General features: G+C 71.1%; 101 protein-coding genes and 2 pseudogenes (2 of these 103 running past the window's edge). 50 read left to right on the top strand and 53 right to left on the bottom strand.

What is annotated here, in order from left to right:
- Nucleotides 1-2022 carry the 5' portion of an efflux RND transporter permease subunit gene (locus ASG32_RS01335; protein ID WP_056521633.1) on the bottom strand. 1245 nt of this gene lie to the left of the window's left edge, so the window shows 2022 of its 3267 coding nt (coding positions 1-2022); it begins with the start codon at nt 2020-2022; its stop codon lies beyond the left edge, outside the window.
- A 590-nt stretch (nt 2023-2612) separates the two neighbouring features.
- On the opposite strand from ASG32_RS01335, the gene ASG32_RS01330 reads away from it, so the two are divergent.
- The 3 genes from ASG32_RS01330 to ASG32_RS01320 all read left to right on the top strand — a co-directional run bounded on the left by ASG32_RS01330 (nt 2613) and on the right by ASG32_RS01320 (nt 3866).
- A complete protein-coding gene (locus ASG32_RS01330) occupies nt 2613-2900 on the top strand; it encodes a hypothetical protein (protein ID WP_056521630.1) in 288 nt (95 codons plus the stop codon).
- Between the two features lie 360 nt (nt 2901-3260).
- Entirely contained in the window at nt 3261-3497 is a 237-nt protein-coding gene (locus ASG32_RS01325) for a hypothetical protein (RefSeq protein WP_244491759.1), read from the top strand.
- A 117-nt stretch (nt 3498-3614) separates the two neighbouring features.
- Nucleotides 3615-3866, top strand: a complete 252-nt coding sequence (locus ASG32_RS01320; RefSeq protein ID WP_020091601.1) for a PilZ domain-containing protein — start codon at nt 3615-3617, stop codon at nt 3864-3866.
- Between the two features lie 115 nt (nt 3867-3981).
- Here the strand turns inward: ASG32_RS01320 and ASG32_RS01315 are convergent, their stop codons facing one another.
- Complete coding sequence (locus ASG32_RS01315) at nt 3982-5271, bottom strand: D-serine ammonia-lyase (protein ID WP_056521623.1); 1290 nt, start codon at nt 5269-5271, stop codon at nt 3982-3984.
- A 108-nt stretch (nt 5272-5379) separates the two neighbouring features.
- Here ASG32_RS01315 and ASG32_RS01310 point away from each other — a divergent pair, with 108 nt between their 5' ends.
- Nucleotides 5380-6333, top strand: a complete 954-nt coding sequence (locus ASG32_RS01310; RefSeq protein WP_056521620.1) for a LysR substrate-binding domain-containing protein — start codon at nt 5380-5382, stop codon at nt 6331-6333.
- A 52-nt stretch (nt 6334-6385) separates the two neighbouring features.
- On the opposite strand, the gene ASG32_RS01305 is transcribed toward ASG32_RS01310, so the two are convergent.
- Nucleotides 6386-7276 carry a LysR family transcriptional regulator gene (locus ASG32_RS01305; protein WP_056521617.1) on the bottom strand — a complete coding sequence of 297 codons (891 nt, stop codon included), beginning with the start codon at nt 7274-7276 and terminating at the stop codon, nt 6386-6388.
- A gap of 122 nt (nt 7277-7398) precedes the next feature.
- Here ASG32_RS01305 and ASG32_RS01300 point away from each other — a divergent pair, with 122 nt between their 5' ends.
- Nucleotides 7399-8277 carry an NmrA/HSCARG family protein gene (locus tag ASG32_RS01300; RefSeq protein WP_056521614.1) on the top strand — a complete coding sequence of 293 codons (879 nt, stop codon included), beginning with the start codon at nt 7399-7401 and terminating at the stop codon, nt 8275-8277.
- 53 nt (nt 8278-8330) lie between these two features.
- Here ASG32_RS01300 and ASG32_RS01295 read toward each other — a convergent pair whose 3' ends face one another.
- A complete protein-coding gene (locus ASG32_RS01295) occupies nt 8331-9242 on the bottom strand; it encodes a LysR family transcriptional regulator (RefSeq protein ID WP_056521612.1) in 912 nt (303 codons plus the stop codon).
- Between the two features lie 95 nt (nt 9243-9337).
- Here ASG32_RS01295 and ASG32_RS01290 point away from each other — a divergent pair, with 95 nt between their 5' ends.
- Nucleotides 9338-10432: an aldo/keto reductase gene (locus ASG32_RS01290; RefSeq protein ID WP_056521609.1), complete on the top strand. Its 1095-nt coding sequence runs from the start codon at nt 9338-9340 to the stop codon at nt 10430-10432.
- A 55-nt stretch (nt 10433-10487) separates the two neighbouring features.
- Here the strand turns inward: ASG32_RS01290 and ASG32_RS01285 are convergent, their stop codons facing one another.
- Nucleotides 10488-13691, bottom strand: coding sequence for a glycosyltransferase (locus ASG32_RS01285; protein WP_056521606.1), 3204 nt, complete (start codon nt 13689-13691; stop codon nt 10488-10490).
- Between the two features lie 32 nt (nt 13692-13723).
- The gene (locus ASG32_RS01280; protein WP_056521603.1) at nt 13724-14719 is read right to left on the bottom strand and encodes a glycosyltransferase; all 996 of its coding nucleotides are present in this window, start codon (nt 14717-14719) and stop codon (nt 13724-13726) included.
- Between the two features lie 158 nt (nt 14720-14877).
- Between ASG32_RS01280 and ASG32_RS01275 the strand changes: the two genes are divergently transcribed.
- From ASG32_RS01275 to ASG32_RS01265, 3 genes are all read left to right on the top strand, one after another.
- Complete coding sequence (locus ASG32_RS01275) at nt 14878-16575, top strand: hypothetical protein (protein ID WP_056521600.1); 1698 nt, start codon at nt 14878-14880, stop codon at nt 16573-16575.
- Nucleotides 16575-18359, top strand: a complete 1785-nt coding sequence (locus tag ASG32_RS01270; RefSeq protein WP_056521598.1) for a glycosyltransferase — start codon at nt 16575-16577, stop codon at nt 18357-18359. Before ASG32_RS01275 ends, ASG32_RS01270 begins: the two co-directional genes overlap by 1 nt.
- Before the next feature lie 89 nt (nt 18360-18448).
- Nucleotides 18449-19162, top strand: a complete 714-nt coding sequence (locus ASG32_RS01265) for a hypothetical protein (RefSeq protein WP_244491758.1) — start codon at nt 18449-18451, stop codon at nt 19160-19162.
- 52 nt (nt 19163-19214) lie between these two features.
- Here the strand turns inward: ASG32_RS01265 and ASG32_RS01260 are convergent, their stop codons facing one another.
- The 5 genes and pseudogenes from ASG32_RS01260 to ASG32_RS01245 form a co-directional block, all read right to left on the bottom strand.
- Nucleotides 19215-20033, bottom strand: a complete 819-nt coding sequence (locus ASG32_RS01260; RefSeq protein ID WP_056521595.1) for a hypothetical protein — start codon at nt 20031-20033, stop codon at nt 19215-19217.
- A gap of 171 nt (nt 20034-20204) precedes the next feature.
- Nucleotides 20205-20616, bottom strand: a pseudogene (locus tag ASG32_RS33650) (methyl-accepting chemotaxis protein); the annotation flags it as partial.
- 99 nt (nt 20617-20715) lie between these two features.
- A pseudogene (locus ASG32_RS35555) lies at nt 20716-20923 on the bottom strand (hypothetical protein); the annotation flags it as partial.
- A 1-nt stretch (nt 20924) separates the two neighbouring features.
- The coding region (locus tag ASG32_RS01250) for a PAS domain-containing protein (RefSeq protein WP_056522250.1) at nt 20925-21931 on the bottom strand (1007 nt) is incomplete at its 3' end.
- 443 nt (nt 21932-22374) lie between these two features.
- Complete coding sequence (locus tag ASG32_RS01245) at nt 22375-23814, bottom strand: PLP-dependent aminotransferase family protein (RefSeq protein ID WP_056521592.1); 1440 nt, start codon at nt 23812-23814, stop codon at nt 22375-22377.
- Nucleotides 23815-24173: 359 nt separating this feature from the next.
- Here ASG32_RS01245 and ASG32_RS01240 point away from each other — a divergent pair, with 359 nt between their 5' ends.
- From ASG32_RS01240 to ASG32_RS01190, 10 genes are all read left to right on the top strand, one after another.
- Nucleotides 24174-24656, top strand: a complete 483-nt coding sequence (locus ASG32_RS01240) for an MSMEG_0572/Sll0783 family nitrogen starvation response protein (protein WP_020091615.1) — start codon at nt 24174-24176, stop codon at nt 24654-24656.
- 69 nt (nt 24657-24725) lie between these two features.
- Nucleotides 24726-25802, top strand: a complete 1077-nt coding sequence (locus ASG32_RS01235) for a Nit6803 family nitrilase (RefSeq protein WP_056521589.1) — start codon at nt 24726-24728, stop codon at nt 25800-25802.
- On the top strand, nt 25756-26859 hold the full coding sequence (locus ASG32_RS01230; RefSeq protein WP_056521585.1) for an MSMEG_0568 family radical SAM protein: 1104 nt from the start codon (nt 25756-25758) through the stop codon (nt 26857-26859). Before ASG32_RS01235 ends, ASG32_RS01230 begins: the two co-directional genes overlap by 47 nt.
- Nucleotides 26859-27401, top strand: coding sequence for an MSMEG_0567/Sll0786 family nitrogen starvation N-acetyltransferase (locus tag ASG32_RS01225; protein ID WP_244491757.1), 543 nt, complete (start codon nt 26859-26861; stop codon nt 27399-27401). Before ASG32_RS01230 ends, ASG32_RS01225 begins: the two co-directional genes overlap by 1 nt.
- Nucleotides 27398-28393: a sll0787 family AIR synthase-like protein gene (locus ASG32_RS01220; protein ID WP_056521583.1), complete on the top strand. Its 996-nt coding sequence runs from the start codon at nt 27398-27400 to the stop codon at nt 28391-28393. The genes ASG32_RS01225 and ASG32_RS01220 overlap by 4 nt, the downstream gene beginning before the upstream one ends.
- On the top strand, nt 28390-29571 hold the full coding sequence (locus ASG32_RS01215; protein WP_056521578.1) for an MSMEG_0565 family glycosyltransferase: 1182 nt from the start codon (nt 28390-28392) through the stop codon (nt 29569-29571). Before ASG32_RS01220 ends, ASG32_RS01215 begins: the two co-directional genes overlap by 4 nt.
- Nucleotides 29568-30836, top strand: a complete 1269-nt coding sequence (locus tag ASG32_RS01210; protein ID WP_056521574.1) for an MSMEG_0569 family flavin-dependent oxidoreductase — start codon at nt 29568-29570, stop codon at nt 30834-30836. The genes ASG32_RS01215 and ASG32_RS01210 overlap by 4 nt, the downstream gene beginning before the upstream one ends.
- A 260-nt stretch (nt 30837-31096) precedes the next feature.
- Nucleotides 31097-31546 (top strand): DUF3617 family protein, encoded by a 450-nt coding sequence (locus ASG32_RS01205; RefSeq protein ID WP_020091622.1) that lies wholly within the window; start codon nt 31097-31099, stop codon nt 31544-31546.
- A gap of 227 nt (nt 31547-31773) precedes the next feature.
- A complete protein-coding gene (locus tag ASG32_RS01200; RefSeq protein WP_056521571.1) occupies nt 31774-33462 on the top strand; it encodes an MCP four helix bundle domain-containing protein in 1689 nt (562 codons plus the stop codon).
- A 344-nt stretch (nt 33463-33806) separates the two neighbouring features.
- Nucleotides 33807-33995 carry a hypothetical protein gene (locus ASG32_RS01190; RefSeq protein ID WP_056521569.1) on the top strand — a complete coding sequence of 63 codons (189 nt, stop codon included), beginning with the start codon at nt 33807-33809 and terminating at the stop codon, nt 33993-33995.
- 198 nt (nt 33996-34193) lie between these two features.
- Here the strand turns inward: ASG32_RS01190 and ASG32_RS34305 are convergent, their stop codons facing one another.
- The 4 genes from ASG32_RS34305 to ASG32_RS01175 all read right to left on the bottom strand — a co-directional run bounded on the left by ASG32_RS34305 (nt 34194) and on the right by ASG32_RS01175 (nt 35635).
- Nucleotides 34194-34352 (bottom strand): hypothetical protein, encoded by a 159-nt coding sequence (locus ASG32_RS34305; protein ID WP_199866064.1) that lies wholly within the window; start codon nt 34350-34352, stop codon nt 34194-34196.
- Between the two features lie 94 nt (nt 34353-34446).
- On the bottom strand, nt 34447-34704 hold the full coding sequence (locus ASG32_RS01185) for a hypothetical protein (RefSeq protein ID WP_020091627.1): 258 nt from the start codon (nt 34702-34704) through the stop codon (nt 34447-34449).
- 120 nt (nt 34705-34824) lie between these two features.
- A complete protein-coding gene (locus tag ASG32_RS01180; RefSeq protein WP_020091628.1) occupies nt 34825-35031 on the bottom strand; it encodes a hypothetical protein in 207 nt (68 codons plus the stop codon).
- A 109-nt stretch (nt 35032-35140) separates the two neighbouring features.
- Nucleotides 35141-35635 carry an HD domain-containing protein gene (locus tag ASG32_RS01175; RefSeq protein ID WP_056521565.1) on the bottom strand — a complete coding sequence of 165 codons (495 nt, stop codon included), beginning with the start codon at nt 35633-35635 and terminating at the stop codon, nt 35141-35143.
- A gap of 281 nt (nt 35636-35916) precedes the next feature.
- Between ASG32_RS01175 and ASG32_RS01170 the strand changes: the two genes are divergently transcribed.
- On the top strand, nt 35917-36159 hold the full coding sequence (locus ASG32_RS01170) for a hypothetical protein (protein ID WP_020091630.1): 243 nt from the start codon (nt 35917-35919) through the stop codon (nt 36157-36159).
- Nucleotides 36160-36210: 51 nt separating this feature from the next.
- On the opposite strand, the gene ASG32_RS01165 is transcribed toward ASG32_RS01170, so the two are convergent.
- Nucleotides 36211-36609, bottom strand: a complete 399-nt coding sequence (locus ASG32_RS01165; RefSeq protein ID WP_020091631.1) for a PRC-barrel domain-containing protein — start codon at nt 36607-36609, stop codon at nt 36211-36213.
- Between the two features lie 279 nt (nt 36610-36888).
- Here ASG32_RS01165 and ASG32_RS01160 point away from each other — a divergent pair, with 279 nt between their 5' ends.
- Nucleotides 36889-37776: a DMT family transporter gene (locus tag ASG32_RS01160; RefSeq protein WP_082557711.1), complete on the top strand. Its 888-nt coding sequence runs from the start codon at nt 36889-36891 to the stop codon at nt 37774-37776.
- A 30-nt stretch (nt 37777-37806) separates the two neighbouring features.
- Here the strand turns inward: ASG32_RS01160 and ASG32_RS01155 are convergent, their stop codons facing one another.
- On the bottom strand, nt 37807-38724 hold the full coding sequence (locus tag ASG32_RS01155) for a hypothetical protein (protein ID WP_026604700.1): 918 nt from the start codon (nt 38722-38724) through the stop codon (nt 37807-37809).
- A 153-nt stretch (nt 38725-38877) separates the two neighbouring features.
- Between ASG32_RS01155 and ASG32_RS01150 the strand changes: the two genes are divergently transcribed.
- The 5 genes from ASG32_RS01150 (at nt 38878) to ASG32_RS01130 (ending at nt 43172) form a co-directional block, all read left to right on the top strand.
- Entirely contained in the window at nt 38878-39441 is a 564-nt protein-coding gene (locus ASG32_RS01150) for a nitroreductase (RefSeq protein ID WP_056521556.1), read from the top strand.
- Nucleotides 39442-39452: 11 nt separating this feature from the next.
- The gene (locus ASG32_RS01145) at nt 39453-40082 is read left to right on the top strand and encodes a flavin reductase family protein (RefSeq protein WP_020091635.1); all 630 of its coding nucleotides are present in this window, start codon (nt 39453-39455) and stop codon (nt 40080-40082) included.
- A gap of 89 nt (nt 40083-40171) precedes the next feature.
- Nucleotides 40172-41281: a hypothetical protein gene (locus ASG32_RS01140; RefSeq protein ID WP_056521554.1), complete on the top strand. Its 1110-nt coding sequence runs from the start codon at nt 40172-40174 to the stop codon at nt 41279-41281.
- Entirely contained in the window at nt 41278-42789 is a 1512-nt protein-coding gene (locus ASG32_RS01135; RefSeq protein WP_056521550.1) for a DUF2336 domain-containing protein, read from the top strand. The genes ASG32_RS01140 and ASG32_RS01135 overlap by 4 nt, the downstream gene beginning before the upstream one ends.
- 41 nt (nt 42790-42830) lie before the next feature.
- A complete protein-coding gene (locus tag ASG32_RS01130; RefSeq protein WP_082557710.1) occupies nt 42831-43172 on the top strand; it encodes a hypothetical protein in 342 nt (113 codons plus the stop codon).
- Between the two features lie 35 nt (nt 43173-43207).
- Here ASG32_RS01130 and bcsN read toward each other — a convergent pair whose 3' ends face one another.
- Genes bcsN through bcsA form a run of 5 tightly spaced genes read right to left on the bottom strand, consistent with a single transcriptional unit; the run spans nt 43208 to nt 52329 of the window.
- A complete protein-coding gene (gene bcsN / locus ASG32_RS01125) occupies nt 43208-44197 on the bottom strand; it encodes a cellulose biosynthesis protein BcsN (protein ID WP_082557709.1) in 990 nt (329 codons plus the stop codon).
- Nucleotides 44194-46203 (bottom strand): hypothetical protein, encoded by a 2010-nt coding sequence (locus ASG32_RS01120; RefSeq protein WP_082557708.1) that lies wholly within the window; start codon nt 46201-46203, stop codon nt 44194-44196. The genes bcsN and ASG32_RS01120 overlap by 4 nt, the downstream gene beginning before the upstream one ends.
- The gene (locus tag ASG32_RS32060) at nt 46188-47342 is read right to left on the bottom strand and encodes a glycosyl hydrolase family 8 (RefSeq protein WP_082557707.1); all 1155 of its coding nucleotides are present in this window, start codon (nt 47340-47342) and stop codon (nt 46188-46190) included. Before ASG32_RS32060 ends, ASG32_RS01120 begins: the two co-directional genes overlap by 16 nt.
- The gene (locus tag ASG32_RS01115; protein ID WP_056522242.1) at nt 47339-49930 is read right to left on the bottom strand and encodes a cellulose biosynthesis cyclic di-GMP-binding regulatory protein BcsB; all 2592 of its coding nucleotides are present in this window, start codon (nt 49928-49930) and stop codon (nt 47339-47341) included. The genes ASG32_RS32060 and ASG32_RS01115 overlap by 4 nt, the downstream gene beginning before the upstream one ends.
- A gap of 5 nt (nt 49931-49935) precedes the next feature.
- A complete protein-coding gene (gene bcsA, locus ASG32_RS01110; protein ID WP_056521547.1) occupies nt 49936-52329 on the bottom strand; it encodes a UDP-forming cellulose synthase catalytic subunit in 2394 nt (797 codons plus the stop codon).
- A 426-nt stretch (nt 52330-52755) separates the two neighbouring features.
- On the opposite strand from bcsA, the gene ASG32_RS01105 reads away from it, so the two are divergent.
- Nucleotides 52756-55167: a response regulator gene (locus ASG32_RS01105; protein WP_056521546.1), complete on the top strand. Its 2412-nt coding sequence runs from the start codon at nt 52756-52758 to the stop codon at nt 55165-55167.
- 159 nt (nt 55168-55326) lie between these two features.
- A complete protein-coding gene (gene bcsS / locus ASG32_RS01100) occupies nt 55327-56142 on the top strand; it encodes a cellulose biosynthesis protein BcsS (protein ID WP_056521541.1) in 816 nt (271 codons plus the stop codon).
- 64 nt (nt 56143-56206) lie between these two features.
- On the opposite strand, the gene ASG32_RS01095 is transcribed toward bcsS, so the two are convergent.
- Nucleotides 56207-56467 carry a hypothetical protein gene (locus ASG32_RS01095; RefSeq protein WP_056521539.1) on the bottom strand — a complete coding sequence of 87 codons (261 nt, stop codon included), beginning with the start codon at nt 56465-56467 and terminating at the stop codon, nt 56207-56209.
- A 435-nt stretch (nt 56468-56902) separates the two neighbouring features.
- The gene (locus ASG32_RS01090; RefSeq protein ID WP_026604704.1) at nt 56903-57232 is read right to left on the bottom strand and encodes a CsbD family protein; all 330 of its coding nucleotides are present in this window, start codon (nt 57230-57232) and stop codon (nt 56903-56905) included.
- A 291-nt stretch (nt 57233-57523) separates the two neighbouring features.
- On the opposite strand from ASG32_RS01090, the gene ASG32_RS01085 reads away from it, so the two are divergent.
- A complete protein-coding gene (locus tag ASG32_RS01085; RefSeq protein ID WP_244491756.1) occupies nt 57524-59503 on the top strand; it encodes a M23 family metallopeptidase in 1980 nt (659 codons plus the stop codon).
- Between the two features lie 16 nt (nt 59504-59519).
- Here the strand turns inward: ASG32_RS01085 and ASG32_RS01080 are convergent, their stop codons facing one another.
- Nucleotides 59520-61142 (bottom strand): adenylate/guanylate cyclase domain-containing protein, encoded by a 1623-nt coding sequence (locus ASG32_RS01080; RefSeq protein WP_056521531.1) that lies wholly within the window; start codon nt 61140-61142, stop codon nt 59520-59522.
- A 388-nt stretch (nt 61143-61530) separates the two neighbouring features.
- Here ASG32_RS01080 and ASG32_RS01075 point away from each other — a divergent pair, with 388 nt between their 5' ends.
- On the top strand, nt 61531-63123 hold the full coding sequence (locus ASG32_RS01075) for an FAD-dependent monooxygenase (RefSeq protein ID WP_056521528.1): 1593 nt from the start codon (nt 61531-61533) through the stop codon (nt 63121-63123).
- Nucleotides 63124-63198: 75 nt separating this feature from the next.
- Here the strand turns inward: ASG32_RS01075 and ASG32_RS01070 are convergent, their stop codons facing one another.
- From ASG32_RS01070 to ASG32_RS01050, 5 genes are all read right to left on the bottom strand, one after another.
- Nucleotides 63199-63915: an MOSC domain-containing protein gene (locus tag ASG32_RS01070; RefSeq protein ID WP_056521526.1), complete on the bottom strand. Its 717-nt coding sequence runs from the start codon at nt 63913-63915 to the stop codon at nt 63199-63201.
- Nucleotides 63912-64460, bottom strand: coding sequence for a TlpA disulfide reductase family protein (locus ASG32_RS01065; RefSeq protein WP_056521522.1), 549 nt, complete (start codon nt 64458-64460; stop codon nt 63912-63914). Before ASG32_RS01065 ends, ASG32_RS01070 begins: the two co-directional genes overlap by 4 nt.
- 136 nt (nt 64461-64596) lie before the next feature.
- A complete protein-coding gene (locus ASG32_RS01060) occupies nt 64597-65598 on the bottom strand; it encodes a catalase (RefSeq protein ID WP_244491755.1) in 1002 nt (333 codons plus the stop codon).
- A gap of 164 nt (nt 65599-65762) precedes the next feature.
- Entirely contained in the window at nt 65763-66482 is a 720-nt protein-coding gene (locus ASG32_RS01055) for a hypothetical protein (protein WP_056521519.1), read from the bottom strand.
- Nucleotides 66483-66496: 14 nt separating this feature from the next.
- Nucleotides 66497-67171, bottom strand: coding sequence for a MarR family winged helix-turn-helix transcriptional regulator (locus ASG32_RS01050; protein ID WP_082557704.1), 675 nt, complete (start codon nt 67169-67171; stop codon nt 66497-66499).
- Nucleotides 67172-67475: 304 nt separating this feature from the next.
- Between ASG32_RS01050 and ASG32_RS01045 the strand changes: the two genes are divergently transcribed.
- Nucleotides 67476-67760, top strand: coding sequence for a hypothetical protein (locus ASG32_RS01045; protein WP_020091654.1), 285 nt, complete (start codon nt 67476-67478; stop codon nt 67758-67760).
- A gap of 136 nt (nt 67761-67896) precedes the next feature.
- Here ASG32_RS01045 and ASG32_RS01040 read toward each other — a convergent pair whose 3' ends face one another.
- The 3 genes from ASG32_RS01040 to ASG32_RS01035 all read right to left on the bottom strand — a co-directional run bounded on the left by ASG32_RS01040 (nt 67897) and on the right by ASG32_RS01035 (nt 69037).
- Nucleotides 67897-68148 carry a hypothetical protein gene (locus ASG32_RS01040; RefSeq protein WP_020091655.1) on the bottom strand — a complete coding sequence of 84 codons (252 nt, stop codon included), beginning with the start codon at nt 68146-68148 and terminating at the stop codon, nt 67897-67899.
- A 142-nt stretch (nt 68149-68290) separates the two neighbouring features.
- Nucleotides 68291-68554 (bottom strand): hypothetical protein, encoded by a 264-nt coding sequence (locus ASG32_RS32055; RefSeq protein ID WP_082557703.1) that lies wholly within the window; start codon nt 68552-68554, stop codon nt 68291-68293.
- 222 nt (nt 68555-68776) lie between these two features.
- Nucleotides 68777-69037, bottom strand: coding sequence for a hypothetical protein (locus tag ASG32_RS01035; protein WP_056521516.1), 261 nt, complete (start codon nt 69035-69037; stop codon nt 68777-68779).
- A 303-nt stretch (nt 69038-69340) separates the two neighbouring features.
- On the opposite strand from ASG32_RS01035, the gene ASG32_RS01030 reads away from it, so the two are divergent.
- Nucleotides 69341-69592 (top strand): hypothetical protein, encoded by a 252-nt coding sequence (locus tag ASG32_RS01030; protein ID WP_056521514.1) that lies wholly within the window; start codon nt 69341-69343, stop codon nt 69590-69592.
- 124 nt (nt 69593-69716) lie between these two features.
- On the opposite strand, the gene ASG32_RS01025 is transcribed toward ASG32_RS01030, so the two are convergent.
- The 7 genes from ASG32_RS01025 to ASG32_RS00995 all read right to left on the bottom strand — a co-directional run bounded on the left by ASG32_RS01025 (nt 69717) and on the right by ASG32_RS00995 (nt 78334).
- Nucleotides 69717-71018: a hemolysin family protein gene (locus tag ASG32_RS01025; RefSeq protein ID WP_244491754.1), complete on the bottom strand. Its 1302-nt coding sequence runs from the start codon at nt 71016-71018 to the stop codon at nt 69717-69719.
- Nucleotides 71019-71396: 378 nt separating this feature from the next.
- Complete coding sequence (locus ASG32_RS01020; protein WP_056521510.1) at nt 71397-72119, bottom strand: ABC transporter ATP-binding protein; 723 nt, start codon at nt 72117-72119, stop codon at nt 71397-71399.
- Nucleotides 72112-74160: a branched-chain amino acid ABC transporter ATP-binding protein/permease gene (locus ASG32_RS01015; protein ID WP_056521507.1), complete on the bottom strand. Its 2049-nt coding sequence runs from the start codon at nt 74158-74160 to the stop codon at nt 72112-72114. The genes ASG32_RS01020 and ASG32_RS01015 overlap by 8 nt, the downstream gene beginning before the upstream one ends.
- A 38-nt stretch (nt 74161-74198) precedes the next feature.
- Complete coding sequence (locus ASG32_RS01010; RefSeq protein ID WP_020091659.1) at nt 74199-75071, bottom strand: branched-chain amino acid ABC transporter permease; 873 nt, start codon at nt 75069-75071, stop codon at nt 74199-74201.
- Between the two features lie 135 nt (nt 75072-75206).
- Nucleotides 75207-76418, bottom strand: a complete 1212-nt coding sequence (locus ASG32_RS01005; RefSeq protein ID WP_056521503.1) for an ABC transporter substrate-binding protein — start codon at nt 76416-76418, stop codon at nt 75207-75209.
- A 280-nt stretch (nt 76419-76698) separates the two neighbouring features.
- Nucleotides 76699-77088: a tautomerase family protein gene (locus ASG32_RS01000; RefSeq protein WP_056521500.1), complete on the bottom strand. Its 390-nt coding sequence runs from the start codon at nt 77086-77088 to the stop codon at nt 76699-76701.
- A gap of 361 nt (nt 77089-77449) precedes the next feature.
- Complete coding sequence (locus ASG32_RS00995) at nt 77450-78334, bottom strand: LysR substrate-binding domain-containing protein (protein WP_056521498.1); 885 nt, start codon at nt 78332-78334, stop codon at nt 77450-77452.
- Between the two features lie 117 nt (nt 78335-78451).
- Here ASG32_RS00995 and ASG32_RS00990 point away from each other — a divergent pair, with 117 nt between their 5' ends.
- On the top strand, nt 78452-78847 hold the full coding sequence (locus tag ASG32_RS00990) for a tautomerase family protein (RefSeq protein WP_056521495.1): 396 nt from the start codon (nt 78452-78454) through the stop codon (nt 78845-78847).
- Between the two features lie 63 nt (nt 78848-78910).
- On the opposite strand, the gene ASG32_RS00985 is transcribed toward ASG32_RS00990, so the two are convergent.
- Both ASG32_RS00985 and ASG32_RS00980 read right to left on the bottom strand, forming a co-directional pair.
- Nucleotides 78911-79639: an SDR family NAD(P)-dependent oxidoreductase gene (locus tag ASG32_RS00985; RefSeq protein ID WP_056521492.1), complete on the bottom strand. Its 729-nt coding sequence runs from the start codon at nt 79637-79639 to the stop codon at nt 78911-78913.
- 461 nt (nt 79640-80100) lie between these two features.
- On the bottom strand, nt 80101-83832 hold the full coding sequence (locus tag ASG32_RS00980; protein WP_056521489.1) for a vitamin B12-dependent ribonucleotide reductase: 3732 nt from the start codon (nt 83830-83832) through the stop codon (nt 80101-80103).
- Between the two features lie 514 nt (nt 83833-84346).
- Between ASG32_RS00980 and ASG32_RS00975 the strand changes: the two genes are divergently transcribed.
- Nucleotides 84347-84763, top strand: coding sequence for an NADH:ubiquinone oxidoreductase subunit NDUFA12 (locus tag ASG32_RS00975; protein ID WP_199866063.1), 417 nt, complete (start codon nt 84347-84349; stop codon nt 84761-84763).
- A gap of 128 nt (nt 84764-84891) precedes the next feature.
- The gene (locus tag ASG32_RS00970) at nt 84892-85548 is read left to right on the top strand and encodes a DUF2155 domain-containing protein (RefSeq protein WP_056521486.1); all 657 of its coding nucleotides are present in this window, start codon (nt 84892-84894) and stop codon (nt 85546-85548) included.
- A gap of 25 nt (nt 85549-85573) precedes the next feature.
- Here the strand turns inward: ASG32_RS00970 and ASG32_RS00965 are convergent, their stop codons facing one another.
- A complete protein-coding gene (locus ASG32_RS00965) occupies nt 85574-86635 on the bottom strand; it encodes a polysaccharide deacetylase family protein (protein ID WP_056521484.1) in 1062 nt (353 codons plus the stop codon).
- Between the two features lie 273 nt (nt 86636-86908).
- On the opposite strand from ASG32_RS00965, the gene ASG32_RS00960 reads away from it, so the two are divergent.
- On the top strand, nt 86909-88060 hold the full coding sequence (locus tag ASG32_RS00960) for a GNAT family N-acetyltransferase (RefSeq protein WP_244491753.1): 1152 nt from the start codon (nt 86909-86911) through the stop codon (nt 88058-88060).
- Nucleotides 88061-88072: 12 nt separating this feature from the next.
- Here ASG32_RS00960 and ASG32_RS00955 read toward each other — a convergent pair whose 3' ends face one another.
- A complete protein-coding gene (locus ASG32_RS00955) occupies nt 88073-90292 on the bottom strand; it encodes an exopolysaccharide transport family protein (RefSeq protein ID WP_056521478.1) in 2220 nt (739 codons plus the stop codon).
- Between the two features lie 189 nt (nt 90293-90481).
- Here ASG32_RS00955 and ASG32_RS00950 point away from each other — a divergent pair, with 189 nt between their 5' ends.
- Entirely contained in the window at nt 90482-91060 is a 579-nt protein-coding gene (locus ASG32_RS00950; RefSeq protein ID WP_020091671.1) for a polysaccharide biosynthesis/export family protein, read from the top strand.
- A gap of 15 nt (nt 91061-91075) precedes the next feature.
- On the opposite strand, the gene ASG32_RS00945 is transcribed toward ASG32_RS00950, so the two are convergent.
- Nucleotides 91076-91714, bottom strand: a complete 639-nt coding sequence (locus tag ASG32_RS00945; RefSeq protein ID WP_056521476.1) for a hypothetical protein — start codon at nt 91712-91714, stop codon at nt 91076-91078.
- A 176-nt stretch (nt 91715-91890) separates the two neighbouring features.
- Nucleotides 91891-92139, bottom strand: a complete 249-nt coding sequence (locus tag ASG32_RS00940; RefSeq protein ID WP_012317333.1) for a hypothetical protein — start codon at nt 92137-92139, stop codon at nt 91891-91893.
- Between the two features lie 268 nt (nt 92140-92407).
- Here ASG32_RS00940 and ASG32_RS00935 point away from each other — a divergent pair, with 268 nt between their 5' ends.
- Nucleotides 92408-92626 (top strand): hypothetical protein, encoded by a 219-nt coding sequence (locus ASG32_RS00935; protein WP_020091673.1) that lies wholly within the window; start codon nt 92408-92410, stop codon nt 92624-92626.
- A 15-nt stretch (nt 92627-92641) separates the two neighbouring features.
- Here the strand turns inward: ASG32_RS00935 and ASG32_RS00930 are convergent, their stop codons facing one another.
- Both ASG32_RS00930 and ASG32_RS00925 read right to left on the bottom strand, forming a co-directional pair.
- Complete coding sequence (locus tag ASG32_RS00930) at nt 92642-93703, bottom strand: hypothetical protein (protein ID WP_056521474.1); 1062 nt, start codon at nt 93701-93703, stop codon at nt 92642-92644.
- Nucleotides 93704-93731: 28 nt separating this feature from the next.
- Nucleotides 93732-96776 carry a transglycosylase domain-containing protein gene (locus ASG32_RS00925; protein WP_056521471.1) on the bottom strand — a complete coding sequence of 1015 codons (3045 nt, stop codon included), beginning with the start codon at nt 96774-96776 and terminating at the stop codon, nt 93732-93734.
- A gap of 156 nt (nt 96777-96932) precedes the next feature.
- On the opposite strand from ASG32_RS00925, the gene ASG32_RS00920 reads away from it, so the two are divergent.
- The 5 genes from ASG32_RS00920 to gyrB all read left to right on the top strand — a co-directional run bounded on the left by ASG32_RS00920 (nt 96933) and on the right by gyrB (nt 103388).
- Complete coding sequence (locus ASG32_RS00920) at nt 96933-98600, top strand: alpha-amylase family protein (RefSeq protein WP_056521467.1); 1668 nt, start codon at nt 96933-96935, stop codon at nt 98598-98600.
- 67 nt (nt 98601-98667) lie between these two features.
- Nucleotides 98668-99051 (top strand): hypothetical protein, encoded by a 384-nt coding sequence (locus ASG32_RS00915; RefSeq protein WP_056521463.1) that lies wholly within the window; start codon nt 98668-98670, stop codon nt 99049-99051.
- Nucleotides 99052-99152: 101 nt separating this feature from the next.
- Nucleotides 99153-99797 (top strand): MBL fold metallo-hydrolase, encoded by a 645-nt coding sequence (locus ASG32_RS00910; protein WP_020091678.1) that lies wholly within the window; start codon nt 99153-99155, stop codon nt 99795-99797.
- A 5-nt stretch (nt 99798-99802) separates the two neighbouring features.
- Nucleotides 99803-100765 (top strand): aldo/keto reductase, encoded by a 963-nt coding sequence (locus ASG32_RS00905; protein ID WP_056521460.1) that lies wholly within the window; start codon nt 99803-99805, stop codon nt 100763-100765.
- Between the two features lie 178 nt (nt 100766-100943).
- Nucleotides 100944-103388, top strand: a complete 2445-nt coding sequence (gyrB, locus tag ASG32_RS00900) for a DNA topoisomerase (ATP-hydrolyzing) subunit B (protein WP_056521457.1) — start codon at nt 100944-100946, stop codon at nt 103386-103388.
- 33 nt (nt 103389-103421) lie between these two features.
- Here gyrB and ASG32_RS00895 read toward each other — a convergent pair whose 3' ends face one another.
- Both ASG32_RS00895 and ASG32_RS00890 read right to left on the bottom strand, forming a co-directional pair.
- Entirely contained in the window at nt 103422-104087 is a 666-nt protein-coding gene (locus tag ASG32_RS00895) for a response regulator transcription factor (RefSeq protein ID WP_056521453.1), read from the bottom strand.
- Nucleotides 104084-105514 carry a sensor histidine kinase gene (locus ASG32_RS00890; RefSeq protein ID WP_056521451.1) on the bottom strand — a complete coding sequence of 477 codons (1431 nt, stop codon included), beginning with the start codon at nt 105512-105514 and terminating at the stop codon, nt 104084-104086. Before ASG32_RS00890 ends, ASG32_RS00895 begins: the two co-directional genes overlap by 4 nt.
- Nucleotides 105515-105747: 233 nt before the next feature.
- On the opposite strand from ASG32_RS00890, the gene ASG32_RS00885 reads away from it, so the two are divergent.
- The 7 genes from ASG32_RS00885 to ASG32_RS00860 all read left to right on the top strand — a co-directional run bounded on the left by ASG32_RS00885 (nt 105748) and on the right by ASG32_RS00860 (nt 111158).
- Complete coding sequence (locus tag ASG32_RS00885) at nt 105748-106227, top strand: cupin domain-containing protein (RefSeq protein WP_056521447.1); 480 nt, start codon at nt 105748-105750, stop codon at nt 106225-106227.
- Between the two features lie 89 nt (nt 106228-106316).
- Entirely contained in the window at nt 106317-106457 is a 141-nt protein-coding gene (locus ASG32_RS34815; protein WP_244491752.1) for a hypothetical protein, read from the top strand.
- Between the two features lie 310 nt (nt 106458-106767).
- Nucleotides 106768-107448: a Crp/Fnr family transcriptional regulator gene (locus tag ASG32_RS00880; protein ID WP_020091685.1), complete on the top strand. Its 681-nt coding sequence runs from the start codon at nt 106768-106770 to the stop codon at nt 107446-107448.
- A gap of 23 nt (nt 107449-107471) precedes the next feature.
- Nucleotides 107472-107993, top strand: coding sequence for a FecR domain-containing protein (locus tag ASG32_RS00875; protein WP_056521445.1), 522 nt, complete (start codon nt 107472-107474; stop codon nt 107991-107993).
- Nucleotides 107990-109876, top strand: a complete 1887-nt coding sequence (locus ASG32_RS00870) for an adenylate/guanylate cyclase domain-containing protein (RefSeq protein WP_056521442.1) — start codon at nt 107990-107992, stop codon at nt 109874-109876. Before ASG32_RS00875 ends, ASG32_RS00870 begins: the two co-directional genes overlap by 4 nt.
- A 117-nt stretch (nt 109877-109993) precedes the next feature.
- The gene (locus ASG32_RS00865) at nt 109994-110284 is read left to right on the top strand and encodes a hypothetical protein (protein WP_056521438.1); all 291 of its coding nucleotides are present in this window, start codon (nt 109994-109996) and stop codon (nt 110282-110284) included.
- 145 nt (nt 110285-110429) lie between these two features.
- Nucleotides 110430-111158, top strand: coding sequence for a winged helix-turn-helix domain-containing protein (locus ASG32_RS00860; protein ID WP_056521436.1), 729 nt, complete (start codon nt 110430-110432; stop codon nt 111156-111158).
- Between the two features lie 83 nt (nt 111159-111241).
- Here ASG32_RS00860 and ASG32_RS00855 read toward each other — a convergent pair whose 3' ends face one another.
- The 3 genes from ASG32_RS00855 to catC all read right to left on the bottom strand — a co-directional run.
- On the bottom strand, nt 111242-112459 hold the full coding sequence (locus ASG32_RS00855) for an ABC transporter substrate-binding protein (protein WP_042675772.1): 1218 nt from the start codon (nt 112457-112459) through the stop codon (nt 111242-111244).
- 83 nt (nt 112460-112542) lie between these two features.
- Entirely contained in the window at nt 112543-112839 is a 297-nt protein-coding gene (locus ASG32_RS00850) for a YciI family protein (RefSeq protein WP_020091691.1), read from the bottom strand.
- A 13-nt stretch (nt 112840-112852) separates the two neighbouring features.
- Nucleotides 112853-112965: the 3' portion of a muconolactone Delta-isomerase gene (catC, locus tag ASG32_RS00845; RefSeq protein WP_056521433.1), read on the bottom strand. Its footprint extends 172 nt past the window's final position; 113 of the gene's 285 nt are visible here — the last part of the coding sequence; the start codon falls outside the window, past its right edge; it ends in the stop codon at nt 112853-112855.

Here is a 112965-nt window from a genome sequence, read left to right as displayed (position 1 = left end):
CTCACCCTTCAGATTGATGAGCATCTGCCCGTCATTGTAGGCGACGAACGACGCATCCATGAAGGCGAAGTTGTAGTTCGAGGCGGGGAGGCCGATATTGTCCAGGATGAGCCCCAGCTCGTCCTTCGGGACGACCTGCCGGACGACGTCCTCGACCTGCGCGAAGGTCTTCTCCGCCTGCTCGATCCGCTCGCCCGGACGAGTGCGGATATGCAGGGTCATCTGGCTGGATTCGATCTGCGGGAAGTAGTCCTGACCGACGAAGGGGAAGATCGCGGCCGTCACCGCGAAGACGGCGAGCGCGCCGGATAGCGCGCGGGCCGGGTGGCCGAGCACCGCGGACAGGAGACCGACATAGCCCGCGTGGAAGCGCGCGAACCCGCGCTCGAACGCGTTGCGGAAGGCGAGGGCGCCGCGCAGCGGATATTGAAGCAGCCAGGCGAGGGGCCGTGTCGGCGCACGGAGAATCCGGCCGAGGACGGAGCGGCGGCGGGGTGGTGACGCCCCATCGACCTCGGCGGCCGGGCCGTGATGCCGGGCGTATTCCGGGGCGACCAGGACGTCGATGAGGATCGCCACCAGCGTCCGCGACAGGAGGTAGGAGGTCAGCATCGCGAAGACCACCGCCTCGGCCTGCGGGACGAAGAGGTAGCGGGGCGCGTCCGTGAGGAAGAAGACCGCCGAGAAGGCCGAGCAGATCGCCAGCGTGGAGATCAGGGCCGGCTTGGCGATGCCGGCCACGCCCTCGACCACCGAGCGCCGGAAGGAGAAGCCTTCCTCGAACATCCGGTAGGTGTTCTCGATCGCGACCGTCGCGTCGTCCACGAGGATGCCGACGGCCAGGGCAAGGCCGCCCAGGGTCATCACGTTGATGGTCTGGCCCAGAGCAACCAGGATCGACAGGGAGGTCAGGATGCAGAGCGGGATGGAGACCAGCACCACGATGGTCGAGCGCCAGGAGCCGAGGAACAGCAGGATGGCGAGACCGGTGAGCCCCGCCGCGATCACCGCCTCGCGCACCACGTCGGAGATGGCGTCCGAGACGAAGACCGACTGATCGAACAGCGGCGTGATGGTCATGCCCTTCGGCGCGGCCGCGTGGATGTCCGGCAGGGCGGCCTTGACGGCGTTCACGACGTCCAGGGTCGAGGCCGCGCCGTTTTTGAGGACCTGCAGCAGGACGGAGTGGTGGCCGTCGGCGCGGACGATGTTGATCTGCGGGGGCGAGCCGTCCCGGACATGGGCGACGTCGCGCAGCAGGACCGGCTGGTTGTTCTCGACCTTGATGGGAATGCGGTTGAGCTGATCGACCAGCTGCGGGCTCGAGTTCAGCCGCACCGTGTATTGCTGCGTCCCGATCTTCGCGAGGCCCGAGGGCACGACGAGGTTCTGCTTGAGGACCGCGTTCAGGACATCGAGCGGCGTCATGCCGATCGCGCGCAGCTTGCCGGGGTCGAGATCGACCATGACCTGACGCGGCGCGCCGCCGTAGGGGGAGGGCAGGGTCGAGCCCGGCACCTCGGCGAGCCGGCGGCGGGTCCGGTACTGGGCGTAGTCGAAGACCTTGGTGAGCGGCAGCTTCGAGGACGACAGCGCCATCTGAATGACGGGCACCGACGAGGCAGAGAAGCGCATGATGACGGGGGGCTGCACGCCCGGCGGCATGCGCGAGCGGATCGCGTTCATCGCCGAGTCGACCTGGGTCATCGCCAGATCGATGCTGACCGCGGAATCGAAGTAGATCCGCTCGGTCACCGTGCCCTGGATCGACGTCGACTCGATTCGGCGGATGTTGTTCACGTTGCTCGACAGCGAGAACTCGCTGTAGTTCGTGATGCGCTGGACCATGTCGGTCGCGTCGAGACCGTTATAGGTCCACACCACCACCACCACCGGGATATCGACGGCGGGCAGCACGTCCTTCGGCGCGACGGTGATCGAGCCGAGCCCCGCGAGGAACATGAGGACGGCAAGAACATAGAAGCTCTTGCGAAACTTCAGAGCGAACCGGACGAGTTCCATGTGATCAGTCGGGTGTCCCGCCGTGACCCGGCTCCCATTCCCGCGGGGTGCCCGCGTGGACTGGGAGCCGATCAAGCCTCGTGTGCGAAGAGAAGGCAGGGCGAATGCCCGGCACGCCGAAGTTATAGTCCTGGCAAAGACACTCTTCGAATGAATTCGGCACGACAAAATAAAGCGCGTTTAAGAAACTTAAAGCGGCAGCGGATCTCTAAAGTGCGTCGCGAATCCGATGCTTGAACTGTCTCCGTCCCAGGCCGCGGCCGGACGGGCGCGCATCGAAGTTTAAAGAAAATTTCTCAAATCAATTCCATTTTCACTGCTGAAAAGCTTATTTGATTGCAGTGCGCGGTCGGCTTGCGCCATCTTCCGAATGTCGAGATCGGCTGACCCGCCAACGTCGCTGAAGGCAGCGCGTCGCGGCCACGCGGTGATCCCGTCGGGCGGCTGTTCCGAAGCGCGCACGCGTTGTGGCGCGCCTGCTCGCAGAGACCGGCCGCTGACCCCCGCGGCGGTCTCGTCGGACACATCCAGGACATCCGGAGCGCGGCGTCCGCGCTGCCGATCTCGTGCGCGCGAGGAGGAGCGGGCCTATGACCAGACGATGTCTGCTGCTCCTGGTCTCGGTGCTCTCATTGGCGCTGCAGACCGGCGTGGCGCTGTCCGAGAGCGAGATGCCGGCAGGAGGCGCCTTCATGAGCAGTTACACTTCGGATCCTTACTTCGACCCGCGGTCACAGTACTCGCAGGCTCACGCCACCGGAGACATCCGCGGACAGCCGATGCTCATCGAACCGGGCGACGCCCAGCCGCCCTGCGAGCTCTTCGACACGGCCTGCGCGGCCGCCTTCGAGCGCTCACGGCCCCACGCGTATCGCTAGGGCCGGCGCCGACCGGGCGAGAGCGGAGCGCTCGCCCCTCTCTGTCCGAGAACGCGCCCTCTGCCGCGCGGAGATGGGGCATGTCAGTCCGGCGTCGGATCGTCCGCGATCCTGCGCCGCAAGTGCACCAACCTCCCGCCCGAGACCGCGCCGATATCCCGCCACCGGCGGCTCGCGCCGGTGGGGCTGCAGTCGACGATACCTGTGAATTCTTGAGCCAGGTTATATCGCAAGGCGTTAGCGCGCTCTATCCCGTTGAAAATTGCACGTTGACGGCGTGCGGGATGAGCAATGATTGAACAGGGCCCACGGATAGCGCGCGAATTCCATGTCGGCGTCGGCGGCGACCGCTGGGCCCTGATGCGCGACCTCCAGACCGGGCAGCCCTACGTCTCTCACTCCCCGGGCGATGACGCGCCGGAGGTCCAACTGGATCTCGGTTCGTTCCTCGTGCTGTTCACCGGAAAGGAGCGGGAGAAGCTGCTCCGCCTGATCGGGTCGCTGCTGCCGGACGAGGACGCGCGTGCGGATGCCGACGGCCGGGCCGGCACGTCGCGTCCGCTGACCTTCGTCTCCCGGTGGCTTCCCAACCGGTAGGTCGAGACTTCGGTATTAGCCACCTCGACGCGAATTTTAGGCGCAATTGAGTTCAGTTCGTAAACCGGCCCTTGATCGGTCGCCGCGTATGCTCCGGCGCTCTAGCGCGGAGTACTTATGGACAACCAGCGCAACGCCCGACGCGTCTCCGTCAACCTGAGCGGATGCATCTCGGTGGCCGGCCATCCCGCCATCCCCTGCGTGGTGCACGACATGTCGCGGTGGGGTGTTCGCCTCCGGCTCGTCGGGACCGAGCGGGTGCCCCCCGCGTTCACGCTGACGATCGACGCCACCGACACGGTGATCGGCTGCGAGACGGTCTGGAAGAACGCCGACGAGATCGGGGCCCTGACCGACCTGATGGAGTAACCGAAAGCCGAATCTGGTCCTCGCTCCAGATCGGCCCCGGATCGCCTGGCGAACCGGCGTGATCGAGGAGCCGCGGCCGCGCGGTCTCAGATCCCGAGCCCGCGTCCAGCGCGCCTCAACCGCGGGCGAGGGCCGCCTCGAATTCCTCGGCCGGGAGGTGCGCGCCGCCGGTCGTCCAGACCACGTGGGTGGCCGCGGCGCCGACCTCCGCGGGCAGCGTGGCGGCGAAGCGCCCGGCCGCCGCGAAGCCCGCCGCCGCCGAGGGCTCCAGGCGCAGGCCCGCCTCGGTCCACATCACCCTGAGCCAGCGGTACAGCGCGTCGTCGGGAACCGTGACCACGGCGGCCACCAGCTTCTCGAGCGTCCGGGCCACCAGCATCGACGCGGAGGCGCAGGCCAACCCGTCCGCCGCGGTGCGGTTGTCGAGCCCGACATCGTAGACGCTGACCGGACGCTCGAGACCGGCCGCGAGCTGGACCAGCATGCACGGGGACGCGACCGGCTCGACGAAGACCGGGTGCACGGCGTCACCGAACACGAGCTTCAGGCCGAAGGCGACGCCGCCCGGCGCGCCACCCACGCCGCAGGGCAGATAGACGAACAGGGGATGCGCCGGCCCCACCGCGATCCCGGCCTCCGCGAGCTGGCGCTGAAGGTCGAGGGCCGCGGCCGCGTAGCCGAGAAACAGGTCGACGGAATCCTCGTCGTCGACGAAATGGGCGTCCGCGCGGCCGGCGAACGCGCCGCGGGCCGCCGCGACCGCCGCCCCGTAATCGCCGCGATGCTCGACGACGCGGGCGCCGAGTTCGCGCAGGCGCTGCTTCTTCCACGCCTTGGCGTCGTGGGACATGTGGACCTCGACCGCGAAGCCGAGCGAGCGCCCCATCAGGCCGACGCTGAAGCCGAGATTGCCGGTGCTGCCGACCGCGATCACGTGGCGGGCGAACAGGGCGCGGAATTCCGGGTCGGCGAAGGCCGCGTAAGATCGCCCCTCGGTGAGCAGCCCGGCCCGCGCGGCCAGGTCCTCGGCATAGGCCAGGACCTCGTAGACGCCGCCGCGCGCCTTGATGCAGCCGGTCACCGGCAGCGCGTGGTCGGCCTTCACCAGCACGCGCCCGTCGGCACCGTCCAGGACGTCACGGGACAGGCGCTCTTCCAGCGGGACGAGCGGCGAGTCGATCCGGCCGGCGCCCTCTTCGGGGAAGAGGCGCGCCAGGAGCGGCGCGAACCGCTGCCAGCGCGCCACGGCCGCGTCCACGTCGGCACAGCCGGTCGCGAGTCCGGGCAGGACGGACGCGGTGGCGTCCAGCGCCGGGTTCATCCAGACCGTGGGGCTGGCGCGCCTGACCGCCTCCGGAATCCGGTCGCCCGATAGTCGAGTCTCCATCCCGCCGACGGCTGCCATGGCGCTCCCGATCCTGCCCGGTTTGTCCGCGCCGACCCTGCGCGAGCGACGCTCATGCGGCCAATTATATTTTCTGGCTCGGTCTATTAGGCTAGCTTATGATCGCGCATGCCCGTGAGGCTCGACGCGCGCCTGGCCGGCGACCTGTTCTTCTTCCTCGTCCTGGTCGAGGCGGGCGGCTTCGCCCGTGCGGGCGACCGCCTCGCCGTCACGCAGAGCGCGGTCACCCAGCGGATCCAGCGGCTGGAGCGGCGCCTCGGCTACCCGCTACTCGAGCGGGGCGCCCGCGAGATCCGGCTGACCGCCGCGGGTCACGACCTGTTCGCCGCGGCGCGGAGCGGCTTCGACGGGATGGGCGAGTCCCTGCTCCGGGGGGAACGGCGCGAGGGCCGGGCGACGCTGCGGATCAGCTGCGTCCCCTCCCTGGCCTCGGAATGGCTCGCGCCAAAGCTGAAAGCCTTCAGCGACACGCATCCCGACATCGACGTCGCCGTCTTCGGGGAGACCCACGACCTGGATCCGGGACGCATGGTGCAGTCCGGTATCGACGTCGCGATCCGCTACGGCCCGGCGCCGCCTCCCGATGCGACGGTCGTCTTCGATCATCCCGAGCCGGTCTACCCGGTCTGCGCCCCGGCCTACCGGGATGCGGCGGATCCCGGCGGGGCCGTCGTCCTGCTCCACGACGCGACGCCGTGGGAGGCGGCCGCGAGCGTCTCGGAGGAGTGGGATCGCTGGATACGCGTCCACGGGGCGCCCTGGGGTGGCCGCGTCCAGAATCTCTACTTCAACCTCGCGCAACTGGCGCTGCGCGCCTCGCTCGGCGGCTTGGGCATCGCCCTGGGGCGATCGCTGATCGTCGCGCCCTATCGCGCCGACGGGCGCCTCGTGCCGGCTTGCGACGAAGCTGTCATGAACGGGCTCCGGTACTTCGTTCTCGTGCGTGCCCTGCCGCCCGCGGGGCCGGCGGCAGCCTTCGTGGACTGGCTCGGCCGGACGATGGCGGGTCCGCCGGGCTCGCCCGAGGCGCCGCGTCGGGGCGGTGCGGCAGAATGCGGATAGGGCACCGTCCCGCGCGCGCCGCGCTCGGCGCCCTTCGGTTCGAACGCTCGATCTACCGCCCGGCGGGTCGATCCGTCGACAGCGCGGCTGCCAGATGTGCGACGAAGGCGTTCACCTTGGGACTGACCAAGCGCCGGGACGTGTGGAGCGCCCACAGCTCCGTCGGCGGCCCCTCCAGCCAGCCCCAGCAGGCGAGGCGTCCGGCCGCCACGTCGCCCCCGACCAGCGAGCGCGGGAGCAGCGCCGCGCCGGCGCCCGCCACCACGGCGTCGCGCAGCATCGGCAGCGAGGACAGGCGCAGGACCGGCACGGGCGCGTAGGACCGGCGCGTCCGGCCGTCATGAACCTGCCACGTCTCGTCCTGACGCGGCGTCCAGCGCACCGCCGCCGGCACGGTCGCCGCGTCGGTCCCGGCCGACGGTTCGAGACGCGGGACCTCGGGCGCCGCCACCAGCCAGAGCTCGTCCCGCAGGACACAGCGCCCGACGAGGCGCTCGTCCGGTTTCGGATTGACCCGGATGATCACGTCGAAACCCTCCTCGATCGGGTCGACGAACCGGTCCTCGGCGGAGATCTCCAGCTCGACCTCGGGATAGGCGCGGGCGAAGTCCGCGGCGACGCGGCCGAGTTGCGTGTCGGACAGGAGCAGCGGCGCACTCACCCGGAGCCGCCCACGGGGTCGGTCGAGGCCGCCACCGACGACGGCGCCGGCCTCCGCGATCTCGCTGAGCAGCGGCCCCGTCCGGGCGTGGAGGAGCGCCCCCGCCTCTGTCAGGCGCAGGCTGCGCTCGCCCCGCTCGATCAGCCGCGTCCCGAGGCTCGCCTCGAGCTCGGCGACGCGCCGCGACAGCGTCGCCTTCGGCCGCCCGCTTGCCCGGGCGGCGCGACCGAAGCCGCCGTGGCCGGCGACGAGATTAAAGTCGGCGAGCGCCGCGAGGTCCATGTGCTGTTCCAGATCCGGGACACCCAGTCCCGATCTTGCCGACTATGGCTCAGAAAAGGAACGGCGCATCTTCGGGTCATCGGCGGCCCGCTCGGGGCCGCCCCGCATCCAGGAGATCCGCCATGACCATCCTCGTCACCGGTTCCACGGGCCGCATCGGCTCCGCCGTCATCGATCATCTCGTCGCCGGGGGGGCCGCCGTGCGCGCTCTGACCCGCTCGCCCGAGAAGGCGCGATTCCCCTCGGGCGTCGAGGCCGTCCGCGGTGATCCCGCCGACATCGACGCGATGCGCGCGGCGCTGGTCGGGGTCGACACCCTGTTCCTGCTCGTCGCCAACGCGCCGGACGAGCTGACCCAGGCGATCACGACGCTCAGCCTCGCCCGCGACGCGGGCGTGCGCGGCATCGTCTATCTCTCGGTCTTCAAGAGCGAGGCCTTCGTCGATGCCCCGCACTTCACCGGCAAGCACGCCGTCGAGCGGATGATCGCGGCCCTCGACCTGCCCGCCACGGTGCTGCGGCCCTCCTACTTCATGCAGAACGACCTCGCCCAGAAGGAGCCGCTTCTCGGGGCCGGCCTGTATGCCGTGCCCCTCGGGCAGGCCGGCGTCTCGATGGTCGACGTGCGCGATATCGCCGAGGCGGCGGCCAACGCGCTACTGCGCCGCGAGCGCGCGGCCGACCGTCTTCCGGCCGAGACCTACGACGTCGTCGGGCCGGACGCCCTGACGGGCGACGCCCTGGCGGAGATCTGGTCCGAGGCCCTCGGGCGCGCGGTCCGCTACGGAGGCGACGATCTCGACGCGCTGGAGCAGCGGCTCCGGAGCTTCGCTCCCGCCTGGCTCGCCTATGACCTGCGGGTGATGATGCGCCGCTACCAGGAGGACGGCGCCGTCGCGACCGAGGCCGAGGTTGCGGACTTCGCGAGGCTCCTCGGCCGCAGGCCGCGCAGCTACCGCGACTTCGCGGGCGAGGTTGCCCGCGACTGGCGGGGCGCCTGAGCGGGGAGGCCCCGCGGGTACGGTCTCACGGGCACTGTCACGCGGGCACGGTCTCACGGGCCGGGAGGCGGCGACGCCTCCCGCCACCGCAGCGCGTCGATCAGGCTGCGCAGGGCGGGCGTGACCTGCCGGTCGGGGTAGTAGAGGTGGCAGCCGGGAAACGACGGACACCACGCGTCCAGCGCCTGGACGAGACGGCCCGCGGCCAGGTCGTCGGCCGCCTCGTCTTCCAGCATGTAGCCGAGCCCGGCACCGGCCCGGATCGCGGCGGCCGCGAGCCGGCCATCGTTCACGACGAGCTGGCCGGCCGTGCGCACCCGGATCTCGCGGCCGTCGCGGGCGAATTCCCAGGGCAGCAACCCGCCGCCGCCGACGAGCCGGTAGTTCACGCAGCGATGCGCTTCCAGGTCAGCCGGGCTCTCCGGGCGCGGATGACGGGCGAAGTAGTCCGGGGTCGCGACGACCACCGTGCGCAGGTCGGGTCCGACCCGGACCGCCACCATGTCGCGCTCGACCGTCTCGCCGAAGCGGATCCCGGCGTCGAAGCCGGCGGCGACGATGTCGGTCAGGGGGTCGTCCACGATCACCTCAACCGAGACGGCCGGGTGATCGATCAGGAAGGCGGGCAGTCTGGGCTCGAGGATCGCCCGCGCGGCGTACGCGAAGGTCGTCAGCCGCAGCCGCCCCGACGGCGCGCCGCGCCACTCGGCCAGCGCGTCGAGCCCGCGCGCGACGTCCTCGAGCGCGGGGCCGACCGACCGCAGCAGCCGCTCGCCGGCCGGAGTGAGCGCGACGCTGCGGGTGGTGCGGGCCAGCAGGCGCACGCCGTGACGCGCCTCCAGAGCCCGCATCGTGTGGCTGAGCGCGGAGGGCGACAGCCCCATCTCCGCGGCCGCCCGCGTGAAGCTGCGATGGCGCGCCACCGCCGCGAAAGCCGCCAGATCGTCGAGGGTGCCGCGCCGCATTCCTGAACTCTGCTCACAGACGCATGCGGAATACCACGGCTAATCCCGATCCCGACGCCGGACTACGTCCCAGTCCTCAACAGTGAGGTGCGGCGATGAATCTGAGGCACTATCGAACCCTGGGACGCTCGGGTCTGGCCGTGAGCCCCCTGGCGCTCGGGACCATGACCTTCGGCGCCGCCCGCTGGGGCAGCGACGCGACGGTCTCGGCGGCCATCTTCGACCGTTACGTCGAAGCGGGCGGCAACTTCCTCGATACGGCCGACGTCTACGCGGGCGGCGCGAGCGAGACGATGCTCGGCGACCTGATCGCCACGCGCGGTCTGCGCGACCGCCTGGTCGTCGCGACGAAGTCGGGCTTCCCGCGCGCGCAGGGCACGCCGCTCGCCGGAGGCAACAGCGCGCGGAACATCCGCTCCGGTCTCGAGAGCTCCCTGCGTCGTCTCAGGACCGGCTGGATCGACCTGTACTGGACCCATGTCTGGGACCGGACCACGCCGCCGGAGGAAGTCCTCCGGGCGCTGACCGACGCCGTCGCGCGCGGCGACATCCTGTATTACGGATTCTCGAACGCGCCCGCTTGGTACGCCGCGCAGATCGCCGCGCTGGCCCGTGCCCACGGCCTCCCGGAACCCATCGGCCTGCAATACGCCTACTCGCTGCTCGACCGGGGCGTGGAACTCGACGTGCTGCCCGCGGGCCGCGCCCTCGGGCTCGGGCTGGTGCCCTGGAGCCCGCTGGCGGCCGGCCTGCTGACCGGCAAGTACGGCCGCGAGAAGCTCGCTCAGGCCGGTCCGGCAGGCTCGCTCCCGGACCGGGCCGGCGACGCGGCCGAGGGCGGCAGCGACGGCCGGCTCAACGGCGACAACCCCTTCGGCGGCATGCTGTTCACCGAGGCGAACTTCGCGGTGGTGGACGTGCTGCGGGCGGTCGCCGCGGACGTCGGCCGACCGATGGCGCAGGTGGCGCTGGCCTGGGTCGCGCGGCGCCCCGGCGTCGCCTCGGTCCTGGTCGGGGCGAGCCGCCCGGAGCAGCTGGCGCAGAACATCGCCGCCCTCGAGGTCGTCCTGACGCCCGAGCAGCAGTCCCGCCTGGATGAGGCCGGGGCTCCGCCGCAACTCAATCCCTACTTCATCTTCGAGCTGCCGACTTCGCGCATCTTCGGCGGTGAACGGGTCGAGGCGTGGTAGGCCCGCGTCCGCGATCGGCTCGGGGGATCGAGACCGGGCTTGCCGGTGATTCCCGTCACTCCGAACGCGCCACCTGGGTGCGGAACAGAGTCGCGAGGGTCCGCAACGTCCTGTTGTGCGGCTCGGCGAGGGACACCGTGTAGGCGCCCGGATCGATGTTCGGGACGGAGGCAGTGATGCGCACCGTCCGCTCGTCGATCTTGAGGACGGGCGCCCGCCACGTCTGACCGTTCGTGCCGCGGAACACCGCCAGCGTGTCCGTGCCGAGCCGGGGCGCGGTCCCGGGGAACGCGACTTCCGCGGCCCAGAGCTGCCCCGGCGACACGCGGAGCGCGTCGCCGGCATCCGGCAGGCTGTGGTGCAGATCCGGGACGTGCGGCGGCCCGCTGACGAGATGGCGCGGCTCCGGAACGAAGCGCGCCGGCGGCTCGGTGTCGGGGGCGATGAAGATCGAGGCGACGTCTTCGAGGATGCGCAGGCTACCGTCGGCGATCTGGACGATCGCGAGCGCGTAGCGTCCGAAGGACATCCCCGCGACGTCGATCTGGCCGGTGAAGCCGGACGTCGCGGCGGCGGGTTCACCGTACCACTTGGCCACGTCCGGACGGAGATCGCTCTGGAGGGCGACCCACGATGTCCCGGTGCGACCCGTCAGCCGCAGGTAGATCGCCTTCGGCGCCGGCCCGGAGACATGCAGCCAGCCCCGCAGGAACACGGAGGCCCGCGCGACGACCGACGAGAGATCCAGGCTCCGGTTCAGGCGCTCGTCCGTGCGCAGCACGTCGAGGCTCCAGCCGCACTCGCTGCGACGGACCGGCCTCAGCGTCAGGCGACGGAACGCGTCGGGCAGCTCCGGAACCGGGCGCGCGCGCGCCGCCGCCATCACGGCGGGCGACGCTTCCGGCGCGCGGGCCGCCTCGTCCCACGCGATCGCCGCGCTGGTCCAGGAGGCGGCGTTCGTCCGGTATCCCAGGGTCTCGAGCCGCAGGTCGAAACCGTGCCGCAGGTGGCTGGGAACCCGTCCGTGGCGCAGCGGCCGCGCTCCGATCAGGCGCTCGTAGAGGGCGCGGACCGACCCGAGGTGGCCGTCGGTGTCGGGGAAGGATTTCCGGCCGATGGAGGCCTGCATCCGGGCGAGGCGGGCGCGATCGTAGTGCAGCGCGATGAGGCGCGCGCGGACGGCGCCGGCATCGTCCGGCGGGACCTTGAACCCGTCGATCCCGTCCTCGACGCGCTCGGCCAGGGCCCCGATATCGGCGACGACCGGGACCAGGCCCGCCTGCCACGCCTCCGTCAGCGCGATGACGAACGTCTCGGGCCAGGTCGAGAGGTGCAGCGAGACATCGCAGCCGGCCAGCAGGCCGCCGATCGCGTGCTGCTCGTAGGCGCCCGTGACGGTGACCTGATCCGGTCCGAAGCCCGCGACCGCCTCGCGGTACGGGTCGTCGATGCGGCCGATCACCTTGAAATGGATGGGATAGGCCTCGCAGCTTCGGATCAGGTTGATCGCCTGCTGGCCGCCCTTGTGGGCCGCGAGATTGCCCAGGATCGCCACGGTCAGCCGATCGCCGTCGCGCCTGCGCCTGGACACCGGCCGCGCCCCGGCCTGCGCGGTGTTCGGCGCCACCATCGGGATCTCGACGATCCGGTCGGCGGGGATGGCGGGGAAGTAGCGCCGGAGGTACCCCGCCGTGGCGGGCGTGCTCGTGACGAAGGCGTCGATCGCGTCGGTCACCAGGGTCATCATGCCGTCGCGGCGCGCCTTGGAGCCGGGCGGATACTGGTTTCCCGAGACCAGGCAGGCGTCGCACTGGTCCGCCCCGCGATTGACGACGTCGCAGAACCGGCCGGTGTGATCGAGCAGCAGCCAGCGCTCGCAGATCAGGAAATGGTCGTGCAGGTGGTAGACGGTGGGTATGCCGCAGGCCCGCGCGATCAGCGGCAGCGACAGCGGGACGTGCATCAGGTGATGGATGTGGACGAGGTCGACCTGATGCTCGAACAGCAGCCTCTGGAAGATCCCCTCCACGAACGGGTCCGTCGAGAGCGGCGGCGTGACGGGACCGCAGGCGAAGCTCTCCGCGATCCCCGGGCCCTCGAGCCGGAGCGACCAGCGCCCGTCGCCGAAGACGGAGAAGAGGAACAGGACGCGGTACGGCTCGCCGAGTTCGGTCAGCAGTTCCTGATAGACCTCGACCCCGCCGCCGGGACGATGCCCCATCCGGTTGTGAGTGAGCATCAGGACCGTGCGGGGCGCTGACGGTTCGAGGGGCGGTCGGCGCGTCTGCGTCCGGCGCCGGTCGATCACCGCATCCAGGATCGTCGCCACGCGATGGTCGTAGAGGTGTTCGGCGCGGGTCCGCGCCTGCGCGGCGCGCGCGCGCGCGATGCGGGCCTCCGGTTCGGTGAGGGCAATCAGGATCGCCTCGACCGCACCGGCCTCGTCGTCGCAGAGCGCGATCTCGGCGTCCGGCGTGTAGTAGGCGGCCGTCTCCGGCTCGGGCGACACCACGACCTGGTAGCCGCCGGCCAGCGCCGTCTCGAACAGCCGCGGCGGCGGCGTCGAACCGGTTGCCTGATCGGCGCGCGCCGCCGAGAAGATCCGGGGCAGGGTGAGCACGACGCGACTGCGGTTCGCCAGGAGGGCGAAGTCGCGGTTCCCGCAGCGCCAGTCCGTGACGAGCGCCTCGTCCTCCAGCTCCGGCGGACCGATATGCGCGTTCCACGGCAGCGCCAGCTTGAACTTCACGTCCCGCGGCAGCTTGGCCGAGAGCGCGTTCAGGGTCGCGACCCTGTTCGGCCAAGCCGTTCCGATGAAGAGGAGATCGTAGCGGTAGCGCGCGTCGTCCTCGAGCACCGGGAGATCGTGGAAGAGCGACGAGGCGCCGAGGGCGAGGTGGTGCGCCCGGCCCCCGTAGGCCGGGACCGTGGCAAGGTCGTTCGTGAAGACCAGATCGAAGACCCCTGACCCGCGCACGTTCGCCTCGCGCTCGTACGGATCCTCCGTGGTCCAGAGCACGCTGGTCCGCGCGAGCCCCGCGAGCCGACCGACCAGGGGCGCGTGTGCCCGCGCGCCGCCGAAAGCGATCAGCGTGTCGAGACCCTGCTCGACGAAGGTGGCCAGGGCATCGCCGTGCCCGCCGACATGAACCCGGCCGACCGCGGGATGCCGGCGCAGCGCGTCCGCGATGGCGAGCACGAGGTAGCGGTTGTGGGTCTGCGGCTCGGTGTCGAGCAGCAGGATCGACAGGTCGGACATGCGCGGTCTCGTCCGTCTCAGCGGCGGCGTGATCAGGCCGGGACCGTCAGGCGGCTCAGATCGAGCAGGCGCGCCGCGCGATGCCGGTAGGTGTGCTCGCGGAGCGCCCGCGCCTGCGCCCGGCGCGCGATCGCCTCGATCGCGGCGGGCTCGTCGAGCGACCGCTCGATGGCGCGCGCGATATCGGCCGCGCCGTCCACCAGCAGGATCTCCGTGTCCGGCTCGAAATGCGCGCAGATTTCCAGGCCGGTGACGAAGAACAGCTGCGCCGAGCCCGACAGGGCGACCTCGAAGGTGCGCGGTCCCGGCGTCGCCTGCGGGAGCGACAGCCGGCGATTGGCCACGTCGAGGTCGCGGCCGATGTTGAGCGTCAGCCGCGCCGCCGCGGCGTAGTCGGCCATCTGCGCCGGCGTGAGGCGGCGGTTCACCGCGCATCGGAGCGTGTCCGGCCACTCGGCGCCCAGGATCTCCACGACGTGCCGGCACAGCAGATCGTCGATCCGGCGCATCAGGGCGACGCGGTTCGGGTAGGCGACGCCGCAGAAGAACAGGACTGTCTCCCGCTCCGCCACCGGGGCGATCGGCCGGAAATGCCGGTCGGGCGCCGCGGCCAGCGGCAGGTGGTGGACGTCGGGGTGCCGATAGTGCTGCGCCGCCCAGGCATCGTTGCTCACGACGATGTCGGCGTAGAGTTCCGCCTTGAAGGCGTAGTCGAACTCGTACGGGTCGTCCGTCAGCCAGAAGATCAGGACGGCACCCACGGCGTCCGCGGCGCGCCGAAGCGCGCGCAGATCCGCCAGGTCAGGCACGAGACTTCCGACCGCGATCACGACATCCGGCCGGGTCGCCCGGACCACCGCGACCGCCAGTTCCAGAGGGGTGTGTCTGACGCGCTCGGCGCCGAGCAGTTCGGCGAAGCCCTCGGCCAGATCGCTCCGGATCCCGGGATTCCTGTTGAGCGCATCGGGGAAGGTGCTCGTGACCAGGACGTGCGGCCCGGCCAACGAGATCGCGCTGACGAAATTCATCCCTCGTGACCTCGGCGAGACGGGCCAGTTTTAATTGCAGGTTAATGCCAATTGTAAGTAGACACGCAACTGTCGCATGTCCATTTCGTCGATTAATTTCCCCCAACCACTTGGCGATTGGGTAATTTCGGGCAATTTAATGTTGGCAATCAGGAAGTATGGCACGGGATGAAGTGGCAATAGGCGCGCCGCACCCGCCGCGCGAGCCCTGCGCCGAGGCGTTGCGCCCCTTCCTGCCGTGGTTGACCGGCACGCTCCTGCTGCTGGGCCCGAAGCCCGACGCGGGGAGCCGCGCGCGCTGGGCTTCCGACGCCACCCTCGTCACCACGGCGGATGGCGCCGACCTGCCGGCTTCCACGCTCTTCGATGGCGTCGTGCTGACGGAGCTGCTGTCGTGTCGCGACGACGGGGGCCGGGACGCGCTCGACGCGACGATCGCCTGGGCCCAGGAACGGCTGCGGCCCGGCGGACGGCTGATCCTCGTCATCGACAACGCCCTCTCGCTCCACGGACTCGCTGCGGGCTCCGAGACGGTGGGGCAGCGCGGCTTCCCGAGCCTCGAGGGACGCCTCAGGTCGGACGGCCTCCGGCTGCCCACCCGGGCAGGCCTGAAACGGTCCCTTCAGGCCCGAGGCCTGGCCAATCAGGAATGGTGGTTCCCGTTCCCGGGGCGGGAGGAGCCCGTGAGCTTCATCGCCGAGCGGGGCCTCGCGCGGCCGGGTGGGTTCGATCCCGGAATGCTCGCGATCGGCGCGGCCGGGCCGGATCCGGCAGCCCGCGCGGGCGCGCTGTTCTCGCCGCGGCGCGCCTGGGCCACGGTGGCGGAGCAGGGGCTCATCGGCGATCTGGCGCCCGCCTTCGTGATCGCGGCATCGGCGGAGCCGCTGCCGCCGGACGACCGGCTGGCAATCCACGCGGGTTTGCGCCGCCGGCCGGAATTCGAGCGGCTGGTGACCTTCGCGGAGGCCGGGTCGCAGATCGCGGTGCGCCGCGCGCGCGCGAATCCCGACCTTCCCGCCGCGGTTCGAGGCGTCACGAACCTGTTGCCGTCGGAGACCTACGTGCCGGGCTCCCTCTGGTCTGAAGTCCTCGAGGCGCGGCTGGCGCGGGAAGGCTGGTGCCCGGACGCCGTCGCCGCCTGGGCCGGAACGTGGCTTCAAGCCGTCTCGCGCCGCTTCGCGGCGGGTGCGCCGCTCGAGACCCAGACGATCCTCCCGGGACCGGCCCTCGACGCCATCCCGAAGAATCTCGTCTCGGGCGTCGACGGCACGTTCATAGACCTGGAATGGGAGCTCGGGGTCCCTCTGGACGCTGGCCACCTCGCCGTGCGGGGCCTCGTCAACGCGCTGACCGATGCGCGAGACTGGCGTCCCGGCAGGCCGTCCACGCTGACCCTTCTGGACGCCCTGCGCGCCCTGCTGCCGCGACTCGGGCTGGCTCTGGACGATGCGCAACTCGCCGACCGGCTGGCCCGGGAAAGCCGTTTCCAGACGATCGTCAGCGACCGGGTGACGGAGCGCGGCCTGGACTGGGCGGCGGCGACGCGCCTGCCGGTCGGCGAAGAGACCCGGACCGACGCGGATCCGCGCGCGGCGCTCGCGGAGGCCTCCGCGGAGATCGCGCGGCTGCTCGAGGAGAACGCGGCCCTGCGCGCCGCGCGCGCCGCCGACGCCGCCGCGCACGAGGCCGCCGCGCGCGAGAGCGTCCGCCGCACCGACCGCGTGATCGCCTACGCGGCCGAGATGCACCGCGCGCGCGACCACCTTCAGGACACCCTCGACACTCGCCGCGCTTCGGCCGGCGACGGCAGCCGCCTGTCCCTTCGCCTCCTGCGTCTCATCAGAGGAACCCCGTGATGCGGCTGCTCGTCGCCTGTGACCACCTGGCGCTGACGGGCGGCCTGCTCCGGTTCGAGCGGGTCGGACGGGTGCTCGCGCGTCGCGGTCACGCGTTCGCGTACCTGACCCTGGGTACGGGCGAGGACGGGTTCGAGACGCGGCTGCCCGTCCTGCACCGCGAGGACGCCGCGCGAGAGAGCTGGGACGCCGTCATGGTGCCCGGCGGCGGATTCCCGGATGCCACGATCGAGGGATTCGCGGACCTTCGGGCCCCGAACTTCGGCGCCCGGATCCAGCACCTCCTCAACGCGCCGGTGCGGCGCGACGCCTACGCGCGCGTCACGCGGACCCTCGCGCCCGACCTCGTCGTGGCGAACAACGACCACTGGGACGACGCCGCACTCCAGGCCCTCGGCCTGCCGTGGCGGCGCCTCGTCGGTGCGGTCGATACCGGACTGTTCGCGCCGCCCGTCTCGCCGCCCGCGCGCGGCGCCCGGCGCCGGCTCGGCGGCATCGCCAGCAAGCGCCCCGCCGCGCAGCTCGCGGCACTCGACAGGCTCGGCGACGCTTGGGCCCTGCACTGGTTCGGACGGCCGGACTGGGGGCTGGTGGGCGCGCGCGCCGATCTGGTGGCGTCGGGCCGCCTCGTCGTGCACGGGCCGCTGCCCGAGTCCGACCTGCCCGCGTGGTATCACGGGCTCGACGCGTTCTGCAGCGCGGAGGCGCATGCCGGCTGGTGCAACCCGGCCGCGGAAGCGATGGCCTGCGGCACGCCGCTCGTCGCGACCGTGCACGGCACGCTGGCTTTCGCCGAGGACGGCGTCACGGCCCTGGTGGTGCCGGACGGTCCGGACGCGGCGCTGGGCGCGGCCATCGCGGAGGCCGTGGACAGGATCGCGACCGATCCGGCCGCCGCCGCGTCCCGGGCCGAGGCGGGACGGGCGCGGATCCGGGCGCTCGACTGGGACACCTACGCGGACGGCCTGCTCGCCGTCGCCGCGGAGGCGATCGCGCTGCGGGCGGGCCGGACCGATGCGGCGCGCCCGTCCGGCCCGCCGCGCGAGACCGCGCTGCGCCTCGCCGACCTCGCGAGCCGGGACGGGCCCCTGCCGGAGGATTTCGACGCCCTCGGCTATATCCGGCTGCACGCCGACCTCGCGGCGCTGTTCGAGCACGCGTGGCAGGGGCAGCTGCACTACCTCGAGCACGGCCGTCGCGAGGGCCGCATCTACCCCTCGAACCTGACGCGGGCCCAGCAGAAGGCCGCCCAGGCCTCGCGGATCGCGCTCGCGGTCGACGGGCTCGACGGCTCCGGCAAGTCGAGTATCGCGCGGCACGTCGCCGAGGCGCTCGGCGCGACGGTGCTCAACCCGTTCAGCGGTCCGGTCGGCGCCATCCTGGTCCACCTCGCCCGGACGGGGCAGCACGCGCTGGCCGACGACCTGGCGCACGCGGCCGTGGCGGCGGCGATCGCCAACGCCCCGCCGGGACCGGTCGTGTTCGACCGGCACTGGTTCACCGCCTCGCAGCTCCTCTCGCCGGCCTTCCGTCCGGGTTGGGAGCCGCGCCCGTTCACCGTCATGTGCTGGGCGGACCGTCCCACCACCATCGCCCGCATGGTCGCGCGCGGCGTCCCGAACCCGTCGGAGCACATGACCGAGGCCCGGATCGCCAGCTATCGCACGCTCGCGGAGGAGCTGCGGGTGCCGCTCCTCGACACGTCCCGCATCGCGCCGGAGGAGGGGGCCGCGCAGGTGCTGGCGATGCTGGGCGAGAGCGGCGACACGGCGCGGCGCGCGTGATCGCCGCCTCGCGGCGCGGCCTGTATGGTCGCGTCTCGGAATCGGGTGGCCACCACCGGCCATCGGCGTCGCGGGAGGGCGGGGCGTTCGTGTTGAAACTCGCGCGTGGCGACCGTGGCCGGAACATCCTGCTGCTCGGCATCAGCCTCCTCTTCGTCGCCGCCGGCCTCGGGATGATCGCCACCGGCGCGGATGGCGGCATCACGACGACGGTGTTCTTCGGCGTGTGCGCGGCCGTCGCCGTGTGGCAGCTGCGGCCGGACCTGCTCGAATCGGAGAGCCGGTCGGCGGGGTCGCTGGCGGCGCAGTTCCCCGGCCCCGTGATCCTGCGCGCCTCGGTGCGGAAACTCCTGTTCCTGGCCCTGATGGCCGCCGGCTTCGGCGGCGTGACGCTCTGGATGGTGCTGCACGAGGCGCCCTCCACGGCGATGCAACTGCTGCTCTGGCCGGGCGTCGCGCTCTTCCTCGGCGGCGTCCCGTTCCTCATCCTGACGGCGATCCGCGGCTCGGCGCTGCACCTCGACGAGACGGGCTTCACCGTCGTGCAGCTGGGCCGTGCGCGGCGCGTCCGGTGGCGTGACGTGAGCGTGTTCGAGCCGGTCTCCATGCCGGGTTCGGGACAACGCCTCGTCACGTTCGACGACGCGAGCGCCGGCGCGACGCGCCTCGGGGCGATGAACCGGCGCCTGATCGGGCGCAACGCGGGTCTGCCGGACAGCTACGGGTTGGATCCCGACGCACTCGCCAGCCTGCTCACGGCCTGGCGCAAGCGGGCCCTGCAGCGGGAGGACGATGGCTTCTGAGGCGCTTCGTCGGCTGCGTCCTGGCGAAGAGGTGGCTGTCGGACGGCGCGCCTCAGCGCGTGACGATGCCGGGCTCCTGCCGACCGGGACGGGGCTGCACCACGAGGAGGCCCGCCGAGTAGATCAGCGAGACGAGGAGCGCGACCGTCAGCGCGACCGCGGCACCGTAGGGCTGGATCATCAGGTGGAGTGTCAGCAGGGTCAGGCCGAAGCCGAACACTCCGCGGATCGCGACGCTCGCCAGCCGCGCCATCGCCGCCCCGCCGATGCGGCGATGGAGGATGACGAAGGCGCTCGTCATCGTGACCGGGAAGGCGGCGATGACCCCGGTCCTGGCGGGGCCCAGCGCCGTACTCAGCGCCAGGAGGGCCGCGACGAACAGCGCGACGGCGCTCGCGCGGATCATCAGGTCCAGCGGGCGCGGCCGCGCGACGACGGCGCTCCGCACGAGGGTCGCGCGCACGACGTGCCGGGTCGAGAGCGCGCCGGCCCCGTAGACCAGGGCGTTGAGCAGGAACGCCGTCGTCGGCGTCCAGGTGAGTGCCGAGACCGGCAGGGCCGCCGCGAGCCACGCGAGGATCGCCGGCCCGAGGGTGGCGGTCATGTTCCGGCCGGCCGCCCGGTGGGCGTAGACGATCAGGAACAGGCCCGTCGCGGCGTTCGCCGCGAAGCCGTTCAGGGCCGCCCCGGCCACGAAGGCGGCGTCGTGCTCCATCGCCATGAACACGTAGGCCGGCCCCGCGGAGACCGGCAGGCTGACGACGAGCGCGCCCCAGACCGGTCCCAGCCACTCGGCCAGGACGGAGGCGAGCACCACCACGGTCCCGGAGGTCAGCGCCCGGATCAGGGCCGTCAGCCAAATCGCCGCCAAGGTCGTTTCCCGCGCGTCGCGCCGCCGACCCGGGCCGGCATCGGAGCCGCGCCCTCGCTATCATGCGCGGCCTGTCCGGGCCAAAGCACCCGGCTGGCGAATCCGCCCGTCTGAAACCGGTCGCGGCGACCCGCGAGCGCCGGTGCGCCCCCGGAACCGGGGCGGGCGACCTCAGCCGACGGCGCGCGCGGCTTCCCGGACCTGGCGGGTGGCCGCGTCGACCTGCTCGTTGGCCCGCGCGATCGCCGCCATGCCGCCCGCGATGGTCCCGACCCCGCGGGAGGCCGTGTGCATGCTGCCGGAGATCTCCTGGGTCACCGCCGACTGCTCCTCCACGGCCGCCGCGATCGCCGCCGAGATCTCGTCGAGCGCCCGGATCGTGCCCTGGATCGAGCCGATCGCCGCCACCGCCTCGCGCGTGGTGGCCTGCGTCGTGGTGATCTGGTCGCGGATCTGATCCGTGGCCTTGGCGGTCTGCTCGGCCAGCGCCTTCACCTCCGACGCCACGACCGCGAAGCCCTTGCCGGCGAGGCCCGCCCGGGCCGCCTCGATCGTGGCGTTGAGCGCGAGCAGGTTGGTCTGGNAGCGCCTTCACCTCCGACGCCACGACCGCGAAGCCCTTGCCGGCGAGGCCCGCCCGGGCCGCCTCGATCGTGGCGTTGAGCGCGAGCAGGTTGGTCTGGGCCGCGATGCCCTGGATCATGGTCACGACGTCGCCGATCTGCGCCGCCTGCCCGCTCAGGCCCTCGACGATGGTGCTGGTGTGCCGGGCCTGCTCGACGGCCTCGCCGGCCATCCGCGCCGCGTGGCTGACCTGCTGGCTGATCTCGCCCACCGAGGCCGACAGAGCGTTTTCCAGGTAGCTGGAGCGTGGTCGACATGGTCGGTGGNACGATGGTGCTGGTGTGCCGGGCCTGCTCGACGGCCTCGCCGGCCATCCGCGCCGCGTGGCTGACCTGCTGGCTGATCTCGCCCACCGAGGCCGACAGTTCCTCGGCGCCCGAGGCCACGCTCTGGATATCGCCGGAAACCCGCCCGGCGAGGTCGACGGCCTCCGCGGTTCGGCGGCTGGCGCCCTCGACGGCGGTGCCGATCGCGTCGAGGTCGACGCCGATCGCCCGCTGCGCCGCGACGCGCCGGTGGCGCTCCTGGACCTGCGCGGTGATGTCGGCGGCGAACTTGACGACCTTGAGGACGCAGCCGCTGGCATCGAGGATCGGGTTGTAGGTCGCCTGGATCCAGACGTCACGGCCGCCCTTGGCGATGCGGCGGAACTCGCCGCCCGCGAACTCACCCCGGCCCAGGCCCTCCCAGAACGCGCGGTAGCCGGCACTCGACCGCTCGGCCGGGTCGACGAACACGCCGTGGTGCTGGCCCCGGATCTCCTCCAGGCGATAGCCCATCGTCTCGAGGAAGTTGCCGTTGGCCTCCAGGATCGTGCCGGCCGGATCGAAGGCGATCACGGCCTGCGACCGGTGCAGCGCCGCGATCTGACCGGCGTAGTCGAGCATCAGCAGCTTCTGCGCCGTGACGTCGGACGCGAACTTGACGACCTTCACGACGCGGCCCGCGCGGTCGAGCACCGGGTTGTAGCTCGCCTGCACCCAGACGTGGCGGCCGCCCTGGGCGATCCGCTTGAACTCGGCGACCTGATGGGTGCCCTGCCGCAGGGCGTCCCAGAAGGCGTGATACGCCGGGCTGTCCCGGTGCGCCGCCTCCACGAACAGGGCGTGGCGCTGGCCCCGGATGTCGGGCAGGGCGTAGCCCATCATCGTCAGGAAATTGGCGTTGGCCGTGATGATGGTGCCGTCCGGCTCGAACTCGATGACGGCCTGTGAGCGGTCGAGGGCATCGAATTTCGCCGCCAGACCTTCACGACCGCGCAGGGCGCCGAGCATGATCCCATCCCTTCTTGTCATTGCCGGGGATCCCGAGTGCGAACACGCGGTTCTTCTTGGGATCTGCCGCTGATTTACTGTCACGTCATGACGGCCTCGCATAATGATTGCGCACAATCGTGAACGATGACTTAAATCTGAACGGCACAATAGTTCGAGATTGAGAGGGTTTGGGATAGTGCGAAACTACCAGAGCAGTAAATTTTTACGCAATCTTCGATCTCAGTGCCCGTAAACTATACAATCGTGGGTACGTATTTCGATGCCGAGATCCGGCGCCGTCATGCTCTCAGGTTGCACGGAAGTTCATATGCTAACGTAGAATAAGATTTCTGGTCTTCGCTGCCGGATCGGCGCACCGCGGCGCGATGCGGCTGGATGCCACGCGCCGGCACGATTCGACCGACCTGACGCCCGCGGTCGAAGAGACGCGGCCGGCTCCGTCAGATGTAGGTCGAGGCCAGCGCCGGCGAGCCGTCCAGGGCGTGGGCCAGCCTCTCCAGCCCGTGGGCGATCTGCTGCCGAGTCGAAGGGCCGCCGAGGCAGAGGCGGACGGCCTCGGGCGGCGTCCCCGCGACGCAGAAGGGGTCGCTGCCGACCACCCCGAGACCCGCCGCGCGGCCCTGGCTGGCGAAGGCCGAGCGCGTCCATCCCGCCGGCAGGGTGATCCAGACATGGAAGGCGTGCGGGTCCGCGACGTAGGCCGCGCCGGGCAGCAGCGCGGCCGCGAGGCTCTGGCGCGCGGCCGACTCGGCGCGGACGAAATCCACGATGGCGTCCGCCGTCCCGTCCGTGATCCAGCGCGTCGTCAGCGCGGTCGAGATCGGCGACGCCATCACGGTGGCGGCGCGCAGGGCGTCGCCGAGGGGCAGGGCGGCCCGCGCGTTCGGGGCGATCAGGAAGGCGAGGCGAAGGCCGGCGCCCAGGCACTTCGCGACGCCCGCCACGTAGTAGGTGATCTCGGGCGCCAGTTCGGCGAAGCTCGGCGGCGGTGCCGGGCAGATGCGCGCGTAGGCGTCGTCCTCGATGATGGTGACCGCGTAGCGGCGGGCCGTCGCGATGACGGCCTCGCGCCGGGCGCGGGACAGGGTCGCGGTGGTCGGGTTCTGCAGCAGGGGATTGAGGTAGAGGGCCTTCGGCGCCCCCCGCGTGCAGGCGGCCGCGAAGGCGTCGGGGTCGAGCCCGTGGCGGTCCATCGGGAGACCGACGAGGCGCAGGCCCCGGTGCGCCGCGAGGGTCCGGATACCCGGATAGGTGATGCGCTCGGCGCAGATCGTGTCGCCCGCCTGCGCGACCTGTCCCAGGATGCTGGACAGGGCGCTGTGCGCGCCGGGGCAGATCAGCAGGCGCTCGCGCGCCGCCGCGATCCCGCGACCCGCGAGCCAGCGCAGCGCGGCCTCCTTGTCCGCCTCCGTCCCGCCGAAGCCCTGGTAGCGCAGGAGGTCGGCGAGATCGCCCGAGAGCTCCGCGAAGGACGACCGCATGCGGGCCCGCAGGCCGGGCAGGTCGGGTTCCGGGGGCAGGTTCATGGTGAAGTCGACCGGTCCCGGCCGCCGGGGAAGGGCCGGCCCAGCGGTGCGGGCGGCGTCCGCCGGGTCGACCACGAAGGTGCCCCGGCCGACCCGGCCCTCGATCAGGCCGCGCCTGTGAGCCTCGACGTAGCCGCGGGACACGGTCGTGAAGTTGAGGTCGAGCGTGGCGGCGAGCGCGCGCTGGGTCGGCAGGCGCGTGCCCGGAAGCAGGTGGCCGGTCCGGATGTCGTCCGCCAGCGCGTCCGCGATGGCCAAGTAATGGGGCTTGCCCCAGCGCCTGAGGTCCGGCGTCCAGATACCGGCCGCGTCGCCCCGGTCGACCGACCGTCCTCCCCGCCCGCCAGCCTTCATCCGTCAAGCACCCGCGACCTGAAAACCGATCAATGATCGATTGTATGGCTTGCAAGCGCCGTACCGGGCGCGTGACGGCCTATCACGGTGCGACCGATGCGTGCAATGCGTACAATATTCGTCGCCGAAGCGCGCGCCATCTGGCGACGACTTGCGCAAATCCTGATGATGAATTGTGCGTCGTCGAGTATAACTGGGCGGATCGACTTCGCTCAATTGATCGTATCATTGTATGCATCGCAGGGCGCGTTATTGAATGCATTCCTGACGGCTCCGATCTGGCACATGGCTTGCCATCCGACTGTCTGAACGTGCGCAGCACCCCCTGCCGCGGGTCAGACCATCGAGGAGCGTGAGCAATGCCTGCCGTGAACCGCGAGCCGCACAAGAAGGGCGACGTCCTGGTCGACTACGAGGAGAAGGTCTTCGAGGACGTGAAGGCCGAACCGGGCCAAAAGGCCCTCGTCACCTTCCACACCGTGGCGTTCGAGGGCTCGATCGGCCTCGTCAACCTGCTCCAGGCCACCCGCCTGCAGCGCAAGGGCTTCGAGACCTCGATCCTGCTCTACGGCCCGGGCATCACCCTCGGGGTCCAGCGCGGGTTCCCCCGGCTCGGCGACGAGGCGTTCCCGGGCCATCTCAACTTCAACAACCAGCTCGAGAAGTTCATGGCCGAGGGCGGCAAAGTCTACGCCTGCCGCTTCTCGACACAGGCGCTGTACGGGCACAGTGAGGCGGCCTTCATCGAGGGTATTCGCATGATCAACCCCCTCGACGTGCTCGACTGCATCCTCCTGCACAAGCGCGACAACGCGGTGATCATCGACACCTGGACCGTCTGACGACCGCGCCAATGCCCCCGGCGGCCGCGCGCGACGCGCGCAGCCGCTGGCTCAGCCGGAGGACCACCCATGTCAGAGACCCGGATCGTGCGGGCTGCCGCGATCCAGATCGCGCCGGACCTCGACCGCCCGGACGGCACCCTGGAGCGCGTGCTCAACGCCGTCGACGAGGCCGCCGCCAAGGGCGCGCGCTTCATGGTCTTCCCCGAGACCTTCGTGCCCTACTATCCCTACTTCTCGTTCGTTCTCCCGCCCGCGCTCCAGGGGCCCGAGCACCTGCGCCTCTACGAGCGTGCGGTCGCCGTGCCGGGTCCGGTGACGCAGGCGATCTCCGCGGCCGCACGGCGCCACGGGGCCGTGATCGTGGTCGGGGTCAACGAGCGCGATCACGGATCGCTCTACAACGCGCAGCTGATCTTCGACGCGGACGGCGCCCTGAAGCTCAAGCGCCGTAAGATCACGCCGACCTACCACGAGCGCATGATCTGGGGGCAGGGCGACGGCGCCGGCCTCGCCGTGGTGGAGACGGCGGTCGGCCGCGTGGGGGCGCTCGCCTGCTGGGAGCATTACAACCCGCTCGCCCGCTACGCCCTGATGGTGGGCCACGAGGAGATCCACGCCGCGCAGTTCCCGGGCTCCCTCGTCGGCCAGATCTTCGCCGACCAGATGGAGGTGACGATCCGCCACCACGCCCTGGAGGCGGCCTGCTTCGTGGTCAACGCCACCGGCTGGCTCACCGACGCGCAGGTCGCGCAGGTCTGCCCGGACGAGCGCCTGCGCGGCGCCTGCCGCGGCGGGAACTGCACCGCCATCGTGTCGCCCGAGGGCAAGCACCTCGCCGATCCCCTGGGACCGGGCGAGGGCATCCTGATCGCCGACATGGATCTCGCGCTGGTGACCAAGCGCAAGCGGATGATGGACTCGGTCGGCCACTACGCGCGGCCGGAGCTCCTCAGCCTGCTCCACGACGACCGCCCGGCCGCCTTCGTGCAGCGGCCGGCCCGTTCGCAGACCGCCCCCCGGAGCCCCGACCATGAGCAGCAGCCCGCTTCCGACGCGCCGTCCCATATCCCCGACGGCCCCGACGGGCCTGATCGGGATGCCGACGGAGCGCCTGATCAACGCGTTGCAATCCTGCGGCGTTAGGCTCGCCGACAGCCGCGCCGGCGCGCCGAGCCGCCGCGGCGGCGCCGGCCCCTCGGACCACAAGGCGATGACCATCGCGGGCCGCACCGTGATGGTGCCGGTCCACACCGAGGCCGCCTTCGACTCGCCCTTCCTCGTGCGCCCGCCGGACGCGGACGGGATCGCGGTGATCGAGCACGCGGGCGTCGTGGTCGGCCACGTCACCTTCCCGGGCCGCCCGCGCTTCTACGCCCTCTCCACCTTCGACGGCGTGCCCTACGCGAAGATCGCCGTCCTGCACGGGCGCGACGTGCTGGCCACCACGGTGCTGCAGACCTGCATCCGCTACCAGAGCCGCGCGAAGACCTGCCAGTTCTGCTCGATCGGCCAGTCGCTGGCGGCCGGCCGCACGGTGGCCCGCAAGACGCCCGAGCAGCTCGCCGAGGTCGCCCGCGCCGCCGTGCTGCTCGACGGCGTGAAGCACATGGTCATGACCACCGGCACGCCGAACGCCACCGACCGCGGCGCCGCGATCCTGTGCGAGAGCGCCTTCGCGGTGAAGGCGGCCGTCGACCTGCCGATCCAGGCCCAGTGCGAGCCGCCCGACGACGACCGCTGGTTCGAGCGGATGAAGGCCTCGGGCATCGACGCGCTGGGCATGCATCTCGAGGCCGTCACGCCCGAGGTGCGGGCGCGGATCATGCCCGGCAAGGCGGGCGTGCCGCTGGAGCGGTACTACGACGCCTTCGCGGCCGCTGTCCCGGTCTTCGGGCGCGGCCAGGTCTCCACCTACATCCTCGCCGGCCTCGGCGACGCGCCGGAGGCGATCCTCGCGATGGCCGACCGGCTGATCGGGATGGGCGTCTACCCGTTCGTGGTGCCCTTCGTGCCGATCTCCGGCACGCCGCTGGAGAGCCATCCGGCCCCCGGGCCCGACTTCATGCACGCCGTCCTGAAGCCGCTCGCGGAGATGCTGGGGCGGGCGAACCTGCGCTCCACCGACATCAAGGCCGGCTGCGGCCGGTGCGGTGCCTGCTCGGCGCTCTCCACCTACGAGCGCGCGGGGGAGACGGCCTGATGTTCGACCCCGTTCCGCCGTACCGGCCCAGCCACTTCCGGGTGAAATTCGCGGTCGCGCCCTGGGAGCGGCGCGCCTGCGCCGCCCTGCGGCGGCAGGTCTTCTGCGCGGAGCAGGGGATCTTCAGGGCGGACGATCGCGACGCGATCGACGCGCACGCCATCCCGGTCTGCGCCCTCTCGACGCTCGGCGGCGACGCGGACGCCGTCGTCGGCACCGTGCGGATCCACGAAGACGGCGCGCGCCCGGGAACGTGGTGGGGCTCGCGCCTCGCCGTCGCCAAGCCTTTCCGCAGCGCCGCCGCCCTCGGCACCGGCCTCATCCGGGTCGCGGTGTCCTCGGCCCACGCGCGGGGCTGCACCCACTTCCTCGCGCATGTCCAAGAGGGCAACGTCGCGCTGTTCGAGGCCCTGCACTGGGAGAGCCTCGACGCGCTGGACCTGCACGGGCGGCCCCACCGCCTGATGGAGGCGGACCTCGCGGCCTACCCGCCGATGCACGATCCCGAGCAGGGCCTCCTCACCTTCCGCAGGGCCGCGTGACCGCCGGGATCGACGTCCGGGCGCTGGCCCGCCAGATCCGCGAGGCCCGCGGGGTCGGCCACAAGCGCGACATCGACGCGGTGGTGCGGCGGCTCGGGCTCGGGAGCCGGCACGCGGCCGTGCCGGTCGGCGACGATTGCGCGGCGATCCCCGACGGCGACGGGCACCTGCTGCTGGCCATCGAGGGCTTCCTCGACAGCTTCGTGGCCGACGATCCGTACTTCGCGGGCTATTGCGGGATCATGGTCAACCTGAGCGACGTCGCCGCCATGGGCGGGCGCCCGCTCGCCGTCGTCGACGCCCTCTGGGCCCGGGAGGTCGGGGGCGCCGACCCGATCCTGGCCGGCCTGTCCGACGCCGCCGCGCTCTACGGCGTCCCGGTGGTCGGCGGCCACACCAACACCCGCGCGGCCGCCGGCAACCTCGCGGTCGCGGTGCTCGGTCGGGCGGGACCGCGCCTGCTGACGAGCTTCGACGCCGCGCCCGGCGACGACCTCGTCGCCGCCATCGACCTGCGCGGGCGCTTCCGCGACCCGCACCCCTACTGGGACGCCTCGACCGGCGCGCCGGGCGCGCGGCTGCGCGGCGACCTCGCCCTGCTGCCGGGCCTCGCCGAGGACGGCCTGGCCGGCGCCGCCAAGGACATCAGCATGGCGGGCATCGTCGGTACGGCCCTGATGCTGCTCGAATGCTCCGGCGTCGGCGGCGTCATCGACCTCGACGCGATCCCGCGGCCCGACCACGTCCCGCTCGCGCGCTGGCTGACGGCGTTCCCGAGCTTCGGCTACCTCGTGAGCGTCCGCCCCGACCGCACGGCGGCCGTCACCGCGCGCTTCGCCGAGCGCGGCATCGCGGCGGCCCGGATCGGGGGCCTCGACGCCGGCCGGGCCGTCCGGCTGCGGGACGCCTCGGGCGCCGAGGCCGTCGTCTGGGACTTCGCCGCCGGCCCGCTGATCGGCTGCGGCAGGGACGGCCCGGGGGCGACGCCGTGAAGCCGCTGCGCGTCGCCCTCCTGACCCACTCCACCAACCCGCGGGGCGGGGTCGCCCACTGCCTCGCCCTCGCCGAGGCCCTGTGCGAACTCGGTCACGCGGCGGTGGTCCACGCGCCCGACCCGTCCGGCCGCGGGTTCTTCCGGGACGCGTCCTGCCCCACCGTGGCGGTCGCCGCCGAGCCGGTCGCGGGCGGGACGGTCGACCTCGTGCGGGCCCGCATCCACGACTACCTGCGCCACTTCGCGAGCCCGGCGGCCCGCGATTTCGACGTGTTCCACGCCCATGACGGCATCGGCGGCAACGCCCTCGCGACCCTGAAGCACCGGCGCCTGATCCCGGGCTTCGTCCGGACCGTCCACCACGTCGACAGCTTCGCCGACCCCGTGCTCGCGGGCTGGCAGGACCGCGCGATCCGAGAGGCCGGCCGGCTGCTCTGCGTCAGCCGCCTGTGGGCCGACTGGATCCGAGACGCGCTCGGCGCCGAGGCCGGGATCGTCGGCAACGGGGTCGACCTGTCGGTCTATCGCCCCGCGGCCGCGGAGGGCGACGCGGCTCTGCGGGCGCGCTGGGGGCTCGGCGCGGGTCCGATCGTCCTCAGCGTCGGCGGCCTCGAGGAGCGCAAGAACAGCCTCGGCATCATCGCGGGGTTCGCGCGCCTGCGGACGCGCCACCCGCACGCCCAACTCGTCGTCGCGGGCGGCGCCTCGCTCCTCGACCACGCCGGCTACCGCGAACGCTGCCGCGCGGCCCTCGTCGCCGCGGGTCTGGACGTGGGCCGCGGCGCGGCCGTCATCGAGACGGGGCCCGTCGCGCAGGCCGACATGCCGGCGCTCTACCGGGCCGCGGACCTGCTGGCCTTCCCGTCCTGGACCGAGGGGTTCGGCCTCTGCGTTCTGGAGGCCGTGGCCTGCGGAACGCCGGCGATCGTCTCCGACCGACCGCCCTTCACCGAGTACCTGACGCCGGCCGACGCGCTGTTCGTCGACCCCGCCGACCCCGACAGCATCGCTGGAGCCATGGCGGCGGCGCTGGAGCCGCGGACCTGCGCCCGCCTGCGCGTGGCGGGGCTGGAGCGCGCGGCCGCCCATTCCTGGCGCGCCTGCGCGACGCGCCACCGCGACGCCTACGCCGCCTGCGCCCGCGGCGCGTCAGCCTTCACGGAGTTGCAGCCATGACGACAACGACCCGTCACGTCCCCGTCGCCGTCGTCGGCGGCGGCCAGGCCGGCCTCTCGGTCAGCTACCACCTGAAGCAGCGCGGCATCGCGCACCTCGTCTTCGAGAAGCACACGGCCGCGCACACCTGGGCGACGCAGCGCTGGGACACGTTCTGCCTCGTCACCCCGAACTGGCAGTGCGACCTGCCGGGCCACCCTTACGACGGGCCGGACCCGGACGGGTTCATGAGGAAGGACGAGATCGTCGCCTACCTGAAGGCCTTCGTCGCCAAGGTGCGGCCGCCGCTCCGCGAGGGCGTGGCGGTCACGCGCGTGGCGCGGCGCGACGACGGCGTGTTTGCGGTCCGGACCTCGGAGGGCGACTACACCGCGGACGAGATCGTGGTGGCCTCCGGCGGCTACCACACGCCGATCGTCCCGCGCATGGCCGAGAAGCTGCCGCCCGCGATCACCCAGATCCACTCGAACCAGTACCGGAACCCGGCGCAGTTGCCCGACGGCGCGGTCCTGGTCGTCGGCTCGGGGCAGTCCGGCGCGCAGATCGCCGAGGACCTGCATCTCGCCGGACGGCAGGTGCATCTCGCCGTCGGCGACGCGCCCCGCTGCGCCCGCTTCTACCGCGGCCGCGACGTCGTCGCGTGGCTCGCCGACATGGGCTACTACGAGAAGACCGTCGACGATCACCCGCTGCGCGACGGCGTCCGGGACAACACCAACCACTACGTGACCGGTCGCGACGGCGGCCGGGACATCGACCTGCGCCGCTTCGCCCAGGAGGGCATGGCGCTCTACGGCGTCCTCGAGGACTACGCGGCGGGCGCCCTCCGCTTCCGGGACAACCTCCGGCCCGCGCTCGACCAGGCCGACCGGACCTACAACGGCATCAACGCGGCCATCGACGCCCACATCGACGCGGCCGGCATCGCGGCGCCGGTCCAGGCGCCCTACGCGCCGGTCTGGGAGCCGGGCGAGCCGGTCACCGCGCTCCCCCTCGAAGGGTCCGGCATCGCCAGCGTGGTCTGGTGCATCGGCTTCGCGCCGGATTTCCGGTGGCTCGACGCGTCCGTGTTCAACGGCGCCGGCCAGCCGAAGCACAGGCGCGGCGTCACGGCCGAGACGGGCATCTCCTTCATCGGCCTGCCCTGGCTGAACACCTGGGGCTCGGGCCGCTTCGGCGCGGTCGGCCGCGACGCCGAGTACATCGTGCAGGTGATCGCGGCGCGTCTCGGCGCCGGTGCGGTCGGCCTGAAGCGGGCGGTGTGAGCCGGATCACCGCCGGGTCGAACCCGGGCGGGGCCTCCCCTCGGTCATCCCGGCATTCGGACCGGTCACGCCGGGTATCCGCGGCCGAAGTGCCGATCCCCTCCAGTGTTCCGGAGCGAACGCTGGTCCAGGATCGACTTGTTCGCCTGTATCGCATCGGTTAGCCACGCCCCGTTGCGGCGCCTGAGTCGCGTCAGAACCAGGGATCATCCATGCGAGCACGTACCGTCGGTATCGGAATTGCGGCGATTCTGTCCGCGATGACCAGTGTGGCCTCCGCCGAGACGTTGCCGGCACGCAAGGCCGGCCTGTGGGAGAGCAAGACCACGTCGCCCGACGGCAACACGACCGCGCGTCAATGCATCGACGAGAAGACCGATCAGATCGCGCAGGCCGCGTTCGGGGGCGGCCAGAACTGCGCGAAGCGCACCATCGTCAAGACGAGCACCGGCTACAAGGGCGAGACCGAGTGCAAGCTCGGCCCGATCTCGGCCGCGGGCACGACCGAGATCAGCGGCGACTTCAACAGCAAGATCCACATGGAGGTGGATACGACGCTGACCGGCATGCCGAACGCCAAGGAGCCCGTGCGACGCCAGATGGTGATCGACGCCACCTACATCGGTCCCTGCGCGGCCGGACAGAGCCCGGGCGACATCATCCTGCCCGACGGCAAGATCGTGAAGATGCCCCAACCGGCGGCCCGATAGGCACACCGGCAGGCGCCTCGGGCGCGGGCGAGCCCGTCGGGTGCCGCCCCGCGTCCCCCTGGGCGCCGCCGCGGAGATCCATGCCGCGAAACCGGCATCCCTCCGTGAGACGGCGAGCGACAGCCCGCGAGGCAGGGGAAGGTCTGATTAGCGGATATTAAATACATTTCGCTAATCGTGCGCCGTGCAGCCGCAGAATTGTTCTATTCGGCTCCGTCGAGGCCGCCGTGTCGCTACAGAGTGTCTCCATTCGTACAAAGCTGGTCGTGGCCTTCTCGGTCCTGACCGTTTTCGTGATCGGGCTCGGCGTGCTCGGGCTCGTGAGTACGCACAAATTGCGCGAGCAGGCGGTTGAGATCGATACGAACTGGCTGCCGAGCATCCGGGCGCTGGGCGAGATCGACACGCTGACCGCCCGCAGCAGCGGCCTTCTCCTGCGGCACACGCAGGCGACCGATCCGGCGCTGCTCGCCAGCATCGAGAAGGATATGGACAGCTTCGACCGGAAGCTGGCCGACCGGGTCGCCGTCTACAAGGGCCTGCTCAGCTCGCCCGAAGAGCGGTCGCTCTTCGACGCGTTCAACCAGGAATCTCAAACCTTCAAGGCGGTGCGCAACGACGTCGTCGAGCTGTCGCGGGCCGGGAAGAAGACCGAGGCCTATCAGCTCTACGAGACGAAGGGCCTCATCCCGCGCCGCGCCGCCTCCAAGGCCCTCGAGAAGCTGATCGCCATCAACAACGCCGGCGCCGATGCCGCGCAGGCCCAGGGCACCGCCGTCTTCAACGAGACCTGGACGGTGAGCCTCGTCGCGATCGCTCTCGCCGTGGCGGTCTCCGTTCTGTCGGGCGTGATCATCGTCCTCGGCGTCACCCGCGGCATCGCCGCGGTGGTGCGGCCGATGCAGGCGCTGATCGCCGGCGACCTGTCGGCCGAGATCCCGCATCAGGGCGAGAAGACCGAGATCGGCACCATCGCGTCGGCCGTCGCGGTGTTCAAGCAGGGTCTTATCCAGATGAAGGCGCTGGAGGCCGAGACCGCGCAGGCGCGCCTCGCCGCCGAGGAGCAGCGCCGGATCGGCATGCGCCAGATGGCCGACAGCTTCGAGGCGGCGGTCGGCGGCATCGTCGGGCAGGTCTCGGCCTCCGCGACCGAGCTGCAGGCCACCGCCGGCTCCATGTCGGCCATGGCAGGCCAGACCTCGGCGCAGTCGGGGGCGGTCGCGGCCGCCGCCGAGGAGGCCGCCTCGAACGTCAGCACCGTCGCGGCCGCCGCCGAGGAGCTCGGCGCCTCCGTCCAGGAGATCGGGCGCCAGGTCCAGGGTTCGGCCGAGCTGGCCCGCTCCGCCGCCGGCGAGGCGGACGAGACCGGCGCCCTCGTTCAGGAACTCAGCGGCGCCGTCGCCAAGATCGGCGACGTGGTGGGCCTGATCTCCTCGATCGCCGGTCAGACCAACCTCCTGGCGCTGAACGCCACGATCGAGGCCGCCCGCGCGGGCGCGGCGGGCCGCGGCTTTGCGGTCGTCGCCTCCGAGGTGAAGGCGCTGGCGGAGCAGACCGCCCGCGCGACCGGGGAGATCTCCAGTCAGATCGGCCGGATCCAGGGCGTGACCGGTCAGGCGGTCTCCGCCATCGGGACGATCACCGGGCGCATCCGCGAGATCAACAGCGTCGCCACCTCGATCGCGGCCGCCGTCGAGGAGCAGGGCGCGGCGACGCAGGAAATCGTCCGCAACGTCACCCAGGCTGCGCAGGGCACCGGCGAGGTGACCAGCAACATCGCCGGCGTGGCCGGCGCCGCGGAGGAGACCGGCGCGGCGGCGAGCCAGGTTCTCGGCGCGGCCTCGGAGCTGTCGCGCCAGTCGGAGCACCTGTCCGCCGAGGTCGGACGGTTCCTCGCGACCGTGCGCGCCGCCTGACGCGCCGACTGAGGAGCCCGGCGATATAGGCCGCTCCGGCCAGTTCATCGCCGGGGTGTGCCGCAGCACCTCGGCGGGGAAAGCTTGAGCTTACATCAGGGTTACACCGCGAACACAGTCGCGGACCTGATGGAGACTTCCATGACCCTCGTTGCCCGCTTCGCCCTCGCCACGGCCGTCGCCGCCGCCACCGTCGCGGTTCTCGCCGGGACCTACGTCGAGATCCTGGACCGTGCCCTCCCGATGCACTTCGTCTGAGACGGCGGGTGCGAACCGGTTGAAGACCGCATCCCGGGTCGCCGCCGTCCGGCGGCGGCGACCCGGGATGCGGGAGGGAGGTGCAGATGACTCGAATCCTGACATCCGTCCTCGACGGCGCCGTGTGGGTCGCGGACGCGCTCGACGATATCCTCGTCGAGGCGGCTCTCGGCTTCGGCGCCGCCGTACCGCTGATCGCCGACCCGTCCGGCGATCCGCCGACCGGCGCAACCACCGGCCAATCCGAGACAAGTCCCTCGTCGATCCGGACTTGACCGCCCGGGATGCCCGGCCGTCGCCGGTGCCGACCCCGGAGGTGTCGCGACGGTCCGGATGACCGGGTTCCCCGGTCGGGCCGCAGAGAGTCGGGCCGCAGAGACGTGTGGCCTCCCACAGAGGGAACGGACCCGCGCCACGAACAGCGGCGGCTCGGCGAGCGTCCCCGTCCGCACCTGCCCCGTTCGGGAACGGCTCTAGCGCTTCTGCGTGTTCGGCGCCGATTGGTCGGTCTGCGGCTCCATCTTGGTGGAGTCGGGTTTCGTCGGCGTGTTGTTCTGCGCCTGCTTGTCGTCGCAGGCGGCGAGGCCGAGCAGCATAAGAGCGGCGAGTGCGATGCGGGTGCGTGCCGGCATGGATCCTCCCTGTGGCGTGTGAGGGCGCGGAGATCCTGTTTGGCGATATCGCCAAACAGGATCTCCGCGCCGCTCGCTGCGCGACGCGGTCCCGTCAGCGGCCGCCGGCCGGCGGCTTGGAGCCGGATCCGGCATCGTTCGGACCGGTGCTGTTCGTCGTGCCGGAGCGGCTCATCGAGCCGGTCGACGGGCCGCTCCCGGCGGCGCCGGGTGTCGAGCCGGACCCCGCGTCGCTCGGGCCGGTGCTGTTTGCCGTGCCCGACCGGCTGGTCGCGCTGCCGGCATTCTCGGCTGCCGTGGCGGGAATCGCGGCCGCGAGGAGGGCGGCGATGGCGAGACTCGTGACCTTCATGGCGGATCTCCCTCTCGGTCCGGCAATCGCTCTCGCGGAGCCGTTACCGGTCGTGCGGGCAACCCCGCGCCACCGACGCTGTTCCGACCGCGTCGCCGACCGGCCGGCACGGGTCCCGGATCACGATGCTTCCGGTGGCGCGTCCTCCCGGACCGCAGCCGGGGTGGCGGCGCGCGCCTGCTCGTCGGGCATCCGGTAGCCGCGATCCCAGGTGGCCCAGGATTCCGAATCCGCCGGATAGGGGTTGGCGGTGATCGGATCGCCGCGGTCGCGGGCGTGGCGCCCCTCGTCGCTGATCGCGGCGGGTGAACGGGTCGACGGTGTCATCGGCGCTTCTCCGGCACTCACATCCCCGGGGCCGGAACCTCAGCGGTCAGCCTGGGCGTTGCAGGATCTACCGGACGCTCGCGCGAATGTTCCCCGCCTGGGTCGGTGCTCAGCGGCCCGTGTACCCGCGCGTCGCCGCCGCCGCCTTCAGGCGCTCGAACGCCGTCGCGTAGCGCTCGCGCAGGAACGCGGCGTTGGGCGGGATCCGGGTCGGACAGAGGTTGTCCTCGGTATCGGACATCTTGATCAGCAGCGCGGCGAGGTTGCCGGCCGCGATCAGGGTGGTGATCCGCTCGGAATACGCGATCCGACTCTGCGGCTTCGTGAGAAGCGTCACCGTCTCGACGATGTCGGCCTCGAAGCCGGCGGCGCGGAGGTCCGCCGCCGTGCGCGGAGTGTCCTCCAGCACATCGTGCAGGAGCGCCGCCTGCATGACTCGCATCGGGTCGATGTCGAGCCCGTCGATGAGTCGGGCGTGACCGGCCCGGGTTTGGGCGGCGTTCGCGACGCGTTCCAGGTGCCGCATGCACGGCTCGCCGCCCTTGTCGAGCTGACCCGCATGCGCCGTGAGGGCGAAGGTATGGGCATCGAAAATCGTCGGCACGCGACCGGCTCTCCAGATCGACCGGCCCGGATCGGCGCCGCACCGGCTTCCCGTTCCGGGAAGTCGGGTCCCCGCCGCGGCGTTCCCGCCGGGTCGCCCGCCGCGGGGCGCCCCGTCGCCGGATGCCGTCCCGGGGCGGGACTACCTCATTTCGTGGATGCGCAGTCTTCGCGCTCGATTCAAAAGTTCACGTTGGCAACACTATTGCTCAGCTCCCGTCGAATCGCCATCTGTTGTTCCATAATCGGACAAGCGGCGAGTCGCGCTTCAGGATCGAGACCATGACGTCCGGAACACTCGAGAAGCCGCTGGATGTCGGCGGGCCGCTGAGCCGCAGGGCGGCGGCGCTGGCCAACGTCCGCTGGTTCCGCGCGCTGGCGTGGCGCGCCCTGCGCGACGGCGGCCCGCGGGCCGAGCTGCGCGCGTCCAACGCGCGGGCCGCGGCGCGGATCGTGCTGCGCCAGGCCAAGCGGGAGGCCCTCGTCGCCCGCTTGGCGCGACAGGCCCTCGACGCCTCCGTCTAAGTGCGGGGCGCCGGGTCGGCCGGGCGCTGGGCCCGGCCGCAGTGGTGCGCCTCAGCGCTTGAACTTGCCTTCGTACTTGAACTCCGGCGCCGCCTTCAGCTGGTCCTTGCTGGCGCCGATGATGGCCTTCCACTTCTTCGCGTCGGCGTCGTAGCCGAGCGCGATCGAGCTCGGCGAGACCGCGACGTAGCGCTCGCCCAGGCCGAGGAAGCCGCCCACCGAGACGATGTAGCCGGCCAGCTTCCCGTGATCGATCACGAGGTCCTTGATCTCGCCGACCGTGTTGTTCTGCGCGTCGGTCACGTTGAGGCCGATGAGGTTGTAGCTGAGCACCGCGTCCTGCGGCACGGTCTCGAATTTGGGCGCGACCGTCTGCGGCGCCTCGTTGGCGGCGAGCGCGGGCCCGGCGAGGGCGGCGGCGGCGAAGGCGGCGATGACGAGGCGGCGCATGGTGTACTCCAGTGGCCCGGTATGGGTGGTCTGAAATGGCCGCCTCGGGCGCATCGTTCCGCGACTGCACGGAAATGTTAATGCGCGGAACATGGAACCTTCGGCCGGCGCGCGACCCGCGCGGCGACACCCCTCACGAGGCTCCGGCGCGGTGAACGGGGTGGCCAACTGTATCGAAGATCGACCGGGACAGATTGGCCGGCGGCGCTCCGACCGTTCCTGGCCGGCCGCGCCCCGGCACGGCATTCCGGGACCCGCACGTATCGGGAGGGGACATCCGTGGCGGGGGGAGTGATCGAGACGACGCGCGGACCGGCGACCGGCGCCTGGGTGGACGGCCTCATCGGCGTCGCGATCTTCAGCGCGTCGCTGGTCGCGACGCGCCTCGCGCTGACCGGCATGGACGCCCTGTTCCTCAGCGCGGCCCGGGCGGCGCTCGCCGGCCTCGCCGGCGCGGCCGCCCTGCTGGCGCTCCGGCAGGCGCGCCCGCGGCGCACCGATCTCCCGGCACTCGCGATCGTGGCCGCGGGCGTCGTGGTCGGCTTCCCGCTCCTCACCGCCCTGGCCCTGCGCACGGTCGGCGCCGCGCACGGCACCGTCTTCGTCGGCCTGCTGCCCCTCGCCACCGCCCTGTTCGGCGCGCTGCGCTCCGGCGAGCGACCGTCACCGGTCTTCTGGCTGCTCTCGATCACCGGCGCGCTGGTCACGGTCGGCTTCGCCGCGCGGGGGCTCGACGGTCCGCCGGGTCCCGGCGACGCCTTCATGCTGGCCGCGATCCTGCTCTGCGGGCTCGGCTACGCCGAGGGCGGCGTCCTGGCCCGCCGGTTGGGCGGCTGGCAGGTGATCGCCTGGGCCACCGTCCTGTCGCTGCCCGTGAGCCTGCCCCTCGCGCTGCTGCTCCGGCCGGTTGAGCTGACGGCGATCCCGCTGCCGGCTTGGGCGGGCCTCGGCTACGTCGCGCTGTTCAGCATGCTCATCGGCTTCGTGTTCTGGTACCGCGCCCTGGCGCGCGGCGGCATCGCGTCGGTCGGCCAGCTGCAGCTGCTGCAGCCGTTCCTGGGCCTCGGCGTGGCCGCGCTGGTCCTCGGCGAGCGCATCGAGCCCGCCATGATCGCCGCCGCCCTGGCCGTGGCCGCCTGCGTGGCGCTGGCGCGGCGCTTCGCCTGAGAACGGCGCGGAGCCGTCGGCCCGGGAGCGTCAGCCGGACTTCGCCACGACCTCGATGTCGCGGTCGAGCCCGCTCTCGACCTTGAACTCGCGGGTGTAGACCTGCCCGTCGTGGCGGGCGATCAGCACGTAGTCGCCCTCCGCCAGGGTGACCTGCGGGAAGGCGCCGATCGCCTCGCGGATCGTGTCGCCGCCGGGGGTGAGGACCGAGAAGGCGGTGCCCGCGAAGGCCTCGGCGCCGGGGGCGGCGACGAGCTTCAGGGTCACCGTCGCGGCGCGGTGGTTGAGTGTCGCCTCCGTGACCTTGCCGTTCTCGACGCGCAGGTCCGCGCGCTGGATCGCGTTCGATTCTCCGTAGGTCGAGACGACGTGGTACGTGCCCTCTGGCAGGCGCAGCAGCTCGCCGGTCTTGATGCCGGCGCGCACGAGCCGGCCCTCGGAATTGGTCCCCACCGGGACGAAGACCGAGAACATCACCTGACCGGGCGGGATCTTCTGATCGCCCACCGCACCGGCCAGCTTCAGGGCGCCGGCGGCCACCCGCAGCGTGTCGGTCGTCGGCTGCCCGCCCATCACGATCCGCTTCGAGGCGCTGGCGAAGCCGTAGGTCACGGTCGCTACGTAGGCGCCTGGCGCGAGGGTGAAATGCGGCTCGGCCTCGGTCGAGCGGGCGACGATCGACGGCCGCGTGCCGTCGCCGCGATCCTCGTAGATCCGCCACGCGAGCCCCTGGCGCAGGGCCGTGCCCGGTCCCGACAGGAGCGCTGACAGGGACAGCTGCGCGTCCGGCTCGGCCGGGGGCAGGGACGGCGGCAGGTTCGGGGTGGTGATCGACGGCGAGGGCAGGGCGCCGCCGAGCCGGTTCTGGAACGGGTCCTGCTGCGCGAGCGCGGCCGGCGGGCCGGCGGCGAGCATCGCCAGCGCGGTCGCTGCAAGCCTCATGCGCATCGGTCGGCCCTTCTCTGCTCGTCTCGCCGGTCGCGACACCGGATCGTCCGGGCCTGCCTCTGACTCCCGACCGTGGCGGCGGCAAGGCCGCTCTTCCACCGGCGGCCCGCGCATGCCACATCCCGGTCGGGACGCGATACCGGGACGGAGCGCATGACCGCCACCCTCGATCTCCTGAAGACCCGACGCTCGGTGCCGCCGGTGCTGCTGGACGAGCCCGGGCCCGACCGGGCGCAGCTGGAATCCATCCTGACGTCCGCCTCGCGGGTGCCCGACCACGGCAAGCTCGCGCCCTGGCGCTTCATCGTCATCGCCGGCGAGGCCCGGGCGAAGGTGGGCGAGGTCATCGCGGCGACCTTCGCGGCCGACAATCCCGACGCGGCGCCCGAGCGGCTCGCGCAGGAACGCGCCCGCCTGACCCACGCGCCGGTCGTCGTCGCGGTGGTCTCGCGGGCGGGCCCGCACGTGAAGATCCCGGACTGGGAGCAGGTGCTCTCCGCCGGTGCCGCCACCATGAACCTCGTGATCGCCGCGAACGCCGCCGGCTTCGCCACGTCGTGGCTGACCGAGTGGTTCGCCTACGACCGCCGCGTGCTCGACGCCCTCGGCCTCGCGCCCACCGAGAAGCTCGCCGGCTTCGTCCATATCGGCCGGGCGCGCGAGGTGCCCTCCGACCGGCCGCGGCCGGCCCTCGACGAGATCGTCACCTACCTCTGAAGGGACCGGCCGTGCACTACGACCTCGACCTGCCGCGCGAGTCGCGCGCCCTCCCGCACAACCCGCTGAAGGCCATCGTCGCGCCGCGACCGATCGGCTGGATCAGCGCCATGAACCGCGCGGGCGCGCTCAACCTCGCGCCCTACTCGTTCTTCAACGCCGTGGCCGACAACATGGTCGCGTTCTCCTCCTCGGGCCGGAAGGACGCGATGACCTTCGCCGAGGAGGGCCGGGAATTCGTCTGCAGTCTCGCCACCTGGGACCTGCGCGACGGGATGAACGATTCCTCGGCGCCGCTGCCGCGCGGAACGAGCGAGTTCGCCTTCGCCAACCTGGAGACCGCGCCCTCGCAGAAGGTGCGGCCGCCGCGCGTGGCCGCCTCGCCGGCGGCCCTGGAGTGCCGGTGGCTCCAGACCGTGCCGCTGGTGCCCCTCTCGGGCGGGGAGGCGGAGAACTTCCTGGTGATCGGGCAGGTGGTATCGATCTACGTCGACGAGCGGTACGTCGCGGATGGAATGGTCGATACGGCGGCGATGCACCCGATCATGCGCGGCGGGTACTTCGACTACTTCCACGCCACCGCCGACACGCGCTTCCAGATGCGCCGGCCGAAGGGCGCGGGGGAGTTCACCGGGTCCTGAAACAGGAACCGGTCGCGCGCGGCCGATTGAGGACTTGTTTACCATAGCGGGCGCAGGTTCGGGCGGTCTCCAGCACCGTGCCCGCCCGGATGTTCCTGTTCACCACGCCGTCGAGCCCACCGGAGAGCCCGCCGCCCCAGGCGCGGGCGCTGCCGGGCACGCCCGCCTCCGGGCCGGTGGTCCAGGCCATCCGCGACGGGGCGACGGCGAGCGGCGTCGGCTTCGACTATCTCCTCGCCACGGCGCGGCGGGAATCCGCCCTCGATCCCGCCGCCAAGGCCGGCACGTCCTCGGCCACCGGCCTGTTCCAGTTCATCGAGCAGACCTGGCTCGGCGTGATGAAGAATGCCGGGCCGCGGCTCGGCCTGCAGGCGCAGGCCGACGCGATCACCCGGCAGTCGGACGGCACCTACACGGTTCCCGACGCGGGCCAGCGGCAGGCGATCCTCGACCTGCGCCGCGATCCCAAAATCTCCGCGACGCTGGCCGGCGCGCTGACCCAGCAGAACGCCGACGCCCTCACGGGCGCCCTCGGTCGCGAGCCGACCGCGGGCGATCTCTACGCGGCCCACGTGCTGGGCGCGAAGGGCGCGGCCGCCCTGATCTCGACCGCCCGCGCCTTCCCCGAGCGCGCCGCCGCCCTCGACCTGCCGGAGGCGGCCGGTGCCAACCGGGCGCTGTTCTACGACCGCGCCGGCCGGCCGCGGAGTGCTGCCGAACTCTATGCCAGCCTCTCGGCGGCGGCCCAGGGCGCCGCGGCCACCGACCTCACCGGCCTGCGCCAGGACGGCGCCGCGGCGCCGCAGGCCGTCTCGGCCTACGCCAGCGCGGCGACCGCGTTCGGCGGGACCTCGGACCTGCGCAGCCTGTTCCAGACGGACCAGCGCGGCGCGGCCTCCGACGCCGCGGCCCGTCTCTGGCAGGCGCGCAACAGCGCCGCGCCGGTGCAGCACGCGGCGCCGACCTATTTCCCGCGCTCCGACGCCGAGCCGCCACCGCGCGTCGCCGTCGCGGAGCCCGCCGTCACGGGTGCCATCACGGGTGCCGTCACGGGCGCAGCGGCCGGACCGGCGGCGACGCCGCCGGGCGCCGCCCTCCTCAATCCGCCGCTGCCGCCCCGCCGACCCGCGGAACTCGCGGCCGCGGCGTCCATGTCCGGCAGCAGGACCAGCCTGTTCGCCCCCCGGAGCGGTCGATGATCATCCGCGACTTTCTGGCCTGGACGCAGGACGCCTCGGCCGAGCGCCGGGCCGAGGCGACCGCGACGCTGGCCCGGACCTACCTCTACGGCGACCTGGGCGCCGACGCGGCCTGGGAGGCCAAGACCGCGCTGCTCGCGCTCCTCGACGACCCGTCGCCGCTCGTGCGCCGGGCGCTCGCCGAGACCTGCGCGGCCTCGGCGCGGGCGCCGCGCCCGCTGGTCGTCGCTCTGTCCTCCGACGTTCCCGAGGTGGCGCGGCCGGTGCTCGCCCGCTCGCCGGTCCTCACCGACGCCGACCTCGTGGACGCGGCCGCCCTCGGCGACGAGGCTACCCGCGCGGTGATCGCCGCCCGGCACCACCTCTCGCACGCGGTCGCAGGCGCCCTGGCGGAGATCGGCGAGACCGACACGCTGGTCGTACTCGCGGCCAATCCGACGGCGAAGATCACCGCGGGCCGGATGCTGCGCATGATCGAGCGCCGCGGCGACGAGGCCGCCCTGCGCGAGGCGCTCCTCGCCCGCGCCGACCTGCCGCCGGAGGTGCGCCATGCCCTCGGGATCGCGGTGGCGCGGGCGCTCACCGACTTCGTCACCGACCGCGCTTGGCTCGGCGCCGAGCGCTTGGACCGGATGAGCCGCGAGGCCGGCGAGCGCGTCGCGCTCGAGGCTTGCGAGGGCTTCGGCGCGGCCGCCGTGACGCGGCTGGTGACCCATCTGCGCGCAAGCCGGCAGCTGACCGCGGGCCTGATCCTGCGCGCCGTGCTCTCGGGCCGGACGGACTTCGCGCTCGCCGCCCTGGCCGACCTGTCGGGGCAGGATCATGCCGGGGTCGCCCGGGCCATGCGCGACCCGCGCCTGTTCGCGGACCTGCACGACCGCGCCGGGCTGCCCGAAGCGCTCCTGCCGGCGATGCAGGCGGCGCTCTCCGCACGGCATGAACTCGCCCGCGCGGCGGCCCCGGTCCGGGGCACCGGCCTGTCGCGGCGCCTCATCGAATCCGCCATCGGAGCCTGCGGCGACCTGTCGGATCCGGAGATGCACCCGGTCATCACGCTGCTCAACCGCTACGAGGCCGAAGCGGCCCGCGACGAGGCCCGCGAGGTGGCCCGCGCCATCGCCGCGCAGGCGCTAGCGCGCGAGACCGCCCGCCGGGAGGCCGAGGCCGCCGACGCCGCGTGGCGCGCCGCTCTGGAGAGCCAGCGCCGGACCGCCTTCGCGGAGGAGACCGATACGGCGACCCCGGTCGTCGTGGCGATCGCCGACGCCGCGGACGGGCCTGCCGAGGCCGAGCCGGTCAACCCGGTGGGCGCGATCCTCGACGCGCTGCCCGAGCAGATCCTGGCCTGGTACCGGCCCGAGGAGGTCGACCCGGAGGTCCAGGCCGCGACCGACCTCGTGCTCGACGGTCTGGGCGACAGCATCCTCGATCATTTCCGCGCCAGCCGGGACCCCGCCGGGCCGGAGCCGGCCGCGAGCGAGGATAAGCCGGAGCGGATCGCCGCCTGATCGCCGCAGGAATCCGCCAAGGCTCGCCGCTCGGGGGAGCGATGGCACCGGACATCTCCCGATATCGCCGGCTGCCGGGGGAGGAGCCTCGCTACGTCCTGGCGGAGGCGCGGACGCTGATCGCGGAGCGTGCCTACCTGTTCAGCCTCTACGCGGTCGACGTGGTCGCCTCCGACGGGCTGACCGGCCGACACGTTCTCGCCGTGCCGGTCGCGATCAGCGCGGTCTCGATCACGGTGGGCCTCGTCCTGACCGAAGCGGATTCCCGCAGGGCCGAGGCGGGCGATCTCGCGGGCGTCGCGTCCCTCGCCCAGGCCGTGCAGGGCGGATACCGGCGCTTCCGAACCTTCCCGGCGAACGAGCTCGGGCGTTTCGTGCTCTGACGGCTCAGATCCGAGGCGGGCGCCCGGACTTGAACTCAGTTCGGCGGCCGATAGGCCTCCGGCGGCAGGTCGCGGAAGAAGGTCTCGCCGGGGGCCTGCCCCGGCGCCGGCTTCGGTGCGATCCCGCTGCCGCTCCCCTCGGTGATGTAGCGCTGGCCGCCCGGCTCCGGCAGCACCGGTGCGGGGGTCTGGGGGGTCGGCGGCACGATGTAGCGCTTCTGATCCGGCGCCCCGGCGCTCGGGGACGGTGCCGGGGGCGCGACGGGCGGCGCCGCGGGTGGCGCGACGGGCGACGCCACGGGCACCTGCGGCGGTGACGCGGCCGGCGTCCGCACCGGCGGAACCTCGTCTCGGCGTGCCTCGGCCGCGGCCGGCCGGCTCGGGCGGCCGATGGCGGCCCGCGGCGCGACCCGACGCGGCGGGACGCGCGCGACAACCGGCGGGGGGCGGGTGCCGGGCAGGGCGATCCGGAGGCCCTCCACCGCCCGCACGAGGTCGCCGAGGCTGGCCTCGGCCGTGCGGCACAGCCGGATCCGCAGGGAGATCGCGCGGCGCGCGAGCGGCTCCGCCTGGAACAGAGCGGGCGGCTGCCCGCCGGCGGACGCGGCGCCGCGTCCGCTCTCGATCCACTGCCACGCGTAGAGGCAGTCGGCGCCGAGCGCGATGCCCACCGGGCCGTAGGCGTTCCGCAGCGGCGGCCGCACCGTCATCGCCTGCCCGGGAAACCGGACGGCGATCTCCCCCGCGATCCCGAACTCGCTGGGCTTGGCCAGCCGCGGCGGGAAGGCGAGGAGCAGGTCGGCGGTCTCCCGGCGCAGGGCGATCTCGGCGTGGTTGCGACCGTCGCCGCCGGCATAGCGCAGCCGCTGGTCGAACCCGTCGCGCTCGCGCGTCTCGATCACCGCGGTCAGCGTCCCGGCGCCGGGCAGGGTCAGGACCGGGACCGTCTGCGCCCGCGCGACGGCGGGCAGCAGGAGACACGCCAGGGCGCAGAGCCGGGCCGAACGGATCGCCGCGCGCCTCACGGGGTGGTCCGCTCGGTCGTGGCGGAGGTGTCGTAGGCCGAGCGCGCGGGCAGCTGGAACCGCTTCGCCTCGGAATTCTCGGGTCGCCCGCGCTCGGCCTGCTGGTCCTGCCACAGGGTCCCGGCGGCGGGCGGCGACAGGAATTCGGGCTTGTCGACGCCGCGATAGTCCGGGAGCAGGGCGTAGCCGAACCGCTCGTAGGGCATGGGGCCCGCGCCGGGCACGCGCCGGGCCACCAGGGGCGGCGCCGGGGTCGCGGGCTCACGGACGTAGGTTCCCGCGGGAACGGGCTCGGCCAGGACCCGCACGAGCCCCGGCGGCGGGTAGCGGAGCGCGTTCTCCATGGAGACCGCCAGGGGAAACTCGTTGCGCTGCACGGCGAGGGGCTTGGCGTCCGTGCCGGCCGCCGGCAGGTCCGGCCGCGGCACCCGGTTCATCGGCGGCGTCTCGACCCGCGCCGCGGGCGCGGCGTGCCGCCCGGGTGCGGGCCCGGCGGCGGCGGGCACGGGGTCGCAGGGCAGCGGCGACCCGCCGGCATTCTCGCGGAACAGCAGGTCGACCACCTTCGCGAAGAGGCCGTCGTAACGGTTCACGACCTCGAGGTACGGACGCTGCCGCTTCAGGCGCTGCAGCGTGAGGGCGTAGCCGAAGACGGTCCCCTCGCTCGGCATCCAGGCGACGGCCCGCTGGAACCACTCCAGCGCCGTGTCGAACTGGCAGGAATTGTAGGCGTACCACGCCAGCCCCTGGGCGCCTTCGCCCGAGGTGGAGGCCGTCACGACCTGGGCGTAGCGGGCGATGCGCGCGGGCTCGATCGCGGGCGGGCGGGGCAGCGTCAGCTTCTGCTCCAGGATGTCGATGTAGAGCAGCTCGTTGCCCACGAACTTGTCGCGCCACGCGTAGGCGACCTCCTCGGCCTCGCGCGCCATGTCGAGCTGGCGCAGGGTCAGGGCGAGCCCGTGGGCGACCATCGCGTCGCCGCCGCGGGCGATCGCCTGCTTGAACCATTCGAGCGCCTCCCGAAACTGGCGGCGCTTGTAGGCGTACCAGCCGAGGAGGCTCGTCTGGGTGGGATCGCCGCTCTTGCGGGCGACGGCCTGGAAGGCCGCGAGATCGGCGGGGGTCGGGGTCTCGGCGCTCTCCTCGTGCAGGAAGGCCGCGATCCGGGCACGGGTGATGTCGAGGCGGATCGCGTCGAATTCCGAGGCCCCGTTCGCGCCCCGGTGCCCCATCTCGATCAGGCGCTCCGCCTGCGCCATGCGCAGATGCGCCATCGCCTTCTGGATGGTGGCGAGGCGCACGCCGGAATCGGCGTTGCCGTCGAGGATCGACTTGTAGAGCTCGAAGGCCTCGTCGCCCGAGCCGGTATCGCCCAGGGCGTCGGCGACCATCCAGATGCTCTGGACGTCGAGCGGATCGAGGGCGCCGGAATCGGCGCGGTAGAGGTCGATGATCGCGTCGGCGTCCTTGCCGGTGAGCGCCGTGATCCGGGACCGGAACTCGGCCCGGCGGAGCTTGCGCGCGAGCTCCTCGGAGGGCTGCCACGCGGGGTCGATCGACCTGCGCGCGACGATCGCCGCGCGGAGGTCGTCGAACCGCCCCGCGGTGAAGAGGTCCCACAGGGGCGCCTCTTCGGGTGGGCTCGGCTGCAGCGCGTTGAGGTCCGGCGGCTCGTTCCAGCCGGGATAGAGCCGCTTCAGGCGGGCGATCTCGGCCTTCATCCGAGCCGTCTGCTTCTGGGCCGCGTAGTAGCGCAGCGCGCTTTCGTCGACCATGTCGGTCGTGCGGGACGTGGCCGGGTCGGCCAGGATCGCCGGGGCGCGCGGGCCGTCGCCGTAGACGATGCGGGGCTCGGACCGTGTCGGCGCGGCGGGAGCCTGCGGCGCGGGACCGGGTCGCGCGTCGACCTGCGCGGCGGCCGGCGCGGCGGTCAGCGCCAGCATCAGGAGGCAGGGCGCGGCCGGTCGGAGACGTGCCGGCCGACGACCGGTCAGGACTTCAGGCATGACGGGTAACGCATGCGGGCCGCGGTCAGGGCGAGGAGGCTCAGAGTGGCCGGGTAGTAGTTCTGGTTGCCGATGTCGCCGCGCGCATCCTCGGGGAAGGGCGTTCCGTCGAGGGCGCAGGCCACCAGGGCCGGGAGCCCCATGTAGCCGGCCTCGGTGAGCCACTCGACCTTCCGCCCGTCGCCGGTGTCGACGATCGGCAGCCGTTCCCGATCGGCGCCCGACCACAGGGCCTGGAACGGCGCGAGGTCGTCGGGCCGCACCAGTCCCGCCCAGACGAGGTAGAGCGGGATCCGGATGGCGTTGTAGGAGAACAGCGGCGGGAAGCCGTTCGCGGGACGCGGCGCCTCCTTGGCGGAGATCCACTCGGTGGGCAGGTTGCTCGGACCGAAGCGCGACTGCCGCAGCAGGGCGAGGCCGCTGCGCGTCAGGGCCGCCCAGTCGTATTCCGGCGCGACGAGGGCGAGGCGCGGGAAGGCGGGGAAGATCCAGTAGGAGAGGTTGATCAGCGGACCGTCCGGGCGCTCCCGGGCCGAGAAGCCCGAGACCGCGGGGAGCAGCAGCGCCCCGTGAGAGTCCCGGAACAGGATGGTCTTGCGCCCGAACTCGATGGCGATCCGGCGCGCGGCGGTCCGGTAGCTCGGCTCGTTCCAGGCCTCGGCCGCCTCGGTGAGCGCCCAGGCGATCAGGATGTCGCCGTCGGTGGCGTTGTTCATGTCGCTCACCGCCGGACGCTTGTCGGGTGACCAGCGCCACGCCAGCAACTCGTCGCCGCGGACCATCAAATTGGCCCGGGTCCAGCCCCAGATCCGCTCGAAGCTGACCCGATCACCGGCCGCCACGGCGAGCAGCATGCCGTAGCCCTGGCCCTCGCTGTGGCTGATCTGACCGTTCGCGGTGTCGACCACGCGCCCCTGGTCGGTGATGAACCGCGCGCGGTAGGCCCGCCACGCGGCGTCGTTGCCGAGCTTGCCGGCGAGCCCCTGAATCGCGGTCCGGGGCGCCTGCGCGGGCTGCGTGCCCGGCTGCGCGGTACTCGGAGGCACGGCGGGCTCGTCCTGGGGCGAGGCGGCCGCCGCGGGCAGGATCGCCGCGGCGAGGAAAGCTGCGGCGAGGGGGGTGCGGGCGCGGCGACTCATGGATTCTTCCTGCCGACGTTGCGCACGAGGCTCGTGGTGGCCAGGCCGAGGCAGAGAGCCATCGCGAGAGTCATGCCCACGTAGTATTCCGTGTTGATCGACAGCCAAGCCGCGGACACGAGGCGCAGGTTCGGCAGAGATCGCGGCTGCGTCTCGACGATCTCGATCCGCTCGGGCCGGGACGTCACCAGCGTGCCGTTCGACGCGTCGAGGAAGGCGGCGCTGCCGCCGAGCCTCGCCCAGACCACCGGGTCGACGAGGCAGGAGACGGACGCCTTCAGCAGCGACGCGTTCGGCGCGGTCACGATCACGGTGTTGCTCGCCTGGACCGGGGGTCCCTCGGCGATGAGCAGCGAGGCCGTGGCCGGAACCTCGACCGTCTCGTCCGGCTTCACCTGCGCCGTGATCGTCTGGCGCAGGGAGTGCACCGTGCCGGTGATCTCGTTCCAGACGCTGTCCAGGGCCGCCCAGATCTGGCGCGAGCCGCGTGTCGACGCCTCCCAGCGGTCGATGAGCTCACGGTCCGACGCGGAGCCCGGCGAGGGGGCCGGGGCCTTGGTCGGGGAGGGCCCGGCGCTCGTCTCGCCCTGGGACGGCGGCGCCTGCTGGGCCGGGGCGGGCTGCGCCGGGCGCACCTGCGGGATCAGCGTCGGCAGGGCGCAGCGCATCGGCAGGTTGCGGCGCAGGCGATCGAGGGTGAGCACGCCCTCGGGACCGAACTGACCCGGGGTGGCGACCATGTCGGCGCGGCCTTCCCAGACCCGCTGGACCTGCTGCGGATCGAAACCGACCGATTCCAGGAGCGCCGGGTCGAGGGCGCGGGCGGGCGCGACCACGAGCTGGCTCGTGTCGGACACGACCTGCTGCTGGGTCACGACCTCGAAATCGATGACGCGCTCGGCCGCCATCGCCAGTCGGGCGGCGAGGGTCGCGGCCGCGTCGGCGCTGTCGCGGTCGGGCGTCGGCAGCACGAGGCGCGCGCGCTGCCCCGGGACGACGAACGGTACGGCGCCCCCCTTGATCGCCGCGAGGTCGGGGCTGCGCGCCGCCCGGGCGAAATGCGGGATCTCGATCCGCGAGCGGTCGAGGAACAGGAAGCGCGCCTGCTTGGCCGCCGGGCTAAGGGTGTCACAGACCTGGTCGGCGGCGTTCGGCAGCTGCGCCGAGATCTCGACGTGGTTCACCCCCGGGCGCCAGAGGCTGAAGGGCAGGGGAATCGCGCTGTCGTCGAACACCTCACCGCGCCCGTCGGGCAGCGGGACGCTGGCCGCGTTGCGCCCGTTGATGTCGATGACGATGCGGGCCTCCGAGGAGAGCCCGGCCACGTAGGCCCCGGCCAGGTGAAGCATCACCTTGCCGTAATCAGCCGGGACGAAATCCCCGGGAAAGCGGAGGGCGAAGCCGACATGAAGCAGGCGCCCCGAGAACTCGCGGGACGTCACGCCGAGGCGGTCGAGCGTCAGGTTCTCGCCACCGTGCACCATGTAGCCGCGGAAGAGCTGGACCGCCTTGAGCCCGCTCGGCGTCCCGTTGTCGGGTGGGACGGCGAGGTTGGTGATGGCCTGACGGACGTCCTCATCGCGGGCCCCGGTGACGACCAGGGTCGGCGGTGTGTTCGGCCGCGTCGGCAGGATGGCGAGGCGGGGCCCGCTGATCGGGCCGAGTTCGGGAACGCCTTCGATGCCGGCGATCTCGGAGGCGGTACCGACGACGAGGTTGATGCCGTTTCGGCCCTGCAGTGGAGGGCCGAAGGTCACCGTCGGACGGGCGACCCGTCCCACGAGGGCGAGGGCCTGCACCGCCTCGATCATGCGCTCCAGGCGAGCGAGGTTCGGGCGCTCGTTCAGGATGACCTGGATCGGCAGGGCGCCGCTCTCGTCCGGCTCCGCGGCGGCGAGAGACCGGACGTCCATGTCGGTCGCCGGCGGGACCACGAGGCCGGATCGCGACGGGTCGATCTGCGTCCACAATTCGTAGGTCGCCCCGACCGAGCAGTCGACGCGATGGCGCTGGCTGGCGGTGAAGGTGACGGCGTTGTAGCCGGGCTTCAGCACGCCGTCGCCGATAGCGAACTCCACCACCTTCACGGCACCGGGCGCCTGGATGCGGGTCCAGCCGACCTTCGTCCCGTTGACGAAGGCAGCGAGTTCGGAACTCTCCGGCGCCACCGAGATCGCCGACAGGTAGGAGAGGCGCAGCCGTGCCGGTCCCCGCGTCTGCGCCTCGGTGAGGTAGACGGGGTAGCGCAGAGAATCCTCTTCCCCGGTCAGGCGGAAGCCGCGCGGGCCGGACGGAAGCCGGCGCGCCGGCGCGATGGTCGCTTGGATCGCCGCGCGCGGCACCGTCTGAGGCGCGGCGGTCCGGGGCGGCTCGGACGGGCGCGCGGTCGGCCGCGTCTCCGTCGCCGACGCGTCCGGCCGGCGCGCTGGGCCCGACCCGTCCTCGGACGGCGCGCGCAGGGCGTTGCCGCTCGGCGGGACCGTCAGCCGTTCCGCCGGCCCCGAGCCCAGGAAGCTCTGGGCCAGGGCAGGAACGCTCGCGAGACCGAGCAGCAGTCCCAGCACGGGGAGGCGGAGCCGAGCACCCATCGCCGTCACGCCGCGCTCGTGCGCCGGCGGCGAAGCTCGGCCAGGGTGCGCTCGTTCTCGTAATCCATCATCAGGCGGACCCAGTCGTCCCCGCTCTCGATGTCGGTGGGTTTGGCGGTCGCGGGCAGCGACGGCGCCGCAACGGGGGTCGCCGTTGCCGGGACGGACGGCACCGGCGCCGGTGCCGCGGCGGCGTCGTGCGGTGCGTCGTAGACCGGCGCCTCCTCGATCTCGACGGGCCTGGGGCGTCGGCTCGCGAGAAGATAGCGGAGCGCGCGGAACGGCTCGACCAAGCCCCACCACGCGAATTGCAGCGTGCCGGTGGGAATATCCCTGTGCCGCCGCCGCCGCAGCTGGAAGCGCCGCATCGCCTCGGCGTCCCCGTACATGAGTCCCGCGAGCGCAGGGTAGTCGCGGATGGCCAGCGTGCCGAAGTTCACCCGCATGACGAGCTCCTGTCCGTCGCGCGTCGCCTGGTCCAGGTGGACCGGAAGCGGCGCGGTCCGGCGCGCGCCGGCCGTCGGCTCGACGCTGAGCGTCCCCCGCAGCGGCGGGCGCGTGAGCCCCGGATCGAGGGCGCCGCCGAGGAGGCGCAGGGTGCAGGCTTCGGCGGAGACGCGCTCGATCGAGACGTCGACGCTGTGCCCGGCGACCGTGAGGACGCCGCGGCGATCGATCGCCAGGGAGGGCGTGCGCTCGAGCTGGCGCCGCTCGGCGCAGACCCCGAGGGACGCGCCCGCGGTGAGCAGGTTGAAGAAGTTCCACAGCCCGACCACCAGCATGAGGTTGGTCACGCCGGGCTCGTACAGGTAGCGCCACGCCGCGACGGCGCAGCCGAGCATCAGGAGCAGGTAGATCAGGAAGAACGGAAGGGCGAGCGACGAGATGTGGTCGTGGTCGAGGGTCGCCCCCTTGTTGGTGACGTTGAAGGTCGGCTTGCGGGGCGACGCGATGACAGAGACGATTGCCTTGGCCAGGTAGACGCCCTGGATGTACTCGTAGAGTTCCGACACGAACGGCCATCGGAACTTGCCGTAGATGTAGTTCTGGATCATCAAGTTGATGATGATGTAGGTCAGCGTGTAGGCGATCGACTCGTCCACGCTGGCCACGAAGATCTTCAGGTCGAAGAAGATGTGCAGCAGCGGCGCGAACATGAAGATCAGCCGCGGGATCGGGAAGAACCAGAAGGTCATGCTGGAGAGGTAGGCGATCTTCTGGATGGGCTTGAGGCCCTTCTGGAAGGCCGGGTTCTTCAGCAGCAGGATCTGGAACATCCCCTGGCACCAGCGGGAGCGCTGGCCGATGAAGTCCGCCAGTGTGTCGGGCTGCAGGCCGGCGATCAGCGGCTTGTCGACGTAGGCGCTGTTCCAGTTGCGCGAGTGCAGCTCGAAGGCGGTCTCGCAATCCTCCGTGATGGTGATGCCCGAGAAGCCGCCGGCCTCGTCGAGGGCGGTGCGGCGCAGAAGGGCCGCCGAGCCGCAGAAGAACGAGCCGTTCCACTTGTCGAGGCCGCGCTGCGTGACCGCGTAGAACATCTCGTTCTCGGAGGGCATGCGCTCGAAGGTCCGCAGATTGCGCTCGACCGGGTCGGGGTTGAGGAACGCGTGCGGCGTCTGCACGAGGAACAGGCGCGGATCCTGCGCGAAATAGCCGACGGTCTCGGTCAGGAACGAGCGGAACGGGACGTGGTCGGCGTCTAGCACCGCCACGAGGTCCCCCCGGGCATGGGCGAGACCGTTGTTGAGGTTGCCCGCCTTCGCGTGCTCGTTCCGGGCGCGGGTGAGGTAGCGGGCGCCGAGCTCGTCGCAGAGCGCCTGCAGCTCGCCCCGACGGGCGCGCGCCGCCGCGGCCTTGGCCGGGTCGGCATCGCTGCACTTCTGGTCGGTACCGCCGTCGTCGAGCAACCACACCGTGAGCTTCTCGGGCGGGTAGTTCAGCTGTCGCGCCGCCGCCAGGGTCATGGCGAGGATCGCGGCATCCTCGTTATAGCTCGGGACGAACACGTCGACCGTGGGCAGGTCGGCGGCCGGGGCAGCCGGCGGCGGGTCGCGTCGCAGCGGGTCCGCGTTGATAATCAGGCTGACGAACAGGATGAAGACGCAGTAGAGCTCGGCCACCAGCAGGATCAGGCCGAAGCCGAAGCTGACCGGGTCGCCCGGCGAGGGCAGCGTGTTGGTGAGCCGCCACAGGATGTAGCGCAGCACCACGAGGCTGCCGAGCGCCATGAAGACGAACCGCGTGCGCGGCCCGTCGAGCACGGCCCACAGCACGATCATCACCGCCATGGCGGCGAGGCTCATGGCGAGCTGGGCCTGCGTCCCGACCGGCTGGCTGAGCAGGGCGAGGCTGGCGACTGTCGCCCCAACCCAGGCCAGCCAACGCAACGCCTGCCTCACGCTACAGCCTCCCGGGCCAAAAATCCCTCGGATCGAGGTGCAACGGCTCTACCGCCGGGTTTGTACAGCGACGATGGTCAATGAACAAACCCATTCGTAATATCCAGCCCACTCCACTTCGCCGGAAATTACAGTTAACTTAGGAATGCGGGCAACCCAGATGATGCCCGGCGCGGCGAAGTCGATCGGGCTGCGAGAGCGGGATCGGGACGCGCCGTTGAGCCGAATACATTAATATTCCGTTCTAAAGCTTCGCTATAACCGGCTTCGGTGCGGGGCAGGCGACGCAGAGCGCCACGGATAGTCGGAACGACCCGCCCGGCGGACCGCGCCCGCGTCGGGGGGCACGGCCGGATTGCGCCGCGGGCCTTAATCGACCCTTAACGAAAATCGCGCCTCGCTCGGCACCGACCCCCGGGCGTACGGATGACCGCGAAGCCGCTGCAGATCTCCCTCGGATTGCTCAACGCGCTGCAGGTGGCGATCGCCGCGGCGGCGGGGTTCGCGGCCGCGCTCCTGATCGTCGTCCCGGCCGCGCGGCCCGGACCCGCGGCGTCCCCGCAGGAGATGGTCGGTTCGGCCTCGCGCGCCTACGTCGCCGCCATCGCGGCGCGGCTGCGGCAGACCGTGGTCGATGCGCGCAGCGCCGCCCTGATGCTCCGCGACGACGAGGGCCTGCTCTCCGCCGACCAGCGCGCCGCGCGCCTGCGCGGGTGGCTCGACCTCAACCCGGTCTACCGGGACGCCGTCCTCGTCGCGCCCGACGGTACCGTGCTGGCGGCCCGGGACGAGCGCCGCGTCGGCAGCAGCGTCGCGCGGCAGACGTGGTTCCTGCGCGGCCGCGCGGCCGGGGTCATCGTGGTCAGCGACGGGGCGGAGGCCGACTCGCCGTTCGGGACCGCCGTCGCGCTGGGCGAGCGCGGTCAGGACGGCCTGCTGCGCCTCGACGCCGACCCGAGCTATCTCACCAAGGTCGAGGAGGAGGTGCGGCGCGCCGCGGCGCTGCCCGAGACCCTCGGCTTCCTCGTCGCCACCCCGGACAGCCGGGTCCTGTCGGGGGCCCCGAGCCCGTTCCGGACGACGGCCGTCTCGGCCACGACGCCGATGCGTCTCGCGGCCGAGATCGGTTCGCCGGGATGGCTGGTGACGGCGCGGGCCGTGCCCTCCGGCGCGTCGCTCGCCGCGTCGCCGGACTGGCGGATGCTGGGCGTCGGGCTCGCCCTGATCCTCTGCGCGGCGGCGCTCGGCTTCGTCGCGGGAGAGCGGCTGACACGACCGCTGCGCCGCCTCCTGAGGGGCGAGGGCGAGACCGAAGCGCCCCGCACGTGGATCGGCGAGTTCGCGGCGCTCTCGGACGTCTTCGCGGGGCATCGCCGCAGCGCCGGGCTGCAGATGGCCGGCGCCGGGTCCGAGGTCGCGCGCCTCAAGGCGCGGCTGACCACCTTCGAGGCGGTCTCCGGCTGGGCCTGCTGCGAGATCGATCCGGATACCGGCCGGACCCTGCTGGATTCGCGGAGCGCGGCCGGCGACGACGGGGCCCCCGTCGCCGCCCCGTTCGCCGCCTGCTTCGTCGCCGAGGACCGGCCCGTGCTCGACCGGGCGCGCGACGCCGCCCTCGCGGCCGACGGCCCGCACGACGTGACTCTGCACCTCCGCGACTGGCCGGAGCAGCAGGTCCAGGTGAGGCTGCTGTGCCTCGCCGACGCCAGGGGCGATCGGCGGCTCTTCGCCCTGATGCGGAAGCTGCCGGGCGGCGAGGGGGCGACCGTGCCGCAACCCGTCGAGCCGCGTCGCAACCTCGTCCTGCGGCGGGTGACCGACGGCATCGTCCACGAGTTCAACGACGTCCTGACCGTCGTCCTGACGAATCTCACGCTGCTGGCGCGGCGCCACCCCCTCGGGGACGACCAAGAACGGCTGGTCGGGCGGGCGACGGCCGGCGCGCGCCGGGGCGCGGCGCTCACCCGCCGGATGCTGCACCTCGTGCGCGGCGACGAGACCGGCATCACCCTCGCCGAGACCGACCTCGCCACCACCTTCGAGGGCTACCTGCCGTTCCTGGCCGCGAACGCCCTCGGCGAGATGCCGGTCCTCAATCGCATCCCCGCCGGGTTGCCGCCCGTCCTGTGCAGCGAGCGCGTGCTGGAGCTGCTGCTCCTAAACCTGGCCTTCCATATTCGCGACGCCGGCCTCGCCGGCTTCGCCATCGCGGCCGTCGAGGGCACCCCCGAGGACATGGGCGCCGCGGCGGAAGTTGCGGCCTACGTGCGCGTGCTCGTCAGCAGCGGTCGCCGCCCCGAGGCCGCGCCGCTGCCGACGGCAGCAGGCCCGACCCTCGCGGCGGCCGCGGCGCTCGTGACCGAGACCGGCGGCCACTGGCGCCTGATCCGCGACGGGACCGGCGCCGAGCCGTTCCTGGCCGAGTTCTGGCTGCCCGCCGCGCCCCCGGCTGTCGCCACGCTCCCTCCGATGCGCGCTGCGGGGCTGAAGATCCTGCTCGTGGAGAGCGACGGCCTCGTGCGGGCCAGCGTCGCAGAGGTGCTCGCCGATCTCGGCCACGCGGTAGTCCAGGCCGCCTCCGGCGCGCACGCCCTCGAGATCCTCGCCCGCGACGCCGCCTTCGACGCGATGATCGTCGATCAATCGATGCCGGTGATGGCGGGCCTCCAGCTCGCCGCCACCGTGGTCGAGCGCTACCCGCAGATCCGGGTCATCCTCGCCAGCCCACACGGCCAGCTGCCGCGCTCCGCCGACGCCTTCCTGCGGATCGACAAGCCTTTCCGCAACGAGGACCTCCAAGTCGTCCTCGACGCCGCGGTCCGCGCGCGCGCGGCCTGATCGCCGCGCATCCCGACCGATTGAGCGACCGCGCGGTTCTCGCGCTCGCTCTCCGCGCCGACGCCCTGATCGAAACTCAGTCCTTCCAAAAGTGGATGTTAACTATTGTCGACGAGTGTTGGTTAAAGCGTAAATCGTACCTTAACGGAGCTTTCGAATATGGGCGGGACTGCGGAACCAGCTGCCCGACGTCCTCGCACTCCGTACACGACCGTTCTGGCCCTCTCGTGCGCCTGCGCGGCGGCCTCCGCCACGCAGGCCGCCGCCGCCGACCTCCCGGCGCGCAGCGCCGGCGCCGACTGGTACACGGGCGCCTCGCAGCAGGCGGTCGACGACAGCTGGGCCGTCGCGGTCGACGGATCCACCAGCGTCACGTCGAACAGCTCGGCCTTCGGCTCCGTGACGGTGACCGCCGCGCCGAACGGCTCACCCACCCGGGACGGCCTGCGGGTCCGCGTGGACGCCATCGGCGGCACCTACTCGTATCCCGGCCGGTCCGTCGCGACGCGGGTCACCGGCTACCAGCAGGAAGGCGCCCTGCAGGCGGGTTACGAGTGGGTCTGGAAGGACGCGGCCCTCGCAGGATTCATCGGCTTCAACGTCCGCAGCAACCAGCTGTCGATTCCCGATCCGGGCAACCCGGTCGTCGGTACGGGCGTCGGGCTGAAGGTCGCGGGCAATTTCTACGCGACGCCGACCGACCGGACCATGGTCTCGGCCTACGGCTCGTACTCGACGAAGTTCAACGCCTACTACTCGCGCCTGCGCGTCGGCTACATGCTCGCCGACGGCGTCTATATCGGCCCCGAGGCGCTGTTCCTCGGCGACGACTTCTTCCGCCAGTACCGGATCGGCGCCCACCTGACCGGCGTCCGCTTCGGGCCCGTCCAGATGTCGGTGGCCGCCGGCTACGTCCGGGATCGGGTACAGGGCTCCGGGTACTATTCCAGCATCGAGGCGCGCTCGACCTTCTAGATTTTGGCGCGGGCTGCCTGACGGGACGCGCGGCTCGTTTCAGAAGCCGCGCGGACCGGAGACGCTACCGGGACGTCGTCAGCAGCCGGCCGGGCCGCAGCGGGTCCCAGACGCCTTCGAAGACGGGCTGCATCGCGTCGTTGAGCGATTGCACCTGGGACACCGGCGACGGGGCCACTTTTGGCTGAATGCCGACGACCGTGGCCGACGCGCCGAGGAGACCGATCAGGCAGAGGCCGGCGATCGCCCAGCGCGGCGCACCCCAGGTGTGGAGCACGCCGGCCAGCGTGACGAAGATGGCAAATAGGCCGATGAACTGATGCATTAGACACCTCTCAGCGGTGTCTAGAGCGAGAATAGAGCCAAGGACTCTGTTCCATAACGGAACACAAGTTACCAACGGCGTGGATACTGGAGGCTCATTCCTGGACTCGGGCGTGGACCCTCGCAGGTCGCCGACATCCTCTGTGCCGCAAGGATCGGCCAGGCAGCGCCGATGGGCCTCCGACGGGCGTGGCGGCTGAGTGCGCATGTGCCTGCACCCGCTCGGGTCGCTTCCGACCGATGTGCGATGGTTCGATTAGAACGGCGGTGCCCGGTCGAGAACCGGCGCCATCCCCCCTCCCGCGCGGGAGAGGGGGCCCGCGCCTCTCGCGGCACGGGCTCGGCCCTGGCCTCCGTGCCGACTTGATCGCGCACGGCGCTCGCGGCCCCGCGATCCCGTCGACGTGAGGCCGACGGCGGCACGCGGCGATCCGTGTCAGAGACGGCTGACGAGGAAACCGAGACCGAAGCCGACGAGACCGGCCACGATCAGGGAGGCGTGCGGCCACTCGACGGATTTCTGATGACCTTCCCAGGCGACGTGGCGGCTCCGGTCGTAGGCCTCGGCGGCGTGGTCCGAGACCTCGTCGGCCGCGTGCCGCACGGCGTCCTTGGCTTGGCCGTAGAGATTCTCGGCGGTGCCCTGCGCCTCCCGGAGACGCCCCTCGAGCGCGTGACGGTCCGAGTCGACGGCGTCGCCGACCGCGCCCTGCACCTTCCCGCCGAACGCGCGCGCGGCGCCCGTGACCCTGTCCGTGTCGACCATGACCATGTTCTCCGAATGTGTCGCGGCAAGGTGCCGAAGTCGCGGTGGTCGGACCCCGTTCCCTCTGTGGCGACTGGGGCAACAGCGATCTACGCCGGGCGTTCCCCGGCTCCGTGGCGGAGTCCGGTCGAAACGATCGTGGGCGGTCGAGGAATGCCCCGTCCTGCCCGCCGGTACCGTGTTCGACACGTGCGCTCCTTGAGCGGACGAGCGTCGCGCCAGGCGCAAGTCGCAGCCTCATTCAGGCCGCACTCACCGCCGAAGCGGCGAGCTTGAGCGTGAGGGGACCGGATGAACGAGGGCGGACGAGCACCGCGCGGCGGGCTGCCCATTCTGCACAGGTCCCTGTCGCGCAGCGCGGTCGCGGCCCCGACCCACGGAGTGACGACGCCGCTCGACCGGCGACGGCTGAACCTGCGCTGGCTCTGCGCCAGCTGCCTGATCGCCACCTGCGGCGCGGCCCTCATGGGGGCGGCGCTCCGCATGTCCGTCGACACCGATCTCGCACCGGCCAAGCCGACATTCCGCCAGGGGCCCGCCCAGGTCGCGGAGGGGCAAGGGGTGGTCGGACAGCGCGGCGACCGCCTCGTGCGGCGTCAACTCGTCGCCTCGGACCGGGAGGAGTTCTCCGCGCCGGTGACCCACCAGGTCGGCGCGCGCGAGATTATCCGGACCCAGCCCTTCGTGCGACTGGTCACGAGCCTGTCCTCCGGCGACGCGGTCGACGGGCAGATCCCACCCTTCGATCCGACGCGCCAGCTCGCCGCGGACGGAGAGGTCGCCCCTGTCGCAGACGAGCCGGTGGACGATCCGTCCGGGACCACGGTCACGATCACGCGCTCCGCGCTCGCGGGCACGCCGGTTCCCGACGACGCGCCCGGCCTGAGCGACGAGGACGTCACGGCCCTCGTGGAGAGGCAGTCGGATGAGGCGCGCGAGACGGGGCCGCGGATCGCCGTGCCGCTCGCGCCGCAGCGGCTGCTCTCGCAGATCCTGGTCGCCGCGCCGGCCGACGCCGCCGCGACCGCCGCCGGCGCCGATACGGGCCGCGACCCGTTCCACGCGATCGAGGTGCGGGTCGTCCCGGAGAACATCACCGACCTCGCCGAGACCCAGCCCGCCTCCGGCCTGAGCCTGACCGAGACGCGCGACGTCGTGCTCAAGCGCGGCGAGACTCTGGCCGACGCGCTGGCGGCGAACGGCGCCGAGCCGGCGCGCGTGACCGCCATCCTGGCCGCCTTCAGCGAGCATGCCCGCACCGGGCTGGCCGAGGGGCAGCACGTTGACCTGCTCCTCGTCCGCTCGCGCGCCGGCGAGGCCGCGCGCCGGATCGCCCGGGTGACGCTCTACGGCGCGGGCGGCGTCGAGGAGATCGTCGCGGAACGGGATTCCGGCGGCTTCGTCACGGTGGCGCCGCTGTCGGCCCAGGTCGCGGCGTCGCGTTCCGGTGACGACGGCGACGGAGAGGGCTCGGGCGCCAGCCTCTACAGGAGCATCTACGAGGCGGTCCTGCGCAACGGCCTGCCCGACATCCTGGCCGAGCGCATCGTCGGCATCTTCGCGTTCGGCCTGGACATGCAGCGCCGGATCGCCCCGTCCGACCGGCTGGAGGTGCTGTTCAGCCCGAGCGAGAAGGTCGGCGGCCCGCCGGAGGTGCGCTACGTCGCCGTGACGCTCGGCGGGGTGAAGCACCGCGCCTACCGCTTCGAGGCGCCCGAGGCCGGGACGGCGAGCTACTTCAGCGAGACGGGCAACTCGCTCCGCAAGTTCCTGATGCGCATGCCGATCGCCGACGGGCGGATCACCTCGCCCTTCGGCACGCGCGTCCATCCGATCCTCCACTACGCCCGCTTCCACAACGGCGTCGATTGGGCCAACAAGGCCGGCACGCCGATCATGGCGACGGGCGACGGGACCGTGGCGTATGCGGGCCCGCGCGGCGGCTACGGCAATCGCGTCGAGATCCACCACGCCAACGGCTACGTGACGGCCTACAATCACCTGCAGCGGCTCGCGCACGGCGTTCAGGTCGGCGCGACCGTCCATCAGGGGCAGGTCATCGCCTACATGGGCTCGACCGGCCTCTCGACGGGCCCCCACGTCCACTACGAGGTGAGCGTCAACGGGCGCTTCCTCGACCCGATGACGATCCGCCTGCCCGACAGCCAAGGCGTTTCGCCCAGGCTGATGACGGCTTTCGAGCGGCAGGTCGCGGCCACGAATGCGCTCCGCCACCACGGCGCCCTGGCGATGTCGGTTCTGCCGCTCTGACGCAGTCGCCCGGACCTCAGCCGGCCGCGGAGGGCCGCGTGCCGTCATCCGAGTGGGTGCCCGCCCCGGTCATCCGGCGGTCGACGGCGGCGAGCGTGTCGAGCAGGCGCTTCCGGAGCCGCGCCGCGCCCTCCATCTCCAGGGCGTCGACGTCGACGTAGAAGTCGATCCCCCGGGCGTGCTCGGAGAAGATCGTCTCCGGGGCCTCGGCGGTGAGGTCGCCCTCGATGGCGTAGGGGACGATCTCGCGGCTGATGCCCTTCATGCGGATCGGCTCCTGCGGGCTCGCCTGGACGATGTCGCTCACCAGCGCGTAGGTCTCGTAGCTCAGGGTGATGCCGCCCGGGACAGCGGCCGCCTGCAGGCGGGCGGCGAGGTTCGCCTCCGCGCCGATGATCGTGTAGTCCATCCGCTCGTCGCTGCCGAAATTGCCGACGTTGCAGTAGCCCGTGTTGATGCCGATCCGGGCCTGGAACGGGCGCTCGATGCCGGATCGCCGCCAGCGGGCGTTGAGCTGGCCCAGGCGCTTCTGCATCTCGATCGCCATTCGAACGCAGGCCTGCGCGTCCTCGCGGACGCCCCGGCTCTCCGGGTCGCCGAAGAAGACCAGCATCGCGTCGCCGATATACTTGTCCACCGTGCCGCCGTGCTTGACCGCGATGGCGGTCATCTCGGTCAGGTACTCGTTCAGCAGCGCGGTCAGTTCCTCGGGCTGCAGGCGCTCGGTGGTCGCGGTGAAGTCCTTGATGTCGGAGAAGAAGATCGTCAGCTTCTTGCGCTCGGTCGCCACCGACACGTCCCGCTCGCCGCTGAAGATGCTTTTGTAGACCTGGGGCGAGATGTACTTGGCGATCTGCACCGAGACCGACGCCAGGAACCCGTTCGACTCGGTCAGCTCCCTGTTCATCCGGTCGATGAGGCGGGACTGGCGCGCCTGCAGCAGCAGGAAGGTGGTGCCGGCGAGCGCCGCCAGGATGAAGTAGCCGAGCAGGTACTTGAAGGCGAAGACGTTGGCGGCGATCGGCTGGTGCAGGACGATCTCCTGGATGCCGCGGACGTCGCCGACCTTCCAGTCGGTCTTCGGGCTCAGGGGATGGGCGTTGTGGCAGCGCACGCAGGCGGATTCCATGCGGATCGGCGCCGCGATGCGCACCTGCCGGTCGAAGATGGACCCCGTCGTCTCGCTGACGAAGCCGGTCTTGGGGTGCGCCCGGAGGTCCGCCAGGGCCTGGGTCTCGAAGCTGTCGAGATCGTGCGGCTTGCGGTCCTTGAACGGGAGATCGGAGACGAAGCGGTACTTCACCGCGCCGTCCCCGCCGCTGATCCGCTCGCCGAGTTCCAGGGAGAGCGTCGCGGGGATCGGGATCGCGTTCGGCACCCCCTTGTAATCGTGGCGCGTCTCGACCCGGCCGGTCGCGGCGTTGACCGCCTGGACGACGTCGCTGGCGTAGAAGCTGCGCATCTGGTCGATGATCCGGCCGGTCTCGATCGCCTGCGTGGCGAGCATGCGCTCGGACAGGCCGCGCAGGTCGAGCCAGACCGCGACCGGCAGCCCGGCCAGGCCGAACAGGATCGCCGCCACCAGGAGCGGTCCCATGAACCGCTGCTGGCGCGCGACCGACTCGTCGAAACTCGACATCTCTCGCGACCCCGGGGCGCCAGGACACGGCCCCCATACTGGTCAGCTCCATATACAATGATGTCTTTCCCGAGAAGCATTGACTTTTCGGGCGCACCCCGAACCGCGGCATCAATGCAATGTCTGCGCGAAACACAGTCGACGAAATCAATCGACTTGGGGAGGTCGTGGCGCGCCCTCCGCCGTCGGCTCTCCGGAACGCGCGCCGAGCCGCTGTCGCGGGATCGGCGCATCGTCGTCGGTCGGGAGCGGCGCATCCCGAGCCGTGCCTGCGGCGGATCCTTCGAACGGCACCTATAGTCCGCGCGTCGACGGCGTGATTCCGGCCAGGCCATCTCAGATAGGTGCGGGCGCTGGGACGATTCGGGATCGGTCCGGGGAGGGTGCGATGGCGGATGTACTGATCGTGGGAGCCGGTCCGGTCGGTCTGACGCTCGCCTGCGAACTCGCCCGGCACGGGGCGCGCTGCCGGGTCGTCGATGCTGCGGCGCGGCGGTCGCCCTATTGCCGCGCGATCGGGGTTACCCCGCGCACGCTGGAAGTCTGGGAGGACATGGGCCTCGCCCGCGAGATGATCGACGCGGGTCTCTGGCTCACGGGCCTGCGCACGATCCTGCACGGCCAGCCGCCGGTCGACGCGGTCAGTCCACCGCTCGATCTGCCCTACGCGTCGCTCGGTCTGCCCCAATTCGAAACCGAGCGCGTCCTGAACCGTCAGTTGGAGCGCTTTGGCGTCCGGGTCGAGCGCGGCCTGCGCCTGACGGCCCTTGAGCAGGACGGCGCCGAAATCCGCGCGCACCTACAGGAGGCGGACGGTGCGGTCGCGGAGGCGCACTTCCGCTACGTCGTGGGCTGCGACGGTGCCCACAGCACGGTCCGGCGCCAGCTCGACATCCCGTTCGAGGGCGAGGCCTATCCCTGGCCGTTCATGCTCGGTGACGTGCACATCGCCTGGGACGTACCCTACGGCCTCGCGGTCCGGGCCCTGCGACTGAACGAGGACGCCCCGCCCGACATGTTCATCGCCATCCCGCTCCCCGAGCCGGGCCGCTACCGCGTCTCGATGCTCGCGCCGCAGCATCTGGTGCCGGCGGGCGGGTCGGACCACGGGATCCAGGCCGAGCTTCAAGGCCCGTCGCTGGCCGACCTGCAGGCCGTGGCCGACGATCTCCTGCCGGACGGCTCGCGCCTGTCGGACCTGCGCTGGTCGTCGGTGTACCGCATCAGCATGCGCCTCGCCGCCGCCTATCGGCGCGGCCGCTGCTTCCTGGCGGGCGATGCCGCCCACATCCACCCGCCGACCGGCGGGCAGGGGATGAACACCGGGATCCAGGACGCCTACAATCTGGCCTGGAAGCTCGCCCTGGTTCTTCGGGGCGCCAGCCCCGAGGCTCTCCTCGACAGCTACGAGGGGGAGCGGCGCCCGGTGGGCGCGGACTTGATCGCGCGGACCCGGACGGCGAGCGAGGGATACGGTCGGGAGCGCGGCGGCGCGCCGGACCGCCTCGCCGACACGCAGGTCCTCGTCAGCTACCGGAACACGGCCTGGATCGCCGGCGACGCGACGGAGCCGACGGAGGCCGGCACGAGGGCCGGCGACCGGGCGCCCGACGTCAACGGGCTGGTCCGCGACGGACTCGGCTTCCCGACGCGGCTCTTCGACGAACTCAGAGGCACCGAGCACGTCCTCCTCATTCATCCTGCCGGGATGTCGGACGCCGTGGCCGGCCCCGATCTGCCGATCTGGGCCCGCCAGCACCGTACCCGCGTCCGGGTCGTCGTCATCGGCAGCGAGGTGCCCATCCCGGGCGTGACGACGCTCGCGGATCCGACAGGGTCCTTCGGTAAGGCTTACGGCGCGGGAACCATGGCCTGCCTGATCCGGCCGGATGGGCACCTCGCCTGGCGCGGCCAGACGTGGCACGAGCCCGGCCTGCACGCGCATCTCCTGCGCCTGTTCCCGTCGGCCTTCCCGCAATGAGCGCAAGCCGTGGCCGGCATCCGACCGACAGCCCGGCCCCTCGTCCGAGGCCCAACCGCATCGACGCGCCCGCGTTCAGGCGCCCGGCCCGCCATCCCGTCCGGTGACGCGCTTCGACCAGTCCTCGACCGCGCCGGTCCGCAAGCGTCGGCGCAGGAGCAGGCGCCAGCTCTCCGCCAGTTCCGGGATCGCGCTCGCGGCCTGCAGCTCGGACCGGTTGCGCGTGTCGAGGTAGAGGAGGTGGATCAGGCGCGCGAGCGACCAGTCCGGCCGCGGACGGGCGCGGAGCTCGATCCTGTCGCCCGGCTCGGCGACGCCGTCCTCGAGGACCCGCCAGTACCAGCCCGTCCGCCCCGTTCTCTGCACGGCGAGCGCCATCCCGGATCGTCCGAAGCGTCGGTCGAGCTTGAAGCAGGGCTGGCGCCCCTGGCTGACCTGTAGCAGCGCCGAGCCGAAGCGGGCGACGTCGCCGACGCAGACGTCGCGCTCCGTCCAGCCCGTCGTCACGAGATTCTCACCGAAGGCGCCCGGTGCGGAGAGCAGCGGATGATCGCCGATCTCGGTGGCCCAGGCGGCGTAATGGTCCTGCGGATACTGGTGGAGCGCCTTCTCGGGACCGCCGTGGTACCGGAGATCGGCCTGGGCATCGCCCACGAGACCGGTCGCCGTGATCCGCCACGGCGCGGGAACGGGGTTCTTGACGATGCCGCTCGGCGGACCGTCCGGTCCCAACGGCGCGACCGGGCCGGCGAGGACGAGCGGGAGGACGGCTGGGAGAAGAGGCGCCGTCATGGCCGCGTTTCCTCCGTTATCCTACAGCCGGCTTCGTCGCACCCGTCCGGTGCCAACTCCCCGCGCATCGATCCCGTGCCCGGTGCCGCGATCAGCGAGCCCACGAGGATCCCGAGCGCGAGGTCGTCGACCTGCCCGAAGGCGTGTTCCCGGACGCGTCCGTCGCGGTCGATGACGATCGTGGTCGGCGTTCCGCGCATACCGTAGCGCCGCATCGTCTGCGGGATCGGACCGTCGTCCTCGAGGAGGTCGACGGCGATCGGCAGGGTCAGACGATACTCGTGGATGAAGGCTTCGAGGGCGACTTCGGTCATGGCGGCATGATGCTCGAACACCGCGTGCAGGCCGATCACCGCGACCGCGCCGTTGCCGGCAAACATCCGGTGCAGCTTCTCGGCCTGCGGCGTGCCGTGCGCCACGCAGCCGGGGCACAGCATCTGGAACGCGTGCAGCACGACGACCGTGCCGCGCAGCGCGGCGAGCGAGAGCGGCGCGGGCGTGTTGAACCAGCGACTGGTCACGAGTTCGGGGGCCAGGATGGTCATGCCGCTTCTCCGGAGCTCCAGTCGTCGATGACGGGCGGCCGTCTGGTCGCATCGGCCGCTGGCCGCGCGGCGCCCTGTCGAGGCGCGGCCCGCGGGTGTGGCGGCCGGGCGGTGGCAGCCGCCGGGCCGCGGAGGCTCACTGGGAGCGGAGGCCGAACGAGATCCCGTAGGCGGTGCGGCGCGCCGCGAAGATCTCGTCCTTCGGCGCGTCGATGCCGTCTGCCAGCTGTCCCGGGTCGAAGGTGCCCTGGTCGCAGGTCTCGTTCGGCTCGATGCCGGTCACGGCGATCGTGCCGAGGGTGACCGCCTTCCGGTCGTCCTCGTTGGTCCACCGCTGGGTGATGTCGCTGCCGAGATCGTCGTTGGGCCCAGCGAGCAGGGTCACGACGTCGAACCCCGCCGGGCCCTTCGACAGCTCTTCCCGCAGCGCGTCGGCCAGGAAGTGTGCAGGCTTGCCCTTCGCCTCCTCGTCGCTAAGGGTGATCTCGCCGGCTCGGGGCACGATCTTGAACTTGAAGGGCACGGCACGGCCGTCCGCGTTGAGCCCCGTGAACGTGTGCACGCCCCAATAGACGAGGCCGGCATAGCTGCCCGGGACAGGCTTGCCGGCGACGAAGGCCGCCTGGCGCGTCGTCTCCGGATTGGCCTTCGCGAAGGCCGCGATGGCCTCCGGATTCGGCTTGCCGTCGGGGCCGGGAACGCGGACCTGCAGGAACGCGAGCATCTGGTCGACGGTCCGCGCGAAGTGGACCGGCGTGTTCTCGAACAGCAGATGGGTCTCGCCACCGTCCGACAGGAGCTTGATCGAGAAGCCGCGCAGAACGGTCCTGGTCACGTCCGGCACCGACGGGTTGCCGCCGCCGACCGAGAACCGCCCGACGAGAGGCCACGGCCGCGTGAAACTGATCGACCGCGTCACCTGTCCCACTTCGGCCGCAGGGGTGTAGGTGCCGCGGACGCACTGCCCTTTGGCGAAGGTCGGGCGCACGCCGGGCCGACTGCCGGCGACTGTGCGCAGAGCCTCCACCAGGTCCTGGGCATCGGCGGCGATCGCCCCTGTCGGCGGCGCGAGGAGCGCGAGAAGGATCCCGCCGAGGCGTGCCAGCGCCGCGATCCTCGGCGCGGTCGGCGCCCTCACGGGTCGGCGATCGATCACGTCTGCGCGCGGCGAGAGCCCGGCCGCGGCCGGGGGTGGATCGTCGAGGCGGGCATATGCCATGGTGACTCGTCCTTCTCTGATGCTCGGAGGGGGATCTTCCGGCGGTTCGGCGATGGCAGTCGCCGAACCGCTTCTCTCGCGCCCTACTTCTGAGGGGTCACCTTGCCCGGCAGCGACAGGTTGCCCGAGGCGACCTTGAAGACGTCGCTGACGCAGAGCAGCGGCGCGTGCAGGTTGCCGTTGACCTTGAGGCCGGACGTCACCCCGTCGAACGAGGCACCCTTGATGCCGGTGATGAGCGAGACCGGGATCTCGACCTGAACCGTGTCGCCCCGGAAGGTGGTCGGGTAGTCCGGGCTGTCGATCAGGAGCGGGACCTTCGGCCAGGTCGGCGGAACCTTCGGCTTCGCGCCGTCCGGGATATCGACGACCTTCAGGCCGCCGCCGCAGGCCGCGTCCTTGGCGAGCACCACCCAGTGCGGGTGCCAGACATGGCGGTTCCTGGCACCGTAGGCCGCGTCGTCGAAATCGGGGTGGAAGGTGACGGCGAGCGCCACGATACCCTGAGCCTTGTCGAAGCCGATCGCGTCGCTGTCGAGGGTCGTCGGCCAGACGTAGGCGTAGACGCTCGAGCCCTCGAACTTGCCGGTGGCATCCGGCTTGTCCATGCCCGCCTCGCCCCGGACCCGGGTGGTGAAGATGGCGGTGTCGCCCTTGGTCGCGATCGTCGTCTCGACGATGTCGAACGACGCCAGGACAGCGGGATTCGGCTGCGCCCGGATGGGCTCCGCCGAGGCGCCGGTGGAGAGCGCGCACAGACCCGCCGCCACGAGGCCGACGCCCCGTGCCTTGATCCTCGTCATGACGATGTGTCCTTTCAGGTCTCTCGTGGTGCTCGGAGGTGCGGCGATCCATTCGCGAAGGACGTCCAGGTGGCAGCCTGGACGTCGGGATCGGCCGCTTCATGCTCGCCGCAATCGAGCCGGAGATCCCGGGTCCCGATCGCGGCGTTCACGAAGGCGCAATGGTGGGGCTGGGCCTCGGCCGGATGGGCGTTCGGCCTGAAATGGCGGCAGCTGACGCACATCCGCTGCACGGGGATGGCACCTGCCTGCTGCAGGGTCCGGATGAGCTTGATCTGGGTCAGGAGGAGATCCGCCTGCTCAGGCGGCGTCAGCCGCGCCAGAGCCGACATCACCTGTGACGTCGCCGCGGCGAGGGCGCGCCCGAGCGCGCGGCCTTCGTCGGTCAGGCGCACGATCACCGCGCGGGCATCCGCGGGATCGGGCGCACGCGTCAGCAGGGCCTTGCGGGCGAGCGCGGCGAGCGTGTCGGCCATGCTCGGTGCCGAGACGGCCAGCTGCGCGGCGATCTCCTTCGCTCTCAGGCCGGCCGGGCGTCCCGCGAGCAGCGCCAGCACCTGCGCCTGTGTCGGATTCAGGCCCGCATCGCCCGCGGCCGCCCACAGATCGGCCCGCAGCACGAGGGCGACGCGCTCGAAGCCCTCGCGCAGGCGGATCAGGACGGGATCTGGGTCGGCCGCGTGGTCCATGGATCGATAATTAGGAGTCCTAAGTATTGGAGTCAAGCCGAGTTGCAACCGCCGCTCCGCACGCGCACCGCAGCTCTGGAACGGGCCATTGCTTGCGGAGGACGACCTCCGACGGCGACGGCTCCGTCCGGCACGATCGTCGGTCGCGGCGCCACAGGATCGGCGCCGACATCAGGACGAAGCGACGCGCGCGAAACAGTCGGACCTCCGCGGCGACGAACAAGGGAGCGCCGACCCCTTTTCCGACGTCCGGAACGGTCGTGACGCAGGTGCATTCTCTTCCGGATCGAAGAGGAGCATCAGCATGCGCATCGTGGGACAAGCATCCGCCATCGCTCTCGTGACACTCATGAGCGTCGGTGCGGCTGAGGCGAAGGGCTGTATCAAGGGCGCGATCATCGGCGGTCTGGCGGGCCATTACCTCGCCGAGCGCGGCGTCGTCGGCGCCGTCGCCGGCTGCCTGGGCGGCCGCTACCTCGCCAACCGGCAGGCGCGGCGCAAGGAGATCGAGTACGGGTCGCGGGTCCAGCCGCGCGACACCGGGTACGGCGCGCCCCAGGCCTACCCGCGCCGGTCCTACAGCTACTGAACACCGGCGGGGGCAGCTCGGGCCGCCCCCGCGTCTACGGTCTTCGATCCGCTGTATTGCCTGTGCGATGAGACCCGCGCGGGACCGATGGCGAGGCTGATCGCGTCCGATCTTGGGAGACGACAGCCGGGTTGGATCAGCCCTTCTTGCCCTGCTTGTAGCTCTGGATGGCGCCCTGGCAGCCCGGCGACAGCTTGGCCATATTCTTCTCGAAACAGGCCTGGGTCTCGGGCCCATCGTCGGGCGGCATGCCACCGCAGAAGGTCGTGAAATCGCCCATGCATTGCTGCTGGAGCGCCGCCTTGTCGTCGGCCGACATGGGCGCGGCGAGCGCGGCCGTGGCCCCTGCGGACAGAAGCAGAGCAGTCGTGATCAGACGTACCGGCATAGCGATGCTGTTCCTCGTGTCGATGAACCGCTCAGAAAGCCGGACGGGCGCCAAACCGTTGCATGCGGTGCGCCGATGATCGGAAATAAAAAAAGAGGCGCCCGGCCGGGCGCCTCTCTGCTCCGCATGAATCCGGGTCGGATCAATCGTCCCAATCGTCGTCGTGGTGACGATGACCGTACCCGCGACGCTCGATCACGCGAACATCCGGACGATCCCAGTCTCGGTGGCCGAAGCGAACGCCGCGATAGCCGTCGCCGTAGCCTTCGCGCACGATCACGCGAGAATGGCCGTGACCCGGACCGTAGCCGTAGCCATAGCCGCCACCCCACTCATGGGCCTGAGCGGCAGAGACTGCACCCAGCAGCGCGGTGCCGGCGACCAGGGTCGTGATAAGCTTCTTCATACTCCAACCTCGTTCATTGAACTGAAACGAGAAATGCAGTCGCCAATCATCGCGTTCCAAGGCTCACGAAATTAATCAATCCTGCCGTTCATCGACAATTCATCTTCGATGATCCGCGCCTCATGAGCCGGAACCGAGCCCGGATCCTTATTGATCAGCATTGCTCGACTTGCGGCCGGTTCGTCCCGTCGGGCAAAATAGCCGGACGGGACGACGGTCGTGTCAGCGACGGGTGCCGGTCGAGCTGGTGCCGGTGGTGCCCGTCGTGCTTCCGCCGCTTCGCGACGTCGAACCGGTCGAGTCCGTCCCGCCGGACTTCATCTCGTGGCCCGGCGCGTATCCGGACGCGCCCGGGCTCCCGGCCCGGCTCCCGCGATCCTGCATCTCGTGGCCCGGAGTCTTGGACGAGGCCCCCTGCTCGGCGGCGACGGCGCTGCCCCCGAGTGCGAGGGTGGCGAGGACGATAATCGGCAAGCGTGTCATGGGGCGTCTCCTGTTTTGGAGCCCCTAAACGGCAGGATCTCCGGGACCGTTCCGACAATTCGTCCCGCTATCGACGTCGTGACTGCGCACGATCACGCTGTGAACGCCTGTTCCACCGGAACCTGTGCCGTTCCATCGCCACCTGTGCTTATTCTCGGACCAGCGCGATCCTGAAGACCGCGCGGTTATTCGGAGAGGCTCCGAGCTGACCGGCCTCGTGCCTTCGCGACGGCGGGGAACGGTTTGCCGCGGAGCACCGTAACTGGGGCGACGCGGGACGCCCCCGCTGTGAGGAAGGCATCCATGATCCGCACGCCAACGCTGATCCTGCTCGGCACACTGACACTGGCCGGAGGCATCCTCGGATCAACCTCGGCCGCCTTCGCCGATCCGCCCTGGGCCCGCGGAGAGCGGGGCTTCCGTCACGGCGGCCCGCCACCCTGGGCGCCCGCGCACGGCTATCGCCGCCACCGTGAGTTCGGTGGCTACGGACGCAGGGACGCGCGCTTCTACGAAGGGCGACGTTACGGTGGCTATCGCTACGATCGCTACTGACGGTCGCGATATCGCTCCGAACTCGCGCGGTCGACGGCTACCGCCGCGCGAGACGACGCGCCCGCGATTCTCGCAGGCATATGCGCCGATTGGATATGCGCCGATTGATGGTCCGGCGACGCGCTCACGCCCCTCCGACCGGCGCCCGCGCCGGCAAGCGGGTGGCGAGGACCTTGTCGATGCGACGGCCGTCCATGTCGACCACCTCGAGACGCCACCCCTCCGCCACGAACGCGTCCCCCGCCGCCGGAATGCGGCCGAGCTGGAAGATCACGTAGCCGGCCAAAGTCGTGTAGTCGTCCGTGCCCGGCGGATCGTTGAAGGCGAGACGCTCGAACGCGTCCTCGGCCGGCATCATGCCGTCGATGAGCAACGAGCCGTCCTCGCGCTCGACGACCGCCGGGTCCTCACCGACCTCGGGTATGTCGCCCGCGATCGCCTCGAGGAGATCCGTCTGCGTGACGATGCCCTCCAGGCTGCCGTACTCGTCGACGATCACCGCCAGCTGCACGGGGTTGCGCTGGAAGCTCTCCAGCGCCGTGAGAACCGTCATGCCCTCGTGGACGACGTTCGGCGGCCGCATGGCGGTGGCGATATCGAGGGTCCGCCCGTCGAGGATCTGATCGAGCAGATCCTGCTTGCGCAGCACGCCGACGACCTCGTCGATGCCGCCGCGGCTCACGACGACATGGGCGTGGCTGCAGGCGCGGACCGCCCGCGTGATCTCCTCGGGCGATCCGTCGAGGTCGACCCACTCGACCTCGTGTCGCGGCGTCATGATCTCGCGGACCCGGCGGTCCCCCAGCCGGAAGATGCGCTCGACCGCTTCCTGCTGAGCCTCGCGGATGAGGCCTGCCTCGCGGCTCGCCTCGACCAGGAGGTTGAGCTCGGCCGTCGAGTGGTGGCCGCCCTCGCCGTGGCCGGGCTGCAATCCGCACAGGCGCAGGACGCCGTTGCCGAGCCCGTTGAGGAACAGGATGGCCGGGCGGAACACGAACAGGAACACGCTGAGCGGACGGATCACCGCCAGGGCCGTGCGCTCGCTGCGCTGGAGCGCGAGGCTCTTCGGCGCCAACTCGCCCAGCACGATGTGCAGCGCCGTCATGATGACGAACGAGATCACCACGGCGACCGTGTGGGCGGCCGCCGTCGAGAGCATGTCCGGCAGCCACGTCAGTGTGGGCAAGATCAGGTGGGCCAGCGCCGGCTCGCCGACCCAGCCGAGCGCCAGGGACGAGATGGTGATGCCGAGCTGCGTCGCCGCGAGGTGGGCGTCGAGGTGGTCCGTGGCCCAGAGCAGCGCCTTCGCGTTCACGCGCCGCTCGGCGACGAGTTCGGCGACGCGACTCCTGCGCACCGCGACCAGGGCGAACTCCGCTGCGACGAAGAAGCCGTTCGCCAGAACCAGGGCGAGGACGGCAAACAACCCTAAGGCAGTCGCCCAACCGTCGTCCAAAATCGACACCTCCCGTGTGGCCGTCGCGCCGGCCGCGTCCCGACGGTCTCTACAGGAGAGCGGCGGCGCGGCCTACGGGCATCAGAGCCCGGCCGGCCTCAGCGTTGTCCCCGGCGAACCTCAGCAAACACCGGGCCGCCCGCGCCCGGCGTCGGACAATTCTGTAGGGCGTTCGCGAGCGCGGGCGCTTGTCCGCGAGGACGATGCGCCGACCGTCAGGCACTCGCGAGCCGCGCCGACGACGGTGCCCCGGGCGTGACCCGCCAGCCCCGGCGAGACAGGTTCATGCCGGGCGCCGGGACTGGGGGACATCCCAGGCCACGCGCGGCACTGATCCGCGGTCGGATGTCAGTGGCTGCCGCCGAGATACGCCGCCCGCACGGCCGGATCGTTGCGCATCTGCTGCGCCGGGCCCTGGAAGCGGATCCGGCCGTTCTCCAGCACGTAGGCGTGGTCGGCGACGCCGAGCGCCGCCATGGCGAACTGCTCGACGAGCAGCATCGTCACCTGCTCGGCCTTGAGCAGCCGGATGATCCGGAAGACCTCCTCCACCAGCTTGGGAGCGAGGCCCATCGAGGGCTCGTCGAGCAGGAGGATCTCGGGCCGCAGCATCAGCGCCCGGCCCATGGCGAGCATCTGCTGCTCGCCGCCCGAGAGCGTGCCGGCGAGCTGCGCGCGCCGCTCCTTGAGCCTCGGGAACATCTCGAAGGCCCGCTCGCGGTCGGCCGCGACGTCGCCCTTCGGACGCGAGCCGGTCAGGCGCGGGAAGGCACCGAGGGTCAGGTTGTCCTCGACCGAGAGCGTCGGGAAGACGCGCCGGCCCTCCGGCGAGTGCGCGAGGCCGAACCGGGCGACGTCGTGGCTTTCGAGCCCGCCGATCTCCTGTCCGTTGAGGCGAATCGAGCCCGCCCGCGGCCGGATCATGCCCGACAGGGCGCGCATCGTGGTGGTCTTGCCGGCGCCGTTGGAGCCGATCAGCGCCACGACTTGACCCTTCGGAACCTGGAAGTCGAGGCCGTGCAGAACCTCGACCTGGCCGTAGCCGGCCGACAGACCCGTGACCTCAAGCATGGGTCATCTCCTCGTCGGCGACGGGGCTGCCGAGATAGGCCTCGACCACCTTCGGATCGGCCTGGACCTCGCGGGCGCTGCCCTCGGCGATCTTGTGGCCGAAGTCGAGGACGCTGACGCGGTCGCACAGGCCCATGACCACGTCCATGTGGTGCTCGATCAGGATCACCGTGATGCCGGCATCGCGGATCTTGCGGATGATCGTCGTCAGCTCGGCGATGTCGGGTGCGGTGAGGCCCGCGGCCGGCTCGTCGAGGAGCAGCAGGACCGGGTCGAGGGCGAGCGCGCGACCGATCTCGAGGAGCCGCTGCTTGCCGTAGGGCAGGTTGCGGGCCTCCACCTGCGCCAGGGCGCCGAGGCCCACGAAGTCGAGGATCGCCATGGCGCGGGCGCGCTGCTCGCGCTCTTCCCGACGCCGCCGGGGCGTGCCGAGGATCGCGTCGAAGAGAGTGCCGCGGAAGCTGTGGTGCAGGCCGACCAGCACGTTCTCGAGCGCGGTCATCTCGCGGAAGAGTTGCACGTTCTGGAAGGTGCGGGCCACGCCGGCAGCGGCGATCTCCGACGGGGTGCGCCCGTCGAGGCGCTTCGTCCCCTGGCCGCGCGCGAGGGTCACGCTGCCGCCGGTCGGTTTGTAGATGCCGGTGAGCACGTTCATCATCGTGCTCTTGCCGGATCCGTTGGGACCGATCAGCCCGTGGATCGTGCCCGGCCGCACCGTGAGATCGACGCCGGCCAGCGCCTTGAGGCCGCCGAACTGCATTAGCGCCTGATCGACGGTGAGGAGCGGGTCGGCGCCCCGGTCGCCGCTCTGCACGCTGAGGGCCGCGCCCTCGGCGTGGAGGCTCTTGCCCTCGGCCGTGTGGGCCGGGCGCAGGGCGGGGATCTTCTCGCGGAGGAAGCCCACGATCCCGTCCGGCAGGTAATACACCACGAACAGGATCATCAGGCCGAAGACCGTCAGCCGGAAGTCTGTGACCGATTCGAGCGCGAGCGTGGCCGGGAAGAAGGCGAGGCAGAGCGCGACCGGCACCAGCAGGGCGAACCGGTTCTCCCGGCGACGCAGGAAGGCGAGAGCGCCCACGACCAGTGCCGCGGCGGCGATGATCCCCGCCATGATCCGCACCAGGCCGATATCGGCGAGCACGTTCGGCATCATCACGATGATCGCCGAGCCGATGATCGGCCCCGCGCGCGACTTGCGGCCGCCCATCGTGACGGCGAGGAGGAACAGCACGGTCAGCTCGAACCCGTAGGAGTTCGGCGCCACGTAGCGCTCCGACCAGGCGAACAGCGCGCCGGCGAGGCCGGCCAAAGCCGCCGAGATCACGAAGGCGTAGACCTTGTAGCGGTAGACGCTGACGCCCATGCAATCGCAGGCGATCGGCGAGTCGCGCAGCGCCTCGAAGGCGCGGCCGTAGGGCGAGCGCACCACCCGGTTGACGACCAAGATCGTGGCCAGGAGCGCCAGACAGACCAGGTAGTAGAACTCGAGCTTGCGGCCGGCCGCGCCCCAGGGGGCCTGGAGGCCCAGCAGCGAGAAGTCGAGGACCCGAGCCGGCGGCAGGGTGATGCCGAGGGGACCGTTGGTCAGCGGCGTCAGCTCGTTGATGAAGATCTGGACGATGGTGCCGAAGGCCAGCGTCACCATGGCGAGGTAGGGGCCGGTCACCCGCAGGGCCGGCACGGCGAGCAGCACGCCGAAGGCGGAGGTCACCCCGATCCCGGCCAGGATGCCCCACCAGATCCCGAGCTTGAAGTGCAGGAACAGCACCGCCGCCGAGTAGGCGCCGACGCCGAACAGGCCGGCATGGCCGAGGCTCACCTGCCCGGTATAGCCGACCACGATGTCGAGCCCGAGGATCAGGATCGCGTAGATCGCGATCACGATCATCAGGTGGATGTAGTACGAGCTCGTGACCACGTGCGGGAAGACCGCAAGGCCGACGACCAGCAGCACGGCGCCGAGGATGCCGACGTGGCGCGACAGGCTGGGGGCGGCCGCCGGGGCGGGCGCTTCGGTGGGGGCGAGGGTCTGCGCCATGGCTCAGGCTGCCGTGAGAATTGCGCGGGAGGTCACGCTCAGACCTTCTTGATGACGGCCTTGCCGAACAGGCCGACCGGGCGGATGGAGAGGACGACGAGGAGCAGGATCAGGCCCGGCACATCCTTGTAGCCGGTCGAGATGTAGAAGCCGGTCAGCGTCTCCGCGACGCCGAGGATCAGGCCGCCGACGATGACGCCGAGGCCGGATTCGAGGCCGCCGATGATCGCCACCGCGAAGGCCTTGAGCGCCAGCACGGAGCCCATCGTCGCCCCGGTCAGGGTGACGGGCGCCACCAGCACGCCCGCGAAGGCCGCCGTCATGGCGCTGATCGAGTAGGAGAGGGTGATGACCTTCTGGGTGTTGATGCCCATCAGCCCGGCGGCGTCGATGTCGTTGGAGGTGGCGACGACCGCCTTCCCCCAGATCGACTTGCGATTGAAGATCTCCACCGCCAGCATCATCAGCAGCGCGCCCGCGACGATCAGCAGTTCCATCGGCAGGACGCGCACGCCGCCGACCTGGAGCGCCGTCTCGGGCAGCGGGGAGGGGAATTTGAGGTCGTCACGTCCCCAGACGTTCTCGGCGACGTTCTTGAAGATGATGCCGAGCGCGATGGTGGCCATGATCCACCCGTACTCGGACTTGATCTTCACGGCCGGGCGCACGCCGAGGCGCTCGACCACGGCTCCGAGGGCGAAGCCGAAGACCAGGACCAGCGGGATCATCAGCCAGTAGCCGACGAACGGCACCAGGGTCAGGCCGAACAGGGCCCCGAGGGCCAGCGCCTCGCCCTGGCCGAAGTTGAGGGTCTTCGAGGTCGCGAAGGTCAGCTGATAGCCGAACGCGATGGCGGCGTAGATCATGCCGACCGCGACGCCGGACGCGATGAGCTGGAGCAGGATTTCCATGGGATCGCTGTCGCCGGAGGGACGTCCGGTCGCGCGGCGGGCGCCGCGGGACCGCTGTGCTGAGCGCCGGCGGGCTGTGACGCCGCCGGCCCCGAGGGAGACGCCGCGCCCGTCGCGGGCGCAGCGTCCGGATCCTCAGTTCGAGGACTTCTCCTTCAGACGAACCACGCCGGCGTTCTTGGCGTCCTCGTCCTTGGCGTAGACGATCTTGCCGTCCTGCACCTTCCCGAACACGACCATGTTGCGCGAGATGGCGTTGTGATCCTTCGCCGTGAAGGGCTTGTCGTAGGTCGTGACCACGCCCTCGACCTTCTCGTTCAGGTTCTCCAGGGCGGCGCGGATCTTGGCGCCGTCGGTGCCGCCGGCCTGCTTGATCGCCGCGGCGAGGAGGTAGATCGAGTCGTAGCCCTGGGCGCCGGCCACGGGGGTCGGGATCTTCGTGACGCCGTAGGTCTTGTAGTAGTTCTCCAGGAAGGCCTTGCGCTTCGGCAGCGTCCGATCCTCGATGAAGGTCTGGGGCATGATCACGCCGTTGCCGTTCGTGCCGGCGATGTCGATGAAGCTCTGCATCGAGGACGGCCAGCTCGTGATCATCGGGACCTTCCAGCCGAGCTTGGCCATGCCGTTGGCGATCTGGGCCAGTTCCGGCCCGATGCCGTAGGCCAGGATCACCTCGGCGCCGGCCTGCTGCGCCTTCAGCAGCTGGGCCGTCATGTCGACGTCCTTGATGTTGAACTTCTCGACCGCGACGGGCTTCACGTTCTTCGTCGCGAGATACTTCTCGATGTCCTCGCGCCCGAGCTGCCCGTAATTGGTCGAGTCCGCCAGGACCGCGATCTTCTTGTGACCCTGGGCGAGGGCCTCGTCAACCATCAGGCCGGCCTGAAGCACGTCGTAGGCGGAGTTCCGGAAGACGTAGTTGGCGTCGTAGTCCGGCTCCTTGAACTGGTTGGTGATGATCGTCCCGGTCGCGACGTTGTTGAAGACCGGGATCTCGGCCTCTTGGTAGAAGCGCTGGGCGGCCAGAGCCACGCCGGTATTGATGAAGCCGACGCTCGCGACGACTTTCTCCTTGTTGATCAGTTCCTGTGCGACCTGCGCGCCGACCTCGTTCTTGGCCTCGTCGTCGCGCTCGATCAGCTGGATCGGCCGGCCGAGAACGCCGCCGGCCTTGTTGATCTCGGCGGCGGCGAGCTTGGCGCCGTCCCGCATCGAGACACCCATCGAAGACGAGCCGCCCGTATAGGGCCCGCTCAGCCCGATCTTGATCGGGTCCGCGGCCCGCGCCGGGGCCGACACCATCGTCAATAACAGCACCGCGGCTGCAGCGCGACCTGCGAAGACCATCGTTTCCTCTCCAAGATTCCGCGTGCGCGGTGTGCCCTTCACCGTGGCACTCTGGGAGGGAGATCTCCCGAGACGGGTCGAGCCGTCAAGCTGAGATTTTGGGCGATCCCAGACGATTAATACAGATTGTCCGTTCCACATGTCGTAAAAGCTGCAGGCACCACAATTTCACGTCGTTGGTGCCGGCAGTCGGATTAAGCGCCGGGCGCGTTCGTGATAGGGCGGCGGCGCCCGTCGGCCGACACATGATCCGGCGCCCCCACCTGCGGAACTCTGCGAGCTATGCGCGGCGGCGCCCGCGCTCCGCCTGGGTCAGGCCGTCGTAACCCCAGCTGTCCTTCGGCACCTCGTGGATGACGATGTAGGACACCTCCGCCAGTTCGGCCCCGAGGACGGTCTTCAGGAGCCGGTTTACTTCTGCGATGAAGCGCGATTTCTCATCGGGCGTGTTCGTGTCCGCGCTGATGATGGCATCCACTTGCGCGGCTCGGGCAATCGGCTCAGCACCGACGCTCCATCCCGCGGCAGGCACCGCCTCGACCAGTACGCCGACCAGAGGCGCGACCTTGTGCAGGACGGTGGCCATCAGCCGGGTGATGCCCGCCTGGATCGCCGTGATCTGCTCGGGTGCGAGGGGCGTACCCGCGACTTTGACATTGATGAAGGGCATGGCCGTCGGTCCGTGGCTTCGCGACCGCCGCGGCGGCCAACGGACGAAGGGTTACGTGACCTTGAGAGTTCGGATAATTTGAAAGTTTGCCGCCCTGTGTTCGGCAAAACCGAATGATGTGGACTTATCTCCGCTGGCGCGAGCCACGTCACCCTCGGCTCCGCCGCCCCGTGATCGAGCCTCGCGACGCGGACAGGGCAAGGTCCGAACAGCGGTCGGGTGCCTCTCGCGGTCTCTCCTCGAGAAGACCTGGCCAGTGCGATCGATCACCGTTCGTACTCGGGCAGAGACCGAGAGGACTGATGTTCGATGACCGGGGTGTCTGCGGCGCGCCGAGAGCCCGTCACTGATCATCGGGCCCTTACGCGACGTGCTCCCTTATGGTCTCGAGAAGAATATCGGTGAGCCGCGCGACGGCCGGCGCCAATTCGGCTTCGGCCTGATGGAGTGTCAGTGACGCGCTCGGAAGAGGCGGCAGGCCGGTCGCGGCCGGATCGAGAACGCTTAGCGTTTTCGGCAGGCCGACGGCGGTGCGCGCGGTGACACCCAAGCCACCTTCGGCGGCGGCCCAGAGTCCCGAGAGGCTGGGGCTGGTGAAGACGAGCCGCCAGGGCAAGCCGCGACCGTCCAAGGCAGACACGGCCGCGGACCGGAACGTGCACGGCGGCGTGAAGGCCGCGAACGGGACGGGTTCCCGGACCGGGTCCGCGAGACCCGGCCAGTCCGGGGGGCCGATCCAGTGGATCGGCACTTCGGCGACCCGGTGCGCGTGAGGGGCACCGTTGCCGTCCCCCCAGACCAGCGCGACGTCGAGCTCGCCCTTCAGGGTCTTCTCGACGAGCTGCGCGCCGAGCCCGACCTGAACCTCGATACGCACACGCGGATAGGCCCGCGAGAACCGCTTGAGCACCGCCGGCAGCCAGCCCTCGGCGAAATCCTGCGCGAGGCCCAGCCGCGCCCAGCCCTCGAGCTCGGGTCCGCGCAGCCGGTCGACCGCCTCGTCGTTGAGTTCCAAGAGCCGCTTCGCGTAGCCGAGCATGCTCTCACCGGCGGCGGTCAGCGCGAGACCGCGTCCCGCCTTCTGCACGAGCGGCTGACCAACCTGTTCCTCCAGCTTCCGGAGCTGCGTGCTGACAGCCGATTGCGACCGCCCCAGTCGCTCGGCCGCGCGGGCGAAACTGCCGAGCTCGAACCCGGTCACGAAGGTGCGGAGCACGTCCATGTCGAGGTTGGTGCGCGTCGCCATAGTTCGATTTCCGGAAAGTCTTTATTCAGGTGTTTCAAATTTTCCGGACGATCCTGGGGGCGTAAACGGGGAGCGTCAAGGCGGCCAGCCGCTCGACGTCGCAGGAGACCGCATCCCGTGCCCCTCGTTCGCATCTCGCTCCTCAAGGGCAAGTCACCGGCCCATATCAGAGCCATCTCGGACGGCATCCATTGCGGCCTGCGCGACGCCTACGGCGTGCCCGCAGACGACCGCTTTCACCTGATCCATCAGCACGCGCCGGACGAACTGATCTACGATTCCGACTATCTCGGGCTTCACCGCACCGACGACGTGGTGATCATCAACATCGTCGCGGGCAATTGGCGGGACACGGCGAAGAAGAAGGCTCTCTACAGAGCGATCACCGACAACCTCGTCGCCGATCCCGGTCTTCGTCCGGAAGACGTGCTCATCGTCCTGTCGCCGAACGCGCGCGACGAGTGGTCCTTCGGCAACGGCCTTGCGTCCTACGTCCAGGACGACGCGGACTGATCCATCCGGGGCAACGCGATCTGCCTGGCGGGACCGCCGCCTCGCGCTGACCGGTTCCGAGCCCTAGGCCGGGACGCGCGCGCCGTCCCACGCGAAGACGCTTCCGGTGTCCAGCACGTCGAGCCCGCCGAGCACGCGCAGAAGATGAGCTGCGCTCTCGTCGGGTCGAAAGACGCCGGGGGCAGCCGGATCTGGGCGGAAGGGCCGCGACAGGTTGGAAGCGACCGTGCCCGGATGGAGGCCGACGACGATCGCGTCCGGGCGGCTGCGGGCCACCTCGATCGATAGGGTCCGCAGGATTTGGTTCAGAGCCGCCTTCGAGGCGCGGTAGGCGTACCATCCGCCCGAGCGATTATCCTCGATCGATCCGACCCGTGCCGACAACGCTGCGAACACGCAACGTCCCTCTCGCGCCAGCAGCGGGACGAAATGCTTGGCGACGAGGGCGGGACCGATCGCGTTGATGGAGAACACGGCGGCCATCGCGCCGGGATCGAGCGCCTTCAGCGCCTTCTCGGGCGCGACGCCGTCCTGATGGAGGATTCCGGTCGCGACGATGACAAGACCGACCGGTCCGGCCTCCGCGACCGCGGCCGCGGCCGCAGCGATCGACGCCTCGTCGACGAGGTCGATCGCGTGGCTGCGGATGCCGTGCGGGAACGATGGCTGCGAGCGCGAGAGGGCGAATATCGGAGCGTAGGCTCCGCTCGCGGCCAATCCGGAGACAAGGGCTCGGCCAATGCCGCCGGAGGCGCCGATCACGACCGCGCTGGTCGAAGTCGATGAGGTCATGGCGACGTCGTCTCAGCGGGCGCGCGGATCGGCTAACTTCAGTGGAGACCAGCCCGATTCGATGGCTGGCGTTGCCTCGCCCGATACATAGGCGCCCTCTGGCCGCTTGGCAGCCGCGATGACCGCGTCGTCGTGCACCCTTCCGGCTCTCGGTTAGGGCGAAGGCCTGATCCGCACCATCACAGGTGCGACCGGCTCATCGCGAACAGGTCTCGATCTCGTCGCGCGCGCAGGGCGGAGACCATTGGTCCGTCTAAGCGCAGCTTCCCCCGAACATGCTCGACATGTTCGGGGGATCACTGACCGGTACAGCGAGCGTGGATATCGTCCGCTGATCGGCGCCCCTCTTGGATGCACTCGGTCGAATGCCACTCTGAGATATATCTCGCTGAAACCTCAGCAAGTTTAACTCAGAGCGGCAAGCAACTTAGGCCTTCTTTATCGTACGAGCCGTCGGCGTATCAGGAGCACCCTGTCGTCGAACCGCAGGTATCGCACTTCAAGCAGGTGCCGTTGCGGACCAGCGTGAAGTTCGCGCATTCCGGGCAGGCCTCGCCGACGTAGCCCTTCATCTTCGCCTCGGCCCGCCGGTCGGCGACGCTCCTCTCCGCCTTGGCGAAGGGGAGGGTGTCGGCGATCGTCTCGGCCTGACCGGCCACCGCAGGCTCCGCCTTCAGCGCCGTGCTGCCGCGGAGCGCGTGGACCGTGCCGCCGGCAGGCGCCGACTGTCCGGCGCTCGCCGCACCGACGCCGAGGCTGGCACCGGCCGGGCCACCCTGGATCAGGGTGAGCCGGTCGGCCGAGCCGCGCAGCAAGCCGCGGGACACGACCGAGGAGGCCGGCGCGGGCTTCGGGCCCTCGCGGGTCGTGTCGCCGCTCTCGCCGCCGCCGATCACCGTGCCGCCGATCTCGGCGGGGCTGACATGGGCGAGGTCGGCGCGGCCGAGATACGAGACCGCCAGCTCGCGGAACACGTAGTCGAGGAGCGAGGTCGCGTTCTTGATCGCGTCGTTGCCCTGCACGAAGCCGGCCGGCTCGAACCGCGTGAAGGTGAAGGCCTCCACGTACTCCTCCAGCGGCACGCCGTACTGGAGGCCGAGCGAGATCGCGATGGCGAAGTTGTTCATCAGGCTTCGGAAGGTCGCGCCCTCCTTGTGCATGTCGATGAAGATCTCGCCGAGGCGGCCGTCGTCGTACTCGCCGGTGCGCAGGTAGACCTTGTGGCCGCCCACCACCGCCTTCTGGGTGTAGCCCTTCCGGCGGGCCGGCAGCTTCTCGCGGGAGCGGATCCGCTCGACGCGCTCGATCACCCGCTCGACAATCTTCTCCGCGGCCGCGGCGGCCTTGGCGGCGGCCGGGGCCTGGATCAGGGCCTCGATCCCCTCATCGGACTCGTCTTCGTCATCCGAGATGAGCGCCGAGTTGAGCGGCTGCGACAGCTTGGAGCCGTCGCGGTAGAGAGCGTTCGCCTTCAGGGCGAGGCGCCAGGACAGCAGATAGGCCGCCTTGCAATCCTCGACCGTGGCGTCGTTCGGCATGTTGATGGTCTTGGAGATCGCCCCCGAGATGAAGGGCTGCGCCGCTGCCATCATGCGGATGTGGCTCTCGACCGAGAGGTAGCGCTTGCCGATCCGGCCGCACGGGTTGGCGCAGTCGAAGACCGGGTAGTGCTCGAGCTTCAGGCCCGGCGCGCCCTCCAGGGTCATCGCCCCGCAGATGTGGGTGTTGGCGGCCTCGATCTCCTTCTTGGTGAAGCCGAGGAACGGCAGCAGCTCGAAGGTCGGGTCCGACAGCTTCTCGGCGGGGACCCGGAGGGTCTGCGTGAGGAAATCGTCGCCGAGCGTCCAGCGGTTGAACACGAACTTGATGTCGAAGGCCGACTTCAGGCCTTTCTCCACCGCGGCGATCTTCTCGTCTGTGAAGCCCTTGGCGCGGAGCGTCGTCGGGTTGATGCCCGGCGCCTGACCCATCGAGCCGTGGCCGACCGCGTAGGCCTCGATCTCGGCGATCTCGGATTCGCGGTAACCGAGCGCCCGCAGGGCGTCCGGAGCGGCCTGGTTGATGATCTTGAAGTAGCCGCCGCCGGCGAGCTTCTTGAACTTCACGAGGGCGAAGTCGGGCTCGATGCCGGTGGTGTCGCAATCCATCACGAGGCCGATCGTGCCGGTCGGCGCGATCACGGTGGCCTGGGCGTTGCGGTAGCCGTGCTCCTCGCCGAGCTTCAGCGCCCGGTCCCAGGCGGCGCGGGCATGGTCGCCCAGATCCGCCTGCGGGATGTTCGCGTGGTCGAGGGCGACCGGCGCGACGTTCAGGAACTCGTAGCCACCGGCCTCGCCGTGGGCGGCCCGGCGATGATTGCGGATGACCCGCAGCATTGCGTCGGCATTCTCGTCGTAGGCCGGGAAGGTGCCGAGTTCGGCCGCCATCTCGGCCGAGGTGGCGTAGGCGACGCCCGTCATGATCGCCGTGAGCGCGCCGGCGAGCGCCCGGCCCGCGTCGGAATCGTAAGGAAGGCCCATGGTCATCAGCAGGCCGCCGATATTGGCGTAGCCGAGACCCAGCGTCCGGTAGCGGTAGGAGAGTTCCGCGATCTCCTTGGACGGGAACTGCGCCATCATCACGGAGATCTCGAGCACCACCGTCCAGAGGCGGTTGAGGTGCTCGAAGGCCTCCACGTCGAAGCGCTTGGTATCCCGGTCATACATCGTCAGCAGGTTCGCCGAGGCGAGATTGCAGGCGGTGTCGTCGAGGAACATGTACTCGGAGCACGGGTTCGAGGCCCGGATCCGCCCGCCCGCCGGGCAGGTGTGCCAGTCGTTCATCGTGGTGTTGAAGTGCAGGCCCGGGTCCGCAGAGGCCCAGGCGGCCTCGCCGATCCGCTCCCACAGCTCGCGGGCCTTCAGGGTCTTGGTGACCTTGCCGGTGGTGCGGGCGGTCAGCTGCCAGTCGGCATCCGCCTCGACGGCGCGCAGGAAGTCGTCGGTCAGCGAGACCGAGTTGTTGGAGTTCTGGCCGGCGACCGTGAGGTAGGCCTCCGAATCCCAGTCGGTGTCGTAGACGGGGAACTCGATCTTGGTGAAGCCCTGGCGGGCGAACTGCACCACGCGCTTGATGTAGGAATCCGGCACGGAGGCGCGGCGGGCGGCCTTGATCTCGCGCTTGAGCGCCGGGTTCCGCTCCGGATCGAAGCAGGCATCGCCCTCGGCCTCGCACTGCGTGCAGGCCTTCATCACCAGGGTCAGGTGCTTGGAGACGACCTTCGAGCCCGTCACCAGGGCGGCGACCTTCTGCTCCTCCTTCACCTTCCAGTCGATGAAGGCCTCGATATCCGGATGGTCGATGTCGACGATCACCATCTTGGCGGCGCGCCGCGTGGTGCCGCCCGACTTGATCGCGCCGGCCGCCCGGTCGCCGATCTTCAGGAAGCTCATCAGGCCCGAGGACTTGCCGCCGCCGCCGAGCTTCTCGTTCTCCGAGCGCAGCATCGAGAAGTTCGAGCCGGTGCCGGAGCCGTACTTGAACAGGCGCGCCTCGCGCACCCACAGGTCCATGATGCCGCCGTCGTTGACGAGGTCGTCCTGGACCGACTGGATGAAGCAGGCGTGCGGCTGCGGGTGCTCGTAGGCCGAGGCCGACTTGGTCAGCACGCCGGTCTGCGGGTCGCAATAGTAGTGGCCCTGGCTCGGGCCATCGATGCCGTAGGCCCAGTGCAGGCCGGTGTTGAACCATTGCGGCGAGTTCGGCGCCACCATCTGGCGAGCCAGCATGAAGCGCAGCTCGTCCATGAAGGCCGAGGCATCCTCCTCCGACGAGAAGTAGCCGCCCTTCCAGCCCCAGTAGGTCCAGCAGCCGGCGAGCCGGTCGAAGACCTGCGTGGCGGAGGCTTCGGAGACGAAGCGCTCGTCCTCGGGGATCTCGGCCAGGGCCGCGTCGTCCGGCACCGAGCGCCAGAGGAACGAGGGGACCGCGTTCTCCTCGACCTTGCGCAGCCGCGCCGGAACGCCCGCCTTGCGGAAGTATTTCTGCGCGAGAACGTCGCTCGCGACCTGGCTCCAGCTCTCCGGCACGTCGATGCCGTCGAGGCGGAACACGACCGAGCCGTCCGGGTTGCGGATCTCGCTCAGGGCCTTGCGGAAGGGGATCCCGGCGTAGGGCGATTGTCCGGCCGTGGTGGAGCGACGCTCGAACCGCATGAAACACACCTCTCCCGTCGGGACACGAGGGTCCCGGCCCCGCGCGACGCGGGGTCTAGCCCGATAGTGGGATTCGCGGCCGACCACGCCCGGCTGAGAGACGTGCCTCGGTCCCGCGAACGAAAATTAGGAACGGCCGCCCCTGCCCAACGCACCACTTCCGCGGGGCGCGACCGATGCAGGGAGATTACCGCCGCCTTCACTCTCACGTCAACAAGTGGTGTTCGACGGCCTTGTTCCCCGCTAGATGTTGTGCCGGCTCGCAAAAGCCTGTGGATATCGTCCCGGGCCGGGATAAGTGTCCTTCCGGCTTTCGGGAATCGGATCGGGAAAATTTTAGATTCACAACCCTAGGGAGCGGAACCGGCGGATGGCCGGAACCGGAGGCCGAAAGCGCGGGCCGAGCGTTGCCCCGGGGCGACACTTCCGTCATGCGGCTGGACTCACACGCGCGCGGTCACCATAACGGCGCCGACGAGCGCCCTCGCGGCGCGCCACGATTCCGGGACCGGCGATGGCGCTGAAGGACACTTTGCTGCGCATCTTCACGTGGTGGAACGGCCAGACCGTCTCCGTCGCGCTCCAGACCGCGCGCAGCGGCATCTTCGTCGGCGAAGACGAGTTCGGGAACAAGTACTACAAGGCGGAGGGCGCGCTGATCGACCGCTCGGTGGGCTCGGAGCGCCGCTGGGTCGTCTACAACGGCTACGCCGACGCCTCGAAGGTGCCCCCCGGCTGGCGCGGCTGGCTCTGCCACAACGTCGACGTCGCGCCGAGCGAGGAGACCTACCAGCCGAAGGCGTGGCAGAAGCCCCATATCGAGAACCAGACCGGCACCGCGAACGCGTACCGGCCGGCGGGCTCGCAGCTCTCCTGGGGCCAGCGGCCGGCCGCGACCGGCGATTACGTGTCCTGGACGCCGGGCGAGTAGAGCCGCGACCCGTCGCGGAGCCGGCGCCCTTTTGCCGCCACCGTTCCGGTGTTCATGACGGGTCAATCCCGATCGCCCGCCGCGCACCCGTTGGCGCGGCCGGTCACCCTCGTCCAGGGGTCCGAGTCTTGAGCCGCATCACCGCCCTCGCACGCCGCGCGCTCGCCCCCGGCCTCGCGCTCCTCGTCTGCGCCGGCCCCGCCGCCGCCGACAAGATCAAGAACCCGACCGCGGTGTTCTCCGGCCTCGACAAGATCACCGGCCGGATCGTCAATTTCGAGGTGGCGGTCGACGAGACCGTGCAGTTCGGCGCCCTGCAGCTCACCCCGCGGGTCTGCTACACGCGCCCGCCGACCGAGAGCGCCAAGACCACGGCGTTCCTCGAGGTCGACGAGGTCACCCTCGACAACAAGTACCGCCGGATCTTCACCGGGTGGATGTTCGCGTCGAGCCCCGGCCTGCACGCGATCGAGCACCCGATCTACGACGTGTGGCTGGTCGACTGTAAGGGCGGCAGCGATGTGATCGCCGAGGCCAAGGAGCAGGAGGACGTCCCGGCCGTGGCGGCCAAGCCCGAGAAGGCGAAGCGCCCCGGCAAGGATGCGACCAAGACCGCCCAGCAGCTCAATGCCAACGGGCAGGTGGACGTGGAGGCGCCGCGCGGCGTGCCGGTGCAGCCCCGCCAGAAGCCCTCGCGAAAGTTCTTCCCGTCGAACGAGGGGCCGGCGCCGGCCCCGCCGCCGCAGCAGCAGCCGCAGAACCTGTTCGACGCGCTGTTCCGCTGACGCCGCCCGCGGGCGGGTCGTCGCCTCAGGCGACGTTGAGCCGTCGCCCGCGATTCCACGCCAGGAACGGGACGCCGGAGAGCAGTCCGGCGAGCGCCGGGCGCGTCTGGTGGCAACCGTTCACCGACACCCGGGGCAGGGCCTGGAGGTGCGCGGCGTGCTCGGCGAAGAGGTGGCCGGGCCGCGTGGTCACGGCCGTCGCGAAGCCCATCTCCCGCGCCAGGGCGAATTCCCGCGGGCCGGCGGAGGTCGGATCCCCGACCGGGTAGGAGAGGTGCCGCACCGGCCGCCCGAGTTCCGTCTCGATCCGCGCGCGCCCCTCGGCGATCTCGCGCGCCGCGATCGCGGGAGCGTGCTTGGCGAGCATCGGATGGCTGACTGTGTGGGCGCCGACGGTGACGGCCGGGTCGGCGGCGAGGTCGCGCAGCTCAGCCCAGGACAGGCACAGGTCGGCGGCGAGGCGCCCGGGCGGGAAGCCGGCCTGACGGCAGAGGGCCGCGATCCGGTCGAGGAGGTCCGCCTCGTCCCCGCGCCGCAGGTCGCGGTACAGGGCTTCGAAGGCCAGCGCCTTCTCCTGCGGGCTGCGCGCCGGAAGGTCGAGACTCCGCGCGCCGACGTCGATGCGCACCCGGTCCAGGCGCGCGATCGCCTGCTCGAGCTCGATCCACCAGAGCCGCCCGGCTTGGTCGGCGAAGCCGCTGGTGACGAACAGGGTCCACGGCGCGCCGTGGCGGGCCAGCACGGGACGGGCGTACTCGACGTTGTCGCGGTAGCCGTCATCGAAGGTCAGGACCGCGAAGGGCGGCCCGTAATCCGGTTCGGCCAGCCGCTCCGGCACCGAATCGAGACCGATGATCTCGAAGCCGCGGGCATCGAGCTCGCGCAGGGTGAGATCGAGGAACTCGGGGGTGATGCCGAGCAGGCGGTTCGGCGCGAAGGCCGGGACCGGGTCGGGGCTGACGTGATGGAAAGTGAGGATCACGCCGAGGCCGCGCGCCGCGGGGCTGAGCCAGCGGTCCGCCCCGAGCGCCTGGATCGCGCGGAACCCGGACGCGAAGACCCGATGCTTGGCACGCGATGACAGCATGGCCCTGAACCGTTCGGGCCCGCGGCCCAGCTCGGCACAGCCTTGGCTCGCCCGGGTAAACAAAGCCGAAAGCATGCGTGGCCGCGGCGAAAGCAAGCTATCATTAGCCACGACTGTTCTTTGACGGACCGTCCGGCGCCGGTATCGCGCCATCATCGATCGGAGTGACGGGCTGTTCAGCCGCTTGCCGTCAGGGTGCGCGCGGCACGGGATCGCGCGCGGTCCCCGGGAGATCGGGTCATGGCGGTCGGTGTCCACGTAGCGGGAACGGACATGGTCGATTCGCGCAGCGCCGAGGGGCTCGTCGCGGAGGTCATCCCCGATCTGGCCGCGGCGGAGGCGCTGTGGCGGCGCCTGGAAGCCGATCCGGCGAGCCTCGGCACGCCCTACCAGCGGTTCGACTGGATCAGCGCCTACCTGCGGGCGACGGGACAGGCCGAGCGCGCGCGCGTCGCGGTCCTGCGGGATGACGACGGACGGCCGCGCATCCTCGTCGCGTTCACCCTGAGCCGGGAGCACGGGCTGCGCCTCGCGCGCACGGTCGGCGGCACGCACGCCAACTATCACATGCCGCTCTTCGCCACCCGCGACGCGGCGGCCATCGGGCCAGGCAGCATCGTCGCCGCGCTGATCCGCGCCGGCCGCGCTGAGGGTATCGACGCCTTCGCGCTCAAGCACCAGCCCCGGATGTGGGACGGGGCAGCGAACCCGCTCGCCGCGACCGGCGAGGCAGAGGCCAGCGACGGCTACGGCCTCATGCTCGGGCCGGATCCGGAGGCGACCGTGCGCCGGGTTTTCAGCGCGGACGCCCGGAAGAAGCTGCGCTCCAAGGAGAAGCGCCTCGTGGAGGCGCACGGCGCGATCGTCTACCGCCGCGCCGAGACCGCCGACGAGGCGGCGCGCCTGCTGGCGGCGTTCTTCGCGCAGAAATCGGCCCGCTTCGCCGGCATGGGCGTGGCCGACCCTTACGCCGATCCCGCGATCCGGTCCTTCCTGACGGCCGCGTCGACCGGCGCAGAGCCCGCCGTGGAGCTGTACGCCCTGTGTCTCGCCGAGAGCGGCCGCGTCCTCGCCACCTTCGGCGGTGCCGTCAGCGACCGACGCTTCAGCGGCATGATGACGGCGTTCGACGGCGACCCCGAGGTCGCCCGTTACAGTCCCGGCGACCTTCTCCTGCAGCATCTCGTGCGCGACCAGACCGCCCGCGGCCGGCAAGGATTCGATCTCGGCGTCGGCGAGGCGCGCTACAAGGCCAGCATCTGCGACGAGACGATCAGCCTCGTCGAGACGATCATCCCGGTCACCCTGCGGGGCCGGGCCTACGGCGCCCTGCGCCGGGGCCTGACGCGGACGAAACGGCGGATCAAGCGCGACCCGCGCCTCTACGCCGCCCTCAAGCGGCTCCGCACCTTGCGCCGGTCCTGATCGGCGCGCGGCCTAGGCGGCGTTGAGGCGCAGCTCCGCCCGCGCCTCCTCGACATCGGACGCGGCCGGGCGATCCTGCGCGACCAGGATCTGCCCTGCGCCGGCCTCCTCGGCGAGGGCGTAGAGGTCGGCCAGCGCCGGATCTTCGGCATCGGCGTTCGACGCGATGACGACGCTGTCCATGAAGCCGGCCACGAGCTCGAGGAGGTCGACGGCCCCCGGCGCGGCGTGGAGCCGGAAGACCACCCAGTCGTAGGCCTCGGCCATGGCCTCGAAGGTCAGGGCCAGGGCATCGGGCTCGTCGAACAGGACGGTCGACTCCAGCAGCCCCGCCTCGATCCGATGCTGGCCGCCGTCCCGGCGTGCCTGGATCACGTCGAGGAACGCGGCCTCGCCGGCGATGAGGTCGGCGAAGCCGAGCCGCGCCGTGCCGTCGTTCGGCAGGTTCAGGTCGACGGCGACGAGGCTTCCCTCGCGACCGAGGGCGCGGGTCAGGGCCTCGGACAGCGCCGGGACGCCGCGACGGGCTTCGGTCTCGACGATCAGGACGCGGCGACCCGCCTGCGCCTCCGGTGCGCGGGGCGCCGCCGCGATGCGCGCGACGAGCGGCGCGAGATCGAACGTGTCGGGGGAGCGGAGCGCCGCGGCCGCGGCGGGCGCCGCCGACGCGGCGGCAGCCGCGCCCGACGCCTCGGACCAGCGGGCGGCCGGTGTCGCCTCCGGGAAGGTGAAGGACGGCCGATCCAGCACCGGCTCGCGGCGCCGCCGATCGTCTGCCGGATCGCCGTCGCGGTCGCCGGCGGCGCGGCCGGACTCGGCGAGCAGCGCGCTGGCGATGACCCCACCGACCGAGAGCATCAGCGTCAGCAGCGTCGCGAAAGCGACGATCGGCAGCTTCTTCGGGAAGGACGGAACCTCGGGCGTTACCGCGCGGGACACGATGCGGGCGTCGGCGGGGGTCGCGGCCTCGCCGTCGCGCGCCGCCGCCTCGCGGTAGCGACCGAGATAGGATTCGAGCTGCTCGCGCTGCGCCTTGGCCTCGCGCTCCAGCGCGCGGAGCTGGATCTCGCTGGCGTTGCCGCGGACGACGACGTCCTGCTGGCCGTCGACGGCGGCCTGGAGGCTCTCGACCCGGGCGCCCGCGATCTTGGCGTCGTTCTCCATCGTGCGCACGACGCGCTCGGCCGAGGCCTTGATCTGGGCGTCGAGGTCCTCGAGCTGGGCGTGCAGCTCCTTGATCCGCGGGTGAGCCGGCAGGAGGGTCCGCGACTCGAGGGCGAGCTGGGCGCGCACGGAGATCCGGTTCTCGACGATCCGGCGGATGACCTCGTTGTTCGCGACGTCGGGAATCTCGAAGGCGCGCCCGTCCTTGATCAGGTCCTTGATGGCCTTCACCTTGCCGTCGAGGTCGGCCTTCAGGCTCCGCGCCGCGGAGAGCTGGCTCGACAGCTCGCCGAGCTGCTGGGCGTTGAGCGGCCGTCCGGCCAGGCCGGTGCTGCCCACGAGGCCGTTCTTGGCGCGGAACGCCTCGACCTTGGCCTCCGCCTCGGCGACGCGCTTGCGCAGCCCGTCGATGTTGCCGCCGAGCCAGGTGGAGGCGTAGCGGGCGGTGTCGACCTTATCGGCCTCCAGCGATCCGATGTAGAGCTTGGCGATGGTGTTGGCGGCCTCGGCCGCGAGCTTCGGGTCCTTCGCGCGGAACTCGATCGTCAGAATGCGCGACTTGCCGGCGGGGAAGACTAAGAGGTGGTCGAAGTAGGCGTCGAGGACCCGGTCCTCGGCGGGGCGGTCCAGGGGATTGGGACCGATGCCGAGCATCATCAGCACGCGCTGCACGGCGCCGATGCTGCCCGCGCCGGGATCGAACTCGGCGTTGCCGACGAGCTTGAGCCGGCGGATCGCCTCGCGGGCGAGATCGCGGGACATCACGACCTGCACCTGGCTCGCCACTGCCTGCTCGTCGATCGGCGCGAGCTGGTCGCCGCGCTCCTGCGCGGTGCGGGCGAAGGCCGGGTCGCGGCTCTCGAGCAGCACCTTCGCCTCGCCGGTGTAGCGGGGGCTGACCACGTTGACGAAGACGCTCGCGCCCAGGGCGACCACCAGGGTCGGCCCGACGATCCAGCCGATCGAGCGCCGCAAGATCCGCGGCAGCTGCGCGAGGCCGAGGCCTTCCTCGGCGCGCGGCTGGGATCCGGGCACGGCGTAGGTCGAGCGTTGACGGATCGTGGACATGCGGACGCTCTGAACGCGGAGACAGGCCGGGCGGGCATTACTGCCGTCCCGCGGCCATTAGTGGATGTTAAGGTTGCTCAAGAGTTAAGGGCCGCGCGGACCGGTGACGGCGCCGCCTCCGTCGGGCGGTGATCAAGTTTCATTAACCTTAACGGCCTACATCACCCCGCAACTGCATCCATGACGGCGATGGTGATGAACCGGCGCGCTCTGCTCCTCGCACTCGGCTCGACTCTGGCGCTCGGCGGCTGCCTGCGGCCGAGCTTCCGCACCGACCAGCTCGATGCCACCGGCACCGGCTCGATCGCCGCGCGGTACACGCTGGCGGCGGGCGACAAGCTGCGGGTGATCGTGTTCGGCCAGGACAACCTGTCCAACATATACGCGGTCGACGGCGCGGGGCGCATCGCCATGCCGCTGATCGGGACCGTGCAGGTGGGCGGCCAGACGACTGCGCAGGCGGCCAAGGCGATCGAGGCCAAGCTGGCCTCCGGATACGTGCGCGAGCCGCACGTCACCGTGGAAGTGGACGCCTACCGACCCTTCTACATCCTCGGCGAAGTCACCACCTCCGGTCAGTACCCGTTCGTCAACGGCATGACCGTTGAGACGGCGGTGGCGATCGCGGCCGGTTTCGGCCCCCGGGCAGCGCGCGATTACGCCGTCCTGACCCGCGACGCCGGTGGCTCGCTGATCTCCGGGATCGTGCCGATGACCTACGCGGTCCGGCCGGGCGACACGATCGTCATCAAGGAACGCTTCTTCTGAGCGGCGCGGCGCCGGTCACTGCCCGCCCTGCCACGGGTTGATCACCCGCATGGCGGTCTTCTGCGCTGGGATCGGCGTCGCCACCTCGGGCATCGGCTGCCGGGCGCGAGCCATCATCCGCCGCGCCTCCTGCGCGGGCACGGCGCCGACCGGCGTGAACAGCCCGGCCAGGACCTTCCGCGTGCCCCGGCTCACGAAGCGCGAATTCTGAACCGGCTCGAAATCCCGGATCGCGTGGCGCTTGTCGGGATTCCCGGTGAACACCCGGGCGCCGGAATTCAGCACGACGATGTCGCCCGGCCGCAGCGTCTCGTCCTTGAGCAGCGCCGCCGTCGCGCCGCCCTTCATGTCGATGGGGGTCTGGCGCTCGCTGATCTCCCGCTCCTTGACGCGGATCTTGAGCGGGAGCGCCGCGTAGCGGGTCTGGAAGCGGCGGCGCGCCGCCCCGAGCCGCGGGGTCGCGTGGCGGCCGAAGGCGCGGCCGTCGAAGGCGGGGGCCGGGGCAGGGGCCGGCTGGGCCTGCTGCGGGGCCGGCCGGGCGCCGAACAGCATCTCGAGGAAACCGACCTCGGCGGCCTGGGCGCGCAGCGCCGACCCGGCGAGGAGACCGCCGGCCGCCATGACGGCCAGCAAGCTGCTCGTGCGAAGCCTCATAGCACCCTCCGGAAGCGACGCCCGACGCGAGCATCCGACCCTCAACCGCAAGGCGTACTGGAGGGTTCCGGATGATTTAGAGTCTGCTTAGGAACGCCCCGCGGCGACCCGCCGGCGCGGGATTCGACGTGCCCGCGGTCAGGAGCCCGGGGCGCCCGAGCGCGCAGGGACGCGGTCTAGCCCGGCGCCGACTGCTCGCCCTCGCCGATGCAGTCGAGGGCGCGCTCCACGGCGCTCACGGCATCCAGGAGGTGCTGGACGGTGCGCTCGACCTCGATCGCCGGACGCCCCATCGCGGCGGCGCGGGCGCTCACATCCTCGAGCTGCTCCAGCAGGGCGAGGAGATCACCGGCCACGGTCACAACTTCGCAGCGAGCGAGGCGGGTGACGGTCGGGCGCGGACGGAAGGGCAAGACGTTGCTCATCGCGGAGGGTTGTCGCCCGAAACGACCGGGATTCGCCAGGGGGAGGGGGCCGAACTCAACACGATTGGCCGGCCCTATCCGCCGCAATCCCGGTCTGTGGTGGATTTTCCGTGGCCGGCGCGCATCGGAGGCGGCAGAACGGATTTACATCTTGCGCGCGACCTTGACGGAGGCGCCTCCGCGCTGACCATGCCGCGAGACGTCCCGTGAGGGCCGCTCCGGCCGTGGCCGGTCGCGGGCCGGCCACGGCCCGCTTTCAGGATACGCGATGCGCTTGACCCTTCTCGCCCTCTCCGCGCTGACGCTCGGCGGCCTCTGCGCCTGCAGCACCAGCGACGGCCCGGATTCCCGCAGCGGCCTCGCCGAGACCTTCAACCTCGACAACTACCGGGCCTCGGGTAACACCAACGGCACCCAGACCCGCCGCGACGTGAACCGCGCCTACACCCAGCCGACGCTGCCGACGATCGGCAACCGCGGGATGTGAGGCGCGCGCGGCGCGTCACCGCTTGGTGAGCGCGTCCGCGAAGGTGGCGATCCGGTTGCGGGCGTAGACCGGCAGGCCGGCGCTGATCGAGTTGCCGGTGTTGAAGCTGGAATTGCCCATCAGCACCTGCGCAGGCAGCAGATTCTTGAGAACCGGCACGCGGGCGTACTCGGCCTTGCGGTCGAGGACGTCGCCCTTGATCGCCAGCGCCATGTAGGTCGTGACCACCGTCTTGGTCGGGTCGTTCGGCATCGGCTGGAACACGGCCAGGAACTTGCCGAAGCGCAGGATCTGATTGACCCAGAAGATCGTCTGCTCGAGGCCGCCGGTGACGGGGGCATCGATCTTGGTCAGCGCCTTGAGCCGGTCGCCCTGGTCCGGCCCGAGCACCCGCAGCTCGCTCTGGAACGAGACGAACTCGGCGATCTTCTTGGTCGAGCCTTCCTCGAGCTTGTTGGCGAGCTTCACGCCGAGCGGCAACTTGCCCTCTAGGTCGTAGCGCGACTCGATGCAGGCGCCGGCGCCCTCGCACCACGGACGGTCGGGACGCTTGGCGAAGGCGGCGGCCGGGTCCTTGTTGGGCGTCACGTCGGCGACCGCCAGGGTGCGGTGCTTGATCGCCGGATCCATCTTCTGGACGAAGGCGAGGTTGGCGAAGGCCTGGAGGTCGATCGCCTCGGGCGGCCGCGGGACGACGAAGCGCCCCTCGGCGACGTAGACCTTCAGGGTCTCGTGCCGCGGCTTGGTCACGCCGTTCACCGTGACCGTGTAGTCCGGCTCCTTGTAGCCGGGATACGGGGCGAGCGCCGCCGCCTCGGCCGGCCGCGCCTTCAGCCAGTCGAGGTACGGGATCAGGCCGTTCTCCGGCGCCGACGGGTTGTCGCGGTGGTCGGTGAACAGGATCTGGCCCGGCTTGATCGCGGCCGGATCGACGGCCGTGACCGAGGGCACCTCCTTGATCCGCTCGGGCCCCGGCGCCGGGGCGGTGTTGGCGGCGGGCGTCTGGGCGCGTGCCGGGAGGGCCGGGAGCGCGGCCGTGAGGGCGGCCGCCAGGGCCGCGGGAAGCTGCTGGCGCAACGGGGTTCTCGTCTGTCGGGGAGGGCTGTCAGTAACCGGGGTCTTCGCCGAACAGGTAGTCGGGATCGCGGCGGCGCGGGCGGCGCGCGTCGTCGTCCCCGCCGAAGGGCGAGCGATTCGTCTGGCCCGGCCAGGGCTTGTAGGGATCCTGACCGTAGAGATCCACGTCGCCCTGCGCGCGGCGGCTGCGCGGCGCGGGACGCTCGCCGAACGGGTCGAGGAAGTCGGATCGCGGCCGCTCGCCGGTCATGTTGCCGTAGTAGTCGCCCGCGACGCTCGCGCCGTCGTCGCCGGCGAGATCGCCGTCCTGCGCGTCCGGCCGCATGGCGTAGAGCGTCTCGCGTGGCACGAGGCGGTACTGGGTGTCCGCCATGCGCCCGTCACCGCTGGTGCGGAAATGTTCGAGGAATCCGCCGCCGGCGACCCGTACGCCGCTGCGCGGGTCGACCGGCAGGTCGGCGATGAACGGGCGCGCCTCGGGGGAGGGGCCCCGCAGCGGCGCCTTGGCGACGCCGTTCGCCCAGGCCGCCTGCAGGATCGCCGAGGCGATCGGCACCGAGACGTGGCCGCCGGTCTGGCCGCGGCCGAGCGTCTTGCGGGTGCCGTCGGCGTTGTCGTAGCCGACCCAGACCACCACGCTGATCTCGTTGGTCAGTCCGGCGAACCACGCGTCGTTCTCGTTCTCCGAGGTGCCCGTCTTGCCCGCGACGTAGGCCGAGACCTTCGCGAGCGCCGCGGCCGTGCCGTGCTGCGTCACGCCCTGCAGCATGGTCTTCAGCTGGTAGAAGGCCACGCGGTCCGCCGAGGCGATCCGCACCGGCTCCTTGGCGGCGTGCGTGTAGAGCGGCTTGCCGTCCCGCTCGACCGATTCGAGAGCGTAGGGCGCCGGGCGGGCGCCCTCGTTGGCCACCGCCGCGTAGAAGCCCGCGAGGTCGAGCATCCGCACCGGCTGCGCGCCGAGGACGAAGGGGTAGTAGGGCTCGCACTCGGCGTAGATCTGCGCCTCGAGGGCGATGTCGCAGACCCGCTTCAGGCTCGCCGGCGCCTTCGGGGCGATCCCGCCCTGGAGGAGCCGGGCGGTGACGAGGTTCTTGGAGAATTCCAGGCCGCGCCGCAGGGTCGTCGGTCCCGAGCCGCCGCCCTCGTAGTTCTTCGGCGACCAGGAATCGCCGGCCCCGCCGATGGGCGGCAGGGTCACGGCGGAATCCATCACCAGGGTGTTCGGCTGCAGGCCGGCGTTGAGCGCGGCGAGGTAGGTCAGCGGCTTCAGCGTCGAGCCGGGCTGGCGCACCGTCTGGGTGACCCGGTTGAGCTGGCTCAGCGGGTAGGAGAAGCCGCCGGCCATCGCGAGGATCCGGCCGGTCTGGTTCTCCAACACCAGGGCCGCGCCCTGGACGGTCGGCCGGACGCGGAGCTGCGCGCGCGGGCCGCCCTTGCCGGCGCTGACCTTCACGCGGATCACGTCGTAGAGCTGCAGCTTGCCGCGGGCGATGCCGGGATCGAGGGGGGCGATGCGGCCGTCGGCGAGACCGACCTTCGCGCCGCCGCGGCCGGTCTCCAGCACCACCGCCATCGGCCAGTGAACGTCGTAGAGGACCGGGCGGGCGCTCTCGAGCGCCAGCAGCCACGCCGGCTTCTTCTGCGGCACGGCCGCGACCCTCTCGCCGCGGCGCGGCTTCGCGGCCGGCCCGGCCTCCGGTTTGGCGTCGGGTTTCGCGGCCTCCGGCCGCGCCCCGGTGACGGCCGGCGCGGCCGAGGCGGAGCCTTCCGGTGCCGGCGTCGCCGCCTGGATCCGCCGGACGCTGTCGGCGAGGTTGAGTTCCGGCCCCGTGAAGGCCTGACGGCCGGTGCCGCGCTCGTAATTGGCGAGGCCGTCCTGCAGGGCGTCCTCGACGGCGCGCTGCAGCCCCGCGTTGATCGTCGAACGGACGGTCAGCGAGCCGGAGGTCAGCGAATCCACGCCCGCGAAGGTCCGGGCCTCGCGATTGAGGAAATCCACGACGTAGAAGCCGGAATCGCGCCGCGCGGTCTCGATCGGCCTCAGACCGAGATCGGACTTGATCGCCGCGCTCATCTCGGCCTCGGTGATCGTCCCCTCTTCCTTGAGGCGGGCGAGCACGTAGGCGCGCCGCTCCCGCGCGCGGTCGGGGTACTTGTCCGGGCTGTAGAAGTTCGGCCCCTTGGGCATGCCGGCGAGGAGCGCCGCTTCCGGAAGGGTCAGCTGCCCCACCGGCTTCCCGAAATAGCTCTGCGCGGCCATCTCGATGCCGTAGGCGCCGCGACCGAGATAGATGCCGTTGAGGTAGAGCCCCAGGATCTGCGGCTTCGTCAGGATGCGCTCCAGCCGCGACGCGACGATCATCTCGCGGATCTTGCGCTCGTAGGTGACGTCGTCGCCGACCGAGAGGTTCTTGACCACCTGCTGGGTGATGGTCGAGCCGCCCGCCGGCCGCCCCGGCGAGGCGAGGTTGGCGATGAAGGCGCGGATCACCCCGCGCTCGTCGATGCCGTGATGGGTCTCGAAGCGCTTGTCCTCGGCGGCGATGAAGGCCTTCTGGACGAGGTTCGGAACGGCCGTGATCGGCACCACGATGCGGCGGCCGTTCGGCTCCGACGCCTCGGCGAAGGGCTTGCCGGCGCCGTCGAGGATCCGGGTCATCCCCGGCAGGGCCTTGTCGCGCAGGGCCTCGGCGCTGGGCAGATCCTTGGTGGCGTTGTCGTAGAACTCGATCACCGCCTTTGCGTCGAAGGGCGAGTTCGCCGGGTTCTCGCCCTTGCAGAACTGCTTGTAGCTCGTGTTGAGCTCGGTCAGGTCGAGACCGTGCAGGATCTTCGGCGCGGCCGGACCGGCGACCGTGGACGGATCCTCCATCGCGGTGGTGATCAACTCGTCGAGATTGATGTCCTCGATGTCGAAGGCCTTGCGCATGTGGGCGCAGCCGTCGCGCAGCAGGCGCACCACCTCCGGGCCGTCCGTCGCGGGATCGAACTGCGTCCGGACCGCGTCCGGCCGTGTCGTGACCTGGCTGAGCGTCAGGGCGGTCGCGAACAGCTTGATCAGGATGGCGTTCATACGGGCCGGATTCGGGGGACGCGACGGGGCGAGCGCGGACCTTTCGGGAGCGCGCCTGAACAGGGCGTGCACAACGCGGCTGATTTAAGGAGACGCCGCACGGCAACGCTTTGGCCGACTCCCACGTTCGTGAGGCGCGACGACGCCGGGGGGCCCATGATCAACGACCTGTGGTACAAGAACGCGATCATCTACTGCCTGTCGGTCGGCACGTTCATGGACGCCAACGGCGACGGCATCGGCGACTTCGCCGGGCTGGAGCGCCGACTGGACTACATCCAGGGCCTGGGCGCCACCGCGGTCTGGCTGATGCCGTTCCAGCCCTCGCCCAAGAAGGACGGCGGCTACGACATCGCCGACTATTACGGCGTCGATCCGGATTACGGCTCGCTCGGGGACTTCGTCGCCTTCACGCACGCCGCCAAGCAGCGGGGCCTGCGCGTCCTCATCGACCTCGTCGTCAACCACACCTCGGACCAGCACCCGTGGTTCCAGTCGGCCCGGTCCGACCCCAAATCGCCCTACCGCGACTGGTACGTCTGGTCGAAGGAGCGCCCCGCGAGCGCCGACGAGGGCATGGTCTTCCCGGGCGTTCAGGAAACCACCTGGACCTACGACACCGAGGCCAAGGCCTGGTACTTCCACCGCTTCTTCAACTTCCAGCCCGATCTCAACACTGCCAATCCGGAGGTGCTGGCCGAGATCCTGAAGATCATGGGCTTCTGGATCCAGCTCGGCGTCTCCGGCTTCCGCATGGACGCGGTGCCGTTCGTCATCGCCGAGAAGGGCGCCGATGTCGGCGGCAAGCCCCGCGAGCAGTTCGAGATGCTGCGCGACCTGCGCGAGTTCCTGCAGTGGCGCCAGGGCGACGCGATCATCCTGGCCGAGGCCAACATCCTGCCGAAGCAGGACCTCGACTATTTCGGCGACGACGCCGACCGCATGCACATGATGTTCAACTTCCAGGTCAATCAGGCGACCTTCTACGCCCTGGCGGCCCACGATGCGCGGCCCCTCGTCAAGGCGATCGAGCGGACGAAGCCGCGCCCGCTCTCCTGCCAGTGGGGCATCTTCCTGCGGAACCACGACGAGCTCGACCTGGGACGCCTCACCGACAAGCAGCGCCAGAGCGTGTTCGACGCCTTCGGACCCGAGAAGGGGATGCAGCTCTACGACCGCGGCATCCGCCGCCGCTTCGCGCCGATGCTGGCGGGCGATCCCCGCCGGATCCGGCTCGCCTACTCGCTGATGTTCACCCTCCCGGGTACGCCGGTGCTGCGCTACGGCGACGAGATCGGCATGGGCGACGAGCTGGCTCTGCCGGAGCGCGACTGCGCCCGCACGCCGATGCAGTGGACGAGCGAGCACCAGGGCGGCTTCTCGACGGCCCGGCGCACCGTCCTGCCCCTGATCGACCACGGCCCCTACGGCTACGCGCACGTGAACGTCGCCGACCAGCGCCACGAGGAGGGCTCGCTGCTCAACTGGATGCAGAGCATGATCCGGCAGCGCAAGGAGGCGCCGGAGATCGGCTGGGGCGACGTCGTCGCGATGGAGACCGGGCGCCCGTCGGTCCTGGCGCTGCGCTACGCGTGGCGCGGCAATGCCATCCTGTGCGTCCACAATCTGGCGCCGGAGCCCGTGGAGGTGGCGATGGCGTCGGGATCCGAGGATCGCGAGCACGACATCCTCGTCGACCTGCTCACCGGCGCCCGCAGCGAGGTCAAGGACGACGGCCGCCACTGCCTGTTCCTGGAGGGATACGGCTACCACTGGTTCCGCGTCGGCGGGCTCGACGCGCTGCTGAAGCGGCGGCCGACGTGAGGAACACCGGGGCCCGGCTCGCCCTCGGCCGGCCGACACGGTAGGACAGGCCGGAGCGAGGTGGGACATGGCCCGGACGAAGCATCATCCCCTGGACGCGACGATCGCCGACGTCCTGCCGGATCTCGCCGACGGCGAGGCCTACCTGCGCCAGGTCCTGAGCACCATGCGGATGTGCCAGAAGCATCACGGCGACGCCTGGGTGCGGATCGGCGTGACCGGCCGTTCCCCGACGCCGTCCTACCGGATCGACCGGCCGGACGAGACGGCGCCCGGCGACGGTGCCGTCGAGGCGGGCAGAGCCCTGTTCGGCGCCTATGGCGGGCGGTCCCACGACCGGTTCACCCAGGTCAACGCCGCGGAGACCCGCTGGAGCTCGCGGGCGCTCGGCATGGCCGAGATGCTGGCGCTTCACGACAGCCTGCGCCGCCCCAGGGGCGACGCGGCCTGAGCGTGCCGCGCAGGGTGCCGCGCAGGGTGCCGCCCACCGGCGTTCTACGCTAAACTGGGGCGGAGGGCGTCCGGAGCGGCGCCACCAACACGCGGGACGACATGCCAGGTACGCCACGCGCCGGAATCATCCCGGTCACGCCCTTCCAGCAGAATTGCACCCTGATCTGGGATGACGCCACCAAGGTCGGCGCCGTCGTCGATCCCGGCGGCGACCTCGACCGTATCGAGGCGGCGATCCGCGAGCAGGGCGTCACCGTCGAGAAGATCCTGCTGACCCACGGGCACGTCGACCACGCCGCCGGCGCCGACGAGCTGCGCGAGCGCCTCGGCGTGCCGATCGAGGGCCCGCATCAGGCCGACAAGTTCCTGCTCGATTCCCTGCCCGAGACGGCGGCCAATTACGGCCTCGGCGCCGCCCGGCCCGTCACGCCTGACCGGTGGCTCGACGAGGGCGACGCCGTGACGGTCGGCGGGCTCGGCTTCGACATCCTCCACTGCCCCGGCCACTCGCCCGGCAGCGTCGTGTTCGTGAGCCGGGACGCGCGCTTCGCCCTCGTCGGCGACGTGGTGTTCAAGGGCTCGGTCGGCCGCACCGACCTGCCCGGCGGCAACCACGAGCAGCTCATCCGCGCCATCAAGGACAAGGTCCTGCCGCTGGGCGACGACGTCGCCTTCATCCCCGGCCACGGACCGACCAGCACTCTCGGCGCGGAGCGCGTGTCCAACCCCTTCCTGCAGGATTGACGCGCATGGACAGGCGCCGCATCGGCCGCTCCGACCTGACGGTCGCGCCGTTCTGCCTCGGCGGCAACGTCTTCGGCTGGACGGCCGACGAGGCCGCGTCCTTCGCGATCCTCGACCGGTTCGTGGAGAGCGGCTTCGACTTCATCGACACCGCCGACGTCTACTCGCGCTGGGCCCCGGGCCACGTCGGCGGGGAATCCGAGACGGTGATCGGCAGGTGGCTCGCGGCCCGACCGGGCGCGCGTGACCGGATCGTCCTGGCGACCAAGGTCGGCATGGACCTCGGCGAGGCCGGCCAGGGCCTCTCGGCGGCCCATATCGAGCGGGCCTGCGAGGCCTCGCTGCGGCGCCTCGGGGTCGACCGGATCGACCTGTACCAGTCGCATCTCGACGACGCGGCGGTGCCCCTCGAAGAGACCCTGAGGGCGCACGAGCGCCTGATCGCGGCCGGCAAGGTCCGGGCGATCGGCGCCTCGAACTACACCGCGGCCCGGCTCGCGGAGGCGCTGGCGGTCTCGGCCTCCGCGGGCCTGCCGCGCTACGAGTGCTTGCAGCCCGATTACAGCCTCGCCCAGCGCGGCTACGAGGCCGAGCTTGAGCCGCTCTGCCGGGCCGAGCAGATCGGCGTGATCGGCTACTTCTCCCTGGCGGCCGGCTTCCTGACCGGCAAGTACCGCAGTGCCGACGACGCGGCGGGACGCCCGCGGGAGAACCGGGTCGCCAAGTACCTGAACCCCCGCGGCCTCGCGCTGCTCGACGTCCTCGATTCGGTCGCGCAGGCCCACGGCGCGAGTCCGGCCCAGGTCGCGCTCGCCTGGATCATCGCCCGCCCCGGCATCACCGCGCCCATCGCGAGCGCGACCTCCGTGGCGCAGCTCGACGAGCTGCTCGGCGCCGTCCGGCTGACGCTCGCACCCGGGGCGATCGACCGCCTGGATGCGGCGAGCGCGGGCGGCATCGAGGGCTAACGCAGCATTAAGCGACGGGCGTCACAAAAGCGACGGGACGGGCCCGCCGCGGACCCGTAAAATCGTGCAATCTCAACGCGGAACCCCTATATCAGGCGGACCAAGCGAGAGTTCAGGCGCGGGCGCCCGAGGGCGCATCTGCCACCGACGCGATCAGGCCCGCCTGCCGAGGAAGTTCATGGCCGACACCCCCCAGACCGAGCCCGCCGATTACGGCGCGGAATCCATCCGCGTGCTGAAGGGCCTCGACGCCGTCCGCAAGCGGCCCGGCATGTATATCGGCGACACCGACGACGGCTCCGGCCTCCACCACATGGTGTACGAGGTCGTGGACAACGCCATCGACGAGGCCCTGGCCGGCCACGCCGACCTCGTCACCGTGACGCTCAACGCCGACGGTTCCTGCACGGTCTCCGACAACGGGCGCGGCATCCCGGTGGACATTCACAAGGAGGAGGGCGTCTCGGCGGCCGAGGTCATCATGACCCAGCTGCATGCCGGCGGTAAGTTCGACCAGAACTCGTACAAGGTCTCCGGCGGCCTGCACGGCGTCGGCGTCTCGGTGGTGAACGCCCTGTCGTCGTGGCTGCGCCTGCGCATCTGGCGCAACGACAAGGAGCACGCGATGGAGTTCCGCCACGGCGACGCCGTGGCGCCCCTGGAGATCATCGGGCCCGGGAACGGGAGGCGCGGCACGGAAGTCACCTTCCTGCCGTCGACCGACACCTTCACGATGATCGAGTTCGACTACGGCACGCTGGAGAAGCGCCTGCGCGAGCTCGCCTTCCTCAATTCCGGCGTCCGCATCGTCCTGACCGACGCCCGCCACGCGGAGAAGAAGCGCGAGGAGCTGTACTACGAGGGCGGCATCGAGGCCTTCGTCCGGTACCTCGACCGCTCCCGCAAGCCGATCGACGGGATGACGAGCCCCGTCGTCGTCAGCTCCGAACGCGATGGAATTCGCGTCGAGGTCGCGTTCTGGTGGAACGACTCGTTCAACGAGACGGTCCTGCCCTTCACCAACAACATCCCGCAGCGCGACGGCGGCACCCACATGGCCGGTTTCCGCGCCGCCCTGACGCGCCAGATCACCGGCTACGCCGAGTCCAGCGGCGTCGCCAAGCGGGAGAAAGTCTCGCTGACCGGCGAGGATTGCCGCGAGGGGCTCACCGCGGTCATCTCGGTGCAGGTGCCGGACCCCAAATTCTCGTCGCAGACCAAGGACAAGCTCGTCTCGTCCGAGGTGCGCCCGGCCGTGGAGAACGTGCTCAACGAGGGCCTGTCCACGTGGCTTGAGGAGAATCCGAGCCAGGCGCGGTCGGTGATGGGCAAGGTGGTGCTGGCGGCCTCAGCCCGCGAGGCCGCCCGCAAGGCGCGCGAGACCGTGACCCGCAAGGGTGCGCTCGATATCGCCTCGCTGCCCGGCAAGCTCGCCGACTGCCAGGAGCGCGACCCGACCAAGTGCGAGATCCTGCTGGTGGAGGGCGATTCTGCCGGCGGCTCGGCCAAGCAGGGCCGCGACCGGACCTTCCAGGCCGTGCTGCCCCTGCGCGGCAAGATCCTCAACGTCGAGCGCGTGCGCGCCGACCGGATGCTGTCCTCCGCGGAGATCGGCACCCTGATCACGGCGCTGGGCGCCGGGATCGGGCGCTCCTCCACGGACCGGGAGGGCTTCAACCCGGAGAAGCTGCGCTACCACCGCATCATCATCATGACCGACGCGGACGTGGACGGCTCGCACATCCGCACGCTCCTGCTCACCTTCTTCTTCCGGCAGATGCCGGAGCTGATCGAGCGCGGCCACCTCTACATCGCGCAGCCGCCGCTCTACAAAGCCGAGCGCGGCCGCCGGGCGATCTACCTGAAGGACGAGCGCGCCCTCGAGGATTACCTGATCGACCAGGGCACCGACGGCGCGATCCTGCGGCTCTCCACCGGCGCGGAATTCGCCGGGGCGCAGCTCAAGAGCCTCGTCGAGGAGGCCCGGACGTTCCGGAGCATCCTGCAGGGCCTGCACACGCGCTACGACCGCTCCGTGGTCGAGCAGGCGGTGCTGGCCGGCGCCTTCGATGCCGAGGCGGCGTCGCGGCCGGGCGAGGCCGAGGTGCTGGCCGACATGACCGCGCGCCGGCTCGACGCCATCGCCGACGAGATCGAGCGCGGCTGGCAGGGCGAGTCGTTCGAGGACGGCTATCGCCTCAGCCGGACGCTCCGGGGCGTTCGGCAGGTCTCGACCCTCGACGCCGGCCTGATCACATCGCAGGAGGCCCGGCGCCTCTCCGAGCGGGCCGACGCCTTCCGGGAGATCTACGGCGAGCCGGCCACGCTGATGCGGAAGTCCGACGAGACGGTGCTGTACGGGCCCGTGGCGCTCTTCGAGGCCGTGATGGCCTTCGGCCGGAAGGGCCTTCAGCTCCAGCGGTACAAGGGCCTCGGCGAGATGACCGCCCAGCAGCTCTGGGAGACCACGCTCGACCGCGACGTGCGCTCGCTGCTGCAGGTCAAGGTCAAGGACGTCACCGATGCCGACGACCTGTTCGTGAAGCTGATGGGCGACGTGGTCGAGCCCCGGCGCGAGTTCATCCAGGAGAACGCGCTGAGCGTCGCGAACCTGGACGTGTGACGCGCACCGCTGCGGGCCGCGCGCCCGCGCGTTCTAGTCCGCTCCGACGACCGCGAAGGGATCGATCAGCCCGCACCGGATGCAGCAGTAGACGAGTTCCACGTCCGAGCTGACGCCGAGCTTCGATTTGATGGCGTAGTGATAGTTCGCGACGGTCTTGGGCGAGAGGCTGAGATCGGCCGCGATCGCGTCCGTGTGCCGTGCGTCGAGGATCATCCGCAGGATCTCGAATTCCCGAGGCGACAGCTGGTCGATCGGCGACGTCTCCTCCGCCAGCCGGCTCGCGGCCAGCAGGTGCGAGATCTCCGCGCACAGGGTCAGCTTGTTGTTGAACACGCTTCGCACCGCTTCGATGAGGAGATCCGAAGCGCTGCTCTTGGTGATGTAGCCGCGGGCGCCGGCGCGTATGGCCTGGAGCGCGTAGCTCACTGCGGCATGCACGCTGAAGACGAGGATGCGGGCGCTCGGATCCACCTGCCGGATCTGACGGATGGCGTCGATCCCACCGCGGCCGGGCATGCTGATGTCCATGATGACCACGTCCGGCTCCACCATGCGGTAGGCGCGATAGGCCTCCGCGCCGTCCCCGGCCTCGGCGGCGACCTCCATGTCGGGCTGCCGCTCCAGGAGCCGCCGATAGCCCTCCCGCACGACGGCGTGATCGTCGACGAGCATCACGCGTATGCGCCGTTTGGTCATGACACCTCTTCGCCCGCGAGCGCGGCGTGAAAGCGGACCCGCAGGCGGAATCCGCCGCCCGGGGACGTTTCCGTCACGATCTGCCCGCCGAGCGCGTGGACGCGATCGCGCATGCCGAGCAGGCCGAGACCGGAATGCGGGCGCTCCAGCGCCTCCACGGGGGCGCCGCTCCCGTCGTCCGTGAGGATCAGCTGGACCTCGGCGCCGCCGTCGGTCTCCGCGACGTTCAGCGCGATCGCGACGGTGCGCGCGGCCGCGTGGCGGACGGCGTTGGTGAGGCCTTCCTGGACGATCCGGTAGATATGGGCCGCCGCGTCGGAGGGCAGGCGATCGGCCTGCGCGTCGGCCGCGAGCGTGACGTGGATCCGGCCCCCGGCGCGCTGCGCCTGGGCGGCGATCAGACTCCGGAGCGCGACCCGCAGCCCGAGATCGTCGATCTCGGGCGGCCTGAGTGCGGCGAGGGTGCTCCGGAGCGCGCGCACGGCGTCCGACGCCATGGTGGCGAGTTCGGCACTCTCGGCCACGACCGAAGGCGACGAGGAGCGCGCGCCCTCCTGGATCGACCGGGCGAGAAGGCTCAACGCCGTCAGACGCTGCGCGACGTCGTCGTGCAGTTCGAGCGACAGCCACCGCCGCTCCTGCTCCTGGGCATCGATCAGCCGGCGCGCGAGCTCGGCACGTTCCCGCGTGGCGATTTGGAGATGGCTGGCAAGCTGATTGAAGACCGTCGCGATGCGTCGGAGCTCGCGCAGGCGGAGGCTCGGCAGACGCCATCCGAGGTCGCCCTTCGCGACGCGATCGATACCGACCAGGATCTCGTTGGCGGGATGCAGCGCGTGCGCCACCGCGCCGTAGACCAGCACGCACAGGACGACGGTCATGGCCGCGAGTGCGCCGGACACCTGTCTCAGCACGATCCACGCTGACCCGACGACCGCGTCGGGATCGATGTCCGCTTCGACGATCCCGATCCGCGATCCCTGATGCTCGAGGAGCAGGCGGACGGTGGATCCGGCGAAGAAGAGGAACCGGTAGAGCGTCGCGAACCAGTCGGGTGCGGCGCGCGCGTGCGCCTCGACGCCCAAGCAGCTCGACCGTGTCGGACCGGCCTCCGCCGGGATCAGCTGCACGCACTGGCCGGGTTGCAGAGCGTACCGGGTGACGATCTCCCAATCCGGGAAGCGTTGGGGAATGTCGGCCGCCCGCTCGATTCGCAGGAGCTGGAGGCGGAGCTGCTTGTGCACCTCATCGGCCGTCTCGGCGTTTCGGTGTCGGGTCTTCGCCGCGACGTCGTGCATCGCGTAGGCGGCCGCTCCGGCAGCGCAGAGGATCGCGATCAGCGCGATGCGTCCGACGAGGGCCCATTTGAGATCCAGCTCGCGCGCGTCCCAGACGGCCAGGACCTGCTTGAGCCTGAAGGGTGTCACCCGTGTTCTCCCGAAAGGCCGAGAGTATGCGAGCCCGCGACCGTCTTGGAAGGGTCCCCGGCAAGGTCGTGCGATTTGCCCGGGTCGGTACGGGCGTTCTGCCGTAGCGGGTCCGAAGGCGCACGGTCTAACAGGACGGACCCTGTCGCGAGCGCCGCCGACGGTAAAGCGGGCTCGGCGTCAGCGGACGGGTTCGATCCGGGCTCGCCCCAGCGCCGATCTGGAGATTGTCGATGCGTTTGCGCCAGAGCTGCTGTCTCGCCCTCTTCCTCGCATGCCTCGCGCCGGACGCGCGCGCGGGCGAGATGGTCATGGTCACCGGTGACGACGCCATTCAGTGGCGCGCTGCGCCGCCCTCCCTCCCGAAGGGCAGCGAGATCAGCATCATCGCCGGCGATCCGGACAAGCCCGGACCGTTCACGCTCAGGCTCCGGTTCCCGCCGAACTACATCATCGCTCCGCACACGCACGCGACCGACGAGAGCGTGACCTTGCTGTCCGGCACACTCGTCCACGACATGGGGAAGACGATCGACGCGAGCCGGGGGCAATCTCTCCGGCCGGGTGCCTTCCTGTATCTGCCGGCCAAGATGCCCCACGCGCTCTGGACGACGCGCGACCCGGCCGTGATCCAGGTCTCGGGAACAGGGCCCTTCGGGCTCGACTACATCAATCCCTCCGACGATCCGAGGAAGACGCGCTCGGACAAGTGATCGTCCACGGGGGTACGATCCGCGCGCGACAGTCGCTCCGACCCGCCGCAGACGCTCTCGAGAGGCCTGATCGCGCGCGGCACACCGACATGGCGACGCCGCCGGTCATCGAGGCGAACGACCTGTCCCACTCGGTCGACGTGACGGCGACCGCGGCCCGCGCCGACCTCTGCCGCGCCCGCGGCAGCGCGCGGGCGTTCCGCCCGTCCGGCGCGGCGAGGGCGGACTGAATCCGTGCTTCCGCGGTCACCGACCGGCTTCAGGGCTGCACCGCCCGAGCGGGCCGCGACGCTCGGACGGTCTTGGACGCCTCGATCCTGCCCCGCTTGACCACCGGCGACAGCCAGGCGCCGTGCGGGGTGATCGGCGAACGGGCCACCGGCATGCTGGAGCGGGCCCGCGGCCTGTAACAATCGTCGCCGCCGTGAGCACGCCCGCGGGCGGAGACCATGATCATCCTCCGCTCTCGCAGTGTAAGCCTTGCTAATCGGCCCTCGACACGCGCATAAGCCCCAGCTCGACGGCCGGAGAGATGCAGTCGTGAGCACGCCGCACACGCTCGTTCGGTTTCTGAAGGCCAACGCGTTCTTCGCTGAGCTTGGTCCGGAGGCGATCGAGACCATTGCCGGGCTCTGCACGACGCGCAGCCTCGCGCGACACGAGATCCTCTTCCAGAAAGGCGATCCAGGCGATGCCCTCTACGCCGTGCGGCGCGGGCAGATCCGGATCGGGGCCGGCTCCGACGACGGGCGCGCGGTCACCCTCAACCTGCTCGGGCCGGGCGACGTCTTCGGCGAGATCGCCTTCCTAGACGGCCATCCACGGACCGCCGAGGCCGTGGCGCTCGAGCCGGCCGACCTGTTCGTCGTCGAGGGGCGGGCCTTCCTCAAACTGCTCCACGGCGATCCCGCCCTGGCGGTCCGGATCATCGGCCTGCTGTGCCAGCGCCTGCGCTGGATGAGCGCGCGCATGGAGGAGGCGACGCTGCTGCCGCTCGACATGCGCCTCGCCCGGCGCCTGATCATGCTGTCGGAGGATTACGGCGCCGAGATCCAGGTGACGCAGCAGGAACTCGCGGCCTTCGTCGGCGCGGCCCGGGAGAGCGTGAACCGCGTCCTGCAGGACTGGCAGAGATCGGGCCTCATCGATCTCGGCCGCGCGCGCGTCACCGTGCGGGCCTCACACCGGCTCGTCGCGCTGGGCGCGCGGGCGCAGACATGATCGGGTCGACAGGGCTTCACCGCATGAGAACGACAGCGCGCCTGGCGGCCACGGCCGCCCTCACCCTCGCGGCGTCGAGCGCCGCAGCGCAGACGCGATGTACGGAGACGACGCGCTTCGATCCGCCCTTGCGGATCCTGCACTGCGCCGACGGCCTGACGCTCGAAACCGAGCGCGCGGGCAGCCTGCGCCCCGTGGGTTCCGACGGTGACGGACATCTCAAGGGCGCCGAGATCGGCGGCAACGCGGTCTTCGTCACCATCCCGGCGAGCCGCCGCGTCCGCCGAGACGGCTTCCAGATCCTCACCCCCCACGCGGTGGCCTCGGTGCGGGGCACGGTCTACGCCGTCGACGTGACGCGGGCGCGCACCTCCGTCTTCGTGGCGCAGGGACGGGTTGACGTCGCCCGGCGCACCGACCCGCAGGTCGCCGTCACGCTCGGGCCGGGCGAGGGGGTCGACGTCGATGACGGCCGCGACCCTCTGGAGGTCCGGCGCTGGCCCCAGGAGCGCGTCAGGAGCCTGCTCGAGCGGTTCGGGCGTTGAGCGAGGCCGGTCGGCCGGCAGCTCCGACGCCCGACCGGACCTTCCGGCTGGCGCGGCGCGTCTTCCTGCTCGCCGCGTCGCTCGGCGCGCTCGCCTGGGGCGCCTGGCTCGGCCATCTCCATCTCGCCGGGCGCGCGACGCCCCTCGACCGCCTGGAATCCGCCCTCACGGACCTGCGCCTGCGGCTCGCCGGCCCGCGCACGCCGCCCGCCAACCTCACCGTGGTGGCGATCGACGACGCGACGGTGCGGCGCGAAGGCGGCTTCCCGGTCTCGCGGACCACGATGGCGCGGATCGTCGAGCGGGTGGCGGAGGCCCGCCCGCGCGTGATCGCCGTCGACGTGCTGTTCCTCGAGGCGGGGCGGCAGCCGGAGGCGGACAGCGCGCTCGCCGTCGCCCTCGGGAAGACCACAGCGATTCTGGCTTCGGCTGCGGTCTTCGACGGGAGCGCCAGCGAGGACGGCATCCCGTTCGCCACCGCGCTCCACCGGCCGTCGCCGAAGCTCGGCGAAGACGTCGCGTCCGGTGTCGTCAACGTCGCCGAGGACGCGTCGGGCGTACCCCGCCATCTCCCCCTGGTTGTGCGCACGGCCGACGGCGCCGCCGCGTCCTTCGTGCTGCGCGCGGCCGCCCTGGCGGCGCGCAACGACCCCGTGCTCAGCAAGGGGCGCGTCCAGATCGGCGACCGCGCCCTGTCGCTGGACCTCGGCTACCACCTCCCGCTGCGCCCCTACGGTCCGCGACGCACGATCGCGACGGTGAGCGCGGCCGCCCTCCTCGACGGGACGGCGCCGGCCGCGGCGCTCTCGGACGGCATCGTCGTGATCGGCGTCACCGCGCTCGGCGGCGGCGACACCTTCGCCACCGCGTTCGATCCCGTCTTGCCCGGCGTCGAACTCCTCGCCACCGGCATCGCCCACCTCACCACGGGGGACGCCCTCGTCCGGGACGCCGGCGTGCGGCAGCGAGACGCCGCGGCCTCGGTCCTCCTGGCGGTCGGGTCCGCGCTCGCCATCGCGCTGCTGCCGCCGGGCCCGGGCCTGATCCTGGTCCTGCTCGCGACGGCAGGATGGCTCGCCGCGGGCGCCGTCGCATTCGCCCACGGCATCTGGCTGAGCGCCGCCCTGCCGCTCGCGGCCGTGGGACTGCCGGCGCTGGTCTGCGCGGTCGGCCGCCAGACGCTCGAGCGCCGCCAGAGCGCGCGCGTGGCGCGGTCCGAGCAGGTGCTGCGGCGGATGCAGCCTGCCGCCCTGGCCGAGCGGCTCGCGCGCGATCCGGGTTACCTCGCCGAGCCGGTCGCGCGCGACATCCCCGTGCTGTTCGTCGACCTCACCGGCTTCACGCGCCGGAGCGAGCAGCTCGGCCCGGCGCGGACGCGGGCGATGCTCAAGACGTTCCACGATCTCGTGGACGAAGCGGTGACCCTGCGCGGGGGCGTCGTGGTGAACTTCATGGGCGACGGCGCCATGATCCTGTTCGGCGCCCTCGATCCGGACCCGGACCAGGCGGCGCACGCCGTCCAGGCCGCGGAGGAACTCATCGTCCGCACGCGCGCCTGGATCGCGGACAGCCCGGTCCTGCACGGATCCGGGCCGGCCCTCGATCTGCGCATCGGCGCGCATTACGGGCCGGTGATCCTCTCGCGCCTCGGCAGCGACACCAACCAGCACATCACCGCGACGGGCGACACGGTCAACGTGGCGAGCCGCCTTCTGGCGGTCGCGGCGGACGCCCACGCTCGCCTGGCACTCAGCGCCGAGCTGGCGCAGGCGGCCGGGCTCGAGCGGTCGGAGGGCGCTTTCGAGAGCCGGACCGCGGCGATCCGCGGCCGCAGCCAGCCCCTCGAGGTCTGGCTGCGCCACCCGCGCGCGACGACGTCCTAGCCGCTCCCCCGAGCGCGTCGCTGACCGACCGGAGGATCACACTGAAACTGTGACTCGGGTCACAGTCCCCCCGGGCTCTCCGGTGCATCGTCCCCGTATCGCAACGGGAGACAACTCATGACGATCACCTCGACGAAGACCGCGATCCTGTCCTGCCTCGCCCTCGCCGCCCTGGCGACCGCGCCCGGACGAGCCGAAGCGCGCGGCTTCGGGCACGGAAGCTTCGGGCACCATGGCGGCTTCCATCACGGCTTCCACCACGGCGGTTTCCATCACGGCTTCCATCACCGCTTCGGCGGCCATGGCTGGTGGAGCCCGGCGGGCGGATACGCCGCGGGCGGCTTTTTCGGCGACTGTCACCTGTTCTTCAGCCCGGTGTGGGGCCGCTACGAGCGGGCCTGCCGCTGAAGCCGTCACGCCGCGGGAGCAGCGGCCAGGCCGATCGACAGGCGAGGGGATGACGACGCGCCTCCGGCCGCCCCGGGACGGCCGGACACCCTCGGACCGCTGCTCCGATGATCGCGCCAATCGGGATTCCGGAGGAGCATCGCTTATGCATCATCACGGCCTGCGCATTCTGCTCGTCGACGATGACGCGGAGATTCAGCGTGTCGTCTCCGGATACCTCGATGGGCACGGGGTCGACGTCGTCCCGGCGTCGACGCGGGCCGAGGCGCGCGGAGAGCTCGCGGATCCGTCGCAGTTCAACCTCGTGGTGCTCAATCTTCGCCCGGGCGCGGAGAACGGCCTCGACCTGCTGCGGGACCTGCGCGCGGTGAGCGATGTTCCCGTCATCCTGACGACGGCCCATCGCTGCGAGGAGTTCGACCGCGTGCTCGGCCTCGAACTCGGCGCCGACGACTACATCGTCAAACCCTACGGCCTGCGCGAATTCCTGGCGCGCGTGCGCGTCGTCCTCCGCCGCGTCGCGGCGCAGGCCTCGTCCCGTCCCGCGGAGGCGCCGTGCCGGCGCTTCGACGGCTGGGTCCTCAACCGTCGACGCCGGCGTCTGATCAATCCCGACGGGGAAGAGGTCGTCCTGGGCAAGCGCGACTACGCGCTCCTGGCGGCGTTCCTCGACGCACCTCAGCGTCCGCTCAGCCGCGAGTACCTGCTCCAGGTCACCCGCGTCCACGACGACGTCTTCGATCGCTGCATCGACGTGCAGATCCTGCGGCTGCGCCGGAAGATCGAGCGCAGGCCCAGCGACCCGAAGCTCATCGTGACCGAGCGCGGGGTCGGCTACGTCTTCGCCGCTGCGGTCGAGAGCACGTCCCACTAGGGCCGTCGCGAGCGGCGACCCCGGTGGAGACAGGGGTGCACGGCCCGCGCCCCCCTGTGAGCGACGAGCCGCGAAGGCGCGCGTCAGCCCTTCACCAGCTTGCACGTGCTCTCGGAGAGCGGCTGGAACGCCTGGTCGCCCGGGATCGTCTTCAGGATCTTGTAGAAGTCCCAGGGCCCCGTCGATTCCGCCGGGGACTTCACCTGGGCGAGGTACATGTCGTGGACCATGCGGCCGTCCGGGCGCAGCGTGGCGTTGCGGGCGAAGAAATCCTGGATCGGCAGCTCGCGCATCTTGGCCATCACCTTCAGGCCGTCATCCGTGCCGGCGGCTTCGGCCGCCTTCAGGAAGTGGAGCACCGCCGAGTAGTCGCCGGCCTGGACCATGGTCGGCATCCGGCCGCCCATCCGCTCGCCGAAGCGCCGCGCGAAGGCGCGCGTCTGGTCGTCCATGTCCCAGTAGAAGCCCGTCGTCAGGATCATGCCCTGCGCCGCCGGCAATCCGACGGAGTAGATGTCGGTCAGGAAGATGTTGAGCCCGCCCAGCCTCTGGCCACCCTGCAGGATGCCGAACTCGCTCGCCTGCTTGATGGTGTTGATCGTGTCGGCGCCGGCGTTGGCCATGCCGATGATCTTCGCGCCCGACGCCTGTGCCTGCAGCAGGTAGGACGAGAAATCCGGATTGGGGAACGGGTGCTTGACCGACCCGAGCACCGTGCCGCCCTTTGCCTTCACAACCCGGGTGACCTGCGCCTCCAGATCGTGCCCGAAGGTGTAGTCGGCCGTGATGAAGAACCACGTGTTCTTCGGATCGTCCGCCAGCGCCGCGGCGGTGCCGGCCGCGAGCGAGTGGGTATCCCACGACCAGTGGGCGCCGGTCGGCGAGCACGCGGCGTTGGTCAGTGCCATGGAGCCGGCGCCGGAGTTGATGTCGATCTTGCCCTTGCTGCGCGCGACCTCGCGCACCGCCAGCCCCGCGACCGAGGAATTGGTGTCGAAGATGGCGTCGACGCCCTCGGTATCGAACCACCGGCGCGCGATCGACGAGGCGATGTCCGCCTTGTTCTGGTGATCGGCGAAGACGAGCTCGACCTTCCGACCGTTGATCGGACGTCCGAAATCCTCGACCGCGAGCTGCGCGGCCGTCACCGAGCCGCGGCCGGCCAGATCCGAGTATCCGCCGGACATGTCGGTCAGGATGCCGATCTTGATGCCGCCATCCGCGTACTGCGCGGAGGCGGGCAGGGCGGTGAGGGCAGCGGCGCCGAACGCGGCGGCCGCCACCCAAGGACGACGGATCATTGTTTCCTCCCCAATCTCTTGTTCTTCAGCGGCTGCCCCGTACCGGAAGGCCGCCTGTCCTTCGAAACCGCGTTCCCTCGGTCTCAGAGATAGCTGCGGCCGTCCAGGTAGGCCTTGCGCCAGCGCCGGATCTCGACGCGCTCGAAGAGCCCGACCTTGTAGAACGGGTCCGCGTGGATGAGCGCCTCGGCCTCCGCGCGGGTCTCGACGTCGACGACGTAGAGGCCGCCGCCGGCGTCGCTCCCGTCGTCGTTCAGCTTCGCGCCGCAGGCCAGGAGCCGGTCCTTGATCCGGTCGAGGTAGACGAGATGCTCCGCGCGGTTCGCCCTGCGGACGTCCAGGCTCCCGGCCTTGTCGAAGGTCTCGATCATGTAAGGCATGGCGGTGGTCCCGTCAGTTGGCCGCGATCGCGGAGGGATGCTGCGCCAGCGGCGTCACGCTGATCGCCATATACGGGTAGAGCGGCAGCGAACTCAGGATTTCGTGAAGTTCATCGTTTCCCGCCA

It is taken from the genome of Methylobacterium sp. Leaf361 (assembly GCF_001424445.1).
In the GTDB taxonomy this organism is placed as follows: domain Bacteria; phylum Pseudomonadota; class Alphaproteobacteria; order Rhizobiales; family Beijerinckiaceae; genus Methylobacterium.
This window is presented reverse-complemented; position numbering and strand designations above follow the sequence as displayed.

What these genes read in the sequence shown, in the direction of transcription:
- ASG32_RS01330 (WP_056521630.1), top strand. Translation starts at nt 2,613, where the DNA reads ATGACCAGACGATGTCTGCTGCTCCTGGTCTCGGTGCTCTCATTGGCG.
- ASG32_RS01325 (WP_244491759.1), top strand. Translation starts at nt 3,261, where the DNA reads ATGCGCGACCTCCAGACCGGGCAGCCCTACGTCTCTCACTCCCCGGGC.
- ASG32_RS01320 (WP_020091601.1), top strand. Translation starts at nt 3,615, where the DNA reads ATGGACAACCAGCGCAACGCCCGACGCGTCTCCGTCAACCTGAGCGGA.
- ASG32_RS01315 (WP_056521623.1), bottom strand. Translation starts at nt 5,271, where the DNA reads ATGGCAGCCGTCGGCGGGATGGAGACTCGACTATCGGGCGACCGGATT.
- ASG32_RS01310 (WP_056521620.1), top strand. Translation starts at nt 5,380, where the DNA reads ATGCCCGTGAGGCTCGACGCGCGCCTGGCCGGCGACCTGTTCTTCTTC.
- ASG32_RS01305 (WP_056521617.1), bottom strand. Translation starts at nt 7,276, where the DNA reads ATGGACCTCGCGGCGCTCGCCGACTTTAATCTCGTCGCCGGCCACGGC.
- ASG32_RS01300 (WP_056521614.1), top strand. Translation starts at nt 7,399, where the DNA reads ATGACCATCCTCGTCACCGGTTCCACGGGCCGCATCGGCTCCGCCGTC.
- ASG32_RS01295 (WP_056521612.1), bottom strand. Translation starts at nt 9,242, where the DNA reads ATGCGGCGCGGCACCCTCGACGATCTGGCGGCTTTCGCGGCGGTGGCG.
- ASG32_RS01290 (WP_056521609.1), top strand. Translation starts at nt 9,338, where the DNA reads ATGAATCTGAGGCACTATCGAACCCTGGGACGCTCGGGTCTGGCCGTG.
- ASG32_RS01285 (WP_056521606.1), bottom strand. Translation starts at nt 13,691, where the DNA reads ATGTCCGACCTGTCGATCCTGCTGCTCGACACCGAGCCGCAGACCCAC.
- ASG32_RS01280 (WP_056521603.1), bottom strand. Translation starts at nt 14,719, where the DNA reads ATGAATTTCGTCAGCGCGATCTCGTTGGCCGGGCCGCACGTCCTGGTC.
- ASG32_RS01275 (WP_056521600.1), top strand. Translation starts at nt 14,878, where the DNA reads ATGGCACGGGATGAAGTGGCAATAGGCGCGCCGCACCCGCCGCGCGAG.
- ASG32_RS01270 (WP_056521598.1), top strand. Translation starts at nt 16,575, where the DNA reads ATGCGGCTGCTCGTCGCCTGTGACCACCTGGCGCTGACGGGCGGCCTG.
- ASG32_RS01245 (WP_056521592.1), bottom strand. Translation starts at nt 23,814, where the DNA reads ATGAAGGCTGGCGGGCGGGGAGGACGGTCGGTCGACCGGGGCGACGCG.
- ASG32_RS01240 (WP_020091615.1), top strand. Translation starts at nt 24,174, where the DNA reads ATGCCTGCCGTGAACCGCGAGCCGCACAAGAAGGGCGACGTCCTGGTC.
- ASG32_RS01235 (WP_056521589.1), top strand. Translation starts at nt 24,726, where the DNA reads ATGTCAGAGACCCGGATCGTGCGGGCTGCCGCGATCCAGATCGCGCCG.
- ASG32_RS01230 (WP_056521585.1), top strand. Translation starts at nt 25,756, where the DNA reads ATGCCGACGGAGCGCCTGATCAACGCGTTGCAATCCTGCGGCGTTAGG.
- ASG32_RS01225 (WP_244491757.1), top strand. Translation starts at nt 26,859, where the DNA reads ATGTTCGACCCCGTTCCGCCGTACCGGCCCAGCCACTTCCGGGTGAAA.
- ASG32_RS01210 (WP_056521574.1), top strand. Translation starts at nt 29,568, where the DNA reads ATGACGACAACGACCCGTCACGTCCCCGTCGCCGTCGTCGGCGGCGGC.
- ASG32_RS01205 (WP_020091622.1), top strand. Translation starts at nt 31,097, where the DNA reads ATGACCAGTGTGGCCTCCGCCGAGACGTTGCCGGCACGCAAGGCCGGC.
- ASG32_RS01190 (WP_056521569.1), top strand. Translation starts at nt 33,807, where the DNA reads ATGACTCGAATCCTGACATCCGTCCTCGACGGCGCCGTGTGGGTCGCG.
- ASG32_RS34305 (WP_199866064.1), bottom strand. Translation starts at nt 34,352, where the DNA reads ATGCCGGCACGCACCCGCATCGCACTCGCCGCTCTTATGCTGCTCGGC.
- ASG32_RS01185 (WP_020091627.1), bottom strand. Translation starts at nt 34,704, where the DNA reads ATGAAGGTCACGAGTCTCGCCATCGCCGCCCTCCTCGCGGCCGCGATT.
- ASG32_RS01180 (WP_020091628.1), bottom strand. Translation starts at nt 35,031, where the DNA reads ATGACACCGTCGACCCGTTCACCCGCCGCGATCAGCGACGAGGGGCGC.
- ASG32_RS01170 (WP_020091630.1), top strand. Translation starts at nt 35,917, where the DNA reads ATGACGTCCGGAACACTCGAGAAGCCGCTGGATGTCGGCGGGCCGCTG.
- ASG32_RS01165 (WP_020091631.1), bottom strand. Translation starts at nt 36,609, where the DNA reads ATGCGCCGCCTCGTCATCGCCGCCTTCGCCGCCGCCGCCCTCGCCGGG.
- ASG32_RS01155 (WP_026604700.1), bottom strand. Translation starts at nt 38,724, where the DNA reads ATGCGCATGAGGCTTGCAGCGACCGCGCTGGCGATGCTCGCCGCCGGC.
- ASG32_RS01150 (WP_056521556.1), top strand. Translation starts at nt 38,878, where the DNA reads ATGACCGCCACCCTCGATCTCCTGAAGACCCGACGCTCGGTGCCGCCG.
- ASG32_RS01140 (WP_056521554.1), top strand. Translation starts at nt 40,172, where the DNA reads ATGTTCCTGTTCACCACGCCGTCGAGCCCACCGGAGAGCCCGCCGCCC.
- ASG32_RS01135 (WP_056521550.1), top strand. Translation starts at nt 41,278, where the DNA reads ATGATCATCCGCGACTTTCTGGCCTGGACGCAGGACGCCTCGGCCGAG.
- ASG32_RS01130 (WP_082557710.1), top strand. Translation starts at nt 42,831, where the DNA reads ATGGCACCGGACATCTCCCGATATCGCCGGCTGCCGGGGGAGGAGCCT.
- ASG32_RS01120 (WP_082557708.1), bottom strand. Translation starts at nt 46,203, where the DNA reads ATGCCTGAAGTCCTGACCGGTCGTCGGCCGGCACGTCTCCGACCGGCC.
- ASG32_RS32060 (WP_082557707.1), bottom strand. Translation starts at nt 47,342, where the DNA reads ATGAGTCGCCGCGCCCGCACCCCCCTCGCCGCAGCTTTCCTCGCCGCG.
- ASG32_RS01115 (WP_056522242.1), bottom strand. Translation starts at nt 49,930, where the DNA reads ATGGGTGCTCGGCTCCGCCTCCCCGTGCTGGGACTGCTGCTCGGTCTC.
- ASG32_RS01105 (WP_056521546.1), top strand. Translation starts at nt 52,756, where the DNA reads ATGACCGCGAAGCCGCTGCAGATCTCCCTCGGATTGCTCAACGCGCTG.
- bcsS (WP_056521541.1), top strand. Translation starts at nt 55,327, where the DNA reads ATGGGCGGGACTGCGGAACCAGCTGCCCGACGTCCTCGCACTCCGTAC.
- ASG32_RS01095 (WP_056521539.1), bottom strand. Translation starts at nt 56,467, where the DNA reads ATGCATCAGTTCATCGGCCTATTTGCCATCTTCGTCACGCTGGCCGGC.
- ASG32_RS01090 (WP_026604704.1), bottom strand. Translation starts at nt 57,232, where the DNA reads ATGGTCGACACGGACAGGGTCACGGGCGCCGCGCGCGCGTTCGGCGGG.
- ASG32_RS01085 (WP_244491756.1), top strand. Translation starts at nt 57,524, where the DNA reads ATGAACGAGGGCGGACGAGCACCGCGCGGCGGGCTGCCCATTCTGCAC.
- ASG32_RS01080 (WP_056521531.1), bottom strand. Translation starts at nt 61,142, where the DNA reads ATGTCGAGTTTCGACGAGTCGGTCGCGCGCCAGCAGCGGTTCATGGGA.
- ASG32_RS01075 (WP_056521528.1), top strand. Translation starts at nt 61,531, where the DNA reads ATGGCGGATGTACTGATCGTGGGAGCCGGTCCGGTCGGTCTGACGCTC.
- ASG32_RS01070 (WP_056521526.1), bottom strand. Translation starts at nt 63,915, where the DNA reads ATGACGGCGCCTCTTCTCCCAGCCGTCCTCCCGCTCGTCCTCGCCGGC.
- ASG32_RS01065 (WP_056521522.1), bottom strand. Translation starts at nt 64,460, where the DNA reads ATGACCATCCTGGCCCCCGAACTCGTGACCAGTCGCTGGTTCAACACG.
- ASG32_RS01055 (WP_056521519.1), bottom strand. Translation starts at nt 66,482, where the DNA reads ATGACGAGGATCAAGGCACGGGGCGTCGGCCTCGTGGCGGCGGGTCTG.
- ASG32_RS01050 (WP_082557704.1), bottom strand. Translation starts at nt 67,171, where the DNA reads ATGGACCACGCGGCCGACCCAGATCCCGTCCTGATCCGCCTGCGCGAG.
- ASG32_RS01045 (WP_020091654.1), top strand. Translation starts at nt 67,476, where the DNA reads ATGCGCATCGTGGGACAAGCATCCGCCATCGCTCTCGTGACACTCATG.
- ASG32_RS01040 (WP_020091655.1), bottom strand. Translation starts at nt 68,148, where the DNA reads ATGCCGGTACGTCTGATCACGACTGCTCTGCTTCTGTCCGCAGGGGCC.
- ASG32_RS32055 (WP_082557703.1), bottom strand. Translation starts at nt 68,554, where the DNA reads ATGAAGAAGCTTATCACGACCCTGGTCGCCGGCACCGCGCTGCTGGGT.
- ASG32_RS01035 (WP_056521516.1), bottom strand. Translation starts at nt 69,037, where the DNA reads ATGACACGCTTGCCGATTATCGTCCTCGCCACCCTCGCACTCGGGGGC.
- ASG32_RS01030 (WP_056521514.1), top strand. Translation starts at nt 69,341, where the DNA reads ATGATCCGCACGCCAACGCTGATCCTGCTCGGCACACTGACACTGGCC.
- ASG32_RS01020 (WP_056521510.1), bottom strand. Translation starts at nt 72,119, where the DNA reads ATGCTTGAGGTCACGGGTCTGTCGGCCGGCTACGGCCAGGTCGAGGTT.
- ASG32_RS01015 (WP_056521507.1), bottom strand. Translation starts at nt 74,160, where the DNA reads ATGGCGCAGACCCTCGCCCCCACCGAAGCGCCCGCCCCGGCGGCCGCC.
- ASG32_RS01010 (WP_020091659.1), bottom strand. Translation starts at nt 75,071, where the DNA reads ATGGAAATCCTGCTCCAGCTCATCGCGTCCGGCGTCGCGGTCGGCATG.
- ASG32_RS01005 (WP_056521503.1), bottom strand. Translation starts at nt 76,418, where the DNA reads ATGGTCTTCGCAGGTCGCGCTGCAGCCGCGGTGCTGTTATTGACGATG.
- ASG32_RS01000 (WP_056521500.1), bottom strand. Translation starts at nt 77,088, where the DNA reads ATGCCCTTCATCAATGTCAAAGTCGCGGGTACGCCCCTCGCACCCGAG.
- ASG32_RS00995 (WP_056521498.1), bottom strand. Translation starts at nt 78,334, where the DNA reads ATGGCGACGCGCACCAACCTCGACATGGACGTGCTCCGCACCTTCGTG.
- ASG32_RS00985 (WP_056521492.1), bottom strand. Translation starts at nt 79,639, where the DNA reads ATGACCTCATCGACTTCGACCAGCGCGGTCGTGATCGGCGCCTCCGGC.
- ASG32_RS00980 (WP_056521489.1), bottom strand. Translation starts at nt 83,832, where the DNA reads ATGCGGTTCGAGCGTCGCTCCACCACGGCCGGACAATCGCCCTACGCC.
- ASG32_RS00975 (WP_199866063.1), top strand. Translation starts at nt 84,347, where the DNA reads ATGGCGCTGAAGGACACTTTGCTGCGCATCTTCACGTGGTGGAACGGC.
- ASG32_RS00965 (WP_056521484.1), bottom strand. Translation starts at nt 86,635, where the DNA reads ATGCTGTCATCGCGTGCCAAGCATCGGGTCTTCGCGTCCGGGTTCCGC.
- ASG32_RS00960 (WP_244491753.1), top strand. Translation starts at nt 86,909, where the DNA reads ATGGTCGATTCGCGCAGCGCCGAGGGGCTCGTCGCGGAGGTCATCCCC.
- ASG32_RS00955 (WP_056521478.1), bottom strand. Translation starts at nt 90,292, where the DNA reads ATGTCCACGATCCGTCAACGCTCGACCTACGCCGTGCCCGGATCCCAG.
- ASG32_RS00950 (WP_020091671.1), top strand. Translation starts at nt 90,482, where the DNA reads ATGGTGATGAACCGGCGCGCTCTGCTCCTCGCACTCGGCTCGACTCTG.
- ASG32_RS00945 (WP_056521476.1), bottom strand. Translation starts at nt 91,714, where the DNA reads ATGAGGCTTCGCACGAGCAGCTTGCTGGCCGTCATGGCGGCCGGCGGT.
- ASG32_RS00940 (WP_012317333.1), bottom strand. Translation starts at nt 92,139, where the DNA reads ATGAGCAACGTCTTGCCCTTCCGTCCGCGCCCGACCGTCACCCGCCTC.
- ASG32_RS00935 (WP_020091673.1), top strand. Translation starts at nt 92,408, where the DNA reads ATGCGCTTGACCCTTCTCGCCCTCTCCGCGCTGACGCTCGGCGGCCTC.
- ASG32_RS00925 (WP_056521471.1), bottom strand. Translation starts at nt 96,776, where the DNA reads ATGAACGCCATCCTGATCAAGCTGTTCGCGACCGCCCTGACGCTCAGC.
- ASG32_RS00920 (WP_056521467.1), top strand. Translation starts at nt 96,933, where the DNA reads ATGATCAACGACCTGTGGTACAAGAACGCGATCATCTACTGCCTGTCG.
- ASG32_RS00915 (WP_056521463.1), top strand. Translation starts at nt 98,668, where the DNA reads ATGGCCCGGACGAAGCATCATCCCCTGGACGCGACGATCGCCGACGTC.
- ASG32_RS00910 (WP_020091678.1), top strand. Translation starts at nt 99,153, where the DNA reads ATGCCAGGTACGCCACGCGCCGGAATCATCCCGGTCACGCCCTTCCAG.
- ASG32_RS00905 (WP_056521460.1), top strand. Translation starts at nt 99,803, where the DNA reads ATGGACAGGCGCCGCATCGGCCGCTCCGACCTGACGGTCGCGCCGTTC.
- gyrB (WP_056521457.1), top strand. Translation starts at nt 100,944, where the DNA reads ATGGCCGACACCCCCCAGACCGAGCCCGCCGATTACGGCGCGGAATCC.
- ASG32_RS00895 (WP_056521453.1), bottom strand. Translation starts at nt 104,087, where the DNA reads ATGACCAAACGGCGCATACGCGTGATGCTCGTCGACGATCACGCCGTC.
- ASG32_RS00885 (WP_056521447.1), top strand. Translation starts at nt 105,748, where the DNA reads ATGCGTTTGCGCCAGAGCTGCTGTCTCGCCCTCTTCCTCGCATGCCTC.
- ASG32_RS34815 (WP_244491752.1), top strand. Translation starts at nt 106,317, where the DNA reads ATGGCGACGCCGCCGGTCATCGAGGCGAACGACCTGTCCCACTCGGTC.
- ASG32_RS00875 (WP_056521445.1), top strand. Translation starts at nt 107,472, where the DNA reads ATGAGAACGACAGCGCGCCTGGCGGCCACGGCCGCCCTCACCCTCGCG.
- ASG32_RS00865 (WP_056521438.1), top strand. Translation starts at nt 109,994, where the DNA reads ATGACGATCACCTCGACGAAGACCGCGATCCTGTCCTGCCTCGCCCTC.
- ASG32_RS00860 (WP_056521436.1), top strand. Translation starts at nt 110,430, where the DNA reads ATGCATCATCACGGCCTGCGCATTCTGCTCGTCGACGATGACGCGGAG.
- ASG32_RS00855 (WP_042675772.1), bottom strand. Translation starts at nt 112,459, where the DNA reads ATGATCCGTCGTCCTTGGGTGGCGGCCGCCGCGTTCGGCGCCGCTGCC.
- ASG32_RS00850 (WP_020091691.1), bottom strand. Translation starts at nt 112,839, where the DNA reads ATGCCTTACATGATCGAGACCTTCGACAAGGCCGGGAGCCTGGACGTC.